The organism is Hymenobacter sp. DG01 (genome assembly GCF_006352025.1).
GTDB lineage: Bacteria > Bacteroidota > Bacteroidia > Cytophagales > Hymenobacteraceae > Hymenobacter.
In genome coordinates, this window is sequence record NZ_CP040936.1 from 2461903 (window position 1) to 2574932 (window position 113030).

102 protein-coding genes, 2 tRNA genes and 2 pseudogenes (2 of these 106 only partly in view) are annotated in these 113030 nt (G+C 58.6%); 66 read left to right on the plus strand and 40 right to left on the minus strand.

Annotated features, from left to right (window positions below; translation table 11 throughout):
• From FGZ14_RS10350 to FGZ14_RS10365, 4 genes are all read left to right on the plus strand, one after another.
• Positions 1-856 carry the 3' end of an ABC transporter ATP-binding protein gene (locus FGZ14_RS10350; protein WP_139923964.1) on the plus strand. It extends 971 nt beyond the left edge of the window, so 856 of the gene's 1827 nt are visible here — the last part of the coding sequence; the start codon falls outside the window, past its left edge; the stop codon is at positions 854-856.
• 111 nt (positions 857-967) lie between these two features.
• The gene (locus FGZ14_RS10355) at positions 968-1504 is read left to right on the plus strand and encodes a YcxB family protein (protein WP_139923967.1); all 537 of its coding nucleotides are present in this window, start codon (positions 968-970) and stop codon (positions 1502-1504) included.
• Between the two features lie 18 nt (positions 1505-1522).
• Positions 1523-2071: a hypothetical protein gene (locus FGZ14_RS10360; RefSeq protein WP_139923968.1), complete on the plus strand. Its 549-nt coding sequence runs from the start codon at positions 1523-1525 to the stop codon at positions 2069-2071.
• A gap of 99 nt (positions 2072-2170) precedes the next feature.
• Entirely contained in the window at positions 2171-3079 is a 909-nt protein-coding gene (locus FGZ14_RS10365; protein ID WP_139923970.1) for a DUF2911 domain-containing protein, read from the plus strand.
• Positions 3080-3214: 135 nt separating this feature from the next.
• Here FGZ14_RS10365 and FGZ14_RS10370 read toward each other — a convergent pair whose 3' ends face one another.
• From FGZ14_RS10370 to FGZ14_RS10385, 5 genes are all read right to left on the minus strand, one after another.
• Entirely contained in the window at positions 3215-4909 is a 1695-nt protein-coding gene (locus tag FGZ14_RS10370; protein ID WP_139923972.1) for a sodium:solute symporter, read from the minus strand.
• Positions 4906-5052: a hypothetical protein gene (locus FGZ14_RS21750; protein ID WP_180754326.1), complete on the minus strand. Its 147-nt coding sequence runs from the start codon at positions 5050-5052 to the stop codon at positions 4906-4908. Before FGZ14_RS21750 ends, FGZ14_RS10370 begins: the two co-directional genes overlap by 4 nt.
• 44 nt (positions 5053-5096) lie before the next feature.
• Positions 5097-5783: a phosphatase PAP2 family protein gene (locus FGZ14_RS10375; protein WP_139923974.1), complete on the minus strand. Its 687-nt coding sequence runs from the start codon at positions 5781-5783 to the stop codon at positions 5097-5099.
• Positions 5784-5882: 99 nt separating this feature from the next.
• Entirely contained in the window at positions 5883-8492 is a 2610-nt protein-coding gene (locus FGZ14_RS10380; protein ID WP_139923976.1) for a PIG-L family deacetylase, read from the minus strand.
• A gap of 102 nt (positions 8493-8594) precedes the next feature.
• The gene (locus FGZ14_RS10385) at positions 8595-9359 is read right to left on the minus strand and encodes a hypothetical protein (protein WP_139923978.1); all 765 of its coding nucleotides are present in this window, start codon (positions 9357-9359) and stop codon (positions 8595-8597) included.
• A gap of 341 nt (positions 9360-9700) precedes the next feature.
• Here FGZ14_RS10385 and FGZ14_RS10390 point away from each other — a divergent pair, with 341 nt between their 5' ends.
• Entirely contained in the window at positions 9701-11350 is a 1650-nt protein-coding gene (locus FGZ14_RS10390; protein WP_139923981.1) for a S8 family peptidase, read from the plus strand.
• A gap of 105 nt (positions 11351-11455) precedes the next feature.
• On the opposite strand, the gene FGZ14_RS10395 is transcribed toward FGZ14_RS10390, so the two are convergent.
• Positions 11456-11803 carry a DUF805 domain-containing protein gene (locus FGZ14_RS10395; protein WP_139923983.1) on the minus strand — a complete coding sequence of 116 codons (348 nt, stop codon included), beginning with the start codon at positions 11801-11803 and terminating at the stop codon, positions 11456-11458.
• 157 nt (positions 11804-11960) lie between these two features.
• On the opposite strand from FGZ14_RS10395, the gene FGZ14_RS10400 reads away from it, so the two are divergent.
• The 4 genes from FGZ14_RS10400 to FGZ14_RS10415 all read left to right on the plus strand — a co-directional run bounded on the left by FGZ14_RS10400 (position 11961) and on the right by FGZ14_RS10415 (position 16067).
• Positions 11961-12926, plus strand: a complete 966-nt coding sequence (locus tag FGZ14_RS10400; RefSeq protein WP_139923985.1) for a YitT family protein — start codon at positions 11961-11963, stop codon at positions 12924-12926.
• A gap of 329 nt (positions 12927-13255) precedes the next feature.
• The gene (locus FGZ14_RS10405; protein WP_139923986.1) at positions 13256-14083 is read left to right on the plus strand and encodes an MOSC domain-containing protein; all 828 of its coding nucleotides are present in this window, start codon (positions 13256-13258) and stop codon (positions 14081-14083) included.
• Between the two features lie 392 nt (positions 14084-14475).
• The gene (locus tag FGZ14_RS10410; RefSeq protein WP_139923988.1) at positions 14476-15285 is read left to right on the plus strand and encodes a DUF547 domain-containing protein; all 810 of its coding nucleotides are present in this window, start codon (positions 14476-14478) and stop codon (positions 15283-15285) included.
• 101 nt (positions 15286-15386) lie between these two features.
• A complete protein-coding gene (locus FGZ14_RS10415; RefSeq protein ID WP_139923990.1) occupies positions 15387-16067 on the plus strand; it encodes a DUF2461 domain-containing protein in 681 nt (226 codons plus the stop codon).
• Between the two features lie 272 nt (positions 16068-16339).
• Here the strand turns inward: FGZ14_RS10415 and FGZ14_RS10420 are convergent, their stop codons facing one another.
• Entirely contained in the window at positions 16340-16963 is a 624-nt protein-coding gene (locus tag FGZ14_RS10420; RefSeq protein WP_139923991.1) for a deoxynucleoside kinase, read from the minus strand.
• A gap of 141 nt (positions 16964-17104) precedes the next feature.
• Between FGZ14_RS10420 and FGZ14_RS10425 the strand changes: the two genes are divergently transcribed.
• A complete protein-coding gene (locus tag FGZ14_RS10425; protein ID WP_139923993.1) occupies positions 17105-17572 on the plus strand; it encodes a hypothetical protein in 468 nt (155 codons plus the stop codon).
• A 94-nt stretch (positions 17573-17666) separates the two neighbouring features.
• Here the strand turns inward: FGZ14_RS10425 and FGZ14_RS10430 are convergent, their stop codons facing one another.
• The gene (locus tag FGZ14_RS10430; protein ID WP_139923995.1) at positions 17667-18332 is read right to left on the minus strand and encodes a DUF6565 domain-containing protein; all 666 of its coding nucleotides are present in this window, start codon (positions 18330-18332) and stop codon (positions 17667-17669) included.
• 169 nt (positions 18333-18501) lie between these two features.
• Here FGZ14_RS10430 and FGZ14_RS10435 point away from each other — a divergent pair, with 169 nt between their 5' ends.
• Together FGZ14_RS10435 and FGZ14_RS10440 are read left to right on the plus strand one after the other, a co-directional pair.
• Complete coding sequence (locus FGZ14_RS10435; RefSeq protein WP_139923998.1) at positions 18502-19017, plus strand: GNAT family N-acetyltransferase; 516 nt, start codon at positions 18502-18504, stop codon at positions 19015-19017.
• 94 nt (positions 19018-19111) lie between these two features.
• A complete protein-coding gene (locus tag FGZ14_RS10440) occupies positions 19112-19399 on the plus strand; it encodes a CDGSH iron-sulfur domain-containing protein (protein WP_257883202.1) in 288 nt (95 codons plus the stop codon).
• 90 nt (positions 19400-19489) lie between these two features.
• On the opposite strand, the gene FGZ14_RS10445 is transcribed toward FGZ14_RS10440, so the two are convergent.
• On the minus strand, positions 19490-19741 hold the full coding sequence (locus FGZ14_RS10445; RefSeq protein ID WP_139924000.1) for an acyl-CoA-binding protein: 252 nt from the start codon (positions 19739-19741) through the stop codon (positions 19490-19492).
• 153 nt (positions 19742-19894) lie between these two features.
• On the opposite strand from FGZ14_RS10445, the gene FGZ14_RS10450 reads away from it, so the two are divergent.
• A complete protein-coding gene (locus FGZ14_RS10450) occupies positions 19895-21193 on the plus strand; it encodes an amidohydrolase family protein (RefSeq protein ID WP_139924002.1) in 1299 nt (432 codons plus the stop codon).
• Between the two features lie 97 nt (positions 21194-21290).
• On the plus strand, positions 21291-21818 hold the full coding sequence (locus FGZ14_RS10455) for a CinA family protein (RefSeq protein WP_139924004.1): 528 nt from the start codon (positions 21291-21293) through the stop codon (positions 21816-21818).
• A gap of 207 nt (positions 21819-22025) precedes the next feature.
• Here the strand turns inward: FGZ14_RS10455 and FGZ14_RS10460 are convergent, their stop codons facing one another.
• Positions 22026-23057, minus strand: a complete 1032-nt coding sequence (locus FGZ14_RS10460) for a hypothetical protein (protein ID WP_139924006.1) — start codon at positions 23055-23057, stop codon at positions 22026-22028.
• Between the two features lie 258 nt (positions 23058-23315).
• On the opposite strand from FGZ14_RS10460, the gene FGZ14_RS10465 reads away from it, so the two are divergent.
• The 3 genes from FGZ14_RS10465 (at position 23316) to FGZ14_RS10475 (ending at position 26816) form a co-directional block, all read left to right on the plus strand.
• The gene (locus FGZ14_RS10465; RefSeq protein WP_139924009.1) at positions 23316-24557 is read left to right on the plus strand and encodes a zinc dependent phospholipase C family protein; all 1242 of its coding nucleotides are present in this window, start codon (positions 23316-23318) and stop codon (positions 24555-24557) included.
• A 350-nt stretch (positions 24558-24907) separates the two neighbouring features.
• Positions 24908-25813, plus strand: a complete 906-nt coding sequence (locus FGZ14_RS10470) for a manganese catalase family protein (RefSeq protein WP_139924011.1) — start codon at positions 24908-24910, stop codon at positions 25811-25813.
• 247 nt (positions 25814-26060) lie between these two features.
• Positions 26061-26816 carry a peptidylprolyl isomerase gene (locus FGZ14_RS10475; RefSeq protein ID WP_139924013.1) on the plus strand — a complete coding sequence of 252 codons (756 nt, stop codon included), beginning with the start codon at positions 26061-26063 and terminating at the stop codon, positions 26814-26816.
• 52 nt (positions 26817-26868) lie between these two features.
• On the opposite strand, the gene FGZ14_RS10480 is transcribed toward FGZ14_RS10475, so the two are convergent.
• Positions 26869-27228, minus strand: a complete 360-nt coding sequence (locus FGZ14_RS10480) for a hypothetical protein (protein WP_139924015.1) — start codon at positions 27226-27228, stop codon at positions 26869-26871.
• Between the two features lie 89 nt (positions 27229-27317).
• The gene (locus FGZ14_RS10485; RefSeq protein ID WP_139924017.1) at positions 27318-29429 is read right to left on the minus strand and encodes a M13 family metallopeptidase; all 2112 of its coding nucleotides are present in this window, start codon (positions 29427-29429) and stop codon (positions 27318-27320) included.
• A 302-nt stretch (positions 29430-29731) separates the two neighbouring features.
• On the opposite strand from FGZ14_RS10485, the gene xseA reads away from it, so the two are divergent.
• The 8 genes from xseA (at position 29732) to FGZ14_RS10525 (ending at position 35664) form a co-directional block, all read left to right on the plus strand.
• A complete protein-coding gene (gene xseA, locus FGZ14_RS10490) occupies positions 29732-31222 on the plus strand; it encodes an exodeoxyribonuclease VII large subunit (RefSeq protein WP_139924020.1) in 1491 nt (496 codons plus the stop codon).
• Positions 31223-31234: 12 nt separating this feature from the next.
• Positions 31235-31450, plus strand: coding sequence for an exodeoxyribonuclease VII small subunit (gene xseB, locus FGZ14_RS10495; RefSeq protein WP_139924021.1), 216 nt, complete (start codon positions 31235-31237; stop codon positions 31448-31450).
• 86 nt (positions 31451-31536) lie between these two features.
• Positions 31537-31884, plus strand: a complete 348-nt coding sequence (locus tag FGZ14_RS10500; RefSeq protein ID WP_139924024.1) for a hypothetical protein — start codon at positions 31537-31539, stop codon at positions 31882-31884.
• Positions 31885-31890: 6 nt separating this feature from the next.
• A complete protein-coding gene (locus tag FGZ14_RS10505; protein WP_139924026.1) occupies positions 31891-32577 on the plus strand; it encodes a hypothetical protein in 687 nt (228 codons plus the stop codon).
• 185 nt (positions 32578-32762) lie between these two features.
• A complete protein-coding gene (locus tag FGZ14_RS10510; RefSeq protein ID WP_139924029.1) occupies positions 32763-33278 on the plus strand; it encodes a hypothetical protein in 516 nt (171 codons plus the stop codon).
• Between the two features lie 161 nt (positions 33279-33439).
• The gene (locus FGZ14_RS10515) at positions 33440-34156 is read left to right on the plus strand and encodes a hypothetical protein (protein WP_139924031.1); all 717 of its coding nucleotides are present in this window, start codon (positions 33440-33442) and stop codon (positions 34154-34156) included.
• A gap of 273 nt (positions 34157-34429) precedes the next feature.
• The gene (locus FGZ14_RS10520; RefSeq protein ID WP_139924033.1) at positions 34430-35242 is read left to right on the plus strand and encodes a sensor histidine kinase; all 813 of its coding nucleotides are present in this window, start codon (positions 34430-34432) and stop codon (positions 35240-35242) included.
• Positions 35239-35664, plus strand: a complete 426-nt coding sequence (locus FGZ14_RS10525; protein ID WP_139924035.1) for a response regulator transcription factor — start codon at positions 35239-35241, stop codon at positions 35662-35664. The genes FGZ14_RS10520 and FGZ14_RS10525 overlap by 4 nt, the downstream gene beginning before the upstream one ends.
• Before the next feature lie 76 nt (positions 35665-35740).
• Here the strand turns inward: FGZ14_RS10525 and FGZ14_RS10530 are convergent, their stop codons facing one another.
• Positions 35741-36097 carry an MGMT family protein gene (locus FGZ14_RS10530; RefSeq protein ID WP_139924037.1) on the minus strand — a complete coding sequence of 119 codons (357 nt, stop codon included), beginning with the start codon at positions 36095-36097 and terminating at the stop codon, positions 35741-35743.
• 262 nt (positions 36098-36359) lie between these two features.
• On the opposite strand from FGZ14_RS10530, the gene FGZ14_RS10535 reads away from it, so the two are divergent.
• From FGZ14_RS10535 to FGZ14_RS10555, 5 genes are all read left to right on the plus strand, one after another.
• Complete coding sequence (locus tag FGZ14_RS10535) at positions 36360-37541, plus strand: efflux RND transporter periplasmic adaptor subunit (protein ID WP_139924039.1); 1182 nt, start codon at positions 36360-36362, stop codon at positions 37539-37541.
• Between the two features lie 103 nt (positions 37542-37644).
• Positions 37645-40728: an efflux RND transporter permease subunit gene (locus tag FGZ14_RS10540; RefSeq protein WP_139924041.1), complete on the plus strand. Its 3084-nt coding sequence runs from the start codon at positions 37645-37647 to the stop codon at positions 40726-40728.
• Between the two features lie 56 nt (positions 40729-40784).
• Positions 40785-42209 (plus strand): TolC family protein, encoded by a 1425-nt coding sequence (locus FGZ14_RS10545; protein WP_139924043.1) that lies wholly within the window; start codon positions 40785-40787, stop codon positions 42207-42209.
• 42 nt (positions 42210-42251) lie between these two features.
• Positions 42252-42677 (plus strand): hypothetical protein, encoded by a 426-nt coding sequence (locus FGZ14_RS10550; RefSeq protein WP_139924045.1) that lies wholly within the window; start codon positions 42252-42254, stop codon positions 42675-42677.
• A 205-nt stretch (positions 42678-42882) separates the two neighbouring features.
• Positions 42883-43065, plus strand: a complete 183-nt coding sequence (locus FGZ14_RS10555) for a hypothetical protein (RefSeq protein ID WP_139924047.1) — start codon at positions 42883-42885, stop codon at positions 43063-43065.
• Positions 43066-43086: 21 nt separating this feature from the next.
• Here the strand turns inward: FGZ14_RS10555 and FGZ14_RS10560 are convergent, their stop codons facing one another.
• A complete protein-coding gene (locus FGZ14_RS10560) occupies positions 43087-44346 on the minus strand; it encodes a zinc dependent phospholipase C family protein (protein ID WP_139924049.1) in 1260 nt (419 codons plus the stop codon).
• A gap of 264 nt (positions 44347-44610) precedes the next feature.
• Here FGZ14_RS10560 and FGZ14_RS10565 point away from each other — a divergent pair, with 264 nt between their 5' ends.
• The 4 genes from FGZ14_RS10565 to FGZ14_RS10580 all read left to right on the plus strand — a co-directional run bounded on the left by FGZ14_RS10565 (position 44611) and on the right by FGZ14_RS10580 (position 50973).
• A complete protein-coding gene (locus FGZ14_RS10565; RefSeq protein ID WP_139924051.1) occupies positions 44611-45030 on the plus strand; it encodes a hypothetical protein in 420 nt (139 codons plus the stop codon).
• 233 nt (positions 45031-45263) lie between these two features.
• Positions 45264-48425 (plus strand): efflux RND transporter permease subunit, encoded by a 3162-nt coding sequence (locus FGZ14_RS10570; protein WP_139924053.1) that lies wholly within the window; start codon positions 45264-45266, stop codon positions 48423-48425.
• Between the two features lie 73 nt (positions 48426-48498).
• Positions 48499-49758: a TolC family protein gene (locus FGZ14_RS10575; protein WP_180754327.1), complete on the plus strand. Its 1260-nt coding sequence runs from the start codon at positions 48499-48501 to the stop codon at positions 49756-49758.
• A gap of 48 nt (positions 49759-49806) precedes the next feature.
• Positions 49807-50973 carry an efflux RND transporter periplasmic adaptor subunit gene (locus tag FGZ14_RS10580; protein ID WP_139924057.1) on the plus strand — a complete coding sequence of 389 codons (1167 nt, stop codon included), beginning with the start codon at positions 49807-49809 and terminating at the stop codon, positions 50971-50973.
• A gap of 189 nt (positions 50974-51162) precedes the next feature.
• Here the strand turns inward: FGZ14_RS10580 and FGZ14_RS10585 are convergent, their stop codons facing one another.
• From FGZ14_RS10585 to mltG, 7 genes are all read right to left on the minus strand, one after another.
• The gene (locus tag FGZ14_RS10585; protein ID WP_139924059.1) at positions 51163-52440 is read right to left on the minus strand and encodes a PAS domain-containing protein; all 1278 of its coding nucleotides are present in this window, start codon (positions 52438-52440) and stop codon (positions 51163-51165) included.
• Positions 52441-52473: 33 nt separating this feature from the next.
• Positions 52474-52833: a hypothetical protein gene (locus FGZ14_RS10590; protein WP_139924061.1), complete on the minus strand. Its 360-nt coding sequence runs from the start codon at positions 52831-52833 to the stop codon at positions 52474-52476.
• A gap of 208 nt (positions 52834-53041) precedes the next feature.
• A tRNA-Ser gene (locus FGZ14_RS10595) sits at positions 53042-53126 on the minus strand.
• Positions 53127-53203: 77 nt separating this feature from the next.
• Positions 53204-53290 (minus strand) — tRNA-Ser (locus FGZ14_RS10600).
• A 118-nt stretch (positions 53291-53408) separates the two neighbouring features.
• Positions 53409-54380 (minus strand): YihY/virulence factor BrkB family protein, encoded by a 972-nt coding sequence (locus FGZ14_RS10605; protein WP_139924063.1) that lies wholly within the window; start codon positions 54378-54380, stop codon positions 53409-53411.
• Positions 54381-54510: 130 nt separating this feature from the next.
• Positions 54511-54996, minus strand: coding sequence for a thioesterase family protein (locus tag FGZ14_RS10610; RefSeq protein WP_139924065.1), 486 nt, complete (start codon positions 54994-54996; stop codon positions 54511-54513).
• A 70-nt stretch (positions 54997-55066) separates the two neighbouring features.
• Entirely contained in the window at positions 55067-56143 is a 1077-nt protein-coding gene (gene mltG / locus FGZ14_RS10615; protein WP_139924067.1) for an endolytic transglycosylase MltG, read from the minus strand.
• 134 nt (positions 56144-56277) lie between these two features.
• Between mltG and FGZ14_RS10620 the strand changes: the two genes are divergently transcribed.
• Together FGZ14_RS10620 and FGZ14_RS10625 are read left to right on the plus strand one after the other, a co-directional pair.
• Entirely contained in the window at positions 56278-57264 is a 987-nt protein-coding gene (locus tag FGZ14_RS10620; protein ID WP_139924070.1) for a T9SS type A sorting domain-containing protein, read from the plus strand.
• A gap of 203 nt (positions 57265-57467) precedes the next feature.
• Positions 57468-58097 (plus strand): L-threonylcarbamoyladenylate synthase, encoded by a 630-nt coding sequence (locus FGZ14_RS10625; RefSeq protein ID WP_139924072.1) that lies wholly within the window; start codon positions 57468-57470, stop codon positions 58095-58097.
• A 187-nt stretch (positions 58098-58284) separates the two neighbouring features.
• Here FGZ14_RS10625 and FGZ14_RS10630 read toward each other — a convergent pair whose 3' ends face one another.
• Entirely contained in the window at positions 58285-59190 is a 906-nt protein-coding gene (locus FGZ14_RS10630; RefSeq protein WP_257883203.1) for a lysophospholipid acyltransferase family protein, read from the minus strand.
• On the minus strand, positions 59187-60071 hold the full coding sequence (locus tag FGZ14_RS10635) for a hypothetical protein (RefSeq protein WP_139924074.1): 885 nt from the start codon (positions 60069-60071) through the stop codon (positions 59187-59189). Before FGZ14_RS10635 ends, FGZ14_RS10630 begins: the two co-directional genes overlap by 4 nt.
• A 232-nt stretch (positions 60072-60303) precedes the next feature.
• On the opposite strand from FGZ14_RS10635, the gene FGZ14_RS10640 reads away from it, so the two are divergent.
• The 6 genes and pseudogenes from FGZ14_RS10640 (at position 60304) to arr (ending at position 68355) form a co-directional block, all read left to right on the plus strand.
• Positions 60304-60927 carry a WbqC family protein gene (locus FGZ14_RS10640; protein ID WP_139924077.1) on the plus strand — a complete coding sequence of 208 codons (624 nt, stop codon included), beginning with the start codon at positions 60304-60306 and terminating at the stop codon, positions 60925-60927.
• A gap of 119 nt (positions 60928-61046) precedes the next feature.
• On the plus strand, positions 61047-63668 hold the full coding sequence (locus FGZ14_RS10645; protein WP_139924079.1) for an ATP-dependent Clp protease ATP-binding subunit: 2622 nt from the start codon (positions 61047-61049) through the stop codon (positions 63666-63668).
• A gap of 227 nt (positions 63669-63895) precedes the next feature.
• Positions 63896-65464: an acyl-CoA carboxylase subunit beta gene (locus FGZ14_RS10650; RefSeq protein WP_139924081.1), complete on the plus strand. Its 1569-nt coding sequence runs from the start codon at positions 63896-63898 to the stop codon at positions 65462-65464.
• Positions 65465-65832: 368 nt separating this feature from the next.
• Positions 65833-66903 (plus strand): M42 family metallopeptidase, encoded by a 1071-nt coding sequence (locus FGZ14_RS10655; protein WP_139924083.1) that lies wholly within the window; start codon positions 65833-65835, stop codon positions 66901-66903.
• A 136-nt stretch (positions 66904-67039) separates the two neighbouring features.
• Positions 67040-67843 (plus strand): helical backbone metal receptor, encoded by an 804-nt coding sequence (locus FGZ14_RS10660; RefSeq protein WP_257883204.1) that lies wholly within the window; start codon positions 67040-67042, stop codon positions 67841-67843.
• 65 nt (positions 67844-67908) lie between these two features.
• Positions 67909-68355, plus strand: a pseudogene (arr, locus tag FGZ14_RS10665) (NAD(+)--rifampin ADP-ribosyltransferase).
• 120 nt (positions 68356-68475) lie between these two features.
• Here arr and FGZ14_RS10670 read toward each other — a convergent pair.
• Positions 68476-69708 (minus strand): 3-phosphoshikimate 1-carboxyvinyltransferase, encoded by a 1233-nt coding sequence (locus FGZ14_RS10670; protein WP_308217144.1) that lies wholly within the window; start codon positions 69706-69708, stop codon positions 68476-68478.
• A 150-nt stretch (positions 69709-69858) separates the two neighbouring features.
• Positions 69859-70899, minus strand: a complete 1041-nt coding sequence (aroB, locus tag FGZ14_RS10675; RefSeq protein ID WP_257883205.1) for a 3-dehydroquinate synthase — start codon at positions 70897-70899, stop codon at positions 69859-69861.
• A gap of 124 nt (positions 70900-71023) precedes the next feature.
• On the opposite strand from aroB, the gene FGZ14_RS10680 reads away from it, so the two are divergent.
• The 7 genes from FGZ14_RS10680 to lysS all read left to right on the plus strand — a co-directional run bounded on the left by FGZ14_RS10680 (position 71024) and on the right by lysS (position 79871).
• Positions 71024-71479 (plus strand): hypothetical protein, encoded by a 456-nt coding sequence (locus tag FGZ14_RS10680; protein WP_139924087.1) that lies wholly within the window; start codon positions 71024-71026, stop codon positions 71477-71479.
• A 161-nt stretch (positions 71480-71640) separates the two neighbouring features.
• Positions 71641-72834, plus strand: coding sequence for a proline dehydrogenase family protein (locus FGZ14_RS10685; protein ID WP_139924089.1), 1194 nt, complete (start codon positions 71641-71643; stop codon positions 72832-72834).
• A gap of 120 nt (positions 72835-72954) precedes the next feature.
• Positions 72955-73323, plus strand: coding sequence for a hypothetical protein (locus FGZ14_RS10690; RefSeq protein WP_139924091.1), 369 nt, complete (start codon positions 72955-72957; stop codon positions 73321-73323).
• 190 nt (positions 73324-73513) lie between these two features.
• On the plus strand, positions 73514-74362 hold the full coding sequence (locus FGZ14_RS22345; protein WP_374221691.1) for a hypothetical protein: 849 nt from the start codon (positions 73514-73516) through the stop codon (positions 74360-74362).
• A gap of 318 nt (positions 74363-74680) precedes the next feature.
• Positions 74681-76828 carry a carboxy terminal-processing peptidase gene (locus FGZ14_RS10700; protein WP_139924093.1) on the plus strand — a complete coding sequence of 716 codons (2148 nt, stop codon included), beginning with the start codon at positions 74681-74683 and terminating at the stop codon, positions 76826-76828.
• Positions 76829-77057: 229 nt separating this feature from the next.
• On the plus strand, positions 77058-78095 hold the full coding sequence (locus FGZ14_RS10705; protein WP_257883206.1) for a hypothetical protein: 1038 nt from the start codon (positions 77058-77060) through the stop codon (positions 78093-78095).
• Positions 78096-78308: 213 nt separating this feature from the next.
• The gene (lysS, locus tag FGZ14_RS10710) at positions 78309-79871 is read left to right on the plus strand and encodes a lysine--tRNA ligase (protein ID WP_139924095.1); all 1563 of its coding nucleotides are present in this window, start codon (positions 78309-78311) and stop codon (positions 79869-79871) included.
• A gap of 568 nt (positions 79872-80439) precedes the next feature.
• On the opposite strand, the gene FGZ14_RS10715 is transcribed toward lysS, so the two are convergent.
• Complete coding sequence (locus tag FGZ14_RS10715; RefSeq protein WP_139924097.1) at positions 80440-80799, minus strand: YtxH domain-containing protein; 360 nt, start codon at positions 80797-80799, stop codon at positions 80440-80442.
• A 195-nt stretch (positions 80800-80994) separates the two neighbouring features.
• Positions 80995-81429: a CsbD family protein gene (locus FGZ14_RS22255; protein WP_139924098.1), complete on the minus strand. Its 435-nt coding sequence runs from the start codon at positions 81427-81429 to the stop codon at positions 80995-80997.
• Between the two features lie 245 nt (positions 81430-81674).
• Here FGZ14_RS22255 and FGZ14_RS10725 point away from each other — a divergent pair, with 245 nt between their 5' ends.
• The 4 genes from FGZ14_RS10725 (at position 81675) to FGZ14_RS10740 (ending at position 85412) form a co-directional block, all read left to right on the plus strand.
• A complete protein-coding gene (locus FGZ14_RS10725; protein WP_139924100.1) occupies positions 81675-81920 on the plus strand; it encodes a Kazal-type serine protease inhibitor family protein in 246 nt (81 codons plus the stop codon).
• Between the two features lie 70 nt (positions 81921-81990).
• Positions 81991-82362 (plus strand): cupin domain-containing protein, encoded by a 372-nt coding sequence (locus FGZ14_RS10730; protein ID WP_139924102.1) that lies wholly within the window; start codon positions 81991-81993, stop codon positions 82360-82362.
• Positions 82363-82540: 178 nt separating this feature from the next.
• Positions 82541-83401: a dienelactone hydrolase family protein gene (locus FGZ14_RS10735; protein WP_139924104.1), complete on the plus strand. Its 861-nt coding sequence runs from the start codon at positions 82541-82543 to the stop codon at positions 83399-83401.
• Positions 83402-83948: 547 nt separating this feature from the next.
• On the plus strand, positions 83949-85412 hold the full coding sequence (locus FGZ14_RS10740) for a carbohydrate-binding protein (protein WP_180754328.1): 1464 nt from the start codon (positions 83949-83951) through the stop codon (positions 85410-85412).
• Positions 85413-85624: 212 nt separating this feature from the next.
• On the opposite strand, the gene FGZ14_RS10745 is transcribed toward FGZ14_RS10740, so the two are convergent.
• A complete protein-coding gene (locus FGZ14_RS10745) occupies positions 85625-87202 on the minus strand; it encodes a M20/M25/M40 family metallo-hydrolase (protein ID WP_139924106.1) in 1578 nt (525 codons plus the stop codon).
• Positions 87203-87508: 306 nt separating this feature from the next.
• On the opposite strand from FGZ14_RS10745, the gene FGZ14_RS10750 reads away from it, so the two are divergent.
• The 4 genes from FGZ14_RS10750 to FGZ14_RS10765 all read left to right on the plus strand — a co-directional run bounded on the left by FGZ14_RS10750 (position 87509) and on the right by FGZ14_RS10765 (position 91129).
• A complete protein-coding gene (locus tag FGZ14_RS10750; RefSeq protein WP_257883413.1) occupies positions 87509-88273 on the plus strand; it encodes an alpha/beta fold hydrolase in 765 nt (254 codons plus the stop codon).
• Between the two features lie 41 nt (positions 88274-88314).
• Entirely contained in the window at positions 88315-88605 is a 291-nt protein-coding gene (locus FGZ14_RS10755) for an antibiotic biosynthesis monooxygenase (RefSeq protein WP_139924110.1), read from the plus strand.
• A gap of 113 nt (positions 88606-88718) precedes the next feature.
• Entirely contained in the window at positions 88719-90530 is a 1812-nt protein-coding gene (locus tag FGZ14_RS10760; protein WP_139924112.1) for an ABC transporter ATP-binding protein, read from the plus strand.
• Positions 90531-90616: 86 nt separating this feature from the next.
• On the plus strand, positions 90617-91129 hold the full coding sequence (locus FGZ14_RS10765; protein ID WP_139924114.1) for a hypothetical protein: 513 nt from the start codon (positions 90617-90619) through the stop codon (positions 91127-91129).
• 76 nt (positions 91130-91205) lie between these two features.
• Here FGZ14_RS10765 and FGZ14_RS10770 read toward each other — a convergent pair whose 3' ends face one another.
• Positions 91206-91973 (minus strand): CPBP family intramembrane glutamic endopeptidase, encoded by a 768-nt coding sequence (locus tag FGZ14_RS10770; protein ID WP_180754329.1) that lies wholly within the window; start codon positions 91971-91973, stop codon positions 91206-91208.
• Between the two features lie 156 nt (positions 91974-92129).
• On the opposite strand from FGZ14_RS10770, the gene FGZ14_RS10775 reads away from it, so the two are divergent.
• The 6 genes from FGZ14_RS10775 to FGZ14_RS10800 all read left to right on the plus strand — a co-directional run bounded on the left by FGZ14_RS10775 (position 92130) and on the right by FGZ14_RS10800 (position 97517).
• Complete coding sequence (locus FGZ14_RS10775; protein WP_139924119.1) at positions 92130-92393, plus strand: barstar family protein; 264 nt, start codon at positions 92130-92132, stop codon at positions 92391-92393.
• A gap of 158 nt (positions 92394-92551) precedes the next feature.
• Positions 92552-93631 carry an SDR family oxidoreductase gene (locus FGZ14_RS10780; RefSeq protein WP_139924120.1) on the plus strand — a complete coding sequence of 360 codons (1080 nt, stop codon included), beginning with the start codon at positions 92552-92554 and terminating at the stop codon, positions 93629-93631.
• Positions 93632-93834: 203 nt separating this feature from the next.
• Positions 93835-94854 (plus strand): hypothetical protein, encoded by a 1020-nt coding sequence (locus tag FGZ14_RS10785; protein WP_139924122.1) that lies wholly within the window; start codon positions 93835-93837, stop codon positions 94852-94854.
• 88 nt (positions 94855-94942) lie between these two features.
• Positions 94943-95767, plus strand: coding sequence for an alpha/beta fold hydrolase (locus tag FGZ14_RS10790; protein WP_139924124.1), 825 nt, complete (start codon positions 94943-94945; stop codon positions 95765-95767).
• Between the two features lie 28 nt (positions 95768-95795).
• Positions 95796-96215, plus strand: coding sequence for an ACT domain-containing protein (locus tag FGZ14_RS10795; protein WP_139924126.1), 420 nt, complete (start codon positions 95796-95798; stop codon positions 96213-96215).
• Positions 96216-96275: 60 nt separating this feature from the next.
• Positions 96276-97517 carry a M1 family aminopeptidase gene (locus tag FGZ14_RS10800; protein ID WP_139924128.1) on the plus strand — a complete coding sequence of 414 codons (1242 nt, stop codon included), beginning with the start codon at positions 96276-96278 and terminating at the stop codon, positions 97515-97517.
• A 367-nt stretch (positions 97518-97884) separates the two neighbouring features.
• Here FGZ14_RS10800 and FGZ14_RS10805 read toward each other — a convergent pair whose 3' ends face one another.
• On the minus strand, positions 97885-98301 hold the full coding sequence (locus FGZ14_RS10805) for a hypothetical protein (protein ID WP_139924130.1): 417 nt from the start codon (positions 98299-98301) through the stop codon (positions 97885-97887).
• A 198-nt stretch (positions 98302-98499) separates the two neighbouring features.
• On the opposite strand from FGZ14_RS10805, the gene FGZ14_RS10810 reads away from it, so the two are divergent.
• Positions 98500-98907: a hypothetical protein gene (locus FGZ14_RS10810; RefSeq protein ID WP_139924133.1), complete on the plus strand. Its 408-nt coding sequence runs from the start codon at positions 98500-98502 to the stop codon at positions 98905-98907.
• Positions 98908-98916: 9 nt separating this feature from the next.
• Here the strand turns inward: FGZ14_RS10810 and FGZ14_RS10815 are convergent, their stop codons facing one another.
• From FGZ14_RS10815 to FGZ14_RS10825, 3 genes are all read right to left on the minus strand, one after another.
• Positions 98917-99876 carry a pectinesterase family protein gene (locus FGZ14_RS10815; RefSeq protein ID WP_139924135.1) on the minus strand — a complete coding sequence of 320 codons (960 nt, stop codon included), beginning with the start codon at positions 99874-99876 and terminating at the stop codon, positions 98917-98919.
• 83 nt (positions 99877-99959) lie between these two features.
• Complete coding sequence (locus tag FGZ14_RS10820) at positions 99960-100898, minus strand: pectinesterase family protein (protein WP_139924137.1); 939 nt, start codon at positions 100896-100898, stop codon at positions 99960-99962.
• A 177-nt stretch (positions 100899-101075) separates the two neighbouring features.
• A complete protein-coding gene (locus FGZ14_RS10825) occupies positions 101076-102413 on the minus strand; it encodes a cytochrome P450 (RefSeq protein WP_139924139.1) in 1338 nt (445 codons plus the stop codon).
• 289 nt (positions 102414-102702) lie between these two features.
• On the opposite strand from FGZ14_RS10825, the gene FGZ14_RS10830 reads away from it, so the two are divergent.
• Positions 102703-103623, plus strand: a complete 921-nt coding sequence (locus FGZ14_RS10830; protein ID WP_139924141.1) for a carboxypeptidase-like regulatory domain-containing protein — start codon at positions 102703-102705, stop codon at positions 103621-103623.
• A 79-nt stretch (positions 103624-103702) separates the two neighbouring features.
• Here FGZ14_RS10830 and FGZ14_RS10835 read toward each other — a convergent pair whose 3' ends face one another.
• From FGZ14_RS10835 to FGZ14_RS10870, 7 genes and pseudogenes are all read right to left on the minus strand, one after another.
• Positions 103703-104524, minus strand: a complete 822-nt coding sequence (locus FGZ14_RS10835; RefSeq protein ID WP_139924143.1) for an enoyl-ACP reductase — start codon at positions 104522-104524, stop codon at positions 103703-103705.
• A gap of 132 nt (positions 104525-104656) precedes the next feature.
• Positions 104657-106330 carry a DNA repair protein RecN gene (gene recN, locus FGZ14_RS10840; protein WP_139924145.1) on the minus strand — a complete coding sequence of 558 codons (1674 nt, stop codon included), beginning with the start codon at positions 106328-106330 and terminating at the stop codon, positions 104657-104659.
• Positions 106331-106587: 257 nt separating this feature from the next.
• Complete coding sequence (locus FGZ14_RS10845; RefSeq protein WP_139924147.1) at positions 106588-107508, minus strand: DUF4835 family protein; 921 nt, start codon at positions 107506-107508, stop codon at positions 106588-106590.
• Positions 107501-108847 (minus strand): annotated as a pseudogene (locus FGZ14_RS22060) (bifunctional phosphopantothenoylcysteine decarboxylase/phosphopantothenate synthase). Before FGZ14_RS22060 ends, FGZ14_RS10845 begins: the two are co-directional and overlap by 8 nt.
• Positions 108848-109009: 162 nt before the next feature.
• Positions 109010-109342: a DNA-directed RNA polymerase subunit omega gene (locus FGZ14_RS10860; RefSeq protein WP_110978716.1), complete on the minus strand. Its 333-nt coding sequence runs from the start codon at positions 109340-109342 to the stop codon at positions 109010-109012.
• Between the two features lie 50 nt (positions 109343-109392).
• Positions 109393-110220, minus strand: coding sequence for an outer membrane protein assembly factor BamD (locus FGZ14_RS10865; protein WP_139924153.1), 828 nt, complete (start codon positions 110218-110220; stop codon positions 109393-109395).
• 133 nt (positions 110221-110353) lie between these two features.
• Positions 110354-112048, minus strand: coding sequence for an OstA-like protein (locus FGZ14_RS10870; RefSeq protein ID WP_139924154.1), 1695 nt, complete (start codon positions 112046-112048; stop codon positions 110354-110356).
• Between the two features lie 194 nt (positions 112049-112242).
• Between FGZ14_RS10870 and tilS the strand changes: the two genes are divergently transcribed.
• Positions 112243-113030 carry the 5' portion of a tRNA lysidine(34) synthetase TilS gene (gene tilS, locus FGZ14_RS10875; protein WP_139924156.1) on the plus strand. It continues 541 nt past the right edge of the window, so the window shows 788 of its 1329 coding nt (coding positions 1-788); it begins with the start codon at positions 112243-112245; its stop codon lies off the right edge, out of view.

The window sequence follows — 113030 nt, forward strand, 5'->3', positions numbered from 1 at the left end:
GGGCGAATTGTACGGCAAAGTACAGAGCACGCTGGGCGCCTCGGAGCGCATCCTGGAGATTCTGGAGGAGCCTACGGAGCCTACCCACCTGCCCGGCGCCACGCCCCTGCAGATACACGGCAACATCGAGTACCAGCACGTAGCTTTCCGCTACCCCACCCGCCCCGATCTGGCCGTACTCAAAGACATCAGCTTCGACATTCAGGCCGGCGAAAAGATTGCGCTGGTGGGTCCGTCGGGCGCAGGCAAATCAACCATTGTGCAGCTGCTAATGCAGTTCTACGAGTTGAGCGGAGGTAGCATTGCCATTGATGGCCGCGACGTGACGCAGTACGACCTCACGGAGCTGCGCCGCCACATCGGCATCGTGCCCCAGGAAACCATTCTGTTCGGGGGCACCATCCGCGAGAATATTGCCTACGGCAAGATTACGGCCACCGACGAGGAAATCATGCAGGCCGCCCGCAAGGCCAACGCCTGGCAGTTTATCAGCTCCTTCCCCGAAGGACTCGACACGGTAGTGGGCGAGCGGGGCATCAAGCTTTCGGGCGGGCAGCGCCAGCGCGTGGCCATTGCCCGCGCCATTCTGAAAAACCCCGCCATTCTGATACTAGACGAGGCTACCTCCTCCCTCGACTCGGAAAGTGAAAAGCTGGTGCAGCAGGCCATGGACGAGCTAATGCAGGACCGCACCAGCATCATCATTGCCCACCGCCTCAGCACCATCCGCAAGGTGGATAAGATATTGGTTATCGATGGCGGCCGCATTGTGGAGCAAGGCACCCACGACGAGTTGGCCCACAGCGAAAACGGCCTCTACGCCAACCTGCTGAAGCTGCAGTTTGAGCTTACCTAAATCACTGATCTAGACGGATTTTTCGGATTGAACGAAACGGGCGGCGCGGGTGCGCCGCCCGTTTCGTTTTCTAGCTTATTATCGTGGTTATTGAATTCAAATAACTCCCGCATGCCTAGCCTTCGCCTCCCAGCTACCCCGCCCACCTTTGCCGAGTACCAACTGATTCATCAGACGCAGCAGCAGCGCCGCTACCCGGACCGACCGAATTCGCGCCGGCCGGCTACTTCTGACTCTTGGAAGCAGAAAGTACAACTCTGGCTGGCCGGAGTTTTCGGAGGAAGCTTGTACTTCTGGCTACAAGGGCCTGGAGCCTGGCTTGCGTGGGCACTCCTGACAACGCTGCTTACAGGCCTCGGGCTTTTGCATGAGTGGTGGGAATACCGCAAAGCGTACCGCGAGTACCAGCTGCGCCCGGTACCCACGGGGTTTCAGCTGAAAGCCGAGGGCTTGGTTGTCGAGCAGGCTACAACCCGGCAATTCTATCCCTGGAGCAGCTTCTACCGCATCCTGCACCTCGATGATTTGCTGCTCTTCTACACCTCCATTGAGTACTGCTTCTACCTTGATCTGCGCCGGGTGCCACCGCCCGCTACCCCCGCCGATGTGCTGAACCTGTTGCGCCACCCCGAAGTTGCCGGGGCCTGAGTTACTTTCGCGGGGACTATGGCACCTTCCGCACCTTCCCTACCCCCTTTGCACCTGGCAGCCGTGCGCATGTCGGAGGCCGATTACGTGGCCGTGAACTTTCGGCTCTGGCAGGCCCGGCCGGCTACGCGCCGCAACCACTGGCTGCTGGGCGCGGCAGTGCTGCTGCTAACGGTTAGCATTGGGCTTGATGTGTGGGAACATGGGCGTATCGAAACGTGGTCCACGCTGCTGTTTTTGGGGGTAGCGGTGGCATACGGCGCGCTTCGGGTGGGGCTGGTGCGCTACCAGCTGCGGCGCGGCTATGCCCGCAACCCGGCCGCGCAGGCACCCACCGACTACACCCTGGCGGCCGATGCCCTGCGCGGCCAGAGTGCCGACGGCCGCTTTGCTACCCCCTGGGCGCGCCTGAAGCGGGCCGTGTGGGTGGGGCCGCACTGGCTGCTGCTCTATCCCACCGAGTTGGCCTGCTACTACCTGGACGTGCGCCGGCTGCAGGCTCCGGCCACGGCTGCCGAGGTGGCGCAATTTCTTGATCAGCAACAGCTTTCGCAGCAACGGCTATGAAGCCGCCGCCTGTGGCATTAGCAGCTGGCTAACTTCTTGAGCCATCTGCTGGTTTTACCTACTTTTACCCCATCATCCCTTCTCTCACTTGCTTTTTCTATGATTAGCTCGACTTTCCTGCACTCTTCTTCCCGCGCCCTCGGTGCTACCTTGTTGGTAAGCGGCGTGCTGCTCTCCTCGGCCGCTGAGGCCCAGATCAGCACGCCCCAGGCCAGCCCCAAAAGCACCGTGCAGCAGCGCGTGGGCCTCACCGATGTAACTATTACCTACTACCGTCCCAGCCTGAAAGGCCGCCTCGGCTTCGGAGAGGCTGCCAGCAAAGCTCTGGTACCCTTCGGCCAACGGTGGCGCACGGGTGCCAACTCTACTACCAGCATCAAATTCTCGGACGACGTGATGGTAGAAGGCAAGAAAGTACCGGCCGGCGAGTACGGCATCTACACCGTTCCCGGCAAAGCTTCCTGGACGGTGGTGCTAAACAAAAATACCAAGCTAGGTGCCAACGTGGACGGCTTCAAGGCTGAAGACGACGTAGCCTCCTTCACCGTGAAGCCCGTGAAGCTGGCTAACAAAGTGGAAACCTTCACCATCAACTTCACCGACCTGACGCCCGCCACCGCTACCGTGGACATGCAGTGGGAAACCACCGCGGCCCGCTTCAAAATCACCTCCGATGTTGAGTCGAAGGTAATGGCCCAGATTGACGAGAAGGTGCTGAAGAACAGCAGCCCTTCCAACGGCGACCTGGCCGCCGCCGCCGTGTACTACCTCGACAACAACAAGGACCCCAAGCAGGCTTTGGAGTGGATGCAGAAGGCCAACGCCACCGACCCCAAGTTCTGGAACGTGCACACGGAGGCTAAAATCCGCATGAAAATGAAGGATTACAAAGGCGCCGTAACGGCAGCCGAGCAGTCGAAGAAACTGGCCCTTGAAGCTAAAAACGCCCAGTACGCCCAAATGAACGACGAGTTGATTGCCGACGCTAAGAAAGCCGGCAAGCTGTAAGCTAGGTAGCTGAGTAACAAAGAAAAGGCCTTGCTTCCCCGTGGAAAGCAAGGCCTTTCGCTTTTCAGATGACTTTTGAGCAGTTGGTTCCCAGCAAGTTAGCACAAAGAAGACTAAGGGCCTGCCCTTAGCCAACTACGCTGTTGTTGCTGGCCTGCCGCGCTGGAGCAGCAGGCTGCCTACCACCACTACCCCGCAACCCAGGATGTTGTACCAGAGGTAGCCAATATCCGTGGCGAAAAACAAAATCAGCACAATGGTTTGGGCTACTACCGCCGACCAGAAAACGGCCGAAGCGCCTACCTTTTTCAGGAAGAAAGCCACCATGAAGATGCCCAAAATGGTGCCGTAGAACAGGGAGCCCAAGATGTTTACGGCCTGAATCAGGTTTTCAAGGCGTGCGGCGAAGGTGGCGAAACCGATGCCGAGTACGCCCCAGGCCACGGCCGCCACCCGTGAGGCTTTCACGTAGTGCGCTTCGGGCTGCTCGGGCTGACCGGGTTTATAGAGGTCCACCACGGTAGTGGACGCCAGGGCGTTAAGGCCGGCGGCGGCCGAGCCCAGGGCGGCGCTGAGCACCACCGCAATCAGCAAACCCACTAAGCCCTGGGGCAGGTAATTCAGCACGAAGGTCAGGAAGACGTAGTCGGTGTCCTTGGCTTCGGTGGCGGGCACGGCCTGTTTCAGCAGCTTCTGGGCCTGCTGGCGTAGGCCTTGGGTAGCGGCCTGGGTGGCCTGGACGTGAGTTTGCGCGGCAGTTGCGGCTTCCTGGTTATTAGTCTGCAGAGCGGCTACCAGCTGGCCGGTAGCGTGGCGGCGAGCCTCAAATACGGTAGCGTGTTCGCGCTCCAGCTCGCGCAGGGCGGGGCCGTACTGCTCGGAGTGGGCCACTTGAATGTACACCGGCCGGTTGAAAGTAAGCGGGGCCAGGTTGAACTGATAGAACACGAACAAGAGCACGCCCAGCAGCAGAATCCCAAACTGCATCGGTATTTTCAGCAGGCCGTTCATCAGCAAACCCAGGCGGCTTTCAGTAATGTCGCGGCCGGTGAGGTAGCGCTGCACCTGGCTTTGGTCGGTGCCGAAGTAGGAAAGTGCCAGGAACAGGCCGCCCGTCATGCCCGACCAGAAGTTGTAGCGGTCTTTGGGGTCGAAGTGGAAATCGACGAGGTTGAGCTTGCCCTGGTGGCCGGCCAGGCGCATGGCATCCGTAAAGCCGACCCCGGCCGGCAGGTAGTGCACCAGCAGGTAGCCCGCCACCAGCAGCCCCACGAAAATCACCAGCACTTGCCCCTGCTGGGTTACCATTACGGCCCGCGTGCCACCTGATACGGTGTAAGCAATCATCACCCCACCCAAGAGCCACACCGTCAGGTGGATATTCCAACCCAGGATGGCCGACAGCACCAAGGCCGGGGCGTAAAGCGAAAGGCCATTACTGAGGCCGCGCTGCACCAGAAACAGCAGGGCTGCGAAAGTGCGTGTACGTCGGTCAAAACGACCTTCCAGGTATTCGTAGGCCGTGAACACGCGCAGCCGGTGGTAGATGGGCACGGCAAACACAGCAATCAGCACCATGGCAATGGGCAAGCCAAAGTAGAACTGAATAAACCGCATGCCGTCGTCATAGGCTTGGCCGGGCGTACTCAGGAAGGTGATGGCCGAGGCCTGGGTAGCCATGATGCTCAGCCCGATGCCCCACCATGAGGCTTGGCGCCCCCCGAGCAGGTAGCCATCCAGGGTGTCGCCGGCGCGGCGGGTGCGCCAGGTGCCGTAGCCCACGATAAACATGAGCGTGCCGCCCAGAATCAGCCAGTCGAGCCCACTCATGCGAACAGCCGCGTCAGGTACACGAACAGGCCGATTTCTACTACCAGAGCGCCCAGCACCAGCACGTACCAGGCCCGCCACGAAGGCAGCAAGGGCGGTTTAGACTCCGGAGCGGGGGCGGGGGTAGCACTGAATGACGACACGGAAAGAACAGCTAGCGCAAAAGTGAGAGACGCAAGATAGGAACTCAGGCGGCAGCAGGAACGCTCGGCGCTCCGGAAAAAGTACCTTTCGGCCGTAGCCACCAGGTAGCTATTTCAATGCCGCAGGTAAGCACTAGCGCCAGGCAAACCGCCGCCACTACATCGCTGAGCCAGTGTACTTCCAGCCCTACCCTGCCCATGCCCACCAACCCGATGCCGGCCAGCAGCCAGGGCCGCGCCTTCGGGAACCGCAGGGCCAGGGGTAGCAGCAGGCCCGCCACCCAGGCCGTGTGCCCGGACGGAAAGGCATCAAAACGGCCTACCGGCTGCCAGAAGTCAGAATTCGGAGTCTGGTAAGTTAGTATAGCCAGCGGGCGGGGCCGGTTAAAGTATAGTTTGAGCAGGTTGCCTACCCCCTCGCTACCCACCGTGGTCAGCAGTACCACCAGCCAGATGGTGCAGTGGGACCAGCGGCGGAAGCGCGTCACCCCGAACAGCACCAGCAGTAAGGGCAACGACAGCGGCACTCCCAGCGGACTAGGCGCATGAAACAGCCACGAAAGGTAGTCGGTAGCAACCATCAGCGCGGCAAAAAAAGGCTGGACCGGCGCTCCTTGCTTGTGCACCAGACGGGCCAGCGGCTCATCCACTACAAAGATGCAAAGCAAGGTAAGCGGAACCAGCACTACTAGGCCTTTCAGCAGCAGACGGAGGTAGAAATAAATAGTCACGGTAATACTGCTTGGGCGGCTCTCACTGCTGTCATCCTGAGCATGTCGCGCATCAAGCGAGGACGAAGGATGACAGACGATTTCATCTATCCTGCCTCCCTACTTGCCCAATGACACCATGTTGGTGAGCAAGCGGTAGGCGCCGGGCACGCCGGCGGGCAACTCCCGGAACAGCGAAAGGCCGGTATAGATGTAGTTACCTTTGCCATACTTCGCCACTAGAATGGCGCTTTCCTTAGCTTTCTCGCCGGGGTCGGCGGAGCTGATGACGGTTTGGTACTTCGGGTCCCAGGCACTGGGGTAGTACAGGCCCTGCTCTTGCACCCAGCCTTCAAAATCCTTGGCGGTAATTTTGTTGGGCGAGTTGAGCAGGGGCTGCTGGGGATTCAGGAAGGTGACGGCCGCGTTTTCCACCGTTACGCGGTCCGAAGATAGGGTAAGGGGGTAGGGACCGATCTGGGGCAGGACGGTGCCGCGGTTCACGGTGTACTGCACCACCAGGTTGCCACCGTTTTCCACGTAGCGGAGCAGGGTGGGCTGCACGGTTTTGAGGCGGTCCACGGTGTTGTAGGCCCGCACGCCCAGTACCACGGCATCGAAGCGGCGCAGGTTCTGGTCGGTGAGGTCCTCGGGCTTGAGTAGGGTGACGGTGTAGCCAATCTGGCGCAGGGCGTCAGGCACCTCGTCGCCGGCCCCCATGAGGTAGCCGATTTCCTGGCCCTTGCGCTTGAGGTCCAGCTTCACCAGCGGGGCCACGGCTTCGGGGAAGAGCACCTGGGTTGGAATGTGGGTATACTCGATGGCCTGGTAGCCGCGCGAATAGGTTTGCCCGTCCACGGTAGCCACAGCCCGCAGCTCGGTTTTGCCGTCCTTAGCCCCACCCCCCGGCTGCACCCGGAACTGCACGGTTTGCTCGGCGTCTTTGCTGGCCAGCTCGAAAGAAATGCTCGCCGGCTCCGACTTCCAGCCCTGCGGCAAGGTCAGCGCCACGGAGCCTTTCACGCCCGCCTTACCGGCCCGCAAGGTCACGGGAATGGTTTTGGGTTGGTTGTCGGCGAAGACATAGGCGCGTCCACCGATGTTCACGGCCACGGGCGGCACCACCACCAGCGGGCGATACTTCTCTCCTTCTACTGGGTCAGTGCTTTTGTATTGGAGAGGTTTACTATAGATGATTGGAACCCCAGCTATTTCTAGTTCAAAATCTACGTCAGCCACCGGAAAGTTTTCCGGTTCACCTAATACACTGGTTCCTTCAATTTGGATAGAACCGTGTAAGTCACTGGTGAGAGTTACATCCTCTACTACACTAGGAATCTTATACATTCCGATTGTGCCCATTTCACGCAACCAGTAAGGCTGTGAAACAGAATACTTAGCAGGTATAGTGTAGGTTAGTTGCTTGCTAAAGAGTTTGTTAGCCAGCAGTTGTTCGTTGATAGTAGCCGGTAATCTTTTATTCAATAAAAAAGAATTTACTATTTCATCATCATTAAAGGCAGTTGGTTTAAGCCATCTTAAATTCACAGGAACAGAAGAGCGGTTTAATGCCTCAATTGTTAAATGCAGCTCACCACCAGAAGGCATGGAAGTTTCCTGCACTACTGCTGATAAGCTTAAGCCTAAGCAGGCGTATATCAATTCATTAACTTCTCTACCTTTCTCACTATCCCAAAAGGATGCCTCTTTGGGCAGTTTTTCACAAGCAGCCCGCACCTTCAGCAGCCCCGCCACACTGGCACTGGGGTTGCTGGGGTCATACTTCCGAATAACCTCGTCTATCAGCTTGCCCACGGCCGCGCCGCCAGGCACGCGGTTCCAGCTCATGTCGATGCCCTCGAAGGGGTCGGACTTGGCCTTGTCGCCCTTCACGTATTGCAGGTACTCCAGCGCCTCGCCGCGCTGGGCCGCCGAGCCGAAGCCCTGGCTTTTATGCTGGGAGCGGCTGCGGGCGGCAATTTCGCCGTAGCTCTGGCCCAGCAAGGGGTTGTAGGCACCGGCATCCACTTTCAGGTAGCCATCCATGTTTTCGCCGGGCTTCACGAAGAAGCTGCCGGTATTCCAGAACAGTCGCTTGGGCTGCCAAGGCTGCACGTATTTGAGCTGCTCGGGGAAGCGTTTTGGGTCGCCGGCAGCATCGAAGGCTTCGGCGGCCAGGATGGCGGAGGCGATGTGGTGACCGTGGCCGGCCCGGCTGTCGGGCGGGAAGCGGGTGATGAGCACATCGGGGCGGCGCTGCCGAATCACCCATACCATGTCGGACAGCACCTGCTCCTTGTCCCAGATGGTGAAGGTTTCATCGGGGGTTTTGCTGAAACCGAAGTCGTTGGCACGGGTAAAGAACTGCCTACCCCCATCAATGCGCCGAGCCGCCAGCAGCTCCTGGGTGCGTATCACGCCGAGCTGTTCGCGCAGCTCCGGACCGATGAGGTTCTGGCCGCCGTCGCCGCGGGTGCAGCTGAGGTAGCCGGTTTCCAGCAGGCGGCCGTTGGCCATGTAGGCAATGAGACGGGTGTTTTCGTCGTCGGGGTGAGCGGCAATGTAGAGCACTGAGCCCAGCACATTCAGCTTCTTGAGCCCCAGCAGAATCTCGGACGAGGAGTAGGTTTTGGGCGCCTGGGCCTGGGCAGTGAATGAGTAACTGAGTGACTGAGTGAATACTGCTGCCAGCAGGACGGTGCGGAGAAAGCGCAAGGGGTGGAAAGGCATACGGAAGGGCATCTTGAGGGCGTGAAGATAACCGCACGCCCCACATGGTGTTTCACTACCCTCGTTTCTTCAGCAGAAGTATAACTATTGCCACGCCTGTCACTACTTAGCGAAACGCCGTCGGTTATCTTCACTAAAGGTGATAGGTGTTACCCACTTCAGTGGCCTCCAACGCCCAAAGCGGTATGTGGCTCCCCAGTCGCGGGAAGCTACCTGGCGGGCAGCTTGCAGAGCTACCGCATCGTATGGGTCGCCAGCGCTTTTTTGAATTACTACTCGGCAGCTTTTGCCAGTGCTATCAGGCGTGAACTGCACAAACACCCGGTAAGTAGCAGCTGGCTGCTTAAGAATCTTTTGCCAGTCGATGGCGCGGTAGAGTTGCGCCGTAAAATCTTCATCGGGCAACTTATTTACTTGATTTCGATAGGTACGCTGACCTACCAGCCGACCACGCCGAAACGTCAGCAGCCAGTCTTTTTCATAGATAGATTCATACCCCAGATGCTCATAGCGCAGTAGTTTACCCAACGGCACATCTAAGGTTCCTTCTACCCAATCAGCTGCCACGCGCCCCTTTGTATCTAGTTGAAACCATTGTTCCAAGTCAATGGCAGCCTTTTTTTCATCGCAGCCAGGTTTGACTTCTAGCAGAAACAGTTGGCCATTCTCCAACTGCCACGTTGCCTGATACCCGCGCCAACAAGCCGTAGAACCTTTTGTCAGCTCTGCGGGCCGCTGCTTCTTTTTGGCGAGCCATTCTTCCAACGGGTTAGAATGCAGCAAATATTCTTTACCCTGAAACCGCAGACGGTCTGGCACTTGTGATGTAGCTGCCGCGTAACGAATATCCAGCAGTAAGAGCAACACAGCTAATACATAATATCTCATTATAGTAGGCATTGTGAACATAAACCGACCGGCTTGCTGCATAGCGTCAGGCGGCACAAAGCATCCTTTCGCCCCTCAAAACAGGTTTCCAAAGGGCTTTCTGATAGATACAGCGTGTCGCCCTGATAGAGCAGGATATCGGGTATCTGGGTGGTAGCCTGCGCAACCACCGGCGCCGCCCACCCGACTATCATCAGCATAAACCACTGTATACATTTTCGCATTTGGGAAGATAAGAGGAGACGCTTCAGCTGCGCTTCATCCTGTGGCGCGGTCCTTGCGTACATCCTGCTTTCCTTTCCGTTTTGAACTCCCCTTGCATGGCGTTTCCCCTCACTTCCCGGCTGCGGCTGCTGGGCCTCTCGTTTCTGCTGCCGGTGCTGGCCGCTTCTGCCCAGACTCTCCCTCCCGCCGCTTCCAACTCTGCCGCTGCTACGCCCCAATGGTATTTGCTTGACCCCGAGCAGGATGGGGGCGTGATGGGCATCAGTGCCCGGCGTGCCTACCAGGAGCTGCTCCAGGGCAAAGCCTCTACCCCGGTCATCGTGGCGGTTATTGATGCCGGCATCGATACGGCCCACGTGGACCTGAAGCGCGTGCTCTGGCGCAACCGCAAGGAAATTGCCGGCAATGACAAAGACGACGACCAGAACGGCTACGTTGATGACGTACTGGGCTGGAGCTTTCTGGGCGGGCCCGATGGGCGCAACATCAACGTAGAAACCCTGGAGGAAACCCGTATCCTGGCCAAGCTGCAGCCGCTGTACGCCGGCAAAGTGCGTACCGCCGTGCCCGCCGCCAAGCGCGCTGAGTTCGACCTTTATCAGAAGGTAAAGAAAAGCTACGACGCCAAGGTGAAGGAGAATACTCAGCGCCTTAAGGAGTTCAACCAGGCCTACCTCGAAAACTCCCAGGGCGCTGCTGGCCTCAAGCAGGCGCTGGGGGTAGCCCGCCTCGATACGGCCACCCTGCGCAACCCGCCCACCCAGGACCCGGAGCTGCGCCAGATTACGCAGGGCCTCTACGCTACTTTGGTGCAGACGGGCTTTGCCTCGCTGGATGATGTGCTGGAAGAAATGAAGAAGGGCCTGAAGGAGACTCAGGACCAGCTTGACTACGGCCTTAACCTGAAATACAACCCCCGCCCCATTGTGGGCGACCGGCCCGAGGATACCAAACAGCGCGACTATGGCAACCGCGACGTACACGGCCCCGACCCTATGCACGGTACCCACGTAGCCGGCATCATTGGCGCCGACCGGGAAAACAACCAGGGCGTGCTAGGGGTGGCCTCCAACGTGCAGATTATGGCCGTGCGTGCCGTACCCGATGGTGATGAGCGGGACAAGGACGTGGCTAACGCCATCCGCTACGCCGTGGACAACGGGGCCCAGATCATCAACATGAGCTTTGGCAAGTACTACTCGCCCCAGCGCCCGGCCGTGGAGGAAGCTATCAAGTACGCCGCCAGCAAAAACGTACTGCTGGTGCACTCAGCGGGCAACGAAAACGAGGACCTCGACAAAACTCTGCAGTACCCGGCCCCGGTGTACCTCAGCGGGCAGCGCATCCCTAACATGATTACGGTGGGCGCCTCGGCTCGCACCAACGATGAAAACCTGGTGGCCGACTTCTCGAACTACGGCAAAAATCAGGTAGATGTATTCGCGCCCGGCAACCAGATTTACGCTACCCTGCCCGGCAGCCGCTACGGCAACCTGAGCGGCACCAGCATGGCTGCCCCTGTGGTAGCGGGCATTGCTGCCACCCTGAAATCGTACTACCCCCAGCTAACGGCCGTGCAGCTCAAGCGCATCATTCTGGAGTCGGCGGTGCCCTACCACACCAAGGTGCGCAAACCCGGCTCCACTACCCTTGTCGATTTCGCGGAGCTCTCCCGCACGGGCGGCCTCGTGAACCTCTACCGCGCCCTGCAACTGGCCCAGCAGCCCACGCCCGAGCCGAAATAACCCGGCAGTTTCTGCAGCTTTTACGCAACCCTGCCCTTCCGGAGGAGTCTCTAAAATAGAGAACTTACTCCGGAAGGGCAGTTTGTTTTGAAGGTTCCGGGGGCTTTAGCCGGTGGTCTGCAACCGGTTAGCGGCCCCGTGGCGGGTAGCGAAGGGCTGCCCCGGCAGCAGCAACAGCGCCACTAAAAGCAGGGCATTCAGGCCCGGCACCAGTAGCAGCAGGGCATACCAGCCGCTGCGCCCCACATCGTGCAGGCGGCGCACTGCCAACACCGCCACCAGCGCGGTAGCCAGCAGCCACAGCCCCGAGGCCAGCCACAGCGGTGGCACCTGGCCCTGGGGCGTAAAACCATACAGCAACGCCAGCGGCAACACCACCGGCACCAGTTCAAATGCAAATTCCTTCCGCTCCTGCCGCCCCCATAACACCGGATACTGCTCTAACAATGCCATAAATACTACTCCTGTTTTCGTGGGCCTACGCTGGTCCCCTGAAAAAACTTTTCCAAATTCCAGGCCAGTCCCCTGCTGCCGGGCCGGGGTGCCTTAATTTTCAACATTCAATCACGCGGCGCCGTACCTGATGGCACTGCGTTTTCCTGTTTCGCCTATGACTGATTTCCATCCCATGCCTTCGTCCGAGTTACCTGCTACCCCTTCTTCCGGCGGCACCAGCCTGAAACGCCCGGGCCCCAGTGCCCGCTCTGCCCGCGACCGGCGCTGGTGGCGGCGGCAGGTGGCCAACACCTTATTAATGGTAGTGGGAGTGTTTTCGGCGGGGTTCGGGTTGGAGAGCTTTCTGCTGCCCGGCGGCTTCCTGGACGGGGGCGTAACCGGGGTTTCCCTGCTGATAGTCAGGGTTTTCGGCCTGCCCCTGCCGGCGCTTATCGTGGTCCTGAACATTCCATTTGTGCTCATGGCCTGGCGGCAGCTCGACCCCGGCGTTGCCATCCGGACCCTGCTCGGTATTCTGGGCTTGGCCTTGGTGCTGGCCCTGATTCCCTACCCCATCGTCACGCAGGATAAGCTGCTGATATCGGTATTCGGGGGCTTCTTCCTGGGGGCCGGCATCGGGCTGGCCATGCGGGGCGGGGGCGTGCTCGATGGCACCGAAATTATGGCCATCTATTTGAGCAAACAGTCGAGCATGAGCGTGGGGGATATCATTCTGGTATTCAACATTCTCATTTTTGGAGTGGCGGCCTGGGTGCTGTCCATCGAAACGGCCCTGTACTCCATCCTGGCCTACCTCTCGGCGGCCAAAACCATCGATTTTATTATTGATGGTCTGGAGGAGTACACCGGCGTCACCATCGTATCGGGCCGCTCCGATGCCATCCGCCGCATGATTACCGAAAAGCTGGGCCGGGGTGCTACCGTGTACACCGGCAAGCGCGGCTACGGCACCCGCGGCGAGCAGCCCAACCCTGTTGATATCGTCTTCACGGTTATCACCCGCCTCGAAGTCTCGAAGCTAAAAGCCGAAGTAGAGCAAATTGACCGCCAGGCCTTCATGGTCATGCACAGCGTCCGGGACACCAAAGGCGGCATGATCAAGAAGCGCCCCCTGCATTAGACAGTTGTGAGTTGTGAGTTGCCGGTTATCAGTTGCCAGGGGTAGCGCTTATCGGTAGCAGGTCCTACCCCTTCACTCTGACCAAAGCCCCAGCGGGGCGACACCTTCTCGTTGAACGAGGAGGTGTCGCCCCGCTGGGGCTTTATTGTTTCACTTCCAATTCTCTACCAATACGCAGCCCCTCCAGGGCTTTGGTCAAACTGAGAGGGTAGGAATACAACCGGCAGACCGCCCCGCCAGGATCTACCTCTGACAACTCACAACCGACAACTCACAACTCATAACTGGCAACTGATAACCGGCATCTCACTATTTCCCATCTTTGCGGTATGGCTGCACCTCTCCTTCTCTCCGACCTGTACATCTACCCTGTTAAGTCGCTGGGCGGCATCCGCGTAGCGGAAGCGGCGGTGGAGCCCCGCGGCCTCCGCCACGACCGGCGGTGGCTGATTGTGAATGAGCGCAACCAGTTCATGACCCAGCGGCAAACCCCCGCCATGGCTCATCTGAAGGTGTCGGCGGCCTACAATGGCTTCCTGCTCAGCCACCTCGCCCGCCCCGATCTGCTGCCCTTGTTCGTGCCCTTTGAGGCTACCCCCGAAAAAACCCTGTTCGTTACCATCTGGGACGATATGGTGTTTGCCTGGCGCGCCCGCCCCGAGTGCGACGAGTGGCTTTCGGAAGCCCTGGGGCAGCCCTGCAAGCTGGTGTACATGTCGGATATGGTGCGCCGCGACGTGGAGCGCGACTACAACCCGGAAGGTAAGCTGGTGAGCTTCGCCGATGCCTACCCCTTTCTGATGATCGGGCAGGAATCGTTGCAGGAGCTGAATGGGCGCCTGGCCGAGCCCGTTGGCATGGACCGCTTCCGCCCTAACCTGGTGTTCAGCGGGGGTCAGCCCTTCGGCGAGGATGCGTGGCACCACTTTCTGATTGGGGAGCTGCCGTTCCGGGCCGTGCGGGCCTGTGGCCGGTGCGTGCTCACCACCATCGACCAGTGCACTGCTACCCGCCACCCGCTTGGCGAACCCCTGCGCACTTTGGCCGGCTACCGCTCGGAGGGCAACAGCGTGAACTTCGGGCAGAACGTGACCGGCAGCGGCCAGGGCCTGCTCCGCGTAGGAGACGCCATCCAGGTGCTGGACTACAAAAACTAACCTTTTGCCTTGGGCGCGCCGGTGGGTGCCGTGTGTTCCTTTCGGGCTTTTCGGCCGTAGCCAGGACTATGGGTATGGGCTTGGAACTAGCTAGCCGCGCCCCTATCTACGGTTCAGCTTGGCATTTGGGGGCGGTACGTTACGGGCAGTAACGGCCCAGCTTGCCTTAAATTCAGCGAATAGGACAATTTTCGAAAAAATTTCTGTTATTTTTCTATAATATTAAGATAATGCTAATACATTTGAAAAGTCAATCGGGTCTTGATGTAGTGATACTCAGCCGGCTGATTCTCCGCTCCCCAATCGAGTAGTCTTCTATTGGAAGAACAGGTGGCTCCCAAGCTGGCCCATCTGCTCTTACCTTTGTTGCCCTCGCTCCCCGCCCCTATTGCATGCCTCGTCAGTTTCGTTTTTTACCCCACCGGTTTGTATTCCTTTGGCTGTGTCTGCTGGCACCCCTTCTGCTCCGGGCCGAGGATAACAACACCCTGCAGCTCCTGCACGAGCCCTGGGGCCGCCTGTTGCACCACCATGTAACCTCCGATGGGCGCTTGGACTACGAGGCGCTGATAGACGAAGAAGATAAGCTGCTGGACTACCTCGAAAGCCTGCGCAAAGTAAAGCCGGACCCCAGCTCCTGGACCCACGACGACACCGAGGCCTTCTGGCTGAACGTGTACAATGCCTCGGCCACCTATTTAGTACTGCAGTACTACCCCGTTGCCAGCATCAACGATATCCGGGTGAAAACAGTGAGCGGCGTGAAGTCGCCGTGGGAAGCGCCGGTAGTAAACGTGGGGGGCCAGAGTTACTCCCTTAACCAGATTGAGCGGCAAATGCTGCGCGACCAGTTTCATGACCCGCGCGTGCATTTTGCCCTCATGTATGGGGCCGCCTCCAATGCCCCCGTGCTGGCTGAGCCCTACGACGGTGCTCACCTCGGCGCTCAACTGGATGCGCAAGCCCGGCGCTTCATCAATGACCCGGCCTTCAACCAGCTTACGCCCCAGCGCGTCCTGCTCTCGGGCCTGTTTCAGGCGTACGCTACCGAGTTCGGGACGGATGCTCAGGTGCTGGCCTTTGTGAACCGCTATGCCCGCACCCCGGTACTGCCTACCGCTCAGGTAGAGTATCAGTCGTTTAGCTGGGCCCTCAACGACCGGAGTGTGCTCAGCAGCTCCCACGCTCTGAACAAACGCTAGTCGGCCTGCCAACCCGCGCGTAAGCTGCCCCGTACCGCCTAGCGGTGCGGGGCGCTTGTCTGTTGGGCCCTACCCACCTCACGTACGCCTTCCGCTCGTTTATGAACCTGACTCCCGTTCTGGAATTTCTGCGCCATCTCGCGGCCAACAACAACAAAGCCTGGATGGACGCGCACCGCGCCGACTACCACCAGGCCCGCGCCGAGTACACCGCTTTCGTGGCCGAGCTGCTGCGCATGGCTTCCCTCGATCTGGAGCCTGGGCTGCGGGGCCTCAACCCGTCGGATGTGATGTTCCGCATCAATAAAAACGACCGGTTTCAGCAAAGCGACGAGCCTTACAAGCGGCACATGGGCGCGGGCCTTAAGCCCGGCGGACGGCATAGTGCCTGGGCCGGCTACTTTGTGGCCGTGGAGCCCGGCGGCGAAACCTACGTGGGAGCGGGCCGCTGGCTGCCCGAACCGGCTCAGTTGGCCCGTATCCGCCAGGAAATTCACTACAACGCTCCGGCCTTTCATGCCCTGCGGCAGGACGCTGCGCTGCTGCGCCAGTTTCCTGATGGGCTGGACATGTCTCAATCCCTGAAAACGGCCCCCAAAGGCTATGACCGCGCCGACCCCGACGTGGAGTGGCTACGCCTGAAAAGCTTCTTCGTGTGGCGCTCCTTCCCCGATGCTGAGGTACGCCGCCCCGACTTCGCGGCCCGGGTGCTGGAAGCCTGGCAGGCGGCCCGCCCCTTCGTGCGCTTCCTCAATGAAGCCATGCGGGAGGAAGGAAATTAGGTGAGGAAGGCCGCAGGGTAGGCGTTATCGGTTGTCAGGGGTGCACCGCTCTATCGGGGCAGCTTATCGGTCCTCTCCCTACCCCATCCCTTTGGCTAAAGCCCCGGAGGGGGCGGTATATCGATAGAAAAAGGCAATATGTACAGGAAAGCCCCAGCGGGGCGGCACCTAATCGTTCAACGAGTGGTGTCGCCCCGCTGGGGCTTTGAGTATTTTCTGAAGGTAGGGCCTGCTACCCATAGGCTGCCCCCTAACAACGGGCAACTTACCTTCTAAAACAGCCCGAACAGAGTGCTGTTAATCTTTTCGATGATGACGCTCAAATCCTCGGGGTTGTTGACGTAATCGAGGTTGTTAACATCTACGATGAGCAGCCGGCCGGCCTTGTACCCGCTGATCCACTCCTCATAGTGCTCATTGAGGTGTTTGAGGTAGTCGATTTTGATGTTGTTTTCGTAGTCGCGGTTGCGCTTGTCAATCTGGGCTACCAGCTTGGGCAGGTCGGCACGCAGGTACAGCAGCAGGTCGGGCGGGTTCACCATGCTGATCATGGAAGTGAACAGGCTCAGGTAGTTCTGGTAGTCGCGCTCGGTCATCAGGCCCGACTGGTGCAGGTTGGCCGCGAAGATGTGGGCATCCTCGTAGATGGTTCGGTCCTGAATCACGCCCTTGCTGGCCTGCTGCAGGGCTTTAATCTGCTGGGTCTGGCGGAAGCGGCTATTGAGGAAATATACCTGCAGATGAAACGCCCAGCGGGGCATGTCGTCGTAGAAATCCTTGAGGTAGGGATTGTGGTCCACGTCCTCCAGGAACACCTCCCAGTTGAAGTGGTGAGCCAACTTATTGGCTAGCGTGGTTTTGCCGGCGCCAATGTTACCGACGATTGCAATGTGCATGAGCGAAGCGCAGAAAAAAACGGAGCGGCAAAAATAGCGGATGCCAGCCGAACCAAAATAGTAGATGAGCTTAGATCCGAATCAATCTTGTTTTCAGTATATTCAGTAGGTTCGTGCTGCTTTTCCCTCGTCCCGCTCCCAATGGACTCCCTACCCCTTGAATCACTTGGAACCCTGACCGATACGCACGGCAACCTCATCATTGAGCTGCTGCACTCGCCTGCGCACCGGCTGTTGTACATCCGGTGGTTTGGAAACCTGACGGGCCGTGAGATATCGTACGCCTCGCAGGAGGTAGCGCGCGTGCAGGCCGAGCTGCACTACCCCCTGCTGCTCAACGACAAAAGCAACGCCACCGGCGACTGGAGCGAGGCCATGGACTGGGTAGAGTACGAGGTGCTGCCGCAGGTGCTGAACTCGGGCTTACGGGCCATTGCCTACGTCTTCTCGCCCGATATGCACAACCAACTTATCAGTCTGCGCTTTTTTGAGCGGATCAAGCAGTACATCCCCATTCAGATGTTCTATGATCTGCCCTCGGCCTGGCAGTGGCTGCGCCGCTACCACCTGCCGCCCAACCCTGCCGCCCTGGAGCCAGACCCGGCCTGATGGGCCGCGAGCCTTCGGGCTTCAGAAAAAAGCCGTGCCGCCTTTAATCAGGCGGCACGGCTTTTTTTTTAGGGACCCGAAGGCGAGGGCGCTTTTATTCCCGAATTACGTCTTTCACGTCACGGGCTTTTTCCAGGGTCCGGAATTCGCCCTGCAGGCTCCGGATGCGTAGGCGCTCCTCCAGGGGCAGTTGCTCCCGTACCTGCTCGTAGCGGGCGTTCAGGCGGCTAAGCACGGCGCTGGCAGCACTCCAGTCGGCCTGGGTCCAGTTCTTGCGGTCGGTGCGCATGGTTTCAATGAGGCGGAAGTACAGATCGGGCAGCTCGGTAGGCCGGGCCCGGCTGATATTCACGTCTTCGCCCAACAGGCGGCGCTGGGCCTGGTCGGCAGTGGCCGGGCGGCTGGCGGCGGCATCCAGGCTATCCTGGCGGGTAGCCCACTTTTTGTAGCGCACTTTCTGGATGCTGTATTCGCGCTTGCCTTCTACCGTCAGGCTGTCCACGGCTTTATCAATGCGGCGGCTCTGGCGGTCAAACTCCTCCGTGAGGCGGGGCAGCTCGCGGCGGGCTGTGGTGGCCGCCTGATCTACCTTGCTGTTCACCCAGTCGCTGAACACGCGCAGGTCGCGCTCCACGCCGGCCGTAGTAGAGCTGGCCGAGGGCGCTTTGGTGGTTTTAGGAGTTTGCTGGGCCACGGCAGCCGGAGCTATCAGCAGGCCAGTGCCCGTAAGCAGGGCAAGCGAAAACAGGAAAGGTTTCATAGGCAGGTAGGCGTAGTCGGGAGGAAGGAAAGGATGGTGATGAAGTAAAACACGAAAACGACCCCGGAGCCGAACTCGTGTAGCTGAGGCAGGCAATTTCCGGCCCAAAACGAGTGAAACCGGACCTGGGGTTCGGTTTTGCGCCGAATAATGCCGTTTTTTGCCTGCTATGTCAGTCTCTGCCGCCGCTCCGCTTCGTATTCAGCCCGCCACCCTCACCGATATTCCTACCATCATTGGGCTGGCGGAAGCAACCTGGGAGCCTACGTACCGGTTCATTATTTCGCGGGAGCAGATTGACTACATGTACCGCGTTATTTACACGCCAGCCTCGCTGGAGCGGCAAATGACCGAGCAGGGCCACACGTTTCTGCTGGTGTACGTAGAGGGCGAGCCGCAGGGCTACGCCTCCTTTTCGGCCCAACCTACCGCGGGGCTCTACAAGCTGCACAAGATTTACGTACTACCCTCGGCCCAGGGGCAGGGCCTGGGCCAGCACCTGATTGGGGCCGTGGAAGCGGCCGTGCGCGCGGCCGGGGGCCACGCCCTGGAGCTGAACGTAAACCGCCACAACCCTGCCCTGGCCTTCTATGAGCGGCAAGGCTTCCAGCTTCACCGCGAAGAAGATATTGCCATCGGCCCGTACTGGATGAACGACTACGTGATGCGCAAAGAGCTCCTGTAGCCCAGGCAGCCGGCTGCCGGCCTGATCATACGCCCCGTTTATTCGTTACCCGTACCCATTTACCCCTTCACTTCTTCACCTCATTACCTCAAATATGGCAACCAAACTTACCGTTCTCAGCAACGGCTCTCTGCGGGTAGAGGGCACCGATTTCGAACTAGTAGATGCCCAGGGCCAGCCCTACGGCCTGGGTGGGCGCGAGCGAATCAGCATCTGCCGCTGCGGGCTTTCCAAGAACAAGCCCTTCTGCGACGGTTCGCACAAAGGCCATTTCGAGCACAACGCCGTAGCCTTCGACCTGCCGACGCCCGGTGGCGCGCCCGCCAATCCGGCTCCGGCCGCCCCTACCCCGCCCGATGCTGGTAACCAGCCCCTGGCCTAGCCTCACCACGCGGGTGGCCCAGAGAAAAGCCCGCTGCCAGGTTCTGGCAGCGGGCTTTTTTGTATTGATTCGTATTGACGAAGGCAGCTCTTAGAACAGGGAGTTTACGAAATCAACATACTCCTGGCGGGCTTCGTCCTGGGATTTACCGCGCAGGCCGGCCCAGGCGTCGTACTTGGCAATGCCTTTGAAGTCGAAGCCGCCGGGCCGGTCGCCGGTTACGTCGCCTTCGCTGGCCTGCTTGAACAGGGCGTACAGCTTCAGGAGGGTAGAGTTATCGGGCTTGCTGGGGAGCTGCTGCACGCGCTGCTGAGCGGCTTCAAAATCGGCGGTAGTGGCCATGCGAAGAGAGGAATGAAATGGTAAAACAGTAGGCTTGCGGCTCTGCCGTAGCAGAACCGGTGGCAAAAGATACGGATTGGGCGGGAGTTAGGCTGCATGCAGCGTTTTTCTGCGTTGTATCTTCCCCGCTCTACTTCACCTCACTGCTCTCCTATGTTCCCAAAGCTACTTTCCGGCCTGGCCCTGAGCGGGGCCCTGCTGCTGGCTCCCGCCGCCTGGGCCCAGAAAACCTACCTGCACTGCGGCCGCCTGCTGGACATGCGCCAGGACCGCGCCCAAACCGAAGTAACCGTGGTAGTTGAGCAAGGCCGCATTGTGGCGGTAGAGCGCGGCTACACTACCCCGGCCACCGCCCGAGACCGGGTAGTGGACCTGAAAAATCGCACCGTTCTGCCCGGCCTCATCGACTGCCACGTGCATCTGGAGGGCGAAACCAGCAAGGACAACTACCTGAAGGAATTCACCCAGAACCCCGCCGATGTGGCCTTCAGCTCCCTGGAGTACGCCCGCAAAACCCTACAGGCCGGCTTCACTACCGTCCGCGACCTGGGCGGCTCGGGGGTTAACCTGGCCCTGCGCAATGCCATCAACCGGGGGCAGGTAACGGGGCCGCGCATTTTCACGGCGGGCAAGGCCATTTCGGGCACCGGTGGCCACATGGACCCCACCAACGGCTACCGCCTGGACCTGATGGGCATGCCCGGCCCGGCTGAGGGGGTAGCCAACGGCCCCGACCAAGGCCGGCAGGCCGTACGCGAGCAGTACAAGCGCGGCGCCGACCTGATTAAGATTGCCAGTACCGGCGGTGTGCTTAGCGTGGCCAAAGACGGCTCGGCCCCGCAGTTCACGGAAGAGGAAATCAGGGCGGTGGTGCAAACGGCCCGCGACCTGGGTCTGAACGTAGCCTGCCACGCCCACGGCGCCGAGGGCATGAAGCGGGCCATCCGGGCGGGCGTGACCAGCATTGAGCATGGCACCCTGATGGACGACGAAACCATTCAGCTCATGAAGAAATACGGCACCTGGTACGTGCCCACCATCACGGCCGGCAAATCCGTAGCCGATTCGGCGGCCAAAAACCCTACCTACTACCCCCCGCTAGTGACGCCTAAGGCCCTGGCCATCGGCCCCAAGCTGCAGGGTACGTTCGGGCGGGCGTATAAGGCCGGGGTGAAAATTGCGTTTGGCACCGATGCCTCCGTATTCCGGCACGGCGTAAATGCCCTGGAGTTCCGCTACATGGTAGAGGCCGGCATGCCGCCCCTGCAGGCATTGCGGGCCGCCACCGTAAACGCAGCCGAGCTGCTGGGCCAAACCCCAAACCTGGGCACCGTGGAGGCCGGCAAGCTGGCCGACCTAGTGGCTGTGGAGGGCGACCCGGTGCAGGATATCAACGCCATGCAGCGCGTCCGCTTTGTGATGAAACAGGGGGTAGTGTACCGGCAGGACTAGGGCAATGGGGCTCTCAACCGGGTAGCCCTGCCAACCTCGACTATAACATTTGGGCGGCGTATTGGCGTAAAGCCGATACGCCGTTTTTTATTTTCTGATGAAGCCCAACGACCTGAACACCCTCGCGCAGAAGTTTTTGCAGTATAAACTTACCCTGGCTTTTGCCGAAAGCTGCACGGCTGGCCTGCTGGCCTCCGAGTTTGTAAAAGCCTTCGGCAGCAGCGAGGTGCTGCTGGGCTCTGTGGTAACCTACCACCCCATTGCCAAACAGCGCCTGCTGGGGGTGAAAAAGGAAACCCTGGCCCTGTACACCGCCGAAAGCCAGCAGGTGACCAACGAAATGGTAATGGGCTTGCACAAGCACCTGCCTACCGCCGACATTTGCGTGGCCGTTACGGGCCTGTGCGGGGGCGGAGCCTCGGAATCGGAGGAGAAGCCGGTGGGTACCATGTACTTCACCGTTCTGCATCAGAAACGTGCCTACGAGCTCCGCGAGCAGTTCACGGGCGACTGTGACAAGGTGCGCCTGCTGGCCGTAGACTACATTTTCAACTACCTCAACACCCTACTCGATGAGTACGCCGAGCAGCACGCCGGCTCCGCCATTGAGGAGAAAATGAAGTGATTTTGGTGATGACAGGCGTCATGGCGAGGAGGCACGACGAAGCTATCCGTCCTGACCACCGCCCTACCGCCCTCATGATGTGACAAGCCCTTGACGCTCGCACAGTCGTCAGGAGGCTTGGGTGTTTAGCAGGATTATTATAGAAGACAGGAAGGATGGCGTCGGTGCCCTCGCCATGACACTTTACTCAGTCACTCACTCGCTCATTCACCTTTTCCCTCTTCCCAGGGTCAGCAGCAGGTTCAGGCGCACTACGTCGCCCATGGAGCGGCAGGCGCTGAATTGCCCGGTGCGGTGGTGCTGGTTGAGCTGGGTTTTTAGTTGGGTTACTTTTTCCGGGGGCGACACTTCATCCTGGCGCAGGCAGTCGATGAGGTCTTTGAGGCGGTAGCGCTCCGAGCGGGCCCGCCGGGCCATCAGGGTGCGCTCCTCGGTTTGGTACTGCCGGATGGTTTCAGGCTCCAGCAGCTGGCTGCACAACATCACCACGGCCCGGTTATCCTTGAAAAACTGGGGTAGATACATGTTTTTCTTGCCCTCATAGCACTGCTGATCGAAGTCGATGGCGCGTACCCGGTACTGCTCATCCTCGAAGTCGGGCGTTACGTCAATAACGTAATTGTAGGCCCTCATATCGCCGAGCAAGCGGGCAAAGCACCGCTCGTTAAACTTCACGAATTCCTTGGCTATGCGCACCTGGTTAAGGTGGGGGCGTTGCAGATGGTCGCGGATGAAGTCGTCGCCGGGGATGCCAGCAATGTGCTCCTCAATCAGCGTATCGCCGTGCACCAGATAGTTCATGCTGTTGGGCGAAAGCAGATGTTCCAGCTCCAGGCCGTACACCCGCGAGGCATCGGCCCGCTTCACGTAGAAGTAGTCGTAGTTATCGTTGAGTTGATTGACGATGCGCACCCGAAACGGGTTGGAGTTGCCGAAGCGGCAGTAGTCGATGCGGTCAGCAATGAGGTGGTCGGTAAAGGAAAGGTCGCCGGCGGTTTTCAGCAGGGCGTACACCTGGGCCAGCCCCTCGCTCAGCTCGCGCAGGGCCTGCGGCTCGTAGAATACCGTTTCCCAGAGGGTGTCGCGCCCTTTGCGGTCCAGCAGCGGAAAGGCCCCGCTGATGCGCGTCAGTTCCAGGTAGGTAACCGGCAACTGGCTTTCCCGGTCGTAGTCGCGCAGGTAGTGGCGCAGCTTGTCCTGGATGGGGTAAGTAATTTTCTTTTTGGAGATGAGTGTCACGGGGCGGGGGTGGGAGGTTGAGGCAGAAAGGGCGGATACCAGCCCTGCATACGAGCCGGACGGGAAAGATGCAGCCGTTTTGGCCGAAAGCCATCCGCTGCTCCTTTATCGGGTTGAAAGCACAACCAAGGGTAGCACGCCCGAGATTTACGGGCTGCCAGCACCGTCTGTAGGGGCACATCTTGCCGGCAAAAGTCAGCACATCAAGTGCTTCGGTTGTACCTTTGCCATGCTTTTCCTTGTTGTTGCGCTGCTCTTATGAGAAAACTTCTGCTCACTCTCTTTGTCGTGCTACTTTGCCCGGTATGGTCGCCGGGCTGGGGCGTTTTCGGTCATCGCACCATCGCCCAGATTTCGGTGTATGCCTTGCCCTCCGCTATGCGCGGCTTCTACTACCGCCACCTGCCCCAGCTGATCCGGCTGAGCACCGCCGCCGATGAGCGCAGCGACCAGGACCCGCTGGAAGCCAGCAAGCACTTCATTTACATGGACCATTACGGCGACGACCCCTTCGGCCTCATGCCCAAGGCCTGGGATAAGGCCGTAGCCAAGTACACCGCCGATACCCTGCGCAAGTACGGCACCCTGCCCTGGGCCGTGCTGGAAACCAAAACCAAGCTGACGGAAGCCTTCCGCCAGCGCGATACGGCCGCCATTGTGGCGCTTTCCGCCGACCTGGGCCACTACGTAGCCGATGCCTACGTGCCCCTGAACATGACCGTGAACTACAACGGCCAGAAATCCAAGCAGGAAGGCATTCGGGCCCTGTGGGACAGCAAGCTGCCGGAGCGCCACATTGCCAAGTACAAGCTCGACAGCGAATCGGCGGACTACTCCAAGGACCCACTCAAGGACATCTGGCAGGCCGTGCAGGACTCGTACGGCTTCCTGGGCGACACCTTTGATAAAGAGGAGGAAATAACCCGCAAGTACACCCCTGAAACCAAGTACGTATTCAGCCACAAGTACGGCAAAACCCGGCGCTCCTACTCCGATGCCTTTGCCGACTCTTACCACGAGAAGGTAGGCGGGCAGGTGGCCTACCGCCTGAAGCTGGCTCCTACCATGGTGGCCTCGATGTGGCTGACTGCCTGGAAGGATGCCGGCAGCCCCAACCTCGATGCGCTACTCAAGAAGGCGCCCACCAAAGAAGAAAAGGAGAAACTCTCGCAGGAGCTGAAAATCTGGAAAGATAACGGCCTGGTGGACGGGCAGATGCTCCTGTCACTGCAGAAATACAAAGAAGCCGAGCGCCCCGACCTGATTAATGCGGCCAAGGACATGCAGCCCCTTCCCGCCGACGCAGAAGCTGCTCCCGTGGTGGCCGCCCCGGTGCCCGGCGCCCCGGCCCCGCCCGCCGGCACTACCTCGGTTAAGGTGAAAAGCAAACCCGCCACCGGCCCGGCTCAGAAGCAGAAAACCAAACCTGAGCAGCCTGCCAAACCCAAGAAAAAACCTGCTTCTGACGGGTGGGATACTCCCGCTGGCTCAGGCTGGTAAGCACCTCCTCAGTAGAAAGAACAATAACGGGGCGGCGTCGGCAAATAAGCCGGCGCCGCCTTTTTTTGCTTATACCTCAACTCATTCATCTTTATATTATTGATAATTAATGCGTTGATGTTACAGATACAAAGATCCGGCAATCCGCGCCGTAACGCTACAGGCAGCTCCGGTCTGGGTTTACTGCTATAACCAGCCAGCGCATTTATACGCAAACTCATAATTATCATTAACATACAAGTGAATAACATTCCGGTATTCATCAACCTGCCGGATAAACTGCCGTTAACTATAGCGCTCCGCTACAGGCGGAGGATAGCACTCGTTTTTCACCTCAAACCCAAGTTGCTATGATTCTGCGCTATGACCGGCTGGCCGTTGAGCTGCCCAAACCCAAAAACCCCTCTCCCAACGACGCGGCGGCCATTCAGGAGCTGCTGGGCGGTAAGTACGGGGAGATGTCCACCCTGATGAACTACACGTTTCAGTCGTTCAACTTCCGGGGTCGGAACCGGTTGCGGCCGTTCTACGACCTGACCTGCAGCATAGCCGCCGAGGAATATAGCCACATTGAGGCCGTTTCCTACGCTATCAACCTGCTCCTGACGGGCCAGACAGTACGGGGCAAAGACCCGGTGCCGGCCCCGCTGGCCGATGCCAAGGATGCCCGCAACAGCTACCACTTCCTGAGCAGCGCCCAGGCCGCCGTGCCCTTCGACTCGATGGGCAACCCCTGGACCGGCCAGTACGTGCATGCCAGCGGCAACCTGAAGCTGGACCTGCTGCACAACTTCTTCCTGGAATGTGGAGCCCGCGCCAATAAGATGCGGGTGTACGAAATGGTATCGGATCCGTGCGCCCGCACCATGGTGGGCTACCTGCTGGTGCGCGGCGGCCTGCACGTAGTGGCTTATGCCAAAGCCCTGGAAAAGCTGACGGGCGTGGAAGTAAGCAAGCTGGTGCCCGTGCCCGAGCTCAGCAACGACGCTTTCCCGGAAGCCAAAAAGCTTCAGGATCAGCAGAAGCTGCACCTGAAGCTCTACACCTTCAGCCCCGACGACTACAAGCAGGCCGGCATCATCTGGAACGGTACCCACCCCGAGGACGGTCAGCCGCTGGAGGTTATTCAGGGCGGCTTTGAGGGCGTACCCTACCCCGTGCTGGAAGAGGAACCCCAGCTGAACTCGCCCGGCGCCGACGACTACGACCCGCAGATGTTCGCGGACATCGCCAAGAAAATGGGCATCAAGCTCTAAGCTGACTGTTCTGCATTCATCTTACAAAGCGGCTACCCCTCAGGCGGGGGTAGCCGCTTCTACTTTGTGCACTGTCATTCTGAGCGTCACGTAGAATTGGAGAACTCACAGGAGGCTAACCCAGATTTCTTGCTCCCCTCGGAATGACAAGCGGCGTAGTGTGTTTTTTTCCCTGACGAAGCTGCTTTCACCCGACTGCGGCGCGGTTCGTATCATTGCACACCGCCACTTGTGCTGCTCACCTGCTATGCTCCAGTCCTTTTTTCGCGTCCGCCGCTCCGCCGTGCTGCTTGGCCTGGGTCTGCTGGCCGCCGCCTGCAACCGCACCCAGCCCGAAGCAGCCGCACCCCCTACCCCTGCCCCGGTCAACATACCTGGCCCCGACCTGATGAGCCTCACCGACTCCACGGCCGCGGCGTTGTTGCTGCCTTACGGCCGCCAATACCCTGGCCAGGAGGTGCTGCTGCAAACGCGCCACGGCAACATGCGCATTCGGCTCTACGAGGACACCCCCCTGCACACGGCCAACTTCCTGCTGCTGGCGCGCAAAGGATACTTCGACCAGACTGTCTTTAATCGGGTAGTCAAGGATTTTGCTATTCAGGGCGGCACCTCCGACCGCCTTACCATGCGCCTGAGCCGCTACCGCCTACCCCCCGAAATCAGGGCCGGGCACTTCCATAAGCGCGGGGCCGTGGGCATGGCCCGCTACGACGACGAGCAGAACCCCGGCAAGCTGTCCTCCAGCCACGATTTTTACATTGTGCAGGGCCAGAAGCTCACCGCCTACCAGGCTCAGTCCAGCACCTACCGCAAGCTCACGCCTACCCAACTGCGCACCTATGCTACCCAAGGCGGCATCCCCAGCCTCGACGGCGAGTACACGGTGTTCGGGGAGGTCGTGGAAGGCTTAGAGGTTATCGATAAGATTGCCAACGAGCCCGTCGGCTCTGATCACTGGCCCACCCAGGACGTAAACATCAAGATGAAAGTGGTGCGGTAAGGGGCCGCCCCTACCCTCGCCAAGCGCCCAAACCCTGAAAACGCGAGCAGCCTTACCGGCGCACTTCTATCAGGCGGCTATGCTGCACGTCGCCGGGTTGCTCCTGCAGCAATTCCCGGGCTTCGGCACGGGTGTAGGGCAGGCTTTTCTCCTGGGCAAACAGGTTGGGCGCTACTGCATCGGGGGTAGCTGCATCCGTGCGAGCCGGGTGCAGGTACACGCTGTCGGGCGTAACGCGGTGGATCTGGTAGAAGAAATACCGCGTTTCTGCTCCGCCCTGGGGCTGAAACTGCACCACGTACACGTCGCCTTGCTGGGGATTTTGCACCTGTTCTTCCAGGGAAGGCTGGCAGGCGGTCAGCAGCCAGGCACCCAGCATACACGCGCCGCACCCACGAATAAATTGTTGCATGCGGCAAGGTAGCCCCGCGTGGCCCACAAAAAAAGCGCCCCGCACTGAGTGCGGGGCGCTTATCAGGGTAGGCTATCTTCTTAAAAAGACTACCATACTTTGGCGCGCTCAGCCTGAGCACGTACCATTTTAGCGTCTTCTTTGCAGCCGAAGGCCTCGTAGAACTGGGGCATGTTCATGAGCGGGCCGCTAGTGCGGAACTGAGCCGGCGAGTGCGGGTCCGTCATGACCTGCTGGCGCAGGTACTCGGGGCGGGCGTTGGTACGCCAGATCTGAGCCCAGGCCAGGAAGAAGCGCTGCTCCGGCGTAAAGCCGTCGTACTTGGGCGCGTTGCCGTTCGGGTACTGTTTTTTGAGCTGCTTCTGCAGGGCCGTGTACGCAATGTTCAGCCCGCCGAGGTCAGCCAGGTTTTCGCCCATGGTCAGCTTGCCGTTCACGAATACCGAGTCCAGCGGAGAGAAGGCCGAGTACTGCTTGCCTACCATGTCGGCGCGCTGCTCAAACTTAGCGGCGTCCTCTTTGGTCCACCAGTCGCGCAGGTTGCCTTCCGAGTCGTACTGCCGGCCCTGGTCATCAAAACCGTGAGTGATTTCGTGGCCGATAACGGCGCCCATGCCGCCGTAGTTTACCGCATCATCGGCTTTGGGGTCGAAGAACGGGGGCTGCATGATGCCGGCCGGGAACACAATTTCGTTCATCGGCGGGTTGTAGTAGGCATTCACCGTGGGCGGCGTCATGCCCCACTCCTTCCGGTCGATGGGCTTACCGAATTTGTTGAGGTTGTCCATGGAAGCCCACTGCCGGGCGGCCAGCACGTTCTTCAGGTACGACTCGCGCGAGATGTTCAGGGCCGAGTAATCCTTCCACTGGTCGGGGTAGCCGATTTTCACCGTGAAGGCATTCAGCTTCTTGAGGGCTTCCTGCTTGGTAGCGTTGCTCATCCAGTCTGACTGCTGGATATGCTCGCCCATGGCTTCGCGGATGTTGGCTACCATTTCCATGGCCTTCTGCTTGGTTTCCGGCGTGAAGGCCTTGTCCACGTACAGCTGGCCGAAGGCTTCGCCCAGGGCGCGGTCAGTGGCGGCGTTCATGCGCTTCCAGCGGGGCTGCTGCTTTTTAGCGCCCGTCAGCACCTGCGAGAACCGGAACGACTCATCCCCGAACGCCTTCGGCAGGGCCGAGGTCAGGGAGGTCGTCAGGTGCCAGCGCAGGTAGGTTTTGACGTCGCCAATAGGCTCCTGCTTCAGCATGGCGCTTTCCTCCTTGAAGAACTCGGGCTGTCCTACAATAACGGTTTTCACCGCGCCCAGCTTCATGGCCTGCAACGACTGCGCCAGCGCCAGGTTCGGGAACTGCTTGTTGAACTCGGCCACCGTCATCTTGTTGTAGTTGGCCTGCGGGTCGCGCAGGGCTACGCGGGTGCGGCTGGCTTTGGCCAGGCGGGTTTCCAGACGCATCACGGCGGCGGCGTTCTTGGCGGCCGTGGCTTCATTGTCGCCCAACAGTTTGAAAGTGTTGGTGAGGTAGGTGGTGTAGGCCGCGCGCAGTCCTTTCGAGCGGGCGTCATCCTTCAGATAGTAGTCCCGGTCGGGCAGGCTGAGGCCGCCCTGGTAGAGCTGGAAAGCGTATTCCGTGCTGTTTTTCTCGTCCTGGCCCACGCCGGCGCTGTAAAAGGCACCGGTGCTGTAGAGTTGCTGACGCACAATTTCGCTTTGCACGCCTTTCAGGTCCTTGATAGCATTGATGCGCGCCAGCTCGGGCTGCAGGTACTTCAGGCCGGCCTGCTCAATGGCCATCGAGTCCATGGCCGTGGCGTAGTAGTCGCCTACTTTCTGGGCGTTGGAGCCTTTGGCGGCCGAGATGTTGGCAGCGGCTTCCTGCAGAATCTGCCGCATGAGGGCGTTGTTCTTGTCGGCCAGCTCATTGAAAGAGCCCCAGCGCACTTCAGCAGCCGGAATAGGGTTGTTTTTCAACCAGTTGCCGGAAGCGTACTGAAAGAAGTTGTCGCAGGCGTTAACTGAGTTATCAATGTTCGCCACGTTCAGGCCCACACCTTGGGGGTTGGCGGCCGGAGCGGGGGTAGCGGGAGCCGTGGTGGTAGCGGCCGCCGTGGGTGCGGCGGTTTTGCTGGAGGCACAACCGGCCAGCGAAAGGCCAGCCATTGCCACCGCTGCCAACTTCAGGCTATTGCGGTTTTTCATGAAAACAGGAAAATAGAAAGGTGGAACTAGGGTTATGTAAAGGCAAGGTAAAATAATTTCCGGCCGCAGCCACCTGCTTTGCCCAAGCGAAATGACGAGATGGTGCACTGGTGCGTTGGTTTTTCAATGAGCTGTGACAAGCAGCTCGGCGGAACTGGCACCCTCTATTCAGCGGTTTAGATTGCTTCGTTAGGCTTTGCACAAGCCGGACGGGTAGGGATGCCCTACCCCTCTGCGCCTTCAGAACCGCAAACTCACTAATTCACCACCTCACTTGTGCTTCTGCGTAACTTGCGCATCTGATGCCTTTGTACAACCGCCGCCCCGAGCCGGGGCTATCTTCGGCCCAATCACCATCGTTGCCGCCGGCGGCCTTGCCGCTTAGCGAGCTGCTGGCCCGGGTGCGCCAAACGCTGAGCGAGCGGTTCGCGGACTCCTATTGGGTAGTGGCCGAAATTGCCGACCTCACCCTACCCCGCTTCGATGGGGCGCATTGCTACCTCACTCTCACCGACCAGCACACCACGGCCCGCGGGGCCCAGCTCAAGGCCCAGGCCCGCGCCACCATCTGGAGTCAGCGTTTTCAGCAGCTGAGCGCCGTGTTCGAAGAGCAAACCGGCCTTACCCTGCGCATTGGTTTGAAGGTGATGCTGCGGGTACAGGTAAAGTTTCATGAGCAGTTCGGCCTGAGCCTCGATGTGCTGGCCTTGGACCCAACTTATACCGTCGGCGACCTGGCCCGGCTGCGCCTGGAAACCCTGCGGAAGCTGCAGGCCCAGGATCTGCTGGAACGGCAGAAGCGCCTGACCTTGCCCATTGGGGTGCAGCGGGTGGCCGTTATTTCGTCGCCGACGGCTGCGGGCTGGCAGGATTTCGTGCAGCAGCTCCAGGAGACCCCCTACGATTTCTCCCTGACGCTTTTCCCCGCTCTCATGCAGGGCGACGATTCGCCGGCCAGCATCCGGGCGGCTCTGGATGCCATCCGCAGCCGCCGCGACGAATACGATGCGGTGGTCATCATCCGGGGCGGGGGCTCCAAAACCGATTTGCTGGCCTTCGACGACTACGGCCTAGCCGCCGCCATCGGCTCCTTTCCCCTACCCGTGCTAACCGGCATCGGCCACGAGCGGGACGAAGCCGTGGTGGACCTGACCGCACACACCGCCCTCAAGACGCCGACAGCAGTAGCCGCCTTCCTGATTGAGCGCCTCGCCCGCCTGGAAGCGGCGCTGGAGGGCTACGGCCTGCGCATTCGGGAGCTGGCCCAGGAGCGGGTGCAGGCCGAAGGCACCCGCCTTAACCGCCTGCTCCGCCACGCCCACCTGGCAGCGCACAACCAGCTCCAGGACCAGCGCGAGGCCCTGCACCAGCGCATCCGGCAGGCCGCCGCTACCCCCCGCGCCCAGCTGCGGCAGCAGGAACATCAGCTGATTCGGCGCCGTCACCAGCTGCACCGGGCCGCCCGCACTACCCTGCGCCACCAGGAGCAGGGCTTGCGCAAGCGGGGCCGTATTCTAGCCCGGCACTTCCGCCGCCTGCACCGCCGCCGCTGCGAGCAGCTCCTGCGCCGGCAGCACCAGCTGCAGCTGGCCGCTACCCGCCTGCTGCACCGCGCCGAGCTGCGCCTAGCCCGGCTCAATGCCCAGCCGGCCAGCGGCACCATCCGCCTGCTGACGCCCAAGGGTCAGCCCTTTACGGGGCCCCTGCGTGCGGGGCAGCAGGTGCTGCTGCGCCTCCCCGACGGGGTAGTACCGGCCCGCATTGGGGGTCAGCTTCCCCTCCTTCTTTCCTAAGCAATTCCTATTATGTCGCCCCAAAACCTTACCTACCGCCAAGCCATCGAAGAGCTGGAAACCATTCTGCGCGCCCTGGAAACCGATGCCGTGGATGTGGACGACCTCACGGCCCGGGTGCAGCGCTCGGCCGAGCTGATTCGCCTGTGCAAACAGAAGCTGCGCTCCGCCGAGTCGGCCATTGACCAGGTATTTGAAAATCTGGAGGAAGAGGATGAGGAAGCATAAATATGTTATGATTTATACCTGACGCAGCTATTGGCATAGCCGTACTCTTATATTTGGTCATTGTTTCTGCCAACTAACCCACACCTATGACCAACAACGACGCCTTGAGCCAAGCCAGCGCCTGGACCCGCAATTATCGCAATCAGAACTTCGGTGGTATTAAGGGCCACTGCCTTCCCGCTGAAACACTGCAAGCAATACTCAGCCAAGAGGGTTGTGTTGGCGTGCGGGCTTACTACGGACTCACCGACGACAATACGCCTAAGCTGATTCTGGTAGGTTACGATACTAATGATAATGATATCTTATCAAACACAATCAGTGCTGCCCGCAGCTCAGTAGAAGCCGAATCGGTTGCGGGAACCAGCCAAGTTGCTATTGATCTGCCTCCCTGCCCTCCCTGCTGCAGCGTAGAAAATCCCATCAATAGCTAACCTCTAATGTCTGACTGGTTCATTACATTTTGTAAATCTCTAGACTTACTAGTGTATTGGGCAATGATAATACCTTTTGCCGTAGCGTTTCGGTACCGTTCATCATTAACAGGGGGAATGCGCACCCTTCGCTGGGTCCCCCTATTTTTGTTTTTGATGTATTGCTTATTGCAAATTTCGATTAAAATATGGCATTATGGCCTCATCATTAATCACATCAATACAGTAGGAGAAACTCTTTTATATATCAAAGTATATCACGACGAATTCAATAGCAAGAAAACTAAGCGTTGGATTCGCATTCTAACAGTATGTTTTCTAATATTTGCTGCTGTAGATTCTTTCTGGATAGAGGGTTTTGATAGTATAAATTCTTATACAAACCTTGTTGAAAGTATTATAGTAATAAGCTTAGGGATTTTGTTTTTTGAACACATTATATCAAAGAGCAACCACCAGCAGATTCAAAAAATACCTATGTTCATTGCCACTGTTGGCATATTATTATACCTCTCTGGAACAGTGCTTTTGTATTTAGTAACGAATAATTTTATAGCATCAAATGACGAATACAGCACACGACTCATGTATCTATTAAATTCTATTTTACTTCTCTTGTTAGCTATTATTTTTTTGAGAGCTTTCTTTCTGGCCCGGAAGAAGACCCCAGCCGCCCCGGTTTACGCCGGCTAACGGCCCTACTTCTGGCTCTAACCCCAAAATGTGCCTCAGCTATATTGTGTAAAATACAAATACGAAATATGCACTCAATTCTAAAGTAAACTACTCGAATTCTCAAGTGCTCATATAGCTGTTTATTTCTCTAAAATTTTCGATACACCTTTCAACACATAAAAAATAATCACAAACTGTTCTTCATGAGACATAAATCATTACTACTCTTGTTAAGCGGCCTTACTATTGGCGCTTTGTGTGGCGTAGGTTGCCAAAAGACTGAATCAGTTGCCCCTATTGCTGATTTAGCATCTAAACAAGACTTTAATACCCAAGCGGGTCATTTCTTTCCTAGCGTAGCAGAAGCTGCTAATTGGACTCGCAACTACCGCAACAAGTATCCCCGCCTTTCTTCAGATGGACATACTAACAAAGTTTTATACTCCACTTATTTTGGCAGTAGCTTCCTGCGTCAGATAATGGACCAGCCCGATTGTGTAGGCATACGTTTCTATAAAGCTATAGATCCAAAGGGAGACGAGCACATCCTAGCGGTAGGAACTGATGCTAATGGGAATGATCTAGTGCTACGCAGGAAAGTAAATACTACTAATAACACCAGTAGCATTAAAGGTACAGAGGACACTGAAGTAATGGTAGGAAACTGGGGACATCGCTGCCCTGACTACTGCAGCACCGGAGAGCTATCTGGCAACTAATTTAGTTTAGCAGACGCACCTCCGTGAACGTAGTATTGGAGATAGAATAATATATGTTTTGCCTCTTTCATTTAATAAGTTTATCTCACAACACTACCATATCATACATATGACTATATTTAGCGATTCACTTTCATACTATTAAACATTTCTTACAGATCATGAAGTTGTTACGTAAGCGTTTCTCCACCGAACCAGCAGAAAGAATCTCATCTCTGGAACAGGCACGCACTCTAATTCAAGAGTTTCAGCTAGCCAATCCTAGTGCAGTACAGTCTCATTTCATTGGTCGTGAGAAACTAGAGGCACTTTTAGCGCAGGATAACTGCAAAGGAATTCGATTGTATTTCGGTCTGGATGATGCCGAACACCTAAATTTGCTGGCTGTAGGCACTAATAGTCTGCTCAATGATATGTTGCGGGGTCCGGTCGCTGTTAGCACGCATCCTAACCTACCATTTAGCGAAGCAACTGTAGCCCACTTCACGGGCAAGGAAGGTCGGTTCATCAACAAACCATTAGCGGCTAATTGGACAGCTAGTTATCGGCGTAGCGTAGCTGGCCGAGATGCTTTTTTTGCCATACTGTTTCCTGTCCATTTCCTTCAGCAGTTCTTTAGCCAAGCAGATTGCCAAGGCATCAGTTTCCACTATGCGCTCGACTCGCAAGCTCGGATGACACTAATACCAATGGGCGTTACCTCAGAAGGAGCTAATCTGTTCTTCAGCTATGATTCTGATACACACCAACCTTGTCCACCCTGCTGCAGCTTGGAAGACTGGTGGAGCATTCTTGGCTTTTCGCTTAACCAAGATGCGCCACGGAGTCAAAAACTCCGGGTTGCTACTGCTGTTTGCCGAGAAAACCGCTTTGCGTAACACTGCACCAATATTTCGCCTTTAAACTTCTCTATTTCAAAGCCCTATCTATGATATAGATAGGGCTTTGTTTAGTATGGTACAATCGCACATAATATATCAGGCTGCACTAATGTTACGGATGATCCTTCTTCTCACCGTTCACATAACCTAGGGCACACGCTATCAAAGTGGCTGTTGTTTTAGCTTAGGTATTGCCCGCACATTTAGCTGGATAAATCCCCGTATCTTGGTCCATTGAATATTCTTTATCGGCTGCTGCATCTTTCCTAAATGCCTGACGCGCTTATTCCGCTAGTTCTCGTGACGCCCATTCTGCTGCTGCTGGCGCTGGGCATCGTGGGCTTCGTGGTGCGCTACCAGCGGCGCCTGATTCAGCAGCAGCTGGAAATGCAGGAGTTGCACGAGGCCGCCCAGCAACAGGCCCTGGAAGCGGCCCTGCTGGCTCAGGAAGAAGAGCGCCGCCGCATTGCCGGCGACCTGCACGATGGCGTGGGCACTACCCTGGCTATTGTGAAGCTCCACCTGAACACGCTGGACCAGCCGGAGCTAACCCAGGAGGCATCCTCCCTGCTAGACCAGGCCATTAATGAGGTGCGCCGCATCTCCCGCAATCTGCTACCCGCCGCCCTGCAGAAATTTGGGCTGCCCTTTGCCCTGGAGGCCCTGGCCCGCACGGTTCCCGCCGATGGCCCTACCCGGGTGGAAGTAGAGCAACGGGGCCAACCGCGCCGCCTCGACCCTAAGTATGAGCTGATTGTGTACCGGGTAGTGCAGGAACTCTTGGGCAATGGCCTGCGCCACGCCTACGCGGCCCATATTCACATCGTCGTGGAATTTGGAGCCGACCAGCTCTCCCTGCAGTATTCTGATGATGGCGTGGGCTTCGACCCTACCCTGCCAGACCACCCCCCGGCTCCTGGAACCCGTACCGGCCTGGGCTTAACCAACTTACGCAGCCGCGTTGGCGTATTACGCGGAACGTTGCGCCACGAATCGGCTCCGGGCGAAGGAACCCGGGTTTGGATTTGCTTACCCGTTCCGTACCTTTCTACAATTCTACCTGCTCCCTCTTCCGTCCTATGAGTTCTACCACCATTCGCCTAGCCGTAGTTGATGACCATATCCTGTTCCGCAAGGGGTTGCGGGCGCTCATCAGCGGCTTTCCCGGTATGGAAGTGCTGTTTGAGGCCGGCGACGGTCAGGAGCTTCTGGAGCGGCTAGACCAGGGTATTATTCCGGATGTAGTGCTGATGGACCTGCAGATGCCGGTGCTGGATGGCCTACAAACCGTGCGCCTGCTACGGGCCCAGTACCCGCAGGTGCGCTCCATTATTATTTCCATGCACGATGAGCCGGAGCTGATTGACTCCCTGCGGGCCGAGGGCGCCCACGGCTACCTCCTGAAAAACGCCAGCCCGGAGGAAGTGCGGGGGGCCATTCAGAACGTGGTGGATAACCGCCCTAACCCCGATAGCTCCCGCTTTTTGCTGACTACTACCTTTTAAGCAGCCTACCCCACCGGGTTGCGGCTGACACAGATTTTCCCTGTTCCTGGGTGTAGCCACCCGGGAACAGGGCTTTTTATTCCAGCTCAGTGGCGGGGTCCCAGAACAGGCGCTTGAACTCCACTACCTGGTCTTCTTCCACCCGGATGCCCTCAGCTTCCAGGGCTTCCTGCATGGCCGTAGGCGAGGTATAGTGCTGGCGGCCCGTGAGCAGCCCATTGCGGTTTACTACCCGGTGAGCCGGCACGTAGGCATCGGCGGTATGCGCGGCCATCATGGCCCAACCCACCATGCGGGCGCCGTGCCGGGCACCCAGGTAGTGGGCAATGGCGCCGTAGGTAGTCACGCGGCCCAAGGGCACCAAACGTACAACTTCATGCACTTCCTGGAAAAAATTACGCTGCTTTTCGGTGGGGTTGCGGGGTAGGGACATAAAAAGGCGGTTGGCTCCTGCGGCTGGTTTCCGGCAAATAAACCAGGACCTGGTATAAGCTACTAACGGCAGGCCCGGGAAAGTGGTATGGGTTACTTGCTGCCGGCCACCGGCAAGCAACCCACACCACTTTTTTGTGTCTTACCCCCATTATCCGACTCCCCCTCCCCTGATCCAACTTAATACCGGCGGTTAGCGTTGTGACGGTTGCACCCACAGCCGCGCGCCGCGTTGGGTAGGGCATCACACTCGTAGTAGCTACATGCAAACGCAGCAAGAAACTGAACAAGAAGTAACTGACAGCCGCTCCGGTGGCGCTGGTCGTCGCATCATCTGGATGCTGGTGGCCCTGGCCGTAGTAGGAGCCCTGGCTTTCATCAAGATAAAGTACTTTCCCTCCCAGGGTGCCGAGGGCAAAGGTGGCGGTGGAGGCGGCAAGGGTGCCGCTGCCGGTGGTGGCAAGGGAGCCCCCGGAGGGGCTGGTGGCAAAGGCGGAGCCGGCGGCGGCCAGAAGCTGCCCGTGCAGGTGTACGTAGTAAAAGCTACCAACCTGGCCGACGAAGTGGCCGCTACCGGCTCTATTCTGGCCGAAGAGTCGGTGGTACTGAAAAGCGAAATTTCGGGCAAGATTACGAGCCTCAACATCCGGGAGGGCCAGCCGGTGCGCAAGGGCCAGCTGCTGCTGACCATCAACGCCGACGAGATTCAGGCCCAGCTGCGCAAGCAGGAGTACAACATCAAGCTTTTCCGCGACCAGGAGCGCCGCCAGCGTACCCTGCTCGACAAAGAATATATCAGCGCCCAGGAGTACGAGCAGGCCAATAACCAGCTGCTCACGGCCCAGGCCGACCTGCAAGCCCTGCGTGCTTCCCTGACCAAAGCCTATATCCGGGCACCTTTTGATGGCGTGCTAGGGTTAAGCACCATTACGGTAGGTACGTACGTGAGCCCGGGGGCCGAAATAACGACCCTTTCACGGGTGAAGCCGGTGAAAATCAGCTTCACGGTGCCCAGCCGCTTCTCAAACCTGGTACGCACCGGCGACCCCATTACCATCACCGACGAAGCTTCGAACAAGAAGTACGAAGCCAAAGTCTATGCCCTTGATCCGCAGATTGACCCCGTGAGCCGCACCCAAACCGTGCGCGCCCGCTATGCCAATACCAGTAATGAGCTGCGCCCCGGTGCCTTCGTGAAGGTGAATCTGCAGCTGGGCCAAACCTCGGAAGCCCTGCAGGTGCCCACGGAAGCCGTAATTCCGGAAGCTGCCGGCTACAGCGTGTACACGGTGCAGAACGGTAAAATGGTCCCGAAAAAGGTAAAAATCGGGGTCCGCTCTGCCCGCCTGATTCAGATTACCGAGGGCATTGCCGTGGGCGACTCGGTAATCCGCACCGGCATTTTGCAGGTTAAACCCGGTGATGCTGTGCGCGTTACTAAGTAAGATTTCTCGCTGAGGTTCGCTGAGGTTTTCGCTGAGGTTCGCGGAGGCCGTACACTGCAAACCTCAGCGAAAACCTCAGCGAACCTCAGCGAGAAATAACACTATGAGCTTATCCTCCACCAGTATCAACCGGCCGGTGCTCGCCATTGTGATGAGCCTGGTCATCGTGATTTTCGGGGTGATTGGGTTTCGCTACCTCAGCGTCCGGGAGTACCCGAGCGTTGACCCACCCATCATCACGGTATCGGCCTCCTACACCGGCGCCTCCGCCGACGTAATGCAGGGCCAGGTGACTGAGCCCCTGGAAGAAGCCCTCAATGGTATTCAGGGCATCAAGAACCTGACCTCGAACTCCCGCGACGGCCGCACCCAGATTACGGTAGAGTTTGACCTCGACGCCGACCTGGAAACGGCAGCTAACGACGTGCGCGATAAGGTGTCGGGGGCCCAGGGCCGCCTACCCCGCGACATCGACCCACCCGTGGTGAGCAAGGCCAACGCTGACTCCCAGCCTATTGTGATGACCTACCTCAGCTCCAGCCAGCGCAATTTGCTGGAGCTGACCGATTACGCCAACAACACCCTGAAAGAGCGCCTCCAAACCATCCCAGGCGTGTCGGAAGTGCGGGTGTACGGGGAGCGGAAGTATTCCATGCGCCTGTGGCTGGACCCCGTGAAGCTCTCGGCCCTGGGCGTGAGCCCCGTGGATGTGCAGGCCGCCCTGACCCGCGAAAACGTGGAGCTGCCCAGCGGCTCGGTGCAGGGCGAAGCTACTCAGCTGACCCTACGTACCATGGGTCGTCTGTCGTCGGTAGAAGACTTCAACAATCTGATTATCCGGCAGGATGAATCAGCCCTGGTGCGGCTCTCCGATATCGGCTACGCCGAGCTCTATCCCGAGAACGACCAAACCATCTTCAAGGTGAATGGCGTGCCGATGGTTGGCTTGGCCGTTATTCCGCAGCCGGGCTCCAACCAGATTGACATTGCCGACGAGTTCAACCAACGCATTGCCCTCTATGGCAAAGACCTGCCCAAGGACCTGGTGCTAAAGCCGGGCTTCGATAACTCAGTGTTTATCCGCAAGTCCATTAACGAGGTAGAGCACACCATCATTGAGGCCTTCGTGCTGGTGGTAATTATCATCTTCCTGTTCCTGCGCGACTGGCGTTCTACCATCATTCCGGTGGTAGCCATTCCGGTGTCACTCGTCGGTATCTTCTTCGTGATGTACCTGATGAATTTCTCCATCAATGTGCTCACCCTGCTGGCCGTAGTGCTGGCTATTGGTCTGGTAGTGGACGACGCCATTGTGGTACTGGAGAATATCTATTCTCGCATTGAGGGCGGCGAGGACCCAAAAACGGCAGCTATTAAAGGCTCCGAGGAAATTCTGATGGCCGTTGTCAGCACGACTATCGTACTGGCGGCGGTGTTCCTACCCGTAGTGTTCCTGACCGGTATTACCGGGCGCCTGTTCCGCGAGTTTGGCATTGTGGTGGCTGGTTCGGTGCTGATTTCGGCCTTCGTGTCCCTTACCCTGACGCCCATGATGTGCTCGGTTCTGCTCAAGCGCGAGGAAACGCACAACTGGTTTTACCGCAAAACTGAGCCCTTCTTCGAGAAGATGATTGGCGGTTACCAGAGCAGCCTGGAAAGCTTCCTGCGCAACCGCTGGATGGCTTGGCTAATGGTAGTTGGCACGGGGGTAGGCATCTGGTTTTTCATGAAAACCATTCCGTCCGAGCTGGCCCCCATTGAAGACCGAAGCCGGGTGAACATCAACGCCACGGGTCCGGAAGGTGCTTCGTTTGAGTTCATGGACGCCTACATGGCCCAGCTCACCCGACTGGCGATGGACTCTACCGGTGAGCAGAATCTGAGCAGTGTGTTTGCCGTAACCTCGCCTGGTTTCGGGGGCGGCTCTAACTCCGGCACAGCCCGTGTACTCCTGCTCGATGCTGACAACCGGAAGATAGGCCAGCAGCAAATATCAGATAAGCTGAGCGCCGGCGTAAAGAAACTAACCGCCGCTCGCACCTCCGTGTCGCAGGACCAGAGTATTGGTGGCGGCGGTGGTGGCCTACCTGTGCAGTTTGTTATCCAGACCCAGGATTTCGACAAGCTGCGCACCGCCGTTCCGAAGTTCTTGGATGCCGCCCGCCAAGACCCCACTTTCCAGTTCGTGGACGTGAACCTGAAGTTCAACAAGCCCGAGCTGCGCGTGAACATCGACCGGGAGAAAGCACAGAGCCTGGGCGTGTCGGTGCAGAGCATCAGCCAGACGCTGCAGTCGGGCCTGAGCGGACAGCGCTACGGCTACTTTATCCGGGAAGGCAAGCAGTACCAGATTATCGGGCAGGTAGCGCGCGAAGACCGCAGCCAGCCCCTGGATGTGCGCCTGCTGTCGGTGAAGAACGCCAACGGGGAGTTGATTCAGCTGGATAACGTCATTCGACTGGAGGAAAGCAGCACCCCGCCCCAGCTCTACCGCTTCAACCGCTACAACTCGGCTACCTTCTCGGCCTCCCTGGCCCCGGGCCGCACCCTCGGCGACGGTATTGCTGCCATGCAGGCCATTGCCGACAAAAACCTCGACGATACCTTCTCTACCGAACTCGCCGGTGCCTCCCGCGACTTCCAGGAAAGCTCTTCCTCGCTGGTATTTGCTTTCGGCCTGGCCCTGGTACTGATTTACCTGGTGCTGGCGGCGCAGTTCGAAAGCTTCCGCGACCCGGTGATTATCATGGTGACGGTACCGCTGGCGTTGTCGGGGGCCCTACTCAGCCTGTGGTATTTCAACCAGACCCTCAACCTGTTTTCCCAGATCGGCATTATTATGCTGGTGGGCCTGGTAACGAAAAACGGTATCCTCATCGTGGAATTCGCTAACCAGCAGGTAGAAAACGGCAAAGACTACATGACCGGCCTGATTGAAGGCGCTACCGCTCGTTTCCGCCCCATCCTGATGACCTCTTTGTGCGCCATCTTGGGTATTCTGCCCATTGCGGTGGCTACCGGAGCGGGCGCGCTTAGCCGTCGGGCCATGGGCATTGGGGTAGTAGGTGGCCTGTTCTTTGCCACGGCGCTTACCCTGTACGTGGTGCCGGTGATGTACTCATACTTCGCCACGGCCAAAAAGCACAAGCAGCCTGAAGCCGCCGAGCGAGAGGCCGTAGCCGCTTAATTGTGCCGTATCCTTTTGTTATACAACCGCCCTGTTTTCAGCAGCTGATTTCCTTCATGCGTCGTTCTTTTCTTGCTGCTTTTCTGCTCGCCGCTCCCCTACCCCTGCTTGCCCAGCAGCCGGTGCTGCCCTCGCGCCAGCCTACCACCCAGCCCCAAAGCAAACCCCAGACGGAAAAACCCGAAACGGTAGCTCCGGCGCCTTTCCTGACCCTGGCCGAAGCCATTCGGGTAGGGATTGAGAACAACTATAACATCCGGCTTTCGCGCCAGGACGAGCGCATTGCCGAAAACAACGTGACCCGTGGCAACGCCGGGCAGCTGCCTACGGTAAACGGTAACTTCACCCGGACCTTCAACCGCAACAACGTGCGGCAGGAGTCATCGAGCCGGCCTGAGCCCAGCATTGCCAACAATGCCAAGTCGAACCTGCTGAACGCCAACGTGGCCGCTACCTGGACCATTTTCGATGGTTTCGGGATGTTTATTGCCTATGACCGCCTGCAGGCCCTGGAGCAAAGCCAGCGCCAGCTCACGCGCGCTACCCTGGAGGAAACGGTAGCCGCCATTACGGACGCCTACTTTGTGGTAGTGCGGGAGTCAGGCAAGATTAACTCTATTGAGGAAGCCCTGAAAATCGGTCAGGCCCGCATCGACCTGACCCAGGCCCGGGTGGATGTAGGCGTGAGTGCCAAAGTAGAAGTGCTGACGGCCCGCGTGGACTATAACGCCGACCGCTCGGCCCTGATTCAGCAGCAGGAAGCCTTAAAAACGGCTAAAATCAACCTGAACAATTTGTTGGGCCGCAACCCCAACCTCAACTTTCAGCCCCAGGACTCCATTGTGGTCAGCCCGGATCTGAACCGGGATGTTGTGCTGCAGGCCGTGCGCCAGAATAACCCCCGTCTGCAACAAGCCCGCATCAACACCGAAGTAGCCACATACGACCGGCGTCTGGTACGGGCCTCGCGCTTTCCACAAATCGGCCTTACTACCGGCTACGGGCTGAACCGCAACATCAACGGCGCGGCGTTCTTCGGCTCCCAGCTGGTAACCAACACCGGCCGGACCTACGGCCTGAACTATGGTGTAGTAGCCTCGGTGCCTATTTTCGACGGCTTCAACCGCAACCGCCTGGAGCAGAACGCCCGCATTGTGGAGGAGCAGAGCCGCCTGCAGCTCGACCAGACCCAGCTGCAGCTGGATGCGGATGCCGAGCAGGCGTGGGCTCAGTACCAGAACCGCCTGGAGCTGCTGGAGCTGGAAGAAGCCAACATTCTGCTGGCCCGCGAAAACGTGGCCATTGCCCTGGAGCGCTACCGCCTGGGCCTGCTCACGCCCATTGCCCTGCGCGAGGCCCAGCGCACCCAGCTCGACGCCGAAGTGCGCCTGTTGGACATCCGCTACCAGGCCAAGCAGGCCGAAATTGTGCTACGCCGCCTGAGCAGTGGCCTGGTGCAGCAGGGAACCGCTCAGCCCTGATTTTCGGTTTACTGCGCATATCAAGCAACTGTATTTCACGCTATGAACTCTGCACTGGCTTCTTCTTGTGCTGATTTTTTGGACCTCGGCTACCGTGCAGATATCAAGGTACTGACGGTACGCTGGCTACGCTCGGTTTCGCGGGAAGAGCTGCAGGCTGGGTTTGAGCAGGCCCGCCAGCTGAGCCTGGAGCAAGAGGCAACCCGCTGGTTGGTGGATGTGCGTCGCCGTTCCTCGCTGGACGCGGTTTCATCGGCCTGGGTGGCCCAGGATTTTTTACCTATGGTAGCCCGTGGTCTGGGCAGCCGGTTAATGATTGCCTATCTTCTGTCACCGGCCCGGGAGGTTGTTCTACGGATTGACCCGGGTATGCGCGCAGCAACAGAGGCAGCCCTGAATTCGGCTCAACCCTACTCCCTTCAGACTTTCATAGATGAAGGGCCGGCTACGCAATGGTTACTGGCGTAGTTAGTGTAGCCAAGCCGTGCTCTCTTCTGATTTTACCCTGTCAGGGGGGCAGAAGGCAGTAGCATATTTCTCTAATTGAGAATCACGTTTGCCTGTTAAAAACGCCTTTTCACTGGGGAAACGCCCCCACACAGCGAAGAGATTCTACAAGTGGGAAACTCAACAGTAGTTTTGTTTCATCAACAACGCTACTCTCCTACTGCACATGCTTACTGCTCTCCGCCTAGCGCTCGTTTTCTTTGTACTGTCGTTCTGCTTGCCGTCTGAATCAGCCGCCTCTACGTTGCGCGGGCGGGGCTTGCTGCCTGCCGCGCGGGCCAAAGTGAAAGGTCAGCGTCATGTGCACCGCCCGAACTACCGCATTTATCGCCCCAGCCGTATCCGGTAGCTACCGCCGAATGAACTGCCGCTACTTGACCTGCACGGCCCGTAGCTGCTCCAGCGCGGCCAGGGTTTCCCGGCGCTTTTCTTTTTCGTCTTCATCTACCGGTTCGCGAGCAGGCTGATTAAAGAAACTCAGCAAATGTTGCTGCTGAGGCGCGGTCAGGTGGTCAAACTTTTTGTCGGCCAGTTTGCGCAGCCACTCCCCATAGGTTTCATCGGTGAGGGCGTACTCGCCCAGCCGGGTAGGCTTGCCAGTGTCGAAGTCGGCATTGGGCAGGCGCGGCGCCAGGGCTGTGGTGTCGCGCGGCTCCTGCTCCAGTAGTGTGCAGTAGTTGCGCATCACCATCCGGAAGCTCCCCTTAAACAGTTCCTGCGCCTCTGGGGTAGGCAGCTTGAAGGCAAATGGCCGCAGTGGCCCAATTTTGGGCAGCACCCGCACGAAATACGACAGTACGCGGGCGCCGGTGCCGGGGTGCTCGTAGTCGGTGCCGTAGCGGCGGCGGTATTCCCGCTCACTTTCCTGGTACACATACTCGCGGCGGCGGGCCTGAGGGCTTAGCCGCCGGATTTCTTTTTTCTGGGACTGCCAGGCGGCCCGGCTGGCAATTGGAATCAGGCTGCGCACGGCAAACCGGAAAGAGCTAACGGCCAGATCCACGTTGAACACCACCTGGCCCAATTCCAGACCATACGTTTTCAGAAAAGCCTGCTCCAGCACCGGCTTACTCACCTGAAACCCGATGTAGCGCTGGTAGTCGGCGGTACGGTAGCGGCCGGCTGCTACCTGCACCACGTCAAAGGCAAACTCCAGCTGGGTATGCTGAATGGGGGCTTCCTCGTAGGTAATGCTATTGCCGAATTTCGCCTTTAGCTCCGGATAGACGCTGGGCATGGCGCGGTTGGTGCCCTCGGGATGGCCATGGATGTCGGCGGCGTAGTGGGCCAGGGCCCCCAGGGCAAAGGCATACTCATTCCGGCCGTGGGCCTCATCCAGCAGGTTGCGCACAAAGTCGCCGGAGCGCACGTAGTGGGTCAGGTTCGTGAACAGCTCCGAGCCGAAGGGGTAGTAGCCCATATCTTGCAGAATGGAGCCCCCGTAGGCGTAGCTTTTCGCCTCATTCAGCTGCTGCTCGGAGGCACCGGGGTAGCGCCGCTGCAACAGCGGCAGCAGGCAGCGCGTCCAGCTGGAATCCACGTTGGCCTGGTGGGTAAGCACAGAGTAAGCGGCCGCCGGTTGCGCAGCCAGTCCCAGCAGAACCGCCACGCCAAGTATCCATTTCAGCATAAAAAACAGGGCCTAGTCAAGCGAAATGGCTCAACCGCAAGCCCTGCCTTTACGCGGCTCCGCCGGCCATGGTTGTAGCTACACGGGTACCGCCGAAGATAAGCTCGACAGGAACGTTATTTCGCCGGTTTTTCCTACCCCCTCAGCCGATGCAAAGCCCAGGAGCCCGCTATTTTTCGGCGGGCCTGAAATCATATTGATTCCAAATTTGCCCTCGGCGTGCGTTTTCCTGAACAACTCCCTGCCAGAGGAGTTACCTTTGCCGTGATGAAACCCGTGGTGGCCTTCTTTCTGGGAATGCTGATGCTCGTGAGCGGCCTGGTGCCCCAGAACGACCTGTCGGAGCTGGGGAAGCTGCCGGAGCTGGCGCGACACTACCGCTACCACCGGGCCTTATCGGGTGGAAGCCTCTCGCCGCTGGCGTTTCTGGTGCTGCACTACGGCCCCCACGGCGCCGACCACCGCCGCCACCCCTACTCTGAGCGCGACGCTCAGGACCATCACAAACTACCCCTGGAACAGCATCATCACGACTGCGTGGTGGTGAGCTTTGTGCTGCCCACGGGCCGGGTACTACTCCCGCCCCCGCCCCAAAGCTGGCCTGCCCCCGACTACCACATGATGGCCGGGCCGCTCTACACCTTCAGCGTCAGCCAGTCGCTGCTGCAGCCACCCCGAGCCTAGCGGCCCCAAGCCCCCGGGCGCAGTGCGTCCGGCTGCTACCCCCGTTGCCGTGCGCAACCCTTCTTCTTTCTTGCTGATTTCGCCTCCGCCATATCGGTGTAATGACACCATTCGTCATTCCGAGCAGCGCGAGAAATTTGGGTCGAGCCGTTGGATGGCTACCTCAGGTTCCTCCCGTTGGTTGGGATAACAAGTGGCCCCTACCCCACGCGAAGGCTGCAACCCTTTCCTTTATGCTTTCCCGCATTATCCGGGCCAGCATCCACAACAAGCTGTTTGTGGTGCTGATGCTGGTGGCGCTGGTAGGCTGGGGCGGCTACTCGGCCGCTCACCTACCCCTCGATGCCATTCCCGACGTTACCAATAACCAGGTTCAGGTTATCACCCAAAGCCCCGCCCTGGCTGCCCAGGAGGTAGAGCAGCTGCTCACGATTCCGCTGGAGCTAAGCTTGCGCACTATTCCGGGCGTTACGGAAATTCGCTCCACCTCGCGCTTCGGCCTCTCGGTGATTACTGTGGTGTTCGAGGACGACATCAGCACCCTGCAAACCCGGCAGCTGGTGGCCGAGAAGCTGCGCACCGCCGAAGCTGACCTGGGCGCGGACCTGGGCCGCCCCGAAATGGCGCCCATCACCACCGGCCTCGGCGAAATCTACCAGTACAGCATCGGCATCAAGCCCGGCTTCGAGAAGAAATTTTCCCTGGCCCGGCTGCGCGAGGTGCAGGACTGGATAGTGAAGCGGCAGTTGGCCGGCGTACCGGGGGTAGTGGATGTCAGCAGTTTCGGGGGCTACGTGCGCCAGTACGAGGTGAGCGTGAACCCGGAGCGCCTCAACGCCAGCGGCGTAACCATGAGCGAGCTGTTTACCGCTCTGGAAGCCGGCAACGCCAACACCGGCGGCTCTTACCTGGAGCGTGGTCACAATGCCTATTTCATCCGGGGTGAAGGTCGTGCTACCTCCCTGCAGGACGTAGGCAGCATGGTTATCAAGCAGGTAAACAATGTGCCCATGCTGGTGCGCGACGTAGCCGAGGTTCGCTTCGGCCACTCCGTGCGCTACGGGGCCATGACCTTTGATGGCAAGGGAGAAACCGTGGGCGGCATCGTACTGATGCTGAAGGGAGCCTCCTCCGAACAAACCATCAGAGGCGTGAAGGCCCGGGTAGAGGAAATCAACCGCCAGCTGCCCGAGGGCCTCTACGTTCGTCCCTTCCTCGACCGGACCAAGCTGGTGGACACGGCCATTCATACCGTCGCCAAAAACCTGATTGAGGGCGGCGTGATTGTGATGGTGGTGCTGCTGGTACTGCTGGGCAACTGGCGGGCCGGCCTCGTGGTGGCCTCCATGATTCCGCTGTGCATGCTGTTTGCCCTGGGCCTGATGAGCACCTTCGGCGTATCGGCCAACCTGATGAGCCTGGGCGCCCTGGACTTCGGGCTGATTGTGGACGGGGCCGTGATTATCGTGGAAGCCATGATTTTCCACCTCGTGCACTTCCGCCAGAAAGCCGAGCACGAAACCATGGACCAGGTGGCCGAAACCGCCGCTACCCGCATGATGCGCTCGGCCCTGTTCGGGCAGCTCATCATCCTCATTGTGTACCTGCCCATTCTGGCCCTCACGGGCATCGAGGGCAAGATGTTCCGGCCTATGGCCCTGACGGTGAGCTTTGCCATCATCGGGGCCATGCTGCTGTGCCTGACTTATGTGCCGGCCGTGTCGGCGTGGGCGCTGCGCAAGGATATCAAGGAGGAAGGCACCCTGGCCGACCGCATCATGAAGTTCCTGTACCGTGGCTACCGGCCCATTATTCACGGGGCCTTGCGCCTGCGCGGGCTGGTGGCCGGGGCAGCCGTGGGGTTGCTGGTGCTGGCGGGGGTAGTGTTTGCGGGTATGGGCGGCGAGTTTATCCCGCAGCTCGATGAGGGCGACTTTGCCGTGTACGTCGGGCTGCCGCCTGGCTCTTCTCTGGCCCAGAGCATTACGACCACCACCCAGGTGCAGAAGATTCTGCTGAACAAGTTTCCGGAGGTAGAGCAGGTAGTCAGCAAAATCGGCACCTCCGAAATTCCGACTGACCCCATGAGCCTGGAAGACTCCGACCAGATTGTAGTGCTCAAGCCCCAGGCCGAGTGGACCTCGGCAGGCTCGCGCGAGGAGCTGGCCGGTAAGATGAGCGAGGCCCTGGCCGGTGTACCGGGCGTGAGTCTGGAGTTTCAGCAGCCCATCCAGATGCGCTTCAACGAGCTGATTTCGGGGGTGAAGTCCGATATCAGCATCAAGATTTACGGCGACGACCTGGGCCTGCTTTTCGACAAAGCCAACGAAGCCGCCGCCCTTATCCGCCCTCTGCCGGGGGTAGGCGACCTGAAGGTAGAGCAGATTGCCGCCCTGCCCCAGCTGCGCGTGACGTACAACCGCCCGAAAATGGCCCAGTACGGCCTGCGCGTTTCTGACCTGAATACGCTGTTGCGCGCCTCCTTTGCCGGCGACGTGGCCGGCCAGGTGTACGAAGGTGAGCGGCGCTACGACCTGGTGGTACGCCTCGACAGCCTCAACCGCCGGAGCATCCAGGATTTGCGCGCCCTCTACGTCGATCTACCCAACGGCGAGAAAGTACCCCTGGAAGAAGTAGCCGCCGTGGACTTCCGCAACGCTCCCATCCAGGTGTCGCGCGATGATGCCCGCCGCCGTATCAACATTGGCGTGAATGTGCGCAACCGCGACGTGGAAAGCTTGGTGACGGATATTCAGCAGCAGCTCAATGCCAAGCTGAAACTGCCTGAAGGCTACGCGCTCAAGTACGGCGGGCAGTTCGAGAACCTGCAGCAGGCCAAGTCGCGCCTGGCCGTGGCGGTGCCCGTGGCGCTCCTGCTGATTTTCGTGCTGCTCTACCTTTCCTTCCACTCCGTCAAGCAGGCCCTGCTGATTTTCACGGGCATTCCGCTGGCCGCCATTGGTGGTATTCTGGCCCTGTGGATGCGCGGCATGCCCTTCAGCATTTCGGCGGGGGTAGGGTTTATTGCTTTGTTCGGGGTAGCGGTACTGAACGGCATCGTGCTGGTAGCCAGCATCAACGAGCTGGCCCTGGTAGGCATTACTTCCGTGCATGAGCGGGTGCTGAAGGCCACCGCCGAGCGGTTCCGGCCGGTGCTGCTCACGGCGGCCGTGGCCTCGCTGGGGTTCCTGCCCATGGCCCTGAGCAACTCGGGCGGCGCCGAGGTACAGAAGCCCCTCGCTACGGTGGTAATCGGTGGGCTGATTTCGGCTACCCTGCTTACCCTGGTGGTGCTGCCCGTGCTTTATACTTTTTTCACGAAAGATGGCGAGGCCAGCCCCGTGGAGTCAACCCCGGAGGCCCTGGCCGATGCCCGCGAGAATCATGAACTGTAAGCCCGCCACGCGGTACCTCATCAGAGCAAGCCACGCCGCGCTTAACCCCCAACTCCCGCTCAGAAAACCTATTATGCTCTATCGTTTTCTGTTTCTGCTGCTCGTCGTGCTGCCCGGCTTCCTGTACGCCCAGACGACCCCGCGCACCCTACCCCCTCCAACCTCCGCAAGCCCGGTAGCCTCACCCGATGGGCCGCTAACGTTGCAGCAGGCCCTGCAAACCGGCCTCGGCCAAAGCCTGCTGGTGCAAACCGGCCGGCTGGAAGTGGAGCGCCAGCGGGCCCTCTCCCGCACTGGCTACGACGTACCGCGCACGGTGGTGGACTACCAGGTGGGGCAGATTTCGGGCCCCCTACGCGACCAAAGCCTGAATATTGTGCAGCAGTCGGCGCTGCCGGGCGTGTACGGGGCGCAGCGGCGCTTGCTGGAAGGCCAGATTATGACCGCCGAGCAGCGCGTGCGTAGCCAGCGCCGGGAGCTGGTGCACGCCATCCGGAGCACGTATTATGAATTGCTGGTGAGCTACCGCCGGGCGGCTTTGCTACGCCAGCAGGACAGCTTGTACCGCCGGGCGGCCCGGGCAGCCCGCATCCGCTACCAAACCGGCGAAACCAACCGTCTGGAACAGGTTTCGGCTGAGGCCCGGATGCGGGAACTGCAGAACCAGCTGGCCATCGTGCTGACGAACCGGCAGGTGCAGCAGCAGCAGCTTGGGGTCCTCCTGAACCTGGGCCGCCCCGCCTCTATCGACACGACAGCAGCGGCCGTAGCGCCTCTCTCTCCCGCTGACACGGCGGGCCTTACGGCAGCCTCCAATCCTACGCTGGCCCTGCTGGAACAAGAAATTGACGTGAGCAAGCGCCAGACCAAAGTGGAGCAGTTGCGCCGCCTGCCGGACCTGCGCTTAGGCTACTTCACCCAGACCATCAACAAAGAAAACGGCTTCCACGTAGCCCAGGCCGGCATTGCGGTGCCGTTGCTCGGCGGCATCCAAAAAGCCCGCATTCAGGCGGCACAGCTAAGTGAGCAGGCTGCTGAGGCTCAGCTGCGCTACGCCACTACCCAACTGCGCGGGCAACTGGCGGGGCTGCGCCAACAGTTGAGCCGGGCGCGGGCCTCGCTCACGTACTACGAGCAAACCGCCTTGCCTCAGGCCCGCCTTATTCTGAGTACGGCCGAGAAAAGCTTCCGGGCCGGCGACATCGACTACGTGGAATACGTGGTGAATACGGAGCCTGCCTGGCAGATTCGCACGGCCTACCTCGAGCAGGTCCGGCAGTACAACGAGCTGGCCCTTTCCCTCCAGACGCTGACCGGCCCGGACGTGCCATAACCTTTCGTGCTACCCCTTACATCGGCACGAACCCTCCTTAAATTCTCTATGAAATCGACCTACTTCCTGCTGCTGGCTTCTTTACTGACCGCCTGTGGCACCGATAAATCGGCTCCCACCGAGACGGCCGCTGCCGCGCCCCCTACCCCTGCTACCCCCGCCAACCCCGACGAAATCAGCGTGAGCAGTGCCCAGGCCCAGGCGGCAGGGCTGGAAACCGGCTCTTTCGTCTGGAAAAACATGACTACCGACGTGCAGGCCAACGGTAGCATTGACGTGCCCCCGCAAAACCGGGCGTCGGTATCGGCCGTGATGGGCGGTTACGTGCAGTCGGTGGCCGTGCTGCCGGGGCAGCAGATAGCGCGCGGCGGCACCGTGGCCGTGCTGCGCCACCCCGACTACCTCCGCCTGCAGCAGGACTATCTGCAAAGCAAAGCCCGCGTAACGTTTCTGCAGAAAGAGCTGCAGCGCCAGCAAACCCTCGACGCCGAAGACGTGGGCGCCAAGCGCAAGCTTCAGCAGGCCCAGAGCGACTATGCCTCCGAGCAGGCTACGCTTCGTGCCACGGCCGCCCAACTCCGGATGCTGGGTATCTCGCTCAGCCGCCTCGACCGGGGCGAAATTGCGCCCACGGTGCCGCTGGTGTCGCCCATCAAAGGCTACGTGAAGTCCGTCAATATCAACCCCGGTCAGTTCGTGAATCCGCAGGATGTGCTGGTAGAAATCGTGGACCGCTCCGACCTGCACCTGGAGCTAAAGGTGTTTGAACGGGACATTGCGCGGGTGAAAAACGGGCAGCGCATTCTGTTCAAAATTCCTAGTCGTGGCTCCAATGAAGACTTGGGAGCCCGCGTATTTCTGGTGGGCAAAGCGTTCAACGACGACGCCCGCACCGTGAGCGTGCACGCCCACCTGGAGCCCGAGCGCGACGACGTGCTACCCGGACAATACGTATCGGCCCACATCCAGACGGCCGGCGCCCGCCAACGCACCCTGCCCGAAGACGCCATTATTCAGGCTGGGGAGTTTAGCTATATCTTCGCCCAGACCGGCCCCACCTCCTACCGGCGCTACCGCGTCCGGACCGGCGCCACAGACAGCGGCGACGTAGCCATTACCCTCCTCGACCAACTCCCCGACACAACTCGCCTCGTCCGCCACGGGGCCTATTTTCTGGATGCCGAACTGAAAAAAGGCCAGGACGCGGAAGAGTAAACGAGTGAGTGAGTGCGTTGTCATGGCGAGTGGAGCAAAGCCATCCGTCCCGGCCAGCGCCCTACCCCCTTGAAACGTGCCAAGCCCTTACCTCCGTGCTGGAAGTAAGGGCTTGTCTGTTTAGCAGGGTTGTCATATAGCAGAGGAAGCATGGCTTCGCTTCTCTCATCATGACACTTCACTCATTCGCTATTCCCCCAGCCGCTGGCGCAGCTCCTGCACTTCCCGCTCCAGGTCGAGAGTGCGGAACATGACTTTAGCTTCGAGGTCGGAGTAGGCGCGCTCCAGTTGTTCCTGCAGCTGCTTTTGCTCCGTGATGTCGGTATTGGTACCGCACCACCGCACAATACGGCCTTCCTCGTCGCGCACGGGTAGGGCGCGGCTCAGGAACCACCGGAATTCGCCGTCGTGGCGGCGGAGCGGGAAGGTGTCTTCCCACTTTTCACCGTTGCTTAACGCCTGCTTCCAGCCGGTAGTTACCTGCTCCACATAGTCGGGGTGCTGCACGCTTTGCCAGCCCCAGCCCAGCATTTGCTCCTGGGTCGTGCCCGTAAACCGGAACCACCGGTCGTTGTACCAGAACAGAGAGCCGGTTTCATCGGCCATCCAGGCCAGCTGCGGAATGGCATTGGCCAGGGTCGTGAAGTCCTGTTCCCGCTTGCGCAGGGCCAGCTGCTGCATTTTCTGGTCGTGGATGTCGGTGCAGGTGCCAAACCACTTCACAATCTCACTGGCTTCGTTGCGCACTGGCAAGGCCTGGCCCAGAAACCAGCGGTAGTCACCCTGGCGCGACTTGAAGCGGTATTCTATTTCGTAGAACTCGCCGGTAGCCAGCGAATGGCCCCACACCTCCCGCGCGTGCTGGCGGTCATCGGGGTGCAGCAGGTTGTTCCACATATCGGGCCCTACGCTGTCAGAGAGGGTATAACCCGTAAAATCGGTCCAGCGCTGGTTGAAGTAGGTATGAAAACCACTGGGGTCCGTGGTCCAGACCAGCTGCGGAATAAGCTCGGCCAGGAAGTTAAAATCGGCGGGCGAGTCAATTCCGCCGGCTGCGCTGCCTTGCCGCAACTGCTCTACGTCCATGGTGCACACAATCCACTGGTGTACTTGCCCGGCCTCGTTCAGCTGCGGATAGCCGGAGCTTTCCACCCACCGGTAGCGCCCATCGTGGCGGCGCATCCGAAACCCGATCTGGTAGGTCTGGCCCGTAGCCAGGGCCTGCCGCGCCTGGGCGGCCACCCGGTCCTGGTCGTCAGCGTGCACCAGGGTCAGCCACTCCGTACTCAGCTGGGGCAGCGACAACCCTGTAAAGCGCAGCAGTTGCGGGCTGGCGTACAGGGTCGAGCCGGCGGCGTCGGCAATACTCAGCAGCATGGCCTGAGCCGGCTCCGTGCTGGTGGGCATGGAGGGGCTTTCGGGGAGTGAAGCCAGATTTTCCGGAGTATCAGAATGGGCAAGGTCCATACGGAAACAAGCAGATTAGCGTGGGAAGGGAATTTACGGGCGGGTGAGCTGCATCTCCATCCCCGACTGAAAGTAGAGGTTGAGTTGACTTACGCTGCCGTCGCGGGAGCGGCGCAGGCGGGTAATCAGGGCGCGGGTCTGCTCCTGGCCTGTGCTTATTTCCAGATAAGGGCGGTTCAGAATATTATCGCGCTGCACCAGCCACTGGCCGGCATCCTGCACTCCGGGCGCCTGAATCTCTAACCGCCCAGGCTCCAACTGCAAGCGCTCGGCCTGGGCCAGGGTAGTGCCCGGGTCAGTGCGATTCAGCACACGGTCGGCTACCCGCCAGTTGCCCGTCAGGAAATCATCGGACAGCTGCTGCAGATTAACGTCAAAAAGCAGTTCAGACATAAAGACCACAAAGATACAGCAGGCTTCAGGGAAACACCAGCCCGGCCCAGAGGCAGGAGCTGGCAGGCGCCGGGGAGGATAGTAATATACTGCTAGTAGAGCACTTCTGCGCGCTAAAGGCAGGCCCTTTAACAGAACAACCTCCCGGCCCGAAGGTCAGGAGGTTGTTCTGTTAAAGGATTTGCTTGCCGTACCCGCTGGCATGTTGCAGAGGAGGAGGGATTCGAACCCCCGGAGGTTTAACCCTCAACGGTTTTCAAGACCGCCGCAATCGACCACTCTGCCACTCCTCTAAGGGGTAAGCCTAGCATGCCATGCGGGATGTGACAAGCAAGAAAAAAGGCTTTTTCACGAGCTGAAAAAACCAGTGCAGAGAGGGGGGGATTCGAACCCCCGATACCCTTGCAGGTATAACGGATTTCGAATCCGTCGCATTCGACCACTCTGCCACCTCTCTATAAGGTTCCAACTGAGCGGTTTGGGATGGCAAAAGTATTGAGGATTACGCAATGCGCAATACGGCCGCGCACTTTTTTTACGGCATAAATTCTTACCACCTCATTTTCAACCACAAATCATTTTCGTCCGGCCGACGCAGCCACGGGCAGCGGGCGCTTCAGCCGGCCCGTTACGGCATCAATGCTTACGTTTACTTCAAACCCCAGAATCAGGGTCATACACACAAAATCAAGCCACACCATGAAGCCTACCAGCGTGCCAATGGAGCCGTAAAAGTGGTTGTAGCTGTCGAAGATCTTGACGTAGAGAATAAACAGGAACGACACCAGAAAGATAAGCAGGGTAGCCACCACCGAGCCAGCCGAAAGAAACGGCCACTTGTCGTGCACGGGGGGTACGTAGTAATACACCAGGCAGGTAGTGAGCAGGAACAGCCCGACTACCGAGCCGTAGCGCAGCAGGGCAATCAGCTGATCCGTCAGGTGCTCAGGCACGATTTCGTGGTACACCAGCGCATCAATAATGTAGGTACCAAAGAAGATACCGGCCACGGAGAACAGCAGCACCGAGGACAACACTACTGTCAGGAGGGTAGCAATAACACGCTTCCGGACGTAGGTGCGCTTCTTGAACGAAGGGTACTTCTTCTCGAAGGCATCGAGCAAAGCCATGATGCCGTTGGAGCTGAGCACCAGGGCCGTAGCAAAACCAAAGGACAGCAGGCCGCCGTGCGGAATGTTCACGATATCCTCAATAGTCCCGGAAACAGCCACGTACATCTCCCGCGGAATCAGGTCGGCGAGGAACTGCAGAATGTCGAGGTTGAGGTTGGGGACGGGGATGTACGGAATAAGGGTGAACAGAAAGATGATGGTGGGGAAAATGGCAATGGTAAAGTTGAATGCCATGTAACTGGCCCGCTTGGCAATGCCATCCAGCTTGATTTCCTGCAGTAGCCGGTCCACCACATCATACACCGAGGCCTGCCCGCCATGAAAGCGCAGCCGCTTCAGCAGCACAATAAAGCGCCGGTAGCTGCGGCGGCGGCGCACATCGGGTAAATGATATCGACGAACAGGAAGGCGCATAGAAAGAGTAAACGGCGTAGCTGAGTAACTGAGTAACCGGCAAGGCAGTTCGCCGCGGGTAAGCACCCGGTTGCTGAGTAGTAAGCAGAAAGCAGGTGGCGCTGACCCTATACTCTGTTATTCCGCTGCTCTACTTCAGGAAAGCGGCGGGTGCCGGGGCATCGGCGGGCGTTTTGGGCGGAGTGAGCGGGCCGGCCGTTTCGTCATCGGTGAAATAGGGCGCCAGCTTGGCCTGAATATCGGCCGGAATGGCCACGGGCCGGCCGGTAGCCATGCTCACAAACACCATCAGGGTGTGGCCTTCGGTCAGCAGCTCGTCGGCCTCATTACGGATTTCATATTCAAATAAAATCCGGGAACCCTCGGGGGGCTGCCTCAGCAGCAGGCGCACGGTCAGTAAGTCGTCGTAGCGGGCGGGGCGGCGGAAGCGGGTACGGATTTCTCCTACCGGCATGCCTACCCCATCGGCCTCCAGATCCTTGTACCGGATGCCCAGCTGCCGGAAAGCCTCGGTGCGGGCTACCTCGAAGTATGCCGCATAGTTGCCGTGGTACACGTAGCCCATCTGGTCGGTTTCGGCGTACCGGACGCGGATGTGGGTGTCTGATTGATACATAGTCAGTTGCCAGTTATCAGTTGCCGGTTGCCAGTTTTGGTTGTCATCAGCCCTCAACCGGAAACCGCAGTTACTTCATAATGCCGGCCCGGCTGAGGGCGGCCTGGTAGCGGCGGGCATTTACGAGGTGCTCCTGCTCGTTGCGGGCAAAGGCGTGGTAGCCGCTGAAATCCTCTTTGGCGCAGAAATAGAGGTAGTCGTGGCTCTCGGGGTTCAGCACGGCATCGATGCTGGCAATGCTGGGCAGATTGATGGGGCCGGGCGGCAGGCCAGCGTATTTGTAGGTGTTGTAGGGCGAGTCTTTGGCCAGGTGCACGTTCAGTACGCGCTTAATGGTAAAGTCGCGGTTGGCGTACACCACGGTCGGGTCGGCCTGTAGCTTCATGCCGCGCCGGAGGCGGTTGAGGTACACGCCGGCCACTCGGGGTCGCTCGTCGGGGTGCTGCTGCTGCTCGGCTTCCACAATGCTGGCTAATGTGCTGACCTCAGCTCGGCTCAGACCCAGCTTTTTGCGCTTGGCGTCGCGCTCCGGGGTCCAGAACTTTTCGTACTCCTTTTTCATGCGGTGCATGAGGTTGTCGGCGGAGGTGTTCCAGAGCAGCTCATAGGTGTTCGGAATGAACATGGTCAGGATGCTCGTGGTATCGAAGCCCAGGCTTTTGGTGTAGGCCGGCGAAGTCAGCAGGGAGTCAAACTGCCCGGGGCGCGCATCAATGGTGGTGCTCAGCTTGCGGGCCAGATCCTGCCGCAGCCGGATGTTCTGAAACGTCAGCATCAGGGGCAGCTTGTTGCTACCCGTGCGCAAATCATTGATCAGCTGCCGGTTGGTGTAACCATTTTTCAGCTCGTAGCGACCGGGCTTCACCAACTGGTCGTACTTAAGCAGGCGGGCTACAAAGCGCAGGCTCAGCTTATCAATCACTACCCCGGTAGCCTCAATGGAGTCGAGCACGGCCTTGGCCGACTCCCCCCGCCGCACGACCACGTAGGCCGGCCGGCCCTTGGTATCAATGTTGGGCGTAAAGAAAACCTGGTAGAAATAGTAGGAGAAGGTAACAAGCAGCAACCCAAAAATGCCGGTAACGTATGCAAACCGGTTGCGGCGGCGCGTGGCGTTGGCTTTATAATCGATGCGGGTTTTGGCCATGAAGCGAAAGAGGTAACAAAACGGTAACATTGCGTATCCAATCTTATATTGGACCCGACAACGGTTAGCAGGTAGATTTGCTGCTCAAAAGTACGAGTTCTAATTCTTCACCCCCCCTTCTCTTTTCTTTTATCATGCAACACTCTTACACTTCTAAAGCTGCGTTCCGCGGCCTCCTGGGTTTGCTTCTGAGCGCAGGCGCTTGTGTTTCGGCCTCAGCGCAAACTGTTACCCCCGTTAGCGTAGCGGCTGGCGCTATTTACACCCAAAACTTCGACGGTGTTGGCGTAACGGGTACTGCGTATCCGGCGGGCTGGAGTGCTGTACGTCTGGGTGGCACTGGTACCCTGAACCAAGTACTGGATCTTTCTGCCTCTGATGGCAACAGCACCTCGGGCGGTATCTACAACGTAGGCCTCGCCAACGACCCTGACCGTGCATTTGGCACTATTGCGTCGGGCTCCACCGTACCGGCTTTTGGTGCTGCCTTCACCAATGGTACGGGCGCCGCTGTAACCCGGGTAAACATGGCCTTCCGGGGCGAGCAGTGGAAGTCCGGCAGCGCAGTTGACATAACTGAAGTGCTGGCCTTTGAATACAGCCTGGATGCTACCAGCCTGACCACCGGCACCTGGACAGCTGTTACGGCTCTTAACATCACGGAGGTAGCTAACGCCAACGTATCTACGGCTCCTATTAACGGCAATGAAGCGGCTAACCGGGCTGCCATTGCTGGCTCAATCAGCAACATTACCTGGCCGGCCGGCGCTACCATGTGGATTCGCTGGAAAGACACCAACGATGGCGGCACCGATGCCCTGCTGGCACTGGATGATTTCGCTATTTCTACGGGCACTACCGCCCTGGCTAGCCGCAACGCTATTGCCGCCAGCAATGTAGCCATCTTCCCCAACCCCACTGCCGAAGCCGTAACCATTCAGGTTTCGGGCCGCGCTCAGAAGGCAGCCGTTACCGTTTCGGACCTGATGGGCCGCACGGTACTGCGTGGCACCGCCGCCGCCGATGGCACGTTCAGCCTCCGCTCCCTGCAGGCTGGCAACTACGTAGTGAAGGTACAGAACGGTGACTCGTTCAGCACCCACAAAGTAACCAAACAATAAGCGTATTGCCCGTTCATTAAGAAAGCCCCGGTGCATGTCGCCGGGGCTTTTTTTGTACCAAAGCCTCAGGCGGCTACTACCCCAGGGGCAACCCGCCCGAAGTTTTTATCGAAAAGAGTAGCAGGTCTCTGTAGGGCCTTGTACCTTGACCGCCCCCGTCGCCCGCCGGCGCCGGGTTTGCTGCTCACTCAACTGCTTTTGCTATGTCTGCAACCCTGCTTCGTATTCACCCCGACAACCCGCCTCAGAATCGTATTGCGCAAGCCGTGGAAGTGCTTCGAAACGGAGGCGTTATTATTTATCCGACGGACACAGTGTATGGCCTGGGCTGCGACATTCATAACGCCCGCGCCGTGGAAAAGCTTTGCCGGATCAAGGGCATCCACCCCGAGAAGGCCAATCTGTCGTTTATCTGCTCCGACCTTTCGCACATCACCGACTACGCCAACGGCATTACCACACCCGTGTACAAGGTGCTGAAGAAAGCGCTGCCCGGCCCGTTTACCTTCATTTTTGAGGCCAGCACGAAAGCCCCTCGCTACGGCGGAGTTAAGCGCAAAACTGTTGGTATCCGGGTGCCCGATAACCAGATCTGTACTACCCTGGTGCGCGAGCTGGGCAACCCCATCGTCTCAACCTCCATTCACGACGACGATGAAATTCTGGAGTACAGCACCGACCCCGACCTTATTTTCGAGAAGTACCGCCCGCTGGTTGACCTGGTCATTGATGGCGGCTTCGGCAACAATATTGCCAGCACCGTGGTGGATTGTACCAACGAGGACTTCGACATCATTCGTCAGGGTGCCGGCGACATTGAACAGTATCTGTAGAGAGTGATGGGGGTAGGAACCCAGCCGAATCCCTACCCCCAGTAGCTGCCCAAAGCCCGAGTGGGACGGTACCAGTCGTTAAACGATCAGGGGCCGCCTCACTCGGGCTTTTAGTTTTCCAGCGGTGTTAGGGCTCCGCTACGCCGCTGGTTGAAGCTGACTAGTGGGCCGCTTTAGTACTTTGGCACTACCTTACCCGCTTATGCTTCCAGCGGCGGTGGGTCCAGAGGTAGTCAGAGGGACTAGCCTGAATATCCCGCTCCAGCTGACGGGCAAAAGCCTCGGTTAGTTGATGCTCAGCGGGCGGTAGCACATGCTGCCCATCGTGGAGTTCCGTGAACGTAATTTCATAGTAGCCGCGCCGCGCCCGTCGAATCCCAACGTACACTACTGCGCACTGAAATTGGGCGGCCAGCCGGTCGGCACCAGTATAGAATGGAGTATCCTGATGCAAAAAGTCGGTCCAGTAGGGGTAGTCTTCGGGGCCGGCGGCCTGGTCGGAAAGCAGGCTAAGCGTGCGCCCTTGCCCTTTGTGCTTCACCAAGTCGCGCAGAGTGCTGAGCATGGGCACCAGGTGGGCACCAAGACGGCTCCGTAACCGCAGCATAAAACTCTCGAAGAAAGGGTTCATTAAGGGCTTGTACACGCCGCCCGCCTTGCCGGGGTACTGCAGCGCCGCCGCCGACAGGATCCACTCCCAGTTGCCAGCGTGTGAACCCAGGGTAAGCACCTGCTTGCCTTCCGGAAAAAACCGACCCAGCACTTCTGGGTTCGTGAACCGAACCCGTTTCCGCAGCGCCGGCGCTGATATAGTACGCAGCTTCAGAATTTCTACAACAACCTGCGCGAAGTGCCAATAAAACTGGTAGGCCAGCTTCTCAATTTCAGCGGCCGATTTCTCGGGAAAAGAATGGCGCATGTTTTCCAACACCACCCGCTTCCGGTAGCGCGCTACGTAAGCCAGCAGCAGATAGAAGCCCCGGGCCACCGCGTAGAGCACAGGCAAGGGCAGGTACGAGAGGCCAATCAGCAACCACTCTACCGGCCGGTAATACCAGGGGTAGGGTTTGGGGGCTACGCGGGCCGCGCTCATCGGGACATAACGGCTCCGGCCGGAGCGTAATCGGCCGGGTTACGGCGCACGGTGGTAGTTTGGGTAGTCAGCACTTGGTTTTTAGCGTTTCGAACTTCCAGCGTGAGCAGGTACTCGCCGGCGGGCACTTTGCTTAGGTCCAGCTCTCCGGCCAGCACCGTGGGTTTGCCCTCCGCGCCCTGAGCGGCTCCCTGGCCGGTGGCAGCATCCTTGGCGGCTTTAGCAGCCCGCAGGCGGTAGCGAAGCACCAGGGGCTGCCCGGTAGGCGCGTTGTACAGCTCGGCGTAAAAGTACAGCTTATCCATGCCGCGCGCATACAATCCGCCCGGGGCCCGGGTCAGGCTCAGGCCATTTCGTATAAAATTATTAGCCTCCACGCTGGAGCGGCTGGCCGGCCTGCTGAGCAGCACTACGTCGCTCAGGCTGGGTTTTATGTTGCTGAACTCCATTACTAAAGGCCGTTCCACAATATCGGTGTTGGCGGCGCGGTACTGGTCGCGCAGGTGCCCACGCAGCAGGTAGCGCCCTTCGGGTAAGATGATGCGCTTCTGAAAGCTGATCGGGTTTTTGATGGCTGCGGTCGTATCGCGCAGCACTGGAGGGCGCAGGGTTACGGTTTCCTGGTAGATGGCCGAGCCATCGGGGCGCACAGCTTCCAGCGTAACGGTAGCTCCGGCCTGAAACATTTTGGGTCCGCGGCGCTGGTACGTCAGCTGCTTGCCCGCTACGGTAACGTAGATTTCTACTGTTCCGCCCTTCACGGCCACATCCGTGCTCCGGAAACGGGCTACGTCCAGCTGCAGCTGGTGTTGGGCCCGAGCCGCCGCGAAGGGTAGGCAAAGCAGGCAAATGGTCAGCAGAAGTCTAAATCCGGAGGGCATAGTGTCAGAATGTCGGTACATTGAAAAGGCAGATTCGCCTGAAACGGCGGTGGGCAAACACGGGCCTCTCTGATGGCGTTTCAAAAGTACTCTCCCACTTTTGTACAAACCTCCCCCATATTCGGAAGTAAGGCTGCTTCGGCCGGTCGGTTCCGGCATCTGGCCTCTGCATTTGCCTGTCGGGCCGTATTATCACGCTTTCCTTGCCATTGGTGGCACTAGTCTTTTTTTCATGCCCGCTATTCTTTTCGAGTCGCAGTACAATCCGCCCGCGGCCTTTTTTGCTGAACTTCTTGGCGCCAAGGCTCTCTACCTGGAAGCCCATGACAACTACCGCAAACAAACGTACCGCAACCGCTGTCTTATCCTCACGGCCCAGGGAGTACAGCCGCTGACCGTGCCGGTTATTGATGGCAACCGGAGCGAAAAAGTGCTGACCTCGGCTATTGAAATTGACTACCGCCAGAATTGGGTACACCGCCACTGGCGCACCCTGCAAACCGCTTACGGCGGCTCGCCGTATTTCGAGTACTACGCCGACTATCTGCATGATATCTACGTACAAAAGCCTCCGCTTCTGTTCGAGTTGAACCTGAGCTTACTGCAGTTGCAGCTGCGCTGTTTGCGGCTGCGGTTACCCATTCTCCTAACCCCCGAGTACTACCCCTCTCCTACCCCGGTTTCCCTCCTGGATCGGCGCGATTGGCTGACACCGAAAGCAGCGGCCCCGGCGGAACCTGACAGGACGTCGGTTCGGCCCTACCGGCAGACGTTTGGTAAAGATTTTGTACCGGGACTCAGCATCTTAGACCTGCTTTTTACGCAGGGCCCGGCCGCCGGCAGTTTTCTTACGTAGTGTACTAGCCGCCTCCGAACCTTCGCCCGCATCCTTCTGTTTTCAGAGTACAGCGGCCCAACCCGCCAGCGCCGAAACCGGGCTTGCGGGGTTCCGTTTTTCTTCACTACCTTATCTGCATGGAAGCTAAATTCTCAAATCGTGTCAAGGAGGTCATCTCCCTGAGCCGGGAGGAAGCCATCCGGCTTGGGCACGACTATATCGGTACTGAGCACTTATTGCTGGGCATGATTCGCGAGGGGGAAGGCACGGCCATTGGTCTGCTCAAGAAATTGGGCGTATCGGTGGACGAGCTGAAGTACGCTCTCGAACAGGCTACCCGCAATACCGCTACTCAGGGCACGAGCATTACCGGCTCTATTCCCCTGACGAAGCAGACCGAGAAAGTACTCAAGATTACCTACCTGGAAGCTAAAATCTTCAAAAGCGAAATCATTGGCACGGAACACCTGCTGCTGTCGATTCTGCGCGATGAAGACAACATTTCGTCCCAAATCCTGAGCAAATTCAACGTGAACTACGAATCCGTACGTGATTCGCTGGACTACCACGGTAACACGGCGAACAACCCCACCAACGGCCCCGAGGCTGACGACGACGACAACGACCGCCTCTTTGGTGGCAGTGCAGGCCGCGGCGGTGCCGGCGCCGGTGCTACCCCCAAGAAGGGCAACGAGAAGTCGCGCACGCCGGTGCTCGATAACTTCGGTCGCGACCTGACCAAGCTTGCCGAGGAAGACAAGTTGGACCCCATTGTAGGCCGCGAGAAAGAAATTGAGCGCGTAGCTCAGATTCTGTCGCGCCGCAAGAAGAACAACCCCATCCTGATCGGTGAGCCCGGCGTAGGTAAAACGGCTATTGCCGAAGGCCTGGCCCTGCGCATCATCCAGAAGAAGGTGTCGCGGGTACTGTTTGGCAAGCGCGTGGTTACGCTTGACCTGGCTTCGCTGGTAGCGGGTACCAAATACCGCGGCCAGTTTGAGGAGCGCATGAAGGCCGTGATGAATGAACTGGAGAAGTCGCCCGACGTTATCCTGTTCATTGACGAGCTGCACACGATTGTAGGTGCTGGCGGCGCTTCCGGCTCGCTGGACGCTTCCAACATGTTCAAGCCGGCCCTGGCCCGCGGCGAGATTCAATGCATTGGCGCTACTACGCTTGATGAGTACCGTCAGTACATCGAGAAGGATGGTGCCCTGGCCCGTCGTTTCCAGATGGTAATGGTGGACCCCACCACGCCCGAGGAAACCATCGAAATCCTGAACAACATCAAGGATAAGTATCAGGACCACCACCACGTTCTGTACACCGATAAGGCCATTGAAGCCTGCGTGAAGCTGTCGGACCGCTATATGTCGGACCGTTTCCTGCCAGACAAGGCCATCGACATTCTGGACGAAGCTGGTGCCCGCGTGCACATCAACAACATTGTGGTTCCCGAGGATATTCTCAAGCTCGAAGAGCAGATTGAGAACATCAAGACGGAGAAGAACCGCGTGGTGAAGTCGCAGAAATACGAAGAAGCCGCCAAGCTCCGCGACACGGAGAAGAAGCTGATTGATCAACTCGACCAGGCCAAGAAAGACTGGGAGGAGGAGACCAAGAAGAAGCGCTACACCGTGAAGGAGGAAAACGTGGCCGAGGTTATTGCCATGATGACCGGCATCCCCGTTTCGCGCGTGGCTCAGAACGAAAGCTCCAAGCTGCTGAAAATGGGTGAAGAGCTGAAAGGCAAGGTAATTGGCCAGGATAAGGCTATTGCCCAGCTCGTGAAAGCCATCCAGCGTACCCGCGTAGGCCTGAAAGACCCGAAGAAGCCCATCGGCTCGTTCGTGTTCCTCGGCCCGACCGGTGTAGGTAAGACGGAACTGGCCAAAGTGCTGGCTACCTACCTCTTCGACAAGGAAGATTCGCTGGTGCGGATTGACATGTCGGAGTACATGGAGAAGTTCAGCATCTCGCGCCTGGTAGGCGCGCCTCCCGGCTACGTGGGGTATGAAGAAGGTGGTCAGCTGACGGAGAAAATCCGCCGCAAGCCCTACTCAGTTATCCTGCTCGACGAGATTGAGAAGGCGCACCCCGACGTGTATAACCTGCTCCTGCAGGTGCTCGACGACGGTATCCTGACCGACGGCCTGGGCCGCAAGGTGGACTTCCGCAACACCATCATCATTATGACCTCGAACATTGGGGCCCGTGACCTGCAGGACTTCGGTGCTGGTATCGGTTTCGGCACCAAGGCTCGTCAGGAAAACATGGATGAGATTACCAAGGGCACCATTACCAACGCCCTGCGGAAAACCTTCTCGCCGGAATTCCTCAACCGTCTGGACGACGTTATCGTGTTCAACTCTCTGGAGAAGCAGGATATTCACCGCATCATCGACATTTCGCTGTCGAAGCTGCTGGGCCGTATCCAGACGCTAGGCTACCGCGTGGAACTGACCGATGCCGCCAAGGACTTCGTGGCTGAGAAAGGCTACGATCCTAAATATGGCGCGCGTCCGTTGAACCGGGCTATCCAGAAGTACATCGAAGACCCGATTGCGGAGGAAATCCTGAAAGCAGAAATTGCCCAGGGCGACGTTATTACGGCTGACTACACGGCCGGTGCTGAAGAGCTAACGTTTGCCGTAAGTAAGAGCGGTGAGCAACTCAACCTCGCCAGCGACGAGCGGCCCGAGGAGGCTCCTGAGCCCAACGACGACGAGCCCAACGACTCGAAGAAGAAAGGCGAGTAATCGTCTGGAATGAATAGAAACGGCCGGTTCCCGCTTGGAAACCGGCCGTTTCTGCTTTATCACTTCCTCGTTAAACCTTACTTCATTTTCCTTCACCAAGACTGACTGAACGCTTCTGGTTTAAGACAAGCGCCGCCCCACAATTCTGGTGCGGCTTTTCTTTACCCGTACGTTACCTTTGGCTTCTGACCTAAGTAGCACAACCGACTTCCTCAAGCCCACCCCGCATGTCTGATTCGCGCACTGAAGCCCAACTAAGTAAACTCGAAATCCTCGACCAGAAAAACCAGGAGGCCCTGCTCGGCGGCGGCCAGGCCCGCATCGATGCCCAACACAAGAAAGGCAAGCTCACGGCCCGGGAGCGAATTGACTTGCTGCTCGATGAGGGCTCCTTTGAGGAAATTGGCAAGTTCGTGATGCACCGCTCCAAGGACTTCGGCCTAGACAAAGAGTATTACCTCGGCGACGGGGTAGTAACCGGCTACGGCACCGTGAACGGCCGATTGGTGTACGTTTTCTCCCAGGATTTCACGGTGTTCGGCGGCTCGCTGAGCGAAACCCACGCCGAGAAAATCGTGAAGATTATGGACCTGGCCATGAAGAACGGCGCCCCGGTTATCGGCCTGAACGATTCGGGCGGGGCCCGCATTCAGGAAGGGGTAGTAAGTCTGGGTGGCTACGCCGACATCTTCTATAAGAACACCCTGGCCTCGGGGGTAGTACCCCAGCTTTCGGCCATCATGGGGCCATGCGCGGGCGGCGCAGTGTACTCGCCGGCCATTACCGACTTCATCCTGATGGTGGAAGACACGAGCTACATGTTCGTGACCGGCCCGAACGTGGTGAAGACCGTAACCCACGAAAACGTAACCAGCGAAGAGCTGGGCGGGGCCAGCACCCACTCCACCAAAAGCGGCGTGACGCACTTCACGGCTCCCAACGAGGTAGCCTGCATCAATCAGCTGAAGGCCCTGCTGAGCTACATGCCCCAGAACTGTGAGGAAACGGCTCCGGCCGTACCCTACGAGCCGCAAGGCGATGAAAGCCGGACGGTGCTGGACAGCATCATCCCCGAAAACCCCAACCAGCCCTACGACATTCGGGAGGTGATTGAGGGCATTATTGATGCCGACTCCTTCATGGAGGTGCACCAGAACTTCGCCGAAAACATTGTGGTAGGCTTTGCCCGCCTGGGTGGCCGTAGCATTGGCATTGTGGGCAACCAGCCCGCCGTGCTGGCCGGCGTGCTCGACATCAACGCCTCTACCAAAGCGGCCCGGTTCGTGCGCTTCTGCGACTCGTTCAACATTCCGCTGCTGGTGCTGGAAGACGTACCTGGCTTCCTGCCCGGCACCGACCAGGAGTGGCGCGGCATCATCACCAACGGGGCCAAGCTGCTCTACGCCTTCTGCGAAGCCACCGTGCCGCGCATCACGGTTATTACCCGCAAAGCCTACGGCGGAGCGTATGACGTGATGAACTCCAAGCACATCGGGGCCGACATGAACTACGCCTGGCCGACCGCCGAAATTGCCGTAATGGGCGCCAAGGGCGCGGCGGAAATTATCTTCAAGCGGGAAATTGCTGCGGCCGAAGACCCCGAGGCCAAGCTGCAGGAAAAGGTAGATGAGTACCAGCAGAAATTTGCTACCCCCTACCGCGCCGCGCACCGTGGCTTCGTAGATGAAGTGATTCTGCCGTCGCAAACACGCCAGAAGCTCATCCGGGTGTTCAAAATGCTGGAAAACAAAGTAGATACCTTACCCCGTAAGAAGCACGGAAACATTCCGTTGTAACCTTAGCGGCCCCTAGTATGGACATCTTTTCAGCCAGCAACATTCTTCCCGCTATTCTACTGATGGCGGTAGGCGCGCTTATCGTGTTCTTAGCACGGTCTGTGCGGCGTGGTAACGTTGAAATTTTGTCTGGATACGATGCGGCTCGCGTAACCGACAAAGCCGGACTAGCATCCTGGGCCGGACGAGGTTTGCTTCTGCTGGGCTACTGGCAAATAGCCGCTGGTCTGATAAGTTTTGGCAATGTCTCTATTGGAGGCACCCTCTTTTTTCTAGCAACAGTCATCTTGGTGGGTCGGACCGTAATAGGTGCCCAACGGTTCCAGCACTAGCCTTGTCTTTTCTCCTTTCTGTAGCTCCTGACTTTTATGCGTCAAGAATCATTTGACTTCCTCCAGAAATACCTGAATAACCCCTCTCCTACTGGCTTCGAGAAAGAAGGCCAGCAGCTGTGGCTGGAATACATCAAGCCCTACATCGACGAGTACTTTGTGGATACGTATGGCACCGTGGTGGGCGTTATCAACCCGGAGGCCAAGTACAAAGTAGTGATTGAGGCCCACGCCGACGAAATCAGCTACTTCGTCAATTATATCACCAAGGAGGGCTATATCTATCTGCGCAAGAATGGCGGCTCCGACCCCTTGGTAGCTCCCAGCAAGCGTGTGAACATTCACACCAAGAAAGGCATCGTGAAGGCGGTGTTTGGCTGGCCGGCCATTCACGTACGCAAGGTAGAGCAGGACAAAGCGCCCACTATTGAAACCGTGTTCCTCGACTGCGGCGCTTCGAGCCGGGAAGAAGCAGAGGAAATGGGCATCCATGTGGGCTCGGTGGTGACATTTGAGGACGAGTTTACCGTGCTCAACGACCGGTTTTACGTGGGCCGGGCCCTCGACAACCGCGTAGGTGGCTTCATGATTGCCGAGGTGGCCCGCATGCTGAAGGAAAACGGCAAGCAGTTGCCTTTCGGCCTCTACATTGTGAATGCGGTGCAGGAAGAAATTGGCCTGCGTGGCGCGGAAATGATTGCCCACCGCATTCAGCCCGACGTGGCCATCGTGACGGACGTAATTCACGACACGCAGGCCCCGATGTATGAGAAGAAGACCTCCGGCGACCTGCACTGCGGCAAAGGCCCCGTTATTACCTACGGTCCGGCCGTGCAGAACAATCTGCGGGAGCTCATCATCGAAACAGCCCAGACGGCAGAAATTCCGTTCCAGCGCGCCGCTGCCACCCGCGCTACTGGCACCGATACGGATGCCTTCGCCTACTCCAGCGCCGGTGTAGCCTCGGCCCTGATTTCCCTACCCCTCAAGTACATGCACACCACCGTGGAAACGGTGCACAAGGATGACGTGGAGAACGTAACCCGCCTCATCTACGAAACCCTGCTCCGCATCGAGGACGGCCACGATTTCCGCTACTTCAGCTAATCACAGATTCGAACGGATGCATCGGATTTCTCGGATTATTTCGCTCCGATGACGTCATTCATTTACCCAAAAGAGCCGCTCTTACCGGAGCAGCTCTTTTGTCTTTACATCCCTTGCATCAGTCATCCGAAATCCGATGAATCCGTTTGAATCTGTGATTCCGCTGACCGTAACCGATCAGATGAACCGGCGGGTAGCGGTGCCGTTTCCGCCGCGCCGGATTATATCGTTGGTACCTTCGCAGACCGAGCTTTTGTTTGACCTGGGGCTGGGCGAGCGGGTAGTTGGCGTCACGAAATTCTGCATTCACCCGGCGGGAGCCCGGCGGTCGGCCACAGTTATCGGCGGGACCAAGAATTTTCACTTCGAGCAAATAGATGAGCTGCGCCCCGACCTCATCATTGGCAACAAGGAAGAGAATTATCAGGAAGGCATTGAGCAACTCGCCGCCCGCTACCCCGTGTGGATGAGCGACATCCTGACCCTGGCTGACTCAGCGGACATGATCCGACGGGTGGGGCTGATTACAGGTCGCAAGGAAGCAGCAGAACAGATCAGCCAGGAAATTCTGGATTCCTTTGCCGCCCTACCCCCTGTGACGGCCCCAACCACAACTGCGTATTTCATCTGGCGCAAACCCTACCTGGTAGCCGCTTCCGGAACCTTCATTGATGATATGCTGGCGCGGGCGGGCTTCCGCAACGTGTTCGGCCACCTAGGCCGCTACCCCGAAATTACGCCCGAACTCCTGCAAGCCGCCGCTCCCCAGCAGATTCTGCTGTCCTCAGAGCCCTACCCCTTCGGCGAAAAGCACGTAGCGGAGTTTCAGGAAATATGTCCTGAGGCCCGCATCCGAATGGTAGATGGAGAGCTGTTCAGCTGGTACGGCAGCCGGCTGCGGCATTCGGCGAGGTATTTCTGGGAGCTTACGCACGGCTAACAGCCTGGCCCGGACCAGAAAGACAGGCCAGCTTCAAAAACGAATTGAGCAATCAGGATATACGTATGGCTTCTACTTCCCGCGAGAATCCGCCCGCCGCTCTTACCCCCGAGTTGGGTGCTCCAACCTTCTACCACCGCACGAAGGCCAATCTGAACCTGGGCGACCTGATTGAACCCGGATTTGCGTCAAACTATGGACAGCGGAAGAAGGCGGCTTACGTCTACCTGACTGCTACCCTGGACGCGGCCGTTTGGGGCGCCGAACTGGCCCGGGGCGAAGGTCGCGGCCGAATCTATATCGTGGAGCCCACCGGCCTCATTTAGGACGACCCCAACCTGACAGACAAGAAGTTTCCGGGCAACCCCACCCGTTCGTACCGCACCCGGAGCGGGCTTCGGGTTGTTGGTGAAGTTACAGAGTGGCAAGGGCACCCGCCTGAGCAGCTCAACGCCATGAAAGCCCACCTGGAACGCCTAAAGCAGCAGGGTATTGAGGCCATTGAGGACTAGGCAAGAAGGTATCAGGTGCTTACAACCTCACCTGCCCCGACCTCATACCTCATTCGGGGCCATTAAGTAAAAAGCCGATTTCTGAATCAGAAATCGGCTTTTTACTTAATATATGCGGCACTAATACACGGGCGCCGGCTCGGGGTCGGTCCGGAACCCTACCTGCTCCAGTTCCTGCCAGAATCGGGGGTAGGACTTGCGCACTACCTGCGGGGCCTCCACCGTTAGGGGCCCACGCAGGGCCAGGGGGGCGAAGGCCATAGCCATGCGGTGGTCGTGGTAGGTAGCGACGGTTTGGCCGGCCACCCGGAAACCTTGGGCTGACACCCGGAATCGGCCCTCTCCCTCATCGGTCAGGGCGCCGCCAAACTTGGCCAACTCTATCTGTAAGGCCGCAATTCGGTCGGTTTCCTTGATGCGCAGACTCTCCAGACCGGTCATTTCCGTGGGGATACCCAGGGCCGCTGCCACCACGGCTATGGTTTGGGCTAGGTCGGGGCAGTCGGTGAAATCCTGGGTTAGCGAAGCAGCCGGCTCCACCTGCGTGAGACGCACGGCTTCATCGGCCAGAAACTCAGTCTTCACGCCCAGCTTTTCCATGATGCCCACAATGGCCTGGTCGCCCTGCCAGGAGTAGCGACGCAAGGTGGGCAGAGTGAGCGAGGAGCCAGCCGGGGCCAGGGCCACCATAGCGTACCAGTAGCTGGCTGCCGACCAGTCGCCTTCCACGGTGTAGTTGGTGGGCTGATAGGCCTGGGGCCGTACTTCCAGCACCTCGCCCAGGTCGCGGCACTGGGCCCCGAAGTGCTGCATCAGGGCCTGCGTCATTCGGATGTAGGGCCGGGAGCCCACCTTGCCGGTCAGCCAGATACGCAAGCCGTGGGGCAGGGTGGGCCCAATCATCAACAGAGCTGAAATGTACTGGCTGCTGATGTCGCCGCGCACGGTCAGCTCCGTGAAGTCCGCATCCTCTTCGGTAGCGGGCTGGGGGGTGCGGCCTTGCAGCCGGAGGGGGGGGTAGCCCTCCTGGCCGGTGTACTCGATGCGGGCTCCGAGCTGGCGCAGGGCATCTACCAGCACGCCAATGGGCCGCTCCCGCATGCGGGCCGTGCCGGTCAGCTCGGTTTGGCGGCCCGTCATGGCCAGGTAGGCGGTCAGGAAGCGCATTACGGTGCCGGCATCCTCGGCGTCGAAAATGGGGGCCGTGGGGTCTTGGAGCAGGCGCCGCATCAGGCGCGTATCGTTGGCGTCGGAGAGGTTACCTAGTTCCCCTCCTCCCGCCAGGGCTTGAATAATCAGGGCGCGGTTGCTTTCGCTTTTTGAAGCCGGCACCTGCGCTTTGCCGCGCAGCATGCCGCCGTCCCAGGAAAGTGCTATGGAAGAGTTGATGACAAATGAATGTTGCAGGGCAAAGCTCCAGCCTCGCACCTCATGAAACGATAAGAAGGCTGCCCTACCGCAGGCAGCCGCAGTGGCAAAGCTGGAGCTTTGCGCGGGGGCCGGCTACAACCGATGGTAGTAACGAAGCGACGCCGCAATTTCCTCCAGCGTTACGGGCTGGTTGTACACGCCCCGGCCAATGCCTTCCAGCAGCGTGCAGTTGATGATGTCCGCCTCGTTTTTCTTGTCCTGACGGGCAAAGTCAGCAATGGCCTCGGTTTCCAGGGTCACGAACTGGGCCTTTTCAAACACCGAGAAAATGAAGGTTTCTATCTGGTCCAGCTCCTGGGCGCTGAGCAGTCCCTTGTGGTGGCTCAGCCAGGCCTCGCAGATCATGCCGGCGGCCACCGCCTCGCCGTGCAGAATTTCACGGCCGGGCTGGGTGAGCAGGTAGCTTTCGAGGGCGTGCCCCACCGTGTGCCCGAAGTTGAGCAGCTTGCGCGGGCCGCTTTCCAGTGGGTCCTGGGCCACAATGCGCTGCTTCAGCGCCACCGACTCCTGAATGATCGGCGTCCAGTCATCCACTACCACCCCAATAGAACGGTTGTGGGCGAAGGCCGCGGCATCAGCAATCAGCCAATGCTTTATTACTTCGGCGTAGCCTGATTTCAGCTGGCGTGGGTCCAGGGTCTGCAAAAAGCGCGGCTCGATGCACACGGCCAGGGGCTGCTGAAATACCCCCAGTTGGTTTTTGAATCCGAGAAAATCGATGCCGGTTTTACCGCCCACGCTGGCATCTACCTGAGCCAGCAGGGTAGTAGGCACCTGCACGAACGGAATACCACGTTTGTAGAGTGCGGCGCAGAAGCCTCCCAGGTCCGTTACCACTCCCCCACCCACATTTACCAACAGCGCGTGGCGGTCGGCCCGGGCCTCAGTCAGGGCGTTCCAGACGGTTTCGCAGGTAGCCAGCGTTTTATATTCTTCTCCGGCCGGAATTTCAATAGGGGTATAACCCGAAGGCAGCTGTCTTTCCAACAGGGGCAGGCAGCAACGGGCCGTATTGGCATCCAGCAGCACAAACACCTGGCGTACGGCTGGCCGGCGCAGCAAGGCTCCCAATTCGGCCAATGCCTCGGGTCCTATGAACAGGTTTTCGTTCAAAATAATATCGTTTTAAAAAAAGTCCTGTCAGCATTAAAAGAAATCGGACAAAAATAGCTTGCTTTGATGCAACTATTCAGCCTGAATTCTGCTCATACCAGTGCAACTTACTTTCTATTCAGTTATGACTTCTTTTGTACGTGGTGTATTTCTAGTAACGCTAGGGGCAGCGGGGCTGCTTACCGCCGGCTGTAGCCGCGAATCGGTGCCCACCGTGGAGGAAAAGCTGGTGGGCCGCTGGGAGTGGCAGCAAACGGAAACCGGCAGGCAGCAGGCACTTACGCCGGGCAATACCGGCCACCGGGTGCTGGTAGAGTTTGACCGGCGCGGGCGGGCTCGGTTTTACCAGGACGGGCAGCTGGTTAGCGCAGCCGCCTTTTCGGTTCGGCGCGTGATGAGCGGCTTTGGGCAGCCTTCGCAGCACGTCATTATTTACCGGGGCTACCAGAACAACCAATACTATTCGGTTTCGGGCAACCGCCTGCACCTGCAGGATGCCAGCGGCAAAAGCTCGGCCCACACCTACATCCGGGCTACTCCGGAAGTTTCGGCGCGGTCGGCGGTTCCAGGCGTTTTGTAGCGCCCTTTTCGGGGTAGCAGGTACTGGCCCGGGGTAGGCCGGCGGCAGGCACGTAGCGTTGGGCTAGAGGGAGGCAACTATCCGGTTTGGAACAATGTTTACCGGTTATCTTTGCGGTACCAACTCCCACCCGGTTGCCACTTATCCCCTACCACCCCACGATGCCCACTACGCAAGCCCCACCCGTTTCCTTCGACGATACTGCCGTTGCTTTCGCCTCCAAGTCGGATGGTGAGCTGCGTAAGATGTATGCCCTGTTCGCGGCCATGAACAACAACTCGCTGGTAAAAACCGGCGGGGGCCTGATGAAAGCCGCCCTGAAGTGGCAGCTGCCGGGCACCAAGTTTCTGATTAAGAACTCTATTTTCGAGCAGTTCTGCGGGGGCGAGTCCATTCAGGAGTGTTTGCCCGTTATTCAGGAGCTCGGGCGCTACCACATCGGCACCATTCTCGATTATTCCGTGGAAGGGGAAGGCAACGACAAGAGCTTCGATGCCACCACCACCGAGCTGCTGGCTACCATTGATCTGGCCCACCGCTCCCAGAACATTCCGTTCTCGGTGTTTAAAGTAACGGGGGTAGGCGACGCGGCCATTCTGGAGAAAGTGCAGCAGGGCACGCCCCTGTCGCCGGCGGAGCAGGCCAGCTTCGAGCGGACCAAAAAGCGTATTAACGCCATTTGTGCTCGTGCCCACCAGTATGGGGTGCGGGTTTTCGTGGATGCCGAGGAAAGCTGGTTTCAGGAAACCATTGACCAGCTTACCTATGAGATGATGCAGCGCTACAACCGCGAGTCAGCCATTGTCTGGAATACGTATCAACTCTACCGCCACGACCGGCTCGATGCACTGGCGAAAGCCCACCTCGATGCGGAGCGCGGCGGCTACTTCCTGGGCGGCAAGCTGGTGCGCGGAGCTTATATGGAGAAAGAAGGGCGCGTAGCCCAGCAGCAAGGTCGCCCTAACCCCATCAACCCCAGCAAACAGGCCACCGACGACCTCTATAACGAAGCGCTGCGCTATTGCATTGAGCACGCCGACCGCATCAGCATTTGCGCGGGTACGCACAACGAGGCCAGCTCGCTGCTGCTTACGGAACTGATGCAGGAGCACGGCCTGCGCCCCAACGACTCGCGGGTGTGGTTTGCCCAGCTCTACGGCATGAGCGACAACCTCAGCTACAACCTGGCCCATGCTGGGTATAACACGGCCAAGTACGTACCCTATGGCCCCGTGGAAGCCGTGATGCCCTACCTGCTGCGCCGGGCCGATGAGAATACGGCTATTGCGGGCCAAAGCAGCCGCGAGTTTCTCCTGATTCAAAAAGAAATGAACCGGCGCAAGGCCCGGGCTTAATTGCTATATAGCTGATCGGCACAGTTTTGGTTAGCGGCCACCCGCTGCCCGGGTTTTCTCCTGGGGCAGCGGGTGTTTTTTTTGCTACATTCCGCTTTCACTTTCCCCCGTTTCCCACTCATGACCGGCCGAGTACGCAGCCATTTGATCCGATTTGCCCGCACCCAGGTAGGTACAACCAGCTACCTGAATCTGGTTCAGGAAGCAGAGTTAGGCCTGAACCTGGACATTTCCCACGAGAAAGCCCGTCTTAATGAGATTCTGGCGGAGATTACGGAAACCGAGTTCCGGGCTGGCCGCCCCCTGCTGAGCTGCCTGGTGAAAGTAGAAGGCTCCAAGGGCCAGGGCGACAACTTCTATAAGCTCTGTGAGCGGCTCGGCCTGGGAGAGTGGCGGACACTGAAGCAACAGGAGGATTTCCTGAAAACCATCCGGCGCGAGGCCCGCGAGTTTTGGAAAGACAATAGCAACTTCGAAAAATTTGGATAGCCTAAAAGGCTCATAAGGGCTTCAGGAGCCTTTTTTGAATGGATGTGAGCAGAAAAATCAAAAATATTTCTGCAACCCCATAAGAGGAGCTGCCGTTAAGCAACTCGAAACCGATGTTGGATTATTTTCTTCATTAATAGTCCGCATCGGAGGTACTCTCTCCTTTCCATTCAAATTCAATTCCACCCTTATGAACACCAACGATTCGAACAACCCGATGAACACCGGTACTGGCTCAGGCGCTAACTATGGTACTGGCTCGGCCGGTACCGGCTACGGCGCTAACACAGGTAGCGGCACTTCCAGCGGCAATATGGGGAACTCCAGCATGGGCGACTCCTCTAATCAGGGTGGCCTTGGCTCAACTTCCTCTTCGTCTTACGGATCTTCCGATACCAACCCCCACCACGACCACGACGCTACCCGTAAGGGTGCTGCCATGGCAGGCACTGCCGGTGCTACGGTTGGCGCGGGCATCGATGCCGTGCAAAACGCTGCCGGCGACGCTGGCCGTGCTATCACGGGCAACAGTTCTACCTACGGCTCGTTCCGCGACCGTGACAGCGCTGAGCGTGCTTACCAGTCGCTTTCGTCGCGTGGCTACAGCAAAGACGATGTAAACGTGCTGATGTCGGACGACACCCGTAAAACTCACTTCGGCGACCACACTCCTGACACGGAGCTGGGCGATAAGGCCATGGAAGGCGCCGGCGTAGGCTCGGCCATCGGTGGCACGGCTGGTGCTATCATTGGCGCTATTGCTGCCATTGGTACGTCGGTAGCACTGCCCGGCCTGGGCTTGGTAATTGCCGGTCCGATTGCTGCTGCGCTGGCTGGTGCCGGTGCCGGTGGCCTGACGGGTGGCCTGGTAGGCGCCCTGGTAGGCTCGGGTATCCCGGAAGAGCACGCCGCTGAGTATGAAAGCGACGTGAAAAACGGTAACATCGTAATGGGTGTGCGTCCGCGCAACGAGGAAGATGCCCGTTACTTTGAAGAAGAATTCCGCCGCCACAGCGGCGACAAAGTACGTCGCTACTAATCTGGCAACAGGTTTGCAATGAAAAGCTCTTCCTGCCTCCGGGCAGGAAGAGCTTTTTTGCTTTTCAGAGGCTGCGGGCTGCAACTCATTCCCGATTCCGTGCTTACTTGCTAATCGGCATATATTCGGGAGGCGCTGATTATGGCGCGTGCAACCTCTCCGGCTTCTTTTTCACCTTTACCCTGATAGCAAAGACCCCACGCGGGCACTTATTTCCTTACCCCTAACGTTTTCTTCTAAACCGCCGGCATTGCCTGTGCGTAGCCTGTAGCAGGCACCTTTTCTCCGACTTTTCTTCATTTCATCCCCCGTTAGTTCATGTCTTCCCCCCGACTCAAGATAGGCTTGTATGCCTCGGTGTTGCTGGCGGTGTTCGTGTTGGCTTCTTATAAGCTATACCGGCGCAACGATGGCCGCTCACCCCAGAAGGATGAAGTTCTTATCAAGGCTATGCTCCAGGGCCTGAGCCAGGCTCATTACCAGCCTGAGCGCATTGACGACGCCTTCTCCAAACGGGTTTTCGACCTGTATCTGAAGCGTCTGGACAGCAGCAAAAAGTTTCTGCTGCAGTCCGATGTGGAGCAGCTGCGCAAGTACCAGAACGATATCGACAACCAGGTGCAGCGCGGCACCCACGAATTTATGGATCTGGGCACCCAGCTGATGGCCCAGCGCGTGAAGGACATCCAGGGCCTGTACCGGGATATCCTGTCGAAGCCGTTTGACTTTACCACCGACGAAACCTTCGAGACGGAATCAGATAAGGTGACTTTCGCCGCCAACGCTGCCGCTCAGCGCGAAGAGTGGCGTAAGTTTCTGAAGTACCAGACCATGGTGCGCGTATCGGAAATGATGGATGAGCAGGCCAAGAAGAAGGATAAGCCGCTGGCTTCTACTTCCGCTACCCCCTCGCCCAGCACCACCTCCGAGCCCATGCGCACACCGGCTCAGATGGAGGCCGAAGCCCGCAAGCGCGTACTGAAGTACTTTGATGACTACTTCAAGGGCCTGCAGCAGACGGATGCCAATGACCGTCTGGCGATGTATGCCAATACCATTGCCAACACCTACGACCCCCACACCGAGTACTTTGCTCCCCGCGACAAAGAAACCTTTGATATTGCCATGACTGGCCGCTTTGAGGGCATTGGTGCTTCTCTGCAGGAAAAGGATGGGCAGATCAAGGTTTCCGACATTATCCCGGGTAGCGCTTCTTACCGCCAGGGCGAGCTGAAGGCCGGCGACATTATTCTGCGGGTAGCCCAGGGTTCGGCCGAGCCGGTATCGGTGGAAGGCATGCGCTTGGAAAAGGCGGTGTCTATAATTAAGGGCAAGAAAGGCACGGAAGTACGCCTGACGGTGAAAAAGCCTGATGCCAGCACCAAAATCATCTCTATCATCCGGGATGTGGTTGTAATTGAGGAAACCTACGCGCAGTCGGCTACCATCAACGACAACGGCACCAAGCTGGGCTACATCAAGCTGCCTAACTTCTACGCCGACTTCAACGACAACGGGGGCCGCAGCTCGGCTGCCGACGTGAAGAAAGAGCTGGAGAAACTGAAGGCCGAAAACGTACAGGGCGTAGTGCTCGACCTGCGCTTCAACGGCGGGGGCTCCCTGCAGGACGCCGTAGAAATGGCGGGCCTGTTCGTGGAAAGCGGCCCGGTAGTGCAGGTGCGCAACTCCCAGGGTGCTCCTACCATCCTCAACGACCGTGACCCGCGCGTGCAGTACGGCGGTCCGCTGGTGGTACTGGTAAATAAGTACAGCGCTTCGGCTTCCGAGATTCTGGCCGCCGCTATTCAGGACTACAAGCGTGGGGTTGTAATGGGCTCGGCCAGCACGTATGGCAAAGGCACCGTACAGCGCATCTTTGACCTGGATGAAGCTATGCCCGCCGAGTTTAACAGCATCAAGCCTTTCGGTTCGCTGAAGCTCACGACCTCGAAGTTCTACCGCATCAACGGCGGCTCGACGCAGTTCAAAGGCGTTATTCCGGATATCATCCTGCCCGACGCGTACAGCTACCTCGACCAGGGTGAGAAGGAAACCGACTACCCCCTGAAGTGGGACGAAATCACGCCGGCCCGCTACCGCGCCTGGAACGCGGCTCCGGCCATCGACAAGCTGCGCCAGGCCAGCACGGCCCGGGTTAATAGCAGCCCCAGCTTTAAGCAGCTCTCCGATATGGTAGCCCGCATGGTGAAGCGTAAGGACGACACGAAAGTATCGTTGAAGCTGGCTAACTACCGTGCTGAGCAGGAGCAGGCTAAACTGGAATCGGATAAGTATGAAGCCATCCAAAACGCGGCCCAGCCTATTGCCATAGCCCCGCTGACCTTTGATCTGCGCCAGTTGGGTGCCGATACGATTAAAGTAAACCGCGCCTCCCGCTTCGTGAAGCCCCTGAAGAAGGACATCACCCTGCGCGAAGCCGTAGCTGTGCTGAAAGACCAGATCTAGTCTAGATACCAGTTCCCTTAGAAAGCCCCTGCACACTGGTTGTGCAGGGGCTTTTTTGGCTCTGGGTCAATGCCTCATGTATCGTTAGCAAATCGACACTGAAAAACTTATTTCACACCGCCTCATTATCATTTATAAATGTCTAATAATCAGCATTATAATTTTAGTAAATCATGTCAATATTTTTAGCAAATAAGAACTCAAAACCTGCTATCTTGGTTTATAAAGCATGACAACGATGAACACAGAAACGACCATTATTCCGCTCGTAACGGACGAGCAGAAGCAGGCTGAGGAAATCTGGCGCAAATCCATTCCGGCCCAGGTGTTCCTGAACTACTTCTTCGCCATCAACTACCACATCCAGGAGGCTGACGACGCCATGGGCGGCCTGCAGCACCTGCCTTTCTTCCGGGCCCACCAAGCTGAGCTGACTGAGGCCGACGTACAAGCTATTACCAAGCTGCTGCACGCTAGCTGGAGCACCGAGTATGCCCTGCGCGCTACCGCCGAGCTGGGCGACGAGGACTACCTGCGCAACGCCCTGCACTGGACGTTCCCACAGGCCTATCATACCATCATGGCTGGGCTGCAGGCCTTCCTGTACACGGCCGGCGTACGCAGCAACAACCCTTCCCTGATCCGCAGGGAGGTAGGACGTTTGGTGGTGCGCAATGCCTACCCCCGCCCTATTTCCTTCTATGCGGCTGGCGCCTACGGCGACTTCAGCATTCACCGCCTACCCCTGGCGGGCTATAAAGCCGGGCTGCACATTGCCAGCAAGGAGATTGATGCTCAGGCTCAGATCGGGCAGTTCCTACGCACTACCCGCAAGCTGAAGGCACAAGCTACCCGCCAGCAGGTACAGGCTAACCCGAACACGGCATTGCGCAGCCAGAAGACGGGCAAGGTGCTGGATAAGTGGACGGCGGCTCACTGGCAGCAGATTACCTGGCGCCTCGGCTACACTACCATCTTCGACCTGCTGGGCCGCCTGCGCATTTCCCAGACCAGCCGTGAGATTGAGCGCTTCGTGGAGGCTGAGATTGACTTCAAGCTGTTCCACCAGTCCTTGCTCAACATTGTGAGCTACCTCAACGGCATCCACGAAACCTACGTGGCCAAGGCTATGGGGCTGGAGCGCTACCAGCAGCTGGTGGCGGAGTTGCCGAAGCACCTGCAGAACTCCTTTATGCAGGAGCGCCTGCAAACCCGCGTTGAGCCTCAGCTCCGCGACAACGAGCCGACCATGCGCATGGCGGCCTAAGGTACCCGAGCTGTTTTAGTAGTCCAACTGCATATACACGTAAGCGCTGGCCCCCTGGGCCGGCGCTTTTTGTTTGTGCTGACCTTACCACCAATACATTTTGGCCAACTATCCAACTCTTAGGTGGTTTATGCAAATAAGTGTTAGAGCCGCGCTACTTTTGCAGCTTGACTTTACCGGCCCCGCGTGGGCTTTCTTTTTAGACCTTGTACCATGCAGCACCTCAGCGAACAGGAGATAATCCGTCGTGGCAAATTGGAAGAGCTCCAGAAGCTCGGCATTGAGCCCTACCCCTCCGAGCTGTTCGACGTGAACTTCTACGCCCAGGAGATTCTCGAGAACTACCACCCCGAGCTCAACAACTTTCAGGACGTAAGCCTGGCCGGCCGCCTGATGTCGATTCGGGTGAAGGGCAAAGCCTCGTTCGCGGAGCTGCAGGACGCCTCGGGCCGGATTCAGCTCTACATCAACCGCGACGAAATCTGCCCCGGCGAAGACAAGGAACTATATAACACAGTATTCAAGAAGCTCGTGGACCTCGGCGACTTCGTGGGCGTGAAAGGCCATGTGTTCAAGACGATGGTGGGCGAAACCTCCATCCACGTAACCGGCTTTACGCTGCTAAGCAAGAGCCTGCGCCCTCTGCCCGTGGTAAAAGAGCGGGTTGATGAGGCTACCGGCGAGAAAATCACCTACGACGCCTTTACGGACCCCGAGCAGCGCTACCGTCAGCGCTACGTGGACCTAGTAGTGAACCCGCACGTGCGCGACGCTTTCGTGAAGCGGACCCAGCTGGTGCAAGCCATGCGCAACTACCTTAACGACAAAGGCTACCTGGAGGTGGAAACGCCTATCCTGCAGCCCCTGTACGGTGGCGCGGCGGCTCGTCCCTTCAAAACCCACCACAACACGCTGGACATGACGCTGTATTTGCGCATTGCCAACGAATTGTACCTGAAGCGCCTGATTGTGGGTGGATTTGATGGGGTGTACGAATTCTCGAAGGACTTCCGCAACGAGGGCATGAGCCGGTTCCATAACCCGGAGTTCACCCAAATGGAACTGTACGTAGCCTACAAGGACTACTACTGGATGATGGACCTGGTGGAGGAAATGGTGGAGCGCGTGGCCCTCACGCTGCACGGCAAAACAGAAGTGCAGGTAGGTGAAAACCTCATCAACTTTCAGCGCCCCTGGAAGCGCTTTACCATGGCCGAAGCCATTGAGCACTACACGGGCTTCAACATTGATGGCAAGAGCGAAGACGAGCTGCGCGCCGCCGCCAAGGACCTGAAAGTAGGCCTTGACCCGAGCATGGGCAAAGCCAAAATCATCGACGAAATCTTCGGGGAACATGTGGAGCCTAAGCTGATTCAGCCCACGTTCATCACTGATTACCCCGTGGAAATGTCGCCGCTGGCCAAGAAGCACCGCAGCAAGCCGGGCCTGGTAGAGCGCTTTGAGGCTATTTGCAACGGCAAGGAAATTTGCAATGCCTTCTCGGAGCTCAACGACCCCATCGACCAGCGCCAGCGTTTCGAAGACCAACTGGAGCTCGGCAAGCGCGGCGACACCGAGGCGATGGTGCTCGACGAAGACTTCCTGCGGGCTCTGGAGTACGGCATGCCGCCCACGGCCGGCCTGGGCATCGGTATCGACCGCCTGAGCATGATCATGACCAACTCCAACTCCATTCAGGATGTGCTATTCTTCCCGCAAATGAAGCCGGAGTACACCAAGTCGGAAAACGCGCCGAAGCCAGAGGCGGAAGCGTAGTTTCCTACCCCCTGAAACGTCAGAAAGCCTCCCGCTCTGTACAGCGGGAGGCTTTCCTTTTTAACTGACTAATTCTGTCCGTTGAACAGCCTTTGCCTGAAGAAGCTTGCGATGGGCCTGTACGATTTTACTGCCAAGGTTTGTTAACCATTCCTTTGCAGAAGCTCTACAGCCGGCAATTTTACAACAGGTGCGTATCCAACTTCTTGTAAGCCGGTTATGATATCTTTAACGGGGTAGCTCAACCAGGGTTACACGCCGGCGCAAAATTTTTCAGGAAAGTAGTGGGGCCGATACTCCTACTCCGGAAAAGCAGAAAGCCTCCCGCTAAATAAATGCGAGAGGCTTTCCTTTTAATACAACTGGCTTACCCTTCCGAATGGGTTTACAGAAGAAGCTTGCGATGGACACCGCTTGATTTTACTGACGGGTTGTTTGACCAGATCCTGTCAGAAGCTCAACGAGCCGGCAATTTTACTTGCTGTAATTTCTCCAATCTTCTCTTAAGCCGATTGTATATTCTTTAACGGCGCTTAGGGGGTAGGGTTACAAACCGCTGAAAATATTTTCAGGATTTGTAGCCAGGGTAGTGCCGCGAGTCGCCGCCCACCCCATCGTAGTCGGAGTCGGCATCGGCGGAGGTTGACACTTCGTAGGCCGAGTCGCTGAGGGAATTCAGGAGCGTATCGGCGGCGGTGCGGTCGGTGCGCAACTGGTCGGAGGCGGGTTCCTCGGCCTTCAGGGAGCCCAGGCCGAATTTGCCCTGCTTGAGCAGCTTGTTCGGGCCGTCGCCCCATTTGGAGGCCGATTTCTTGAGGTTGGCCCGGGTGGCGTCGCCGGTTTCGGGGGCCAGCAGAAGCCCGGCTACCGCTCCGGCCGTAGCCCCAACCAACAGGGAGAGAATAACTTTGCCTTTCGTGTCTTGCATAAGACAAAACATGGTTAAGATGAGCACACTAGGTCCGGCCACGCACCGGGCTACCCCTGTACAACGCGAAAAGCATAGCGTAGGTTAGATATTGTTATCGGCCGGGTTTAGCCGCCTGCCGGGGGTAGGCGCCCAACAAAAAGCCCCCGCCAGCTGAGCTGGCGGGGGCTTTTTAGCTTCAGAAGCCGCAATGGCTTACAGTTCGTTGAGCAGCTTTACTACTTCCTGCTTGGCTTTGCCGAGCTTATTTTGCAGACGGCCCACCAGCTCGTCGCCCTGGCCTTCGGCATACTCCAGGTCTTCGTCGGTGAGTTGAGCATACTGCTGCTTCAGCTTGCCTTTCAGCTCGTCCCAGTTGCCTTTCAGCTTCAGTTTAGAGCCGGCGCCGGTGATGCCCATGTCTTCGAGCTTCTCGATGTAGCCTTTGAAGCGGGAGTCGAGGTCTTCACCGTATTTCGAGAGCTGCTCGCCCAGCTGGCCGCTGTACTTGGTGGCAGCGCTGCCCAGCTTGCTGCGGGTAGCGGCGCCTTTGTCGGGGGCCATCAGCAGGCCGGCAATGATACCAGCACCGGCACCAGCCAATGCAGCGAGGAGAATTTTACCCGAGTTGTCTTCTTCGTGGTAGGACATGATTCGTAGGGGAGAGAAATGAAAAATAGGGTTCGAGGTAAATCCTGACAGTTCCTCAGCAGAAGCGGGCCCAGACGATCAATCAGCAGGCCATTGTACAGGATATGGGCCTCTATACGGCGCGGCGCGGTCGAGGTTTTGCGCCAATATAAAAATTAGCTTAGCAAAATATTCAACCGTTTATATATCGTTTGCGTGTGGCAACAGTCCTTTACCTTTAAGGCCACACGCTTCCCCTGCCTTCTATGCGAAAAATCCTTGTTTTCGGAGCTTTTCTGGTTTCTACAGCGGCCTGCCAGCGCAATCCGGCTTCTACGGCCCAGGCTTCCTGCATCGACGAAAGCCGAATCCGGAAAGACGTTATGTGCACCATGGACTACAAGCCCGTGTGCGGCTGCGACGGCAAAACCTATGGCAACGCCTGCCAGGCCACCAACGCGGGCGTAACCAGCTCCACGCCCGGCGAGTGCCCCCCGAAAAGCAGCAACTAACCCCCTACCCCCTCACCACCGGCGAAGCCTGGGCTAAGGCCCGTGTTGCCCGTTATTTGCATTTCCTGTTATGTCTGAAAAGCGCTATTTCCGCCAGCAGAACCCGTTCATTGTCCCAACTACCGATGGCAAGCTGATAGAGGAACACATTGGCCTGGCCAGCACCGGCACGGGTCAGTACAGTGTAGCCCACATGGTAGCGCCTCCGCAGTGGAGTGAGCCCCACCAGCGCCCCGAGTTTGACGAGGTAACCATTGTGGTGCGGGGCCGCAAGCGGTTTGAGATAGACGGCGAGGTAGTAGAGCTGGGGGCCGGCGAATCGTTGCTGATTAAGGCCGGAGCCCGGGTGCGCTACTCCAACCCTTTTGGCGAGGAGTGCGAGTACTGGTCGGTGTGCGTGCCGGCCTTCAGCCCGGCTACCGTGAACCGGGAAGAAGAGTAGCCTTTTCTTCTGACAATAACAGCCCCATGGTGTACCGTGGGGCTTTTTGGTTTGTGGCGGGTAGGTTTTGAGCTCTTCGGCTTGCTTTCCATTAACCTGAGAGGGTAGCATCGGGGCCGGCTTATTGCTTACCTTTCATCTGGCTACTTTCTCACCCTTCACTTCCACTCTGCCGCTTATGGATCAGCGCATCATCAACCTGTTCGACGAGTACACGCACGCCCCGCTTACCCGCAAGGAGTTTCTGGACCGGCTGGTGAAGCTGGCCGGCGGCACGGCCCTGGCGGCAGCGGCGCTGACCGTGCTGGAACCCGGCTATGCCCAGGCCGCCACCATTCCCACCGACGATAAGGACCTGATAGTGGAGGAAGTTACCTGGCCCGGCGAGGCCGGCGTGACCATGAAGGGCTACCTAGTGCACCCCAAAGGCAAAAAGAAGCGCGGGGCCGTAGTGGTCATTCACGAAAACCGGGGCCTGACGCCCCACATCAAGGATGTAACGCGCCGCGTGGCCAAGGCCGGCTACCTGGCCTTGGGCGTCGATGCCCTGTCGGTATTTGGGGGCACGCCGGCCAACGAGGACGAAGGCCGCACCCTCATCGGCAAGCTCGATAAGCAGCAGAACCTGCAGAACTACCTGGCCGCTCTGCGCTACCTGCGCCAGCGCCCCGACTCCAACGGCCGCACCGGCTGCGTGGGTTTCTGCTGGGGCGGGGCCATGGCCAACAGCCTTGCTACCCATGATCCGCAGCTGAACGCCGCCGTGGCCTACTACGGCACCCAGCCGCCCGCCGAGGAAGTACCCAACATCAAAGCTGCCTTAATGCTGCACTACGCTGGCCTCGATGAGCGGGTAAACGCCGGCATGCCCGCCTACGAAGCCGCCCTGAAAGCAGCCGGCATCCAGTACGAGCAGTACGTGTATGCTAATGTAAATCACGCGTTCAACAACGACTCCTCCCCGGCCCGCTACAACGCCGAGGCCGCCCAGCTGGCCTGGAGCCGCACGCTGAAGCTGTTCAAGGAAAAGCTGGGGTAGGTTTCAGAGGCTACCTTTCGTAGCTCGCCTTTGCTACCCAACTCGAAAGCATAGAACCTCACACCCTTTGCCCAAGCTGTCGGCGCACCCGGCCGCTGGGTAACCATCCAAACAGCCCACTGCCCCGGAGGCGGTGGGCTGTTTGCTTTTACACAAGCCGAGGTTGAGTGCTGGGGCTACCCCTGCCAGGAGTGCAAACTGTTGGAGCAGGGTAGAAAACTTTGGCATTTGGGTGTTTCCGGATTGTTTTTTAGCCGTTCGGAGGGTTGCAATTTTCCGGGCAGGTAGCACGATAAGGCCCGCGCGGAGGGCTGGGCGCTCATGTGCCGTAAGCGTATAAGCTCGACTAACCGGGCTCCGGCAGATGACTTCCGGCCCTTGCATAACGGGAACCTGCCGCAATATCTTGGGTGGTGCTTCGTGCTGCATAAGGCTGATTGTAAGCCGTAATGCACCACTTTTATTAGCCTCCCGATTCCTGAAGTCTGTGCATCGCACTGTGCTTCTTCCCCGCTGCTCTTCTTTCCACCAACTCCCACACAACCAAATGAAACACCGGTTTACCTCCCTGCTGGGAGCGGCTGCACTATGCGTGCTCGGCTCCGCTTCCTCCCACGCCCAAACCTATCAGCAAGTATGGGCCGATGAATTCACGAACGGCATCAGCTCCAGCTGGGTATTTGAAACCGGCGGGGGCGGCTGGGGCAACAACGAGAAGCAGTACTACCAGCGCGCCAACGCCAGCGTAGTGAACGGCATCCTGCAGATTACGGCCCGCAAGGAAAACGTGGGCGGCATGCCCTACACCTCCTCGCGCATGAAAACCCAGGGCCTGAAGGAGTTTAAGTACGGTAAAATTGAGGCCCGCATGAAGCTGCCCCTGGGCCAGGGCCTGTGGCCGGCCTTCTGGATGCTGGGCAGCAACATCAACACCGTCAGCTGGCCGGCCTGCGGCGAAATTGACGTGATGGAGCACATCAACGCCGAAAACAAGGTGTACGGCACCGTGCACTGGGACAGCAACGGCCACGCCGAGTACGGCGGCAACCTCATCACGACTCCCCAGGACTACCACGTATATGCCGTGGAATGGGAGCCCACCTACATCCGCTGGTTTGTGGATGGGGTGAAGTACCACGAAATCAACATCAGCGGCGGCACGGGCAGCACCGAGGAGTTTCAGCGGCCTTTCTTCCTGCTCCTGAACCTGGCCGTAGCCGGCAACTGGCCCGGCCAGACCGTGGACGAGAGCAAGCTGCCCGCCACCATGTACGTCGATTACGTGCGGGTGTACCAGAAAAGCGGCACCACTACCCCACCACCCGCCGGCTCCAGCACCACCATTCAGGCCGAAAGCTACAGCTCCATGAACGGGGTGCAGCTGGAAACCACCTCCGACACGGGCGGGGGCCAGAACGTGGCCTACATTGACGCCGGCGACTGGATGGCCTACAGCAACATCAACTTCCCGACTTCGGGCACTTACACCCTGGAGTACCGGGTAGCCAGCCCCAGCGGCGGCACGCTGTCGTCGGACCTGAACGCGGGCGCCATTCAGCTGGGCAACACCACTATTCCGGCCACGGGCGGCTGGCAGAACTGGACGACGGTATCCCGGACGGTGAACGTGAATGCGGGCACCTACAACTTCGGGGTGTTTGCCCAGACTGGCGGCTGGAACCTCAACTGGATTCGGATTACAAAGTCCGGTAGCGCCCGTCCGGCGGCCGTTCTGGCTGCCACGGCAGGTAGCGAGGAAGCTAAGAGCCTGAACGTGTACCCCAATCCTTATTCAGCTGGCGCCCCCCTCACCATTCAGCTCCCAACCCAGCAGGAACTCTCGCCGGCCCAGGTGCAGATTCTGGATGCCCAGGGCAAGCAGGTATGGCAAACCACGGCCTTTGGCTCGGAGGTGAGGGTAGCAAAAGACCTTCCCCTGCGCAGCGGCATGTACCTGATTCAGGTAACCAACGCCGCCGGCACTTCTGTCCAGAAACTAATGGTGCGCTGATTAGGACACGCGGGAATCAGTAATAGGGTAAAGCAGGCTTTACATAGTAACTCTGCCTACCCTCATGCCTCCTAAAATAGCAAGGCCTTGACAACCATATTGGTGTCAAGGCCTTGCTAACTTTTAAGGGGGTAGGGGTTTGTGAAGACCGGATGGAGGCGGTTGTCTTTGCAACGGTTTGCCTCATTTCTTCCTCACCTCATTACCTCATTCTACATCCGCTGCTCGGGCTTGGCGGCGGGCAGGGGCTTGCGGGGCAGCTTGGCGTCGCGCATGGCAGCCTGGTACACGAAGGAAGCTACTACCACGGAGGCCTGCTTCATGTCGTCGGCGGGCAGACGCTCGTAGGTGTCCATATTGGTATGGTGGGTGCGGGTGCCGTAGTCCAGGGGGTCCTGAATGAACTGGAAGCCGGGCAGGCCCACGGCGTCAAACGAGAGGTGGTCGGTGCCGCCGGTGTTGCGCAGCGTAACGGTGGTAGCGCCCATATCGGCGAAGGGCTTGAGCCACTCCTGGAAGATAGGCGCGGCGGCTTCGTTGCCCTGGGCATAGATGCCACGGATTTTGCCGGCGCCGTTATCGAGGTTGAAGTAGGCGGCGAGCTTCTCGTGCTCGGGCAGCAGCTTCATGGTAGCGGGGTCGGCGAAGTGGTTTTTCACGTAGCCGCGCGAGCCAAACAGGCCCTGCTCCTCCTCACCCCACAAGGCAATCCGGATGGTGCGGCGGGGCTGCACGCCGGCCGCCTTCAGGATACGCACAGCTTCCATCATCACGGCGCAGCCGGCGGCGTTATCGGTGGCGCCGGTAGCGGCATGCCAGGAGTCGATGTGGGCGCCCAGCATCACAATTTCGCTTTTCAGCTTTTTGTCGGTGCCCGGAATTTCAGCTACCACATTGTAGCCTTTCAAATCCTGCGTTTGGAAACGGGTGCGGGTTTCCAGCTCAATTTCTACCGGAATACCCGCCTCGGCCAGCCGGATCAGGCGCAGCTGGTCTTCGGGAGCCATTTCCAGCTCGGGCAGTACCGGCTTGGCGTCGGCGGCGTAGGGGGCGCCGTTGCTGGTGAAGAACGTGCCATCGGAGCCGCCCCGGCTGCTCAGGACAGCGGCCGCGCCTTCGCTCAGCATCATCTCCGACATCTTGGTGCGCAGGGCCAGCATGGCACGGCGCTGGGCCATGCGCTGCTCCATTTCGGCGCTGGCTGAGTTGGCCGCAGCGGCCGGCGCTTCGGGCTTGTAAGCGGCCATCTTCTGCAGTTCGTCATCAGAGTAGCGCTTGGCGTCGGCCTCGAAGGAAGTTTTGGGCGCGGTTACGTCCAGCAGCACAATTTTGTCGCGCAGCTGGCCTTTGTACTTGTCCAGCTCGGCTTCGGTGGTGGCCTTCATCACTACTACCTGCTTCCGGAGGGCGCCGTTGGTGCTGGGTGTCCAGGCCTTGGGCGCCCCAATGAGCGTGTGGTAGTAGGGCGCCGTCATGGCGATGTACGACTTATCGATATCCCAGCCGCGGCCGAAGGTGCCCCAGGGCTCAATGGTGGCCTTGGCGAGGCCCCAGCTGGTGAGTTGCTTCTGGGTCCACTGGTTGGCGCGATTCAGCCCCTCAGAGTTGGCCAGGCGAGGACCGCAGACGTCGGTGAGGTAGAAGGCGGTTTCCATTACTTTGGAACGGTTCAGGCCTTCGTCCTTGATTTTAGCCAGCGTGGCCTGGTCGGCCTTGGTACCCTGTTGGGCGAGGGAAGGAGCAGCTACCGTGAGGCCGCCAGCTAGTGCAAGGAGCCGAAATGCGTTCATGCGGAGGAAGTAGTGGTGAAGAAGATGCTGGTTACTGGAAGCTAAAGAACCGAAATAAACCCTGGCGTTGCGTGTTCCCGTCGCAAATCTTAGCCCTGCCCAACATGAGTTCCCTCCTCTCACTCTGTACAAGCGAGGCGACATACCAAAGGCGGCCTGCGGGCTTGCTGGCTTATGCTTCCAATTTTGGCACTGGTTCCTATTTTGAAAATAAGTTGTCTTATTCGGTTATTTTTTTATCTATTGTTACGCATACATTTTACTTAGTGCAATATGGTCAATGTGCTAAAGCGCAATAACGTGCGGATGCTAGGGCGAGGGAAGCGAACTTTACTGTTTGTGAACGGCTTTGGATGCGACCAAAGCATCTGGCGCTACCTTATCCCGGCGCTGACGGAGCACTTCCACCTGGTGCTCTTCGACCACGTAGGCGCCGGCCAGTCGGATTCTAGTGCCTATGACGCGGAAAAATATGCCTCCCTGGACGGCTATGCCGCGGACCTGCTCGAAATATGCCAGCAGCTTAACCTGCAACACGTCACGCTGGTAGGGCATTCCGTGGGGGCCGTTATCGGGGTGCTGGCCGCCATCCGGCAGCCCGAACTGTTTCGCCAGCTTATCCTGCTCTGCCCCTCGCCCTACTACCTCAACGAGCCCGGCTACCATGGCGGCTTCGAGCGGATGGACGTGGAGCAGATGCTGCGCTTCATGGAAACCGATTACGTAGGCTGGGCCGACTCATTCGCTTCCTTCATTATGGGCAACCCCAACCAGCCTTCCCTGGTGGCGGAGCTCACGCACAGCTTCTGCCAGAACGACCCCGCCATTGCCAAGCAGTTTGCCCGCGTCACATTTCTATCAGACAACCGGGCCGATATATCTAAGCTGCGCGTGCCCTGCCTGCTGCTGCAGTGCGCCGAGGACCTAATTGCTCCCCTGGAGGTGGGCGACTACCTGCACTCCGTAATCCCGGACTCAACGCTCGTTACCCTGCCCGTGGCTGGCCATTGTCCTCACGTCAGCGCCCCTACGGAAACGCTGGAGGCCATAGAAGCTTATATAGCAGCCTGACGGCAGAAAGCCGCCCCAACCTCTTTCTTCCGCCCGCTGCCATGACCGTCGAGTACATTCGCTACCGCATTGCCGCCGAGCAGCAGCCTGCTTTCGTAGAGGCTATTCGCCAGGCCAATCAGCTCCTGGCTGCTGCGCCCGACTGCCTGCGCTACGAACTTGCTCATTGCGAGGAAGACGCGGAACTGTTCATCTGGCGCATCGAGTGGACCTCGGTGGAGCGGCACCTGAATGGTTTCCGCAAAAGCCTGGAGTTCGGGGCGTTTTTCCGGCTGGTGAAGCCGTTTTACCAAAGTATTCAGGAAATGAACCACTATGCGGTGGTGGGGTAAGCACGCTTGTGTCGGCGCTGCCCCTGGAGAGCATTCTTTCAGCTACCCCCGATAACCCCTACCCCCCTATGCTCGTCTAATCGGCTACCCCTTACCTAGCCCTGAATGATCTGATGAGCCTCTGGGAGATTATAAAACGCCTTTTTCCGTACGTGCGGCCCTACCGGGGGCTGGTGATTGCCACGCTGCTGCTCACGCTGGTAGGCTCCCTGGCCGCCCAGGTAAACCCGTTTGTGTTGCGCTATACCGTGGATACGGTGCAGGGCCTGCTCAACGGCAATGCTACGCTGGCGGCCGGTATGCCTATGCTGCTGCTGGTGAGCGGGCTGCTGCTGGGCAAGGAAATCATCAATACGTTTATTCAGTTCGGACAGAAATTCTACGGCGAGAAAATCCGCATCAACGTGTCCAGCACGCTCATTCAGGACGCTGTGCACAAGGTGCTGGGCTACCAGCTGGGCTTTTACGCCGACAACGGCAACCAGACCGGCAAGCTCCAGACCCGCATCGACCGGGGCGTGGAAAGCCTGATGAAGCTGGTGCAGAACTTCTTCATTGACATTCTGCCCCTGTTTGCCAATTCCATCGTGGCCCTGGTGGTTATGTTCACGGCCAACGTGTATGTAGGGCTGGTAGCCGTGGCCGTGCTGCCGGTGTACTTCTGGCTGAGCTACCGCCAGGCCGATAAGCTCAATGGCACCCGCCGGGCCCTGCGCGGCCTGCGCGAGGCCCGCAGCCAAGGCTTGGTTAACCTCATCGATTCGGCGGTGGTTATCAAGAGCTTCGTGCGCGAGGACTACGAGGAGCAGAAGCAAGCCCAGACCCAGCAGAACCTGCAGGAAGCTCAGTTGGAAACGCGCAAGACCAACTTTCTCTACGATGGCCTCAAGACCTTCACCGAACAGATAGGGGTAGTATTGATCATTATCCTGACGGCCTACCTGGTGCTTGATCGGCAGATCAGTATTGGGGCCATCATGTTCCACATTCTGCTGTTCAACAACGTGTCAGCCCCTATCCGGCAGCTGCACCGCATCTACGACGAAATGAACGACGCCCTCACCTACTCCGAGGGGTTCTTCGACATTCTGGATGCGGAAAACGCCACCGAGCCCACGGGCCCGCTGCAACCCGAGCACCTGCAGGGCACCTTCGATATCTGCAACGTAGACTTCACCTACCCCAGCGGTACCCAGGCCCTGCACGATGTGTGCCTGACCATTGAGGCGGGCAAAACCACCGCGCTGGTGGGCCTGAGCGGTGCCGGCAAGAGCACCATCATCAACCTGCTCTGCAAGTTTTACGCCCCCGACCACGGCAAGATGCTGCTCGATGGCAAGCCCCTGGCCGACTACGACACCCACGCCTTACGCCAGCAGATTGGGCTGGTACTCCAGAAAAACCACATCTTCAAGGGTACCATTGAGGAAAACATCCGCTACGGCGTGATGGACGCCACCTTCGAGCAGATTCAGGCCGCCGCCAAACAAGCCTACCTGCACGAGCAAATCATGGAGCTACCCAAGGGCTACCAGTCCGACGCCCAGCAGCTTTCGGGTGGGCAGCAGCAGCGCATTGCCATTGCCCGGCTGTTCCTGAAAAATCCGCCCATCATCTTCCTCGACGAGCCCACCGCCTCCCTCGATGCCATTGCCACCGAGCAAATCAAAAACTCCCTCGACGCCATCAAAAAGGGCCGCACGGTGGTCATCATCTCCCACAGCCTAGCTCAGATCGTGGATTCCGACTGCATCTATGTGATGAAGCAGGGCCGCATGGTGGAAAGCGGCACCCACGAGCAGCTCTACGACCTGCGCGGCACCTACCGCGAAATCTTCGACGCCTCGGCCCGCAGCCTCAACATCGAGAAGCTGGCCCGCGTGCTGGTAGATGACGGGGATGAAGTAGCGGATACGGCGGCGTAAATAGTGGCTTGTTGATCTATCTTCATCCATTTACCTGCCACTTGACTCAACAATCAGTGGCTGTAACACTAATTTAAATTTGCCCAATGCCTTTTGATAAAGTTCATTACCTGAATGAGATGCGTGCAATGATTGACAAAGCCTTTGCCAGAATGCACATAATTCATCCTATCTATGAAGTTTACACGGTAAGTATATGGACAGATCCAAACGCAGGGGCGAGTTCTATTAGCTTCGATAGCAAAATGCATTCAGATCAGCAAAATGCTAGATTTAATGAACTACTGCAGAGGCATCAGTTGCGTCTATCCGCAGTAGAAGATCAACAAAAATCTGAGGTTTTTGAGCCTCTTACCGGGCACAATGACAACCCCGCTGATTTTGAAATCCCGGATTTCGAAGAGGTTCAGCATGAGTGTATAGAACTCAATTGGGAATTCGATTCGGATGGAGAATGCTGGGACCTATTGGAGCCGGCGCTACAGGAAATAGGAAACTATGCCTTCGTACAATCACACCTGCTCCAGAAGCATCCTGAGTTTGAGCTAGCAGTTAATGGGCGGCACGATTGGTACGAATCAACTTGGCCTAAGCAATAAATGAGTTGAGGTCCGGGCTGGCGCGAGGTACAACTCGCGCCAAAAGGTAGCATAGGAGAAATTTAATTTTACTTCCTCAGAGGAGGTGATAAAAGATAAAGTAATTCATGGTGAGGTTGAACAGCGCGTGAGCCGCCACGGCGCCCCAAACTGAACCGCTTTTCTTGCGCGCCACCGAGAATAACAGGCAGGTAACGAACAATGACGCTACCCATAACAGCGCCGGGCCGGGCAACAGGCGCCAGCCAGACTCCGGCCCGGTGTAGATAAGTCCGAAATGCGCCACATGGACCAAGGCAAAGGCTGCGCTGTCAATCAGCGTGGCCTTTCGGTTCCCGAGCGAGTGCGCAAAGCACTCGTACACCAAGCCGCGATAAAATATTTCTTCACCGATGGGGCTGAACAACAGGCTTGGAACCGTGAAAATCAGAAAATAGAGCAGGCGGTTCTCGTCGTTGAGTACCTGAGCAATGTTACCATAGGTGCGCGAGATGTAGGCCAGGCTGTTGCCCTCCCCTAAGCCAAAGCAATAGGTAGTGAGGTAGAATAGCGCAGTGCAGCTCAGGGCGCCCAAAGCGCCGCCCAGCAGTACACCACTCCAGCGCGCAGGCCGCACCAGCCCTATTCTGCGGCGGCCTGCGCGCTTCAGAAGCAGGAAGGGCAAGGCTATCATAGCCACGAAGATGAGCGCCACCACCTGATAGCTCCGGGTAACGTTGGCCTGGAGCACCAGCGCGGACCGAATAGCGCTGAATAAGGCAATCAGCCAGGCACCTGTTTTCCAGTTGAAGCGAAACCGACGAGCCGCAAAGGATTTAACGTCCAGTCTTTCGGTGAGCACCACCGTTTTAGATACCTTACCCAAGATCATACTCTTTGTGCCGTAATATTATTTCGCAGCAACACCTCTACCATTGCCTCAGCTTAAAGATAGGATAAACTATATGTTTGCTAACCCTTTTTACTCTCCGGCTCACGACCTCAACATCATTACTCCATCATGACCCTCGACCTAACCGGCATTACCAGCAAAGCGGCCATACACCAGCTGTTCAAGGAAAAGCTGGGTTTTGAAGAATGGTACGGCCCCAGCTGGGACGCCTTCTGGGATTCTATCGTAGCCATTGTGAAAATGCCGCCCGTGCTGACGCTCATTAACTGGGAGGAATTTGCCCGCTGCTGCCCCCGCGACATGGAGATTCTGCGGCAGGTGATAGACGATTACGCGGTGGAAATGGCCCCGAAGCGCATTGTACTTGCCTAACGCTTCTCTATGCTCCGCGACAAATGTTGACAGACGTAATCAATCGGCCTTTCAAAAGGCTACGCCTAATAGCTGCTAACCGGTAACCATTTCCTGTTCCGGCTGTTCTTTGGGCTTCTACCTCGCAACATGGGGTAGCCCCTCTTACTCTGAACAGCATGACTTCGGATACCAATAGAATTGCCCTGGTAGTGGGCGCGAGCGGCATTATCGGCAGCAACCTCAGCCAGGAGCTACTGCGCAACGGCTGGACTACCTATGGTCTGGCCCGCAACCCCGGTACCGACGTGGAGGGCCTGCGCCCAGTGGCGGCTGATCTGCTGAATCCCGTCAGCCTGGAAACCGCCCTGGCCGATGTGCAGCCTACCCACGTTTTCATTACCAGCTGGCAACGCAACGACACGGAGGCTGAGAACATCCGCGTGAACGGAGGCATGGTGCGCAACCTGTTGGCGGCGCTTTCCCCGAAGAAATCGGTGCGGCACGTAGCCCTGGTAACTGGCCTGAAGCACTACCTGGGGCCCTTTGATGCCTACGCCAAAAGCGGCACCCTACCCCTCACGCCCGTGCGCGAGGAGCACCCGCGCCTCGACCTTGATAACTTCTACTACGCTCAGGAAGATGAGGTGTACGCCGCCGCAGCCCGCGACGGGTTTACCTGGAGCGTGCACCGCCCCCACACCGTAATTGGCAAGGCCGTGGGCAACCAGATGAATATGGGAACCACGCTGGCCGTGTACGCCACTATCTGCAAGGAAACCGGCCGCAAATTTCAGTTCCCGGGCTCCGAAGCGCAATGGAATGGCCTCTCCGACGTGACGGACGCCCGCGTGCTGGCTAAGCAATTGGTGTGGGCCGCTACCACTGAGGGGGCCCGCAACCAAGCATTCAACATTGTGAATGGCGACGTATTCCGGTGGAGCTGGCTCTGGGGCCGCCTGGCCGACTGGTTCGGGGTAGAAGCCGCCGGCTTCGATGGCACCGTGCGCCCCCTGGAAGCTGAGTTGGCCAACGATGCCGACCTGTGGCGAGAAATTGCTGAGCGCCACGGCCTACTTGAGCCGAATCTGAACCGCCTGGCCTCGGCCTGGCACACTGACCTGGATTTGGGCCGCCCCATTGAGGTAATGACGGATATGGCCAAGAGCCGGAAGCTGGGTTTCCTGGTGTATCAGCCCACCGAGGAATCGTTCTTTGACCTGTTTGAGCAGCTGCGCACCGACCGCCTGATTCCGTAGTTGGTTACCTGATTGCAAGCACGCCGCTTCCCGCCGTTGACGTAGTTGCGGCTGGAAGCGGCGTTTGTGTTTTTGGGCTTCGCTTAGGCCATTGCAGATGCTTGGTGGTGCTGATAGCTCAATAACTCTATTCAGACAAAAAGGGAAAGCGCATTTCGGGTAATCTTTGTGCGGTTTCTGTTTTTCAGTTGCTTCCGCGTTCCATGCTGCCATCCTCCCGTTTTCTCTTTCTTGTCCTCCTGATGCTATGGGCCGCCTCAACCCATGCTCAGAAGGCACCATTTAGCATCCAGGCCGTTAGTCTGCCCGCGGAAATTGCCGACCGCAACAACCAGTTTTCCGGGCTATTTATCCGCAACAACCAGCTGCTACTGCTCTCGGAAAGCCGCCTGCAGGAGCGCGCCGAAGCCAAAGTGTACGCCCTGGACCTGGCCAGCCTCGACGCCCAGCTAAAGCAGAAGATGGGGGAAGTGAAGTACCGGAAATATGCCCTTCAAAACCTGGATAAGCTGCGCGCCCGCATGGACAGCGCCCACCAGGAGTACGAGGGCCTGGAAGGAATTACCATGGTGGGCGACACGGCTTACTTCACCGTTGAAACTACTACCCCTTCGGCATACTGCTACCTGATCAAGGGCGAGCTGGACGACGCCGCGGCTTCCATTCGTCTGGATCCGCGCTACCTCGTGCCCCTGCCTAAACCGGTGCTCACCGATGGCACCCACATCCACAACGCCGGTTTTGAGGCTGCCGCCGATTACGACCAGAGTCTGCTCCTGCTCTTCGAGTACAACTACTTCTCCCACGACAACTACGCCTTCCGGCTGCCCACCGGCGCGGCCCCTACCCCTGACATTCCGCGCTACGTGCCCGTGGCCCGCCTGCCCTTCCGCGTAACGGACCTGGTGCACACGGGCGGTAACCGCTTCACGGCCATTAACTACTTCTTCAACGGTGCCGAGGACAGCGTGTACCGCACCCCGGCCCCGGACCCCAATGCCCGCCTGATCCGCAATGGCAGCAACTACCAGAACTACTGTCGCCTCATCAGCCTGCGCTACCGGCGCGGCCGGGTAAGCTGGAAGCCCCTGTTCGAGCTGCCCCGGGAGTACATGACCTACAACTGGGAAGGGCTGGCGGCTTACCGGGGCGGCTACTTCCTGATCAACGACAAGTACGGCCCCTCCAACCAATCGACGCTGCTGTACCTGCGCAAGAAATAAGCGGAGCATCGGGGTTCAGGCCAAAGGCGGGGGTAGCAAAGTTGGGCGCAGGATGGTATTATTACTGTTCCACCTGCTGCCGCCCGTTATGCACCGCTACTTTCTCCTGCTGCCGTTGCTGCTGCTTTGCCAGGTAGTGCTGGGGCAGCGGCCCGTGCCTTACGGCAACAACCCGGCGGCTGGCCGCTACGCCCATGTGCGCGGCCTGAAGCTATACTACGAAGCTTACGGCAGCGGCGCCCCCTTGCTGCTCCTGCACGGCAACGGTGGCAGCAGTCAGGATTTCGCCAAAACCATTCCTTACTTCGCCAAGCGCTACCGCGTTATTGCCCTCGATAGTCGGGCCCACGGCAAATCAACGGATGCGGCTGATTCGCTGAGCTTCGAGCAGATGGCCGATGATTGTGCTGCCCTGCTTATGCAGCTGCGCCTCGACTCAGCCTATGTGCTGGGCTGGAGCGACGGAGGTATTACGGCGCTGGTGCTGGCCCTGCGCCACCCAGGTAAAGTAAAGCGGCTGGCCGCCACGGGCGCCAACCTCTGGCCTGACTCCACGGCTCTTATGCCCGAGCTATGGCAGCAGATGCGGCGCGGCTACCGCGAAGGCAGCAGCCAAACATTTACTGACGCCAAGCGCCGCAATGATTGGAAGGTGTTTTTACTCGACTGGAATCAGCCTCACATTCCATTATCGGCACTGAGCCGCATACAGGCCCCCGCCTTTGTTATTGCCGGCGACCAGGACGTTATTCGACCTGAGCACACCCTGGCCATCTACCAAAGCCTACCCCGTGCTTGGCTGTGGATAGTCCCTAACAGCGGCCACGCTACCCTCCATGACCACGCCGACGAGTTCAACCGTAAAATCGACGAGTTTTTTCGGGCGAAAACCATTGTGGCCGGCAAAAAGTAACTATTCCGCCAAAACCTGCTTTTCCGCTATGCCCGGCGAAACCGACCTCACCCAGCTTCTGCGCACCATGAAACCGGAGCTGCAGCCCGGCGCCTACGTATTCTGCACCGTTGCTTCCCCGGAAGCCTTGCTGCTGGCAGAGGCCATAGGCACATTCCGCGAGCGGGAAGGCCACACTGTCATTCTGCCCCAGGCCACCGCCGACCGGCTGGGGCTTCCCTACACCTTTGTGGCCGCCTGGATAGCTCTAACGGTGCACTCGGCGCTGGAAGCCGTGGGCCTGACGGCGGCTTTTGCCCAGGCGCTGGCCCAGGGCGGCATCAGTTGCAACGTGGTGGCGGCCTACTACCACGACCATATTTTCGTGGCGGCCACCGATGCGGAAAAGGCCATGCGCTTGCTCCAGGAATTGGTTGAAGGGAGCAGCCAGTTGCAGGAGCCCGGATAGACTTTCCGAAAGCAAACAGGTAATGAGTAGCTTAGTGGCATTATCCTTCTCCGTATTCTTATGCTAAGGCTATTGCTCCTGTGCCTGATTCAGGTGTTTTCTTTGGCTTGTGCCGCCCGCGACAAGGCAACCGTTGAGCTATCCATTCAGCCGGAGGCCCGCACCTTTTCCGCCCAATATACCCTCAACACCCGCGTAACTGGAGGCAAGCTTTTGCTCAATCTTAATAAGCCCTATCACCTGACCAACCTTACAGGGCCCAACGTCCGGAACTACACCTCGGCTTTGTTCTTTGATTCCTTCACGGGCGATACGCTACGGCAGATAACCGTTGAATTCCTCACTAAAAACCCTCGGCAGCAGGTTACGGTGCAGTATAACGGCACCATTGCCGCCCGTTTTGCTGCCGACAGCATGGCTGAGTTTACTGCGCACGCCAGTTGGGTCCCCACCATTCCAAATCAGGAATATGCGGTAGTGGATTATCGGCTTACGGTGCAGGTGCCCGATGCTTACCAGGTAGTAAGTACCCGGCCGGCGCGCTCCAGCACGCTGGGCCGCTACATCTTTGAAGGACGTACTTCTACCATTGAAATTGGGGCATTGGCAGCGCGCAAATTCTTTTCGCTTACCTCGCCTACCCCTGCCACGCTGGTAAACCTTTATAAAGCCAATCGCCCCTGCACCGCCTCCGACAGCCTACTGGTACGAAATGCCGGTAAGATCATTGCGTACTTCAATCAGATTATTGGGCGCAAAGACCCCATCCGGCACTTTACTTTTCTGCTGCCAGGTATCAACCGATCAGCCAGCGGCCTGTTGGATAAAGCGGCTATTATTGCCTACACCACCTTTGATACCCAAGACCCTGACGACCTCCTAATTCTGGCTCACGAAATTAGCCATAAGTGGTGGGGCTATGGAACCTGGAATACTTACGATAACTGGCTAAACGAAGCCTTTGCTACCTATTCTGGCCTGCTCTACCTGCAAGCGGCCAGCGATACGGTCAGCTTCCAAAAAGAACTAAGCAAACGTCAGAAATCAGCCGCCACGGCTCCTATCCTATTAGGGTTCGAGCCCCGCAACTACCCCTACCCTGTCCGGCGGCAAGTACTCTATGACAAGGGTACGGCCATCTTATTTAAGCTACACCAGCGCCTAGGCGACGAGCTATTTTTCCGGATACTTACTGCTACTGCCGCCGCCCAGGTAGCCACCACCGACCATTTCCTTCGGATAGTAGAGCGCGAAAGCTCCCTCGTTATTCGCCAATGGCTGCAAGCACAACTCAGTCAATAAAGTCAGCCTGCTTATACAACTGAATGTGGCTTACCATCGGGCGAAATTTTAATACCAGCCAGCCAAATGCTGCTTCCGCGTAACTATGTTTACTAGCTACGAGCAGATATCCCGACTGTGGCCCCTATGGGCGCTTACCTTCCGGGATGACCAACCTGTAATTTCGTTGCTCAGCTGGTTGGGCAAATCTACTAGCAACGGCCGCTGGTGCTGGCTATCCAGTAGCTCCAAGTGGAACACCTTAAGGCCAAACCTGCGCAAGAACCTCTCCCCCGGCAATACCGTGGTGACACAAGCAAATGAGGTAACCTTGCGCAAGCAGTAATGCTGCACAAGGTTACCTCCCTTATCTGGTGCTAGAAAGCGGTTAGCTAACTGTAGGCGGGTTGCGGTTTACTACCGGACCGGCGCCGGCCAGCTGGCTTACCATGTCATCGAGAATTTCCTTGCTGTAGCCAATGCGGTTGGCATACTCCATACACAGGCCGTACTCGCGGGGGTCAATCTGACCGTCCTGGAGCATCATCTGCACCAGTGTTTGCAGCTCCAGGGTGCGCTGCAGGCCATCGGCGGGCACCACAAAGCTCAGCACGCTGAGGTTGTCGGCCAGGGGCTGGGTTTGCTTGGAGGTCAGGCCCAGGCGGTTGCCAACCTGCAGCAGAAAGTCGCCTTCCTGCTCATCCAGCTGGCCGTCGGCGGAGGCTATCAGGAGCAAATTCTGAAAGAAGCTCAGCTTCTTCTGCTCGGTATTCAAAACCTCTTCGAGGGAGTGTTGCGACTGCATATCGGGGGTGGTAGAAGGTAAAGAAACCGCCCGCTTCGGGGCGTCATTTCATTTCAACGCGGCCTCCGGCGGAAGGTTATTCGATGCGCTCTACGGCTCAGCCGGCCAACATTCCCTGCCGCATGTCGTTACTTTGGGCATCATTGTTCGATTTATGTGCCTTGCGTGGGCACCGGCTATTTTTGCGCGCGTATTTTCATGACGACAACCTTACGACGAGGCGACGGCAGTATCTACCTGACTATTGAGCGCAACCTCCGCGACGACTGGGTGCACGCCCGCTGGCACGGCCGCCAGACCCTGGGCACCGTCATGGACGGGGGCCTGACCTACCTGGACATGCTGCGGCAGGAGCCTTGCGCCCGCCTCCTCAACGACCACCGCGACCTGGTGGGGGCCTTCACCGAAGCCAACGACTGGATTCAGCAGGTCTGGACTCCGCTCATTATCGGGGCGGGGTTACGCTACATCGGGCAGGTAGTATCGCCGGATGTGTTCGGGCAGTTTTCCATGGAAGACCTGCAGCAGCGCATCGGCGACCAGCTCCAGATTCATATGTTTGAGAATTTGGAAGCGGCCAAAATCTGGCTGCGGGCCCAAGAGTAACCTTCCAGGCTAGCGCCGAGGCTTCCAGCCTATGGGGCCCGCGAAGATGCGCCGGAGCGTGTACGTTCGCGCCTCGCGCGCGGAAAGCTGCCGGGCCCAGGCCACGCGCGTAGTGGCCGGTGCTGCCCCGGGGCCCGTGGAGCGGTACTCGGCGTAGCGGGCCGTTTTCTCACTTTCCGGCTTTTTCCAGTTGTCCCAGCCGGCGGGCCGGATGTGGGAGCCCATGTAAGTACGCAGGTAGGTTACCTGGGCGTGCGGCTGCCAGGGCCGCCCCAACGCTACGTTAGTAGCCAGCGCGGTATCGGCCGTGAGCCTACACTTCCGGAATACAAAGCCGTAGGGCTGCTCCGCAGGGGTAGAAGCGGCCGTGATGTGGGAATTTTTCTTGCTCCGGATGGTGCAGCCCTCGAACACAGCCGTGCTGCTTCCGAAAATAAAGTCGGTGGTGCCTTCAATGAAGCACCCAGAAAAATACTGGCGGGTGCCGGCCGCGGCCAGAAACAGCGTATCCTGGTCGCCGAGGATGCGGCAGTTGCGGAAAGTGCAGCGGTCAGCCTCTACGTGCAGGGCTACCGCCTGCCCGGCGGTACGGCCGGCCGTGTTCTGAAACGTCAGGTTTTCGGCCCGGAAATCAGCGCCCTGCACCAGCACCGAGTAGGAAGTGTAGGTGTTGATGGCTCCCTTGCCGCTATGGTCGTCGAAGGTCAGGATGGTCTGGTCCCGGTCTTCGCCCCGTAGGGTCAGGTGGGGTTTGGTGGCCGGTACCACCAGCTTTTCCTTGTAGGTACCCTTCCGGATGCGGATAATCACTTCCTGCCCCGACTGCGAAGGCGCCGCGTCAATGGCCGCTTGCACCATCCGGAACTGCCCGCTGCCGTCCTGGGCCACTATCAACTCGGGTGGGCGGGCAGCGGCCATCAGGGCCAGGGGCAACAGTAGGAAGAGCAGGACAAGCAGCTTTTTTATCATCACAAAAGAAATCAGGAGGCACACTATCCGGCCCGGCTAATTGCAGGGGCCGTAGGCCCTACCCCCGGTTCTGTCTTGAAACCTTAGTTCTGAGTAGGGTCCCAGCCGCGCAGCACGGTGGGCAGGGCATATTGGCTGGCTTCGGCATCGGAAAGCTGCCGGGCCCAGGCCACGCGCTGTTTGGGGGCCGCGCCGGGGCCGCGGCTCTGGTACTCGGCGTAGCGGGCGGTTTGCTGGTTGCTTTCCTTGTCCCAATGGTCCCAGCCCTCGGATTTAATCAGTTTGCCTAGCTCGCAGCGCAGAAACACGGTTTTGGCGTAGGGCCGCCAGGGCCGCCCGAGGTAGAAGCTGCCGGCGGGGGCGTCGCCGGTAAGGCGGCACTGGTTGAACACGTAGCCGTAGCGGGTGCTGTCGGGGGTAGAAGCGGCCGTGACGAAGCCGCCGGTTTTGCAGAAAATGGTGCAGCGCTCAAACCACGCCGTGCTGCTGCCGAAGATGAAATCTACGGTGCCCTCAATGTAGCAGTCCTCGTAGTACTGGCGGCTGCCGTAGCCGTAGGTGTAAAGCGTATCCTGAAAACCCAGGAAGCGGCAGTTCCGGAACCGCGCTTTGTCGCCGGCCACCCACATAGCCACGGCCTGCCCCACCGGCCCCGAGGAGTTCTGAAACGTGAGGTTTTCGGCGGTGAAGTCGGGGCCGTAGATGTAGCAGCTGGCCGAGCCGGAAGTGCCTTTGTCCTCCCCGAAGATGTTTTTCTTCTGGTTGTAGTCGTCGTAGGTAAGAATGGTTTTCTCCCGGTCCTCGCCCACTATTTTCACAAAGTGCTTGGAGCCGGCCAGAATGAGCTTCTCCTTGTACACGCCTTTCTTGATGAAGATGGTGGTGACTTTTTTGCGGAAGTCGGGCACTGCGTTGAAGGCTTCCTGCACCGTCCGGAACTGCCCGCTACCGTCCTGGGCCACCACAAAATCGTGGCCCAGCGTCAGCCAGAAGAGCAGGAAGAGAAGCAGAACGGGTTTCATAGCGCGTGGGTAGGTAGGGCGGCAACTTATCGGAAATCCGCTGGATTCAGCCGTTTCGGCCTCGCTATTTCCGCGCAAACGTTGTCGGGAACGTTGCCGCTCCCTACCCCTCCGTTAGCGCCAAAGCCCCCCTGGGTCTGGACCCAGGGGGGCTTTGGCGTGTAACCTCACACATTCCTACCCCTTGTGAAAGGGACAACCCATAGCCATAGCGGTGGCTTGCTCACTACCCGCGGCCGGCATGGGCAGGGCCGCCAAGGCGCCTTTGCCCGTAGCGCGTACATGGGTCATCACGAAGCCGGAGGCGGGCAGCGTGGGCATGCGGGTCAGGTCGTAGCTCAGGTCCTGGGTTGGCACATCATAGCGGATGCCGTCGTTGAGGAAGGCTATGGCTTGCTTCAGGGCTTCAATGGTAATCCACTCGCCGGCGCAGCGGTGGCCGGTCAGGAATTCGCCCCCGCCCTGTGGAATGAAGTCGTAGGGGCTGCGCTGCCACTGCCGGAACCGCTCGGGCCAAAAAACTTCCGGGTCTTGCCACTCCCGCTCGTCGCGGTTGGTGCCGTACACGTCCAGCAGCACCATCGTGCCCTTCGGAAACTCGAAGCCGTGCCAGGTAAAGTCCTCGCGCACCAGTGCGCCTACAAACGGAGTGAAGGGGAAATAACGGCGTACTTCCTGCACAAACAGCTCGGCGTAGTCCTCAGCGGGGTTGCGCAACAGCTGGCGGTAGGCGGGGTGCTCGTGCAGGGCCAGGGCCGCGAAGGTGATGTAGGTAGCAATGGCCACAATGGGCCGGGTGGCGTTCATCAGCTCAATGGCGGCCATTTGCACGTCCAGCAATTCGCCGTTCGAGTCCCGGTACCAGGCCACTGTATGGGCCGGAGAGCCTTCCTGCACCGGCAGCTGGCCCTTCCGGATGGCCCGGATAATGCCGCGCATCCACTTTTCGCCGCGGCTGCGGGCCTGCTTGCCGCGCCAGTGTCGGGGCCCTACCCCACCAAAGCCATCCACCATGTCGCCGAAGTCGCGGGCGCGCTTGCTTACTTCGTCTTCCGGTAGCGGCACCTCGGCCCAGGCGCAGGCCGCCCGGCACAGAATTTCCTGGGCTTCGCGGAACAGCACTACCCGGTCCATTTTCTCCCAGCGGTGAGCGTAGCGCTGCCACTGCTCGGCCAGCAGGCTCATCAGCCGCTCCCGACTGGCGGGCCCCATCAAAGCCATAAACATTTCCTTGCGGCAACGGTGCTCCCCGTTGTCGCGGGTCTGGATGGCATCTACCCCCATGAGCGTGGTTTGCACCCGGCGCGGCACGGCCCCCTTCCGGATGAAAAGCTTGGGATTATAGAACAGCTCGGCGGCCTCGGCTCCATGCAGGCAAATGGCCTTCATGCCCATCAGCCGGATCTGGAAGATGTCGGAGTCGAAGCGCTGGCTGCGGTTGTAGAGGAAGGGGTAGCCTTCGCGCAGTACATCCAGGGTACTATCGAAGCTCGGGTCGCGGAAAATCTTGGGCATAGCAGGTAGGTAGTAAGCGTGTGAGCCGCCGAAACGGATGCCTTTACCTTACGGGCCAGCGCCGCTGAGGATACTGTGGAGCTATGGGAAGCACCACCTTCGTCTTGGGCTTCCCATCATATCGAGCAACCTGTACTATGCCCCAGGCCGCCCGCGTCTTCGGGCATAGCTCTCCCCTAAATGGCGCATCCTGGCTCCGAAAAGTCGCCATACCAATCATTTTATAGCTCTGCGTTATGGAATTCAGGCAAGCTGTGCATCTACCCGATGTACTCTTTTCCCGTTTGCCATGAAGCACCTTTTACTTTTCGTCTTTTCGTTGCTGCATCTATCGGCTTTAGCCCAACAGGCCCAGGTTACTGGCCGGGTGCTTGACGACAAAACCGGGGCCGGCCTGCCCGGCGTTACCATTCTGCAAAAGGGCACTACCAACGGTATTTCCTCTAACGACGACGGTCGTTTTACACTAAGCGTAGCTACCAGCGCCGATAGCATAACACTTCAGATTTCTTCCATCGGTTTCGTAGCGAAGCAATTGCAGACAGCGCCCGGCGATACTATCATCGTTCGACTACGCCCCGACTCCCGGGAATTCTGTGACTTGTCGGTGGCGATGTATTCCAAGCTGGAGCTGAAGCTTTCCAGCGGGGTCCGGTATGCCCCGCTGGGCGGCAGTATCAGGGTTTTCAGCCCCCGCCGCTTCAGCAAGTCGTTGGCGGCTACGTTTGGCTACCAGACCAACCTTGACCGCAACTACGCCCTGACCGCTGGTGTACGCCTGCCCTCTCTCCTGAACAGCAACCGCCTTTACATCGAGGAAAATGTGGCGTATGAGCACCTGCGGGCGGAAGCAGCGGCTATTGACTTCCGCAGCTACGTAGCTACCGTTGCGTTAAGCCTGCAGGGCTACAACCGGCGTATTCCGGTGCTGCTGCTAGGCGGCGGCCATGCCAGCTACCGCACTTTGCCAGGAAGCCATGAAATTACAGACCGGACTGGCGCCGGATACACCGTAGGGCTGCGCCACGAGTTTCTGTCCTACCCCTTCCCGATTTTCGGCTCCGTTCAGGCTACCCGCTGGCCCGGCTACTGGCAGTGGCAGGGCCGGCTGGCTCACCCGCTGCCCCTAAACCTGCAGGCGGGGGTAGAAATCAACTCCCTGCGCACCTACACGGAAGTAGCCCTGACGCTCAGCCGTTTCTTTTACTAACCGGAAGGCGCCTACCCCAATCTAAACGCAAAAGCCCAGCCATGTAAGCTGGGCTTTTTTATTGTGAACAGCTGGCAGCCTAGGCTTTGCTATTGGTAATAACCTCCACGATTTCCTCCGAAATACCGGTGGTGCTGAAGCCGCCGTCGTGCATGAGGTTCTGCATGGTCACGTAGCGGGTCAAATCCGAAAACAGGCTGATGCAGTAGTCGGCGCAGGCTTCGGCAGGAGCGTTACCCAGGGGCGACAATTTATCAGCGTAGGTATAGAACGCATCGAAGCCGCTGATACCAGTACCGGCCGTGGTTTTGGTGGGCGACTGTGAAACGGTGTTCACGCGCACTTTCTTCAGCTTGCCGAGGCGCTGACCGTAGCTACGGGCAATGCTTTCGAGCACAGCTTTGGCCTGCGACATGTCGGTGTAGTCGAGGAAGGCGCGCTGGGCCGCAATGTAGCTCAGGGCCACCACCGAGCCCCACTCATTGAAGGCATCCTGCTTCTCGGCCACAGCCAGCATCTTGTGCAGCGACAGAGCCGATACGTCCAGGGTTTTCTGGTACCACTCGTAGTTCAGCTCGCCGTAGTGCTTGCCCTTGCGGATGTTGGCACTCATGCCAATGCTGTGCAGCACGAAATCAAGCTTGCCGCCAAGCTGCTCCTGAGCGCCGCTGAACAGCTTCTCCAGGTCCTCCATAGAGGTAGCATCAGCCGGGATGATAGGTGCGTTGCACTGCTCCGAAAGCTTGTTGATTTCGCCCATGCGCATGGCCAGCGGGGCATTGGTGAGCACAAAGCGGGCACCTTCGGCGTGGGCCTTCAGGGCTACTTTCCAGGCAATAGATTCCTCGTTCAGGGCACCCGAAATGATGCCGACCTTACCAGCGAGTAGGTTATTAGACATGTGGTGAAATGGTGAGATGGTGAAATGGTGAGTTGATGTTCTTGGCTCCACTGCACCGTTTGAAACTCCAGGTTAGCGGCTGCCAAGTTAACCATTCACAACTCACTATTTCACCATCTCGCTATTTCGCCCCTACCCTACCAGCTCCTCGCCGCGCATGGCCAGCAGCTCGCGGGCGCTCTGGTAGGCGTGCTGGCTGGGGTTGGCACCCGAAATCATCTGGGCAATTTCGTGGATGCGCTCCTCCAGGTTCAGCATCCGGATGCTGCTCACGGTGCGGTCGGCGCGGTCTTCCTTGTACACAAAGTAGTGCGCGTCGCCGGCGGCGGCCATCTGGGGTAGGTGGCTGATGGTGATGAGCTGATGCTTCCGGGCCATCTGCTGCATCATGCGGCCTACCTTCACGGCAATTTCCCCGCTGATGCCTGTGTCAATTTCATCGAAGACGATGGTGGGCAGGGCGGTTTTATCGGCCAGCATGTACTTAATGCAAAGCATGAGGCGCGAGAACTCCCCACCCGAAGCCGCTTTACTCAGGGTCTGGGGCTGAGCGCCTTTGTTGGCCGTGAACAGGATGCTGATTACGTCGATGCCGCTGGTGGCGGGCGGGCCTTCCTGATGCTGTACCACAATGCGGGAGTTGGGCATACCCAGGTCAGCCAACAGGCTTACCAGCTCCTTTTCAAACTTCGGGAACACCTTACGGCGCGCTTCCGAGAGGCGGCTGGCCTGCTTTTTCACCGTGGCCAAGGCACCTTCGGCGTCGCGGCGCAGGCGGGCAATCTGCTTATCCAGGTTAAGCACGGAGCCTACTTTGTCGCGCAGGTCGCCTCGCACGGTCAGCAGCCCTACCACGTCGCGGACCTGGTGCTTGCGCTGCAGGTTGTAGAGCACATTCAGGCGGCCCTGCAGTTCATCAATGCGGGCGGGGTCGCCCTCGGTGCGACGCTCTACTACCTCTATTTCGTCGGCAATGTCATGAAGCTCAATCAGGCAGCTGTCGAGGCGGTGTTTCAGCTCGCGGGCCTGCTCCGAGTAGCCGGTAATCTGGCCCAGCAGGGTAGCGGCCTCCTTCATGGCGCTGGTGGCGCAGTACTCGCTTTCCGTCAGGCTTTGCAGGGCTGAGGTCAGCTTGAACTTGATTTCTTCGGCGTGCTCCAGCTCTTTTACTTCCTGCTCCAGGTCGTCCTGCTGCTCGTTGTCGAGGCGAGCATCTTCCAACTCACTGAGCAGAAAGCTGTGGTAGTCCAGCTCCTTATTGGCCTGGGCCACCTGGTCCTCCAGTGTTTTCAGGTCGGCTTCCAGCTTGCGGTACTGACGGTAGGCATTGCTGTACTGGGCGCGGGTAGGCACCAGTCCGGCGTACAAATCCAGCAGGTTCAGCTGAAACACGGCATCCCCCAGCAACAGCGTGTCGTGCTGGGAGTGAATGTCCATGAGGTTAGCCCCAATGTTACGCAGGGTTTCCAGGGTCACGGGCGTATCGTTCACGAAGGCCCTGGACTTGCCGGCCGGACTAATCTCGCGGCGCAGAATACACTGGGTATCGTAATCGAGGTCTTCGGCCTCGAAGATATCCTGGAGTTGGTAGCTTCGGATATCAAACTGGCCTTCAATCACACACTTCTTCTCCGTATCGAAAAGCATGCGCGAATCGGCCCGGTTGCCGAGCAGCAGGCCAATGGCGCCCAGCATAATGGACTTGCCCGCGCCGGTTTCGCCGGTAATGATATTCAGGAGGGCCGAGGGTTGCAGCTGAAGCTGCTCAATCAGGGCGTAGTTTCGGATGCGCAGGTCAACGAGCATAGCAATCCACAATGAGGGCCGCACAACCAGCCGTAGCTGACAAAAGAGAAAAGCTACGGGCCGGCCACAACCGGGTCTAGTAGCTTTAGCAAAGCTACTAGCTCATTTAGTTAATTGCTAATTTATTTTGACCTCGGATAAGAACGGTTGGTAGAACGGATAGCAGCAGATAAGGCAGCTACCTTGAAGAGCAAGTTATTTATCTATTCCTATCCAAATCCGTTCTTATCCGTCACACTATCCATTGTAATCTATGGTCAGCGCAGAATGGCCTGGTACTTGGCCGAGTTGGTCGGGTCGGTTTCTGAGAGCAGGGTAGCCACTGTTACTTTCTGGTCCTGATCGGGACTGGTGCGGAAGATGTTGGCCATTTCATCGGCCTTGGTGGAGAAGAACGCCCGGGCCAGCAAGGTGTTAGGCCGCCGCACCACAGCCTCCTGAATACCGCGCAGCGAGGTGGCAATGTTGGCGCGGGCCTCTTCGGGCTTGGTGATAAAGATATCCATGCCCTGCCGGTGGTAGGCGTAGAGCGTAGCCCGGAAAGCCTGCAGTTGCGGATCCTGAAGGTTATTGAGCAGATTGTAGCGGTTGGCGTTGTTGCTGTCCTTCCACCCCTCGTCGGCCTCGGTAGTAACGTTCTGGGAGGCGGCATTGGTGACAATGGTGCGGGCTCGGTCGTAGTAGGGCGAGCCGCTCAGGGGCGCGAAGCTGTCCTGGTCCATCCCGATAATGATGTAGGCGTAGAAAGACAGCAAGGACGACAGATTGCCGACAAAGGTGTTTTCCGAATAATCAATCGGGTTCTGGGGCGAGTAATTGAAGATCCAGCCCCGATCCGCAAAGCTCAGCAGGTTGGTCTCGTAGCCGGTGCCGTACACGGGCCGTGTGCTCACAATGCGCACGGTAGCACGGTAGGTGCCGTTCTGCGGAATCTCCGTGATGCCCACGAAAAACCGGCACCGAATCCGCTCCTCCGGCCGGTAGGTTTGGTTGGTGAAGGTGCGCGTGTTCAGAAACGTCTGCATGTCGTTGCGCATCTGCTGCACCAGCTGCCGGTCCGAAATATTCACGTTTTCGGTGGTTACGGTTACTTCCGCCTGCAGCTCCTGCGCCCGGGCGGGGCGCGTGAACAGCACGGCGGCAAGCAACAGACAGAACAGCAGCGGAAGATTACGCATGGTGGGGCAGACGGGCTAGAACGGTTTGCACAATGTCGCGGGCTACTTCAGCCTTAGGCTTCAGCTCAAAGGTAGTCACGCGGCCATCGGCTTCCAGCAGGGTTATCTTGTTGGTATCGTGCCGGAACCCGGCCCCGGCATCGCGCAGAGAGTTGAGAACCACCAGGTCGAAATTCTTGCGTTGAAGCTTGCTGAGGGCGTGGGCCCGCTCATTTTCCGTCTCCAACGCAAAACCCACAGAAAATTGTTCGGGTCGCTTGGTTTTGCCTAGGGTGGCGGCAATATCCACGTTCTTCACCAGTTCAAGCGTCAGCGTATCGCCGGCCTTCTTAATCTTGTTTTCCGCCACGTGGGCCGGTTTGTAATCGGCCACGGCGGCGGCGAATACCCAGATGTCGGCGTCGCCGGCCAGGGATGCGGCCGCGGCATACATCTCATCGGCGGTCTGCACCCGCTGCGTCCGGATACCGGAATGGCTAGGGTCGGGCAGGCTGGTTGGGCCGCTAATCAGGTGCACCTCGGCTCCGGCCGCCGCAAAGGTTTCGGCCAGCGCGTAGCCCATTTTGCCGGTGCTGTGGTTGCCAATGAAGCGCACCGGATCGAGGGGTTCGTAGGTAGGGCCGGCCGTAATCAGAACACGCATGCCAAAGGAGTTGGAAGAAAGCGAATAGGTGGAGGGGTTACCCCCGGTCAGACGTTAAAGGTAAGGGCTGCCGCATTTCCTACCCCCTTCCCTTTCGTAAACCTGTTTCAGCCGACTGCTTTCAGCCCGGCTCTAGCTGAAGAACCGCTCCAGCTCAGCTACTATTTCCTCAGGTTCCAGCATGCGGCCGGGGCCGCTGAGGCCACTGGCCAGCTCCCCGGCCGGCGACTCCCACACGGTATTTCCGTACTGGCGCAGGCGCCCCAGGTTAGCCTGGGTGGCGGGATGCTGGTACATATCTAGGTCCATGGCCGGCGCCACGAATACCGGGCAGCGGGCCGACAGATACACGGCATCCAGCAAGGTGTCGCAGAGGCCGTTGGCGAGGTGAGCCAGCGTATTGGCCGAGGCGGGCGCTACCACCAGGGCATCGGCCCACAGGCCCAGGTGCACATGGTTGTGCCACTCGCCGGCCTGCTCGTCTTTCAGGAAGCCCTGCAGCACCGGATTTTTCGAGAGCGTGCCCAGGGTCAGGGGCGTAACGAAAGTGGCGGCGGCGGGCGTCAGGATAACCTGCACCTCGGCGCCGGCCTTCACCAGCAGGCGCACCAGCACCGCCGACTTGTACGCCGCAATGCTCCCGCTTACGCCCAGCAGAATTTTCCGACCCTGCAATACAGATGAAACTGAACTCATTGGCTTTTACCGCTTTTCTGACCGATGCACCCGGCACCGCGCTGCCTACCCCAGTCGCTTGGCGGAAGGGTAGTGAGGCAGGTACAAACAAAACGGATTACACAGACGAGCGGCTTGCTACCCCTGTGTAATCCGTGAATCTATCTGGCCGAAGCCTGAGTACTACTCTGCTTTGGGCTCCTCTTCGGCGGGGGTGCGGAAGTGCACTTTGCCTTCCAGGAACTCTTCCACGGCCAAGTTGGTGGGCTTGGGCAAACGCTCGTAGTGCTTGGAAATTTCGATTTGCTCGCGGTTTTCAAACACCTCTTCGAGGTTGTCCACGGTGGTAGCAAACTCGGCCAGCTTGCCGTTGAGCTCTTCTTTCAGCTTCACGGAAATCTGGTTGGCGCGCTTCGAGATGATGGCAATGCTCTCGTACACGTTGCCGGTCTCGTGGGTGAAGTCCGACATGTTGCGGGTCACAATGGAAGCGGGTACGTTATTCGGAGTCTTCATATGCTTGATTTGCTGAGGTGTTATGTATGGAATCCTGCTGGGGCGGCGCGCTATTTGGCGGCCGTCGATTCGGCAGATTTAATCTTGGCTACTTCGTCGCGGGCGTTTTCGTACATGCGCTCCGCTTCCTTCAGGCTTTTGCTTTGCGGGAAGGCATCCACAAAGTTCTGGTAGAAGGAAATGGCTTCCAGGTACCGCTCACGCTGCTTTTCCTCCACGCTTTCCCGGGCCAGGTCATACTGGGCACTGAGCTTGTAGAAGGCGGCCTGCTCGGCCAGGCCCGAAGCCGGGTACTGCTGCTGAAAGCCCGTGAAAGCAGTTACGGCCGACTGATAGTAGCGCAGGTCGTAGTAGAGACGGGCAGCGCGGAAGTCTTTGTTCTCCAGCTTCTTCTGCAGCTCCTGCGACATACCCTCTGTTTCGGCCCGGAACCGGCTCTCGGGGAAGCGGTTCAGAAAGTCCTGAATCACCTCCAGGGCAGCAACCGTATTGGTCTGGTCGAGCTGGTAGTCGGGCGAATCCCGGAACAACGACTTGGCCTGCATAAAGGCCGATTCTTCGGCGTACTGCGAGTTGGGGTAAGTTTCGTAGAACGTCTTGAAGTAGTAGGCGCTCAGGGTGTAGTTGCGCTGCTGAAAGTTGGTGTTGGCAAAGTAAAACTGAGCTTTTTCGGCCTCGGGGCGCCCTTTCAGCAGGGGGTTCAGCTCCTCAAGCAGGGTGCCAGCCTTGAAGTAGTCGCCTTTGTCATAATACTGGATGGCGGCTTCATACTTCTTGTTCACATCGGTGCTCTTGAGCAGCTTCTGGTAGCCGGAGCAGGAGCCGAGCAGCAACGCGCTCAATAGCAGAACAAAAAAGGCAGGGCGAAAAGACAGCATAAGGACGCAAAGGTAAGAATAATCGGTGAGGCAAATCAGTTGCCCGTTGCGAGTTGTTAGTGGTCAGGGGTGGGCAGCATACCGATGCCGGGAAACGGCCGGCGCGCCGAGCCCCGGCGGGATACTGTCCGGCTTATTTCTGCCCCGGTCTGGCAGTTGATTTTGGTTTACCAGAGGCTGATTTTTTCGGGGCGGCCTTTTTGGTGTTTTTGGTGGAAGTGGTTTTTTTCCTGACCGGTGCGGCCTTCTTTTTGGGCTTGGCGGGCAGGGCAAAGTGCTTGCCTAACGTCTGGCGGCGGGTGGGGCGTTCCGTAGCCCGCCACCGGAAGTCTTTCAGCTTGGCATCTTCGGGCTTGAGCTCATTGGGCGGAATGAAGCTGGCTTCAGGATTGGTCAGAAAGCTGATGGTTTGCAGCTTGCTTTCCGCAAAGCGCAGGGCCATGGTAGCCGAGAGGCTTTTATTGACCCCCGACACGGCCGTATCGCCCTCAAGAGCATAGTAGAGGCTCTCGGCGTTGCCAAGCACGTCAATTTTTTTTATCGACTTGTCGCGGAAGTAAGCCACCATGTAGCGGCCCTTCACTTGGTTGAAATTGAGCAGGGTATCCTGCCCGATGCTGAAGGCGTGCCCGTACAGGCGCATCTGGTCGATCTGGCCCCGGCGCTGCTGAATCTGGATGGAGTCGGCGGTGAGCTGGTTTTTCTGGTTCCAGAGCACCGGGTCGTGGCTGAGGTAGATGACGGAGTCCTGCCGGTCGTAGGTCAGTGAGTCGCAGCGGCCCTGCAAATCGGCCCGGAAGATGGCCACCTTGCGGTAGGCATAGATGACGCCGGCCTTGTTCTGGGGTGGGCGCCCCTCCACGCTCACCAGCGTATCGGCGGTGAGGTAGAGCGTATCCCGGTTAGAGATATTGCGCATCACAGGGCGGCTGCCGTACACTTTGGCCCGGCCCTGCGTGCGCCAGTAGCGGCCCACGTCGCCCCGAATCACAAGGTTATCTTTCTTGGAGGTCATCGAGACGTGGCCCGTAGCTACGCCGTACTGCCGGGCTTCGTCGTAGAACAGCTTGTCGCCGCCGAGCAGGTAGTTGGGCGTCTCAATCCGGGCGTTGCGGGCGAAATTGGACACCTTGGTAATGGTGTTGTAGGTGCCGTTTTCGGCGTAGAGGTTGCCCTGCTTGCCCCGGATGCGCGTCGGCCCGAAGAAGTAGGCAATCTTGCTGACCGTGTTGTACTGCAGCGTATCGGTGTCGATGTTGTTTTCTTTGGTCACCAGCTTCACGTTGCGCTTGAAGCTGAACACCTTGCTTTGGGTGTTGTAGTAGCCAAACTGACTATCGAGGGTATTTTCGGGGTCCTGGAGGTGGCCACCGGTGCTGTAATAGGCCAGGTTCTGGTTCAGGTCGTAGTCGAGCAGCTGGGTGGTGAGCGTCATGCGCGGGTCGCGCATGGTCACGTTGCCGGTCATGCGGGCCTTGCGGGTGTCGCCATCATACGTGCCCCGGTCGCCAGTAATCGTGATAGTATCGTTCTGAATAATGCGCACGTTGCTGAAGGCCTCCAACGCATTGCGCTCCGTGTACTGGTAGGCCGAGTCGCAGTAAAGCAGCGTAGTACCCTGCCGGAAGCTGACGTTGCCGATCAGCTTCCGAATCTCCACGCCATTGAAGGTCCCTCCTTGAAGTTGGCCTGCGCCTAACAACTCAATGCGCTGACCTTGCGGAGGGGTAGGCTGGGCTCCGGGCCGGGCGGCCGGACGTTGCTGGGCCCACATGAGGGTAGGCAGCAGCAGGAGCAGAAAGAGAAAAAGAGGCTTCAGGAACGACATTTAACGGCAAAGGTACAGAAGGGCCGTTGCTAACGGTTTTCTTTGTGGAATAGTACAGGTATTCAATTTCAAGAATGAACATCATGCTGAGCTTGCCGAAGCATCTCTACCGCTTCGCCTGAGCAAGTAATAGGGGTTAGCTAGAGGTAGAGATGCTTCAGCAAGCTCAGCATGACAGCCTTTTCCTACCCCTCATGCTCGACCGAATTCAAGCCTACATACAGGAACACTCCCTCTTCTCCCCTACCGATAAGCTGCTGGTAGCCGTCAGCGGCGGCCTCGACTCCGTGGTGCTCGCCCATGTGCTGCACAAGCTGTGCGTAGAGTTTGCCGTGGCGCACTGCCATTTTGGGCTGCGGGCCGAAGAAGCAGACGCCGACGAGCAGTTCGTGCGCAAGCTGGCCAAGCAGTACGAGGTGCCTTACTTCGTGGAGTTTTTCCAGACCAAGAAGTTTGCCGAGCAGGAAGGCATTTCGACCCAGATGGCGGCCCGCGCCCTGCGCTACGAGTGGTTTGAGCGCATCCGCCAGACTCAGGGCCTCGACTACGTTGCCACGGCTCACCACCAGCGCGACACGGCCGAAACCATGCTGCTCAACCTCACCCACGGCACCGGCCTGGCGGGTTTGCACGGTATTCGGCCCAAAACCGGCCACCTGGTGCGCCCCCTGCTGGCCGTGAGCAAGCCCGACCTCTACGACTACGTGGTAGAAAACCGCCTGATCTGGCGCGAAGATGCCTCCAACGACTCGCCGGTGTACCAGCGCAACCGCCTGCGCCTGGAGGTGCTACCCGTGCTGCGCGACATCAACCCCTCGCTCGATCAGACCCTGAGCATTACGGCTGAGCGCGTAGGCGGGGCCGAGGAAATTGTGCGCCGCTACGTGGAAGAAACCGCCGCCCAGGCCCAGCGCACCGAACCCGAGGCTACCTACCTAGACATCCGGATGCTGCAAAAAACGGCCGCTACGGCAGTGGTGCT

What these genes read in the sequence shown, in the direction of transcription:
- FGZ14_RS10355 (WP_139923967.1), top strand. Translation starts at nt 968, where the DNA reads ATGCCTAGCCTTCGCCTCCCAGCTACCCCGCCCACCTTTGCCGAGTAC.
- FGZ14_RS10360 (WP_139923968.1), top strand. Translation starts at nt 1,523, where the DNA reads ATGGCACCTTCCGCACCTTCCCTACCCCCTTTGCACCTGGCAGCCGTG.
- FGZ14_RS10365 (WP_139923970.1), top strand. Translation starts at nt 2,171, where the DNA reads ATGATTAGCTCGACTTTCCTGCACTCTTCTTCCCGCGCCCTCGGTGCT.
- FGZ14_RS10370 (WP_139923972.1), bottom strand. Translation starts at nt 4,909, where the DNA reads ATGAGTGGGCTCGACTGGCTGATTCTGGGCGGCACGCTCATGTTTATC.
- FGZ14_RS10380 (WP_139923976.1), bottom strand. Translation starts at nt 8,492, where the DNA reads ATGCCTTTCCACCCCTTGCGCTTTCTCCGCACCGTCCTGCTGGCAGCA.
- FGZ14_RS10390 (WP_139923981.1), top strand. Translation starts at nt 9,701, where the DNA reads ATGGCGTTTCCCCTCACTTCCCGGCTGCGGCTGCTGGGCCTCTCGTTT.
- FGZ14_RS10395 (WP_139923983.1), bottom strand. Translation starts at nt 11,803, where the DNA reads ATGGCATTGTTAGAGCAGTATCCGGTGTTATGGGGGCGGCAGGAGCGG.
- FGZ14_RS10400 (WP_139923985.1), top strand. Translation starts at nt 11,961, where the DNA reads ATGACTGATTTCCATCCCATGCCTTCGTCCGAGTTACCTGCTACCCCT.
- FGZ14_RS10405 (WP_139923986.1), top strand. Translation starts at nt 13,256, where the DNA reads ATGGCTGCACCTCTCCTTCTCTCCGACCTGTACATCTACCCTGTTAAG.
- FGZ14_RS10410 (WP_139923988.1), top strand. Translation starts at nt 14,476, where the DNA reads ATGCCTCGTCAGTTTCGTTTTTTACCCCACCGGTTTGTATTCCTTTGG.
- FGZ14_RS10415 (WP_139923990.1), top strand. Translation starts at nt 15,387, where the DNA reads ATGAACCTGACTCCCGTTCTGGAATTTCTGCGCCATCTCGCGGCCAAC.
- FGZ14_RS10420 (WP_139923991.1), bottom strand. Translation starts at nt 16,963, where the DNA reads ATGCACATTGCAATCGTCGGTAACATTGGCGCCGGCAAAACCACGCTA.
- FGZ14_RS10425 (WP_139923993.1), top strand. Translation starts at nt 17,105, where the DNA reads ATGGACTCCCTACCCCTTGAATCACTTGGAACCCTGACCGATACGCAC.
- FGZ14_RS10430 (WP_139923995.1), bottom strand. Translation starts at nt 18,332, where the DNA reads ATGAAACCTTTCCTGTTTTCGCTTGCCCTGCTTACGGGCACTGGCCTG.
- FGZ14_RS10435 (WP_139923998.1), top strand. Translation starts at nt 18,502, where the DNA reads ATGTCAGTCTCTGCCGCCGCTCCGCTTCGTATTCAGCCCGCCACCCTC.
- FGZ14_RS10440 (WP_257883202.1), top strand. Translation starts at nt 19,112, where the DNA reads ATGGCAACCAAACTTACCGTTCTCAGCAACGGCTCTCTGCGGGTAGAG.
- FGZ14_RS10445 (WP_139924000.1), bottom strand. Translation starts at nt 19,741, where the DNA reads ATGGCCACTACCGCCGATTTTGAAGCCGCTCAGCAGCGCGTGCAGCAG.
- FGZ14_RS10450 (WP_139924002.1), top strand. Translation starts at nt 19,895, where the DNA reads ATGTTCCCAAAGCTACTTTCCGGCCTGGCCCTGAGCGGGGCCCTGCTG.
- FGZ14_RS10455 (WP_139924004.1), top strand. Translation starts at nt 21,291, where the DNA reads ATGAAGCCCAACGACCTGAACACCCTCGCGCAGAAGTTTTTGCAGTAT.
- FGZ14_RS10465 (WP_139924009.1), top strand. Translation starts at nt 23,316, where the DNA reads ATGAGAAAACTTCTGCTCACTCTCTTTGTCGTGCTACTTTGCCCGGTA.
- FGZ14_RS10470 (WP_139924011.1), top strand. Translation starts at nt 24,908, where the DNA reads ATGATTCTGCGCTATGACCGGCTGGCCGTTGAGCTGCCCAAACCCAAA.
- FGZ14_RS10475 (WP_139924013.1), top strand. Translation starts at nt 26,061, where the DNA reads ATGCTCCAGTCCTTTTTTCGCGTCCGCCGCTCCGCCGTGCTGCTTGGC.
- FGZ14_RS10480 (WP_139924015.1), bottom strand. Translation starts at nt 27,228, where the DNA reads ATGCAACAATTTATTCGTGGGTGCGGCGCGTGTATGCTGGGTGCCTGG.
- FGZ14_RS10485 (WP_139924017.1), bottom strand. Translation starts at nt 29,429, where the DNA reads ATGAAAAACCGCAATAGCCTGAAGTTGGCAGCGGTGGCAATGGCTGGC.
- xseA (WP_139924020.1), top strand. Translation starts at nt 29,732, where the DNA reads ATGCCTTTGTACAACCGCCGCCCCGAGCCGGGGCTATCTTCGGCCCAA.
- xseB (WP_139924021.1), top strand. Translation starts at nt 31,235, where the DNA reads ATGTCGCCCCAAAACCTTACCTACCGCCAAGCCATCGAAGAGCTGGAA.
- FGZ14_RS10500 (WP_139924024.1), top strand. Translation starts at nt 31,537, where the DNA reads ATGACCAACAACGACGCCTTGAGCCAAGCCAGCGCCTGGACCCGCAAT.
- FGZ14_RS10505 (WP_139924026.1), top strand. Translation starts at nt 31,891, where the DNA reads ATGTCTGACTGGTTCATTACATTTTGTAAATCTCTAGACTTACTAGTG.
- FGZ14_RS10510 (WP_139924029.1), top strand. Translation starts at nt 32,763, where the DNA reads ATGAGACATAAATCATTACTACTCTTGTTAAGCGGCCTTACTATTGGC.
- FGZ14_RS10515 (WP_139924031.1), top strand. Translation starts at nt 33,440, where the DNA reads ATGAAGTTGTTACGTAAGCGTTTCTCCACCGAACCAGCAGAAAGAATC.
- FGZ14_RS10520 (WP_139924033.1), top strand. Translation starts at nt 34,430, where the DNA reads ATGCCTGACGCGCTTATTCCGCTAGTTCTCGTGACGCCCATTCTGCTG.
- FGZ14_RS10525 (WP_139924035.1), top strand. Translation starts at nt 35,239, where the DNA reads ATGAGTTCTACCACCATTCGCCTAGCCGTAGTTGATGACCATATCCTG.
- FGZ14_RS10530 (WP_139924037.1), bottom strand. Translation starts at nt 36,097, where the DNA reads ATGTCCCTACCCCGCAACCCCACCGAAAAGCAGCGTAATTTTTTCCAG.
- FGZ14_RS10535 (WP_139924039.1), top strand. Translation starts at nt 36,360, where the DNA reads ATGCAAACGCAGCAAGAAACTGAACAAGAAGTAACTGACAGCCGCTCC.
- FGZ14_RS10540 (WP_139924041.1), top strand. Translation starts at nt 37,645, where the DNA reads ATGAGCTTATCCTCCACCAGTATCAACCGGCCGGTGCTCGCCATTGTG.
- FGZ14_RS10545 (WP_139924043.1), top strand. Translation starts at nt 40,785, where the DNA reads ATGCGTCGTTCTTTTCTTGCTGCTTTTCTGCTCGCCGCTCCCCTACCC.
- FGZ14_RS10550 (WP_139924045.1), top strand. Translation starts at nt 42,252, where the DNA reads ATGAACTCTGCACTGGCTTCTTCTTGTGCTGATTTTTTGGACCTCGGC.
- FGZ14_RS10555 (WP_139924047.1), top strand. Translation starts at nt 42,883, where the DNA reads ATGCTTACTGCTCTCCGCCTAGCGCTCGTTTTCTTTGTACTGTCGTTC.
- FGZ14_RS10560 (WP_139924049.1), bottom strand. Translation starts at nt 44,346, where the DNA reads ATGCTGAAATGGATACTTGGCGTGGCGGTTCTGCTGGGACTGGCTGCG.
- FGZ14_RS10570 (WP_139924053.1), top strand. Translation starts at nt 45,264, where the DNA reads ATGCTTTCCCGCATTATCCGGGCCAGCATCCACAACAAGCTGTTTGTG.
- FGZ14_RS10575 (WP_180754327.1), top strand. Translation starts at nt 48,499, where the DNA reads ATGCTCTATCGTTTTCTGTTTCTGCTGCTCGTCGTGCTGCCCGGCTTC.
- FGZ14_RS10580 (WP_139924057.1), top strand. Translation starts at nt 49,807, where the DNA reads ATGAAATCGACCTACTTCCTGCTGCTGGCTTCTTTACTGACCGCCTGT.
- FGZ14_RS10585 (WP_139924059.1), bottom strand. Translation starts at nt 52,440, where the DNA reads ATGGACCTTGCCCATTCTGATACTCCGGAAAATCTGGCTTCACTCCCC.
- FGZ14_RS10590 (WP_139924061.1), bottom strand. Translation starts at nt 52,833, where the DNA reads ATGTCTGAACTGCTTTTTGACGTTAATCTGCAGCAGCTGTCCGATGAT.
- FGZ14_RS10605 (WP_139924063.1), bottom strand. Translation starts at nt 54,380, where the DNA reads ATGCGCCTTCCTGTTCGTCGATATCATTTACCCGATGTGCGCCGCCGC.
- FGZ14_RS10610 (WP_139924065.1), bottom strand. Translation starts at nt 54,996, where the DNA reads ATGTATCAATCAGACACCCACATCCGCGTCCGGTACGCCGAAACCGAC.
- mltG (WP_139924067.1), bottom strand. Translation starts at nt 56,143, where the DNA reads ATGGCCAAAACCCGCATCGATTATAAAGCCAACGCCACGCGCCGCCGC.
- FGZ14_RS10620 (WP_139924070.1), top strand. Translation starts at nt 56,278, where the DNA reads ATGCAACACTCTTACACTTCTAAAGCTGCGTTCCGCGGCCTCCTGGGT.
- FGZ14_RS10625 (WP_139924072.1), top strand. Translation starts at nt 57,468, where the DNA reads ATGTCTGCAACCCTGCTTCGTATTCACCCCGACAACCCGCCTCAGAAT.
- FGZ14_RS10630 (WP_257883203.1), bottom strand. Translation starts at nt 59,190, where the DNA reads ATGAGCGCGGCCCGCGTAGCCCCCAAACCCTACCCCTGGTATTACCGG.
- FGZ14_RS10635 (WP_139924074.1), bottom strand. Translation starts at nt 60,071, where the DNA reads ATGCCCTCCGGATTTAGACTTCTGCTGACCATTTGCCTGCTTTGCCTA.
- FGZ14_RS10640 (WP_139924077.1), top strand. Translation starts at nt 60,304, where the DNA reads ATGCCCGCTATTCTTTTCGAGTCGCAGTACAATCCGCCCGCGGCCTTT.
- FGZ14_RS10645 (WP_139924079.1), top strand. Translation starts at nt 61,047, where the DNA reads ATGGAAGCTAAATTCTCAAATCGTGTCAAGGAGGTCATCTCCCTGAGC.
- FGZ14_RS10650 (WP_139924081.1), top strand. Translation starts at nt 63,896, where the DNA reads ATGTCTGATTCGCGCACTGAAGCCCAACTAAGTAAACTCGAAATCCTC.
- FGZ14_RS10655 (WP_139924083.1), top strand. Translation starts at nt 65,833, where the DNA reads ATGCGTCAAGAATCATTTGACTTCCTCCAGAAATACCTGAATAACCCC.
- FGZ14_RS10660 (WP_257883204.1), top strand. Translation starts at nt 67,040, where the DNA reads ATGAATCCGTTTGAATCTGTGATTCCGCTGACCGTAACCGATCAGATG.
- FGZ14_RS10670 (WP_308217144.1), bottom strand. Translation starts at nt 69,708, where the DNA reads ATGCTGCGCGGCAAAGCGCAGGTGCCGGCTTCAAAAAGCGAAAGCAAC.
- FGZ14_RS10680 (WP_139924087.1), top strand. Translation starts at nt 71,024, where the DNA reads ATGACTTCTTTTGTACGTGGTGTATTTCTAGTAACGCTAGGGGCAGCG.
- FGZ14_RS10685 (WP_139924089.1), top strand. Translation starts at nt 71,641, where the DNA reads ATGCCCACTACGCAAGCCCCACCCGTTTCCTTCGACGATACTGCCGTT.
- FGZ14_RS10690 (WP_139924091.1), top strand. Translation starts at nt 72,955, where the DNA reads ATGACCGGCCGAGTACGCAGCCATTTGATCCGATTTGCCCGCACCCAG.
- FGZ14_RS22345 (WP_374221691.1), top strand. Translation starts at nt 73,514, where the DNA reads ATGAACACCAACGATTCGAACAACCCGATGAACACCGGTACTGGCTCA.
- FGZ14_RS10700 (WP_139924093.1), top strand. Translation starts at nt 74,681, where the DNA reads ATGTCTTCCCCCCGACTCAAGATAGGCTTGTATGCCTCGGTGTTGCTG.
- FGZ14_RS10705 (WP_257883206.1), top strand. Translation starts at nt 77,058, where the DNA reads ATGACAACGATGAACACAGAAACGACCATTATTCCGCTCGTAACGGAC.
- lysS (WP_139924095.1), top strand. Translation starts at nt 78,309, where the DNA reads ATGCAGCACCTCAGCGAACAGGAGATAATCCGTCGTGGCAAATTGGAA.
- FGZ14_RS10715 (WP_139924097.1), bottom strand. Translation starts at nt 80,799, where the DNA reads ATGCAAGACACGAAAGGCAAAGTTATTCTCTCCCTGTTGGTTGGGGCT.
- FGZ14_RS22255 (WP_139924098.1), bottom strand. Translation starts at nt 81,429, where the DNA reads ATGTCCTACCACGAAGAAGACAACTCGGGTAAAATTCTCCTCGCTGCA.
- FGZ14_RS10725 (WP_139924100.1), top strand. Translation starts at nt 81,675, where the DNA reads ATGCGAAAAATCCTTGTTTTCGGAGCTTTTCTGGTTTCTACAGCGGCC.
- FGZ14_RS10730 (WP_139924102.1), top strand. Translation starts at nt 81,991, where the DNA reads ATGTCTGAAAAGCGCTATTTCCGCCAGCAGAACCCGTTCATTGTCCCA.
- FGZ14_RS10735 (WP_139924104.1), top strand. Translation starts at nt 82,541, where the DNA reads ATGGATCAGCGCATCATCAACCTGTTCGACGAGTACACGCACGCCCCG.
- FGZ14_RS10740 (WP_180754328.1), top strand. Translation starts at nt 83,949, where the DNA reads ATGAAACACCGGTTTACCTCCCTGCTGGGAGCGGCTGCACTATGCGTG.
- FGZ14_RS10745 (WP_139924106.1), bottom strand. Translation starts at nt 87,202, where the DNA reads ATGAACGCATTTCGGCTCCTTGCACTAGCTGGCGGCCTCACGGTAGCT.
- FGZ14_RS10750 (WP_257883413.1), top strand. Translation starts at nt 87,509, where the DNA reads ATGCTAGGGCGAGGGAAGCGAACTTTACTGTTTGTGAACGGCTTTGGA.
- FGZ14_RS10755 (WP_139924110.1), top strand. Translation starts at nt 88,315, where the DNA reads ATGACCGTCGAGTACATTCGCTACCGCATTGCCGCCGAGCAGCAGCCT.
- FGZ14_RS10760 (WP_139924112.1), top strand. Translation starts at nt 88,719, where the DNA reads ATGAGCCTCTGGGAGATTATAAAACGCCTTTTTCCGTACGTGCGGCCC.
- FGZ14_RS10765 (WP_139924114.1), top strand. Translation starts at nt 90,617, where the DNA reads ATGCCTTTTGATAAAGTTCATTACCTGAATGAGATGCGTGCAATGATT.
- FGZ14_RS10775 (WP_139924119.1), top strand. Translation starts at nt 92,130, where the DNA reads ATGACCCTCGACCTAACCGGCATTACCAGCAAAGCGGCCATACACCAG.
- FGZ14_RS10780 (WP_139924120.1), top strand. Translation starts at nt 92,552, where the DNA reads ATGACTTCGGATACCAATAGAATTGCCCTGGTAGTGGGCGCGAGCGGC.
- FGZ14_RS10785 (WP_139924122.1), top strand. Translation starts at nt 93,835, where the DNA reads ATGCTGCCATCCTCCCGTTTTCTCTTTCTTGTCCTCCTGATGCTATGG.
- FGZ14_RS10790 (WP_139924124.1), top strand. Translation starts at nt 94,943, where the DNA reads ATGCACCGCTACTTTCTCCTGCTGCCGTTGCTGCTGCTTTGCCAGGTA.
- FGZ14_RS10795 (WP_139924126.1), top strand. Translation starts at nt 95,796, where the DNA reads ATGCCCGGCGAAACCGACCTCACCCAGCTTCTGCGCACCATGAAACCG.
- FGZ14_RS10800 (WP_139924128.1), top strand. Translation starts at nt 96,276, where the DNA reads ATGCTAAGGCTATTGCTCCTGTGCCTGATTCAGGTGTTTTCTTTGGCT.
- FGZ14_RS10805 (WP_139924130.1), bottom strand. Translation starts at nt 98,301, where the DNA reads ATGCAGTCGCAACACTCCCTCGAAGAGGTTTTGAATACCGAGCAGAAG.
- FGZ14_RS10810 (WP_139924133.1), top strand. Translation starts at nt 98,500, where the DNA reads ATGACGACAACCTTACGACGAGGCGACGGCAGTATCTACCTGACTATT.
- FGZ14_RS10815 (WP_139924135.1), bottom strand. Translation starts at nt 99,876, where the DNA reads ATGATAAAAAAGCTGCTTGTCCTGCTCTTCCTACTGTTGCCCCTGGCC.
- FGZ14_RS10820 (WP_139924137.1), bottom strand. Translation starts at nt 100,898, where the DNA reads ATGAAACCCGTTCTGCTTCTCTTCCTGCTCTTCTGGCTGACGCTGGGC.
- FGZ14_RS10825 (WP_139924139.1), bottom strand. Translation starts at nt 102,413, where the DNA reads ATGCCCAAGATTTTCCGCGACCCGAGCTTCGATAGTACCCTGGATGTA.
- FGZ14_RS10830 (WP_139924141.1), top strand. Translation starts at nt 102,703, where the DNA reads ATGAAGCACCTTTTACTTTTCGTCTTTTCGTTGCTGCATCTATCGGCT.
- FGZ14_RS10835 (WP_139924143.1), bottom strand. Translation starts at nt 104,524, where the DNA reads ATGTCTAATAACCTACTCGCTGGTAAGGTCGGCATCATTTCGGGTGCC.
- recN (WP_139924145.1), bottom strand. Translation starts at nt 106,330, where the DNA reads ATGCTCGTTGACCTGCGCATCCGAAACTACGCCCTGATTGAGCAGCTT.
- FGZ14_RS10845 (WP_139924147.1), bottom strand. Translation starts at nt 107,508, where the DNA reads ATGCGTAATCTTCCGCTGCTGTTCTGTCTGTTGCTTGCCGCCGTGCTG.
- FGZ14_RS10860 (WP_110978716.1), bottom strand. Translation starts at nt 109,342, where the DNA reads ATGAAGACTCCGAATAACGTACCCGCTTCCATTGTGACCCGCAACATG.
- FGZ14_RS10865 (WP_139924153.1), bottom strand. Translation starts at nt 110,220, where the DNA reads ATGCTGTCTTTTCGCCCTGCCTTTTTTGTTCTGCTATTGAGCGCGTTG.
- FGZ14_RS10870 (WP_139924154.1), bottom strand. Translation starts at nt 112,048, where the DNA reads ATGTCGTTCCTGAAGCCTCTTTTTCTCTTTCTGCTCCTGCTGCTGCCT.